Below are 113,281 nucleotides of genomic sequence, written 5' to 3'. Positions count from 1 at the left end.
ACTCCCGCACATCCACCTCGGGATCGGACATGTCGATGAGCAGCACGTCCTTGGCCTGGAACTCGGTGACGCCGGAGACGGTCACCATCACCCGCCGAAACTTGCGCCAGCGCTCCAGCCCGATGACGTTGGCCCCGAAGCGGGCACGCAGCTGCAGCTCGTCCAGGGTCTGGCCTATCAGGGGAGAATCGGGGCGGATCGCCAGGCGGCGTGCCCGGCCGGCCAGGCGATAGTCGCGGATGAGGTCGCGCATTGTGCTGCGCCCCGCCTGCTTGCCCTTGCCCTCTTCCCCCTCGTGTACCAGACGGTTACGCATCAGCAGCATGTAGATCACCCCCAGCCCGAGGATCAGCACCCCCATGGGGGTGAAACCGAAGAAGCCGAAGCCCTGGATGCCATGGCGCATCAGCTCGCTGTTCACCACCATGTTGGGCGGCGTGGCCACCAGCGTCATCATGCCGCTGATGAGACCGGCAAAGCCGAGGGGCATCATCAGCCGTCCCGCCGGGATCCCCATCCGGTTCGCCACGCTCAGCACCACGGGGATGAAGATGGCCACCACCCCTGTGCTGCTCATCACGGCCCCCAGGGTCGCCACCGCCACCATCAGCAGCACCAGCAGCCGGGTCTCGCTGCTGCCCGCCACCTTCACCAGGGCATCCCCCACCTGGTAGGCGATGCCGGTGCGCACCAGCCCCTCCCCCACCACGAACAGGGCGGCGATCAGGATGACGTTGGGATCGCTGAACCCCGCCAGCGCCTGTGGCAGCGTCAGGGTGCCGCTCAACACGAACAGGATGATGATCAACAAGGCCACCACATCCATGCGCACCCTGTTGGTAATAAACAGGAAGATGGCGCCCACCAGCATACTGAGCACCCAGATCAACTCGGAATTCACACTCGCTCCTTTCGTTCATGTCCGCCGGGCGGAGAACCGCGCCAGACGCCATCAGACCACAGCCAGTCCCCCTCCATTTTGTTACATATCAAGAAAGAGGAGCCCACATCATCGCACATTCGGGTTCAGTTGCGGCCACTTTGCACGGCAGAGCAAGGGCACCGGCGCCCGCCCCTCGCGCGCCCGGGCAAAAAGTGCTGCGCGCCCTCAATGGTGCACCTAGAATGGGCCAGCCGCTGGCTGATCCGGCCCCTGCCCACCCCTTGTCCTTCGGAGAGAAGATGTCTGTTCACACCCCAACCTACCCGGAATTCACCTTCTTCGGCCGCTTCGTCGCCGATATCCAGTCCGGCCGCAAGACCATCACCATCCGCGACGAGAGCGAGGCCAACTGGCAGCCCGGCCAGCGGCTCGCGCTCTTCACCAATCCGGAGCACCAGCCCTTTGGTGCCATAGAGGTGCTCTCGGTCACCCCCGTGGCCTTCGATGAGCTGACCGACGAGCACGCTCGCCAGGAGAACATGACCCTAGCCGAGCTCAAAACCGTCATCCGGGGCATCTACCCCGCACTGCCGCCGCTCTATGTAATTGAATTCACACTGATTGAAGCCTGATTTTGTGAGCTGCCTCAGCTAACGCCGGTTGCGCTCCCAGGCCAAAAGCGCACAATACCTGTTTTTATATACAGTTAATGGGTGCGTTATGGATACACAACTTGAACCGGCCATTGCGGCCATGGTGGCGGATTTCATTGCAGCAGGCCGCCCCAAGGCGAGCGGCCTGAGCTGGCAAGAGCGGCGTGAGGGCTATCTTGCCTCTGCCGTCTTGGGGGGCGAGCGGGCAGAGGTGGGCGCCATCGAAGAGTGGCAGGCCGATCACTACGCCATCCGGCTCTACCAGCCCAAGTGCCCCCCTTGCCCCGCCTATCCGGTGCTGATCTATTTCCACGGCGGCTGTTTCGTCAGCGGGGATTTCGAGACCCACGATCGCCAGATGCGGATGCTGTGCAACAGCGCCCATGCCCTGGTGTTTGCGGTGCACACCCGCCTCGCCCCCGAGCATACCTATCCTGCCGCCCATGACGACGCGCTGGCAGCGACCCTCGCCATCCTGACCGCGCTGCCGCAGTGGCACGGCGATCCCGGGCGGGTCGCACTCGCAGGCGACAGTGCCGGTGGCCACCTCGCCCTGGTCACCACCTTGCGGCTCAAGGCGGCGGGAGCGCCACTGCCCGCCGCCCAGTTCCTCATCTATCCCATGCTCGATGCTGCGGGCGACAGTGACAGCTATCAACAGCTCGGTGAGGACTACCTTATCACCCGTGACATGCTGCTCAGCGGATTTCAGGCCTATCTGGGCGAGCTGCCCGCCAGCCATCCCGAGGCGAGCCCGCTGCACCATCCTGATCTTGCGGGGCTGCCGCCCACCCATATCCTCACGGCCGAGTACGATCCCCTGCGTGACGAGGGGGAGGCCCTCTATGGCAAACTGCTGCAAGCCGGTGTTACGGCTACCTGTCAGCGGCAGCTCGGGGTGATCCACGGTTTCTTCCAGCTGGCGGGCATCAGCCCTGCGGCCCGTCATGCCATCGCGCAGGTCGCCATGCTGCTCAAGGGGCTCTGAGTTGGATCCGGCCCCATGCCGTGCTAAAAGTGTCTCTTTTGAATCAGCGAGGTAATCCCAGTGTTTGAGATAGCGAGCCTGAAAGAGGGCATGATGCACGGGGTCGAGCTGTTCCAGCTGCTGCTGGAGATCATCTCCATCGCCTGCGTGGTGATTGGGCTTGGCAAGACCCTCTGGCTGGCGGCGCGGGTGCGGGATCACGAGCCCGGTTTTCCCCGCATTCGCCTCTGCTTCGGCAGCTGGCTCATCCTGGCCCTGGAGTTCCAGCTCGCCGCCGACATCCTGGCCACCACGGTCGCGCCGAGCAAGGAGGAGCTCGTCCGCCTCGCCATCATCGCGGTGATCCGCACCTTCCTGAACTACTTCCTCGGCAAGGAGCTGGACGCCCAGGCCGAGCGCCAGCGGGCCCCCGGCGCCGGACAGACCGAAGCAACCCGATAAGGGCCCATGGCGGCGACCATATGAGTTCGCCGCCATCCAGCCCCCCCTCTGGTCGGGATGGCGCTGTTGTGACCCTGCCCGCAGTTTTGGCAATCAGCCAATAATGGAACCCTTTTCAGGGCCCTCCCCACCCTGTCACCCCCGGCGCCCTCTGCGTAACATGGCAGGACCACTTCGCCACCGGCCGCGCTGATGCACCCTCACCCCGTTCTCGCTCTCGAGCAGTGCGTTATCTACCAGATCTACCCCATGAGTTTTCAGGACAGCGACGGCGATGGCATGGGGGACATCAACGGCATCCGCCTGCGCCTGGACTACCTGGCGACGCTCGGGGTGGACCTGCTCTGGCTCACCCCCGTCTATCGCTCCCCCAGGCGGGACAACGGCTACGACGTGGCGGATTACCGCGCCATCGACCCCGCCTTCGGTACCCTGGCGGAGATGGACTCGCTCATTGCCGAGGCGGCCGACCACGGCATGGGCATCATGATGGACATAGTCGCCAACCACACCTCCACCGAACATCAGTGGTTCAGGCAGGCGCTGGCGGGGGATCCCCGCTATCAGGCCTACTACGTCTTTCGGGACCAGGCCTTCGTCGATGCCCACCCGGTGGACTCCATCTTCGGCGGCAGCGCCTGGGAATTCGTGCCTGCGCTCGGCAGCTACTACCTGCACAACTTCGATGCAAGCCAGGCCGATCTGGACTGGGACAACCCGGCGGTGCGGGCCGAGATGGCGGAGGTGATCAACTTCTGGCTGGCCAGGGGCATCAAGGGGTTTCGCTTCGATGTGATCGACATGGTGAGCAAGGCGTGGTCGCCCCTTGCCATGAGCAACGGCCCCCGCCTGCACGACTATATTCGCGAGCTGAGCGACGCCAGCTTCGGCGGCAAGGGGATCATCACGGTCGGTGAAACCTGGGGGGCAGATCTGGCCCAGATGCGGCGCTATTCGAACCCGGATGACAGCGAGTTCAGCATGGTGTTCAACTTCGAGCACCTGGGGCTGGGGCAGGACAAATGGATCTCCCGCTTTGACCCCCTCACCTTCAAAGGCGCCATGGCCCGCCACCAGAGCGGGCTGCACGGCCAGGGCTGGAACAGCCTGTTTCTGAACAACCACGACCTGCCCCGCGCCGTCTCCCGCTTCGGCAACGACAGCACCGAATGGCGCGAGCTGAGTGCCAAGCAGTGGGCCCTGGTGCTGCACCTGATGCAGGGCACCCCCTTCATCTATCAGGGGGAGGAGCTTGGCATGACCAACCGCCGCTGGCAGCCAGAGGAGCTGCGCGATCTGGAAGCCATCAACTACAGCGCCAGCCAGCCGGATCTGGCGCCCGCCGAGCTCGCCCGCCGCCTCGATGCCATCGGCCGCGACAACGCCCGCACTCCCATGCAGTGGGACTCGGGCCCCCGGGCGGGTTTCAGCACGGCAGAGCCCTGGATCGCGCTCAACGGGAACTACCTGGAGATCAACGCCGCCGAGCAGCTGGCGCGCCCCGACTCCCTGTTTCACTGCTATCGCCGGCTGATTGCATTGCGCAAGGCCCACCCCGTCATTCGTCATGGCGACTTCGAGCTGCTGGATGGGGACGATCCCCTGCGCATCGGCTATCGCCGCCGGTGGCGGGATCCCGCCACCGGCCAGACGCAAGTGCTGCTGCTGCTCGCCAATCTCACCGCAGACCCCTTGCCCATGCCCCATTTTGACAAGCTAGCCAGCGGCGCCAGCTTGCTGATGGGCAACTACCCCGGCCAGCCAGAGTGCTGTTTCGCCCCCTACCAGACGGCGGTCTGGCTTCTCGCGGAGCCCGCCATGGCGCTCCCGCCAGACACCCATAGACCCGAGCAGAGCAGGCCAGGTCAGGGGCGTTCGGGTTGACTCTCCCCCGGGATCTGCGTATTTTGCGTCCAGATTTCATGTTGGACTGCTCTGCAATGTTGTACATCCTGTTCAAATGCTCTGTCAGGAGGCTGTGCTCCGTGCACTAACACGATGAAGTGTTGCCCGGAGCCCATCTCTTCTGAATCTTCATCAGATAGCGCTTGCGCCCTCCAGAGAGGGAGGCGACCCCGCATCTGATGAGAACAGGAAAAAGGCCGGCGAGATGCTTCATCGCCGGCCTTTTTGTTTCTGATCTTCAGGACAAAGTTTCAACATTGCTTGAAACGGGGGCCGGTACGCCAAGTACCGCCCCCGTTTTTTATGGATATAGCACCATGAGTCTGCTCAGCATTCACCATCTGACCTGTCACCTCGGTGACAAGACACTGTACCAGGACGCCAGCTTCACCCTGCTTCCCCGCGAACATATCTGCATCACCGGCAGGAACGGCGTCGGCAAAAGCACCCTGCTCAAGCTGCTCCAGGGGGAGCGCCAGCCTGACGCCGGGGATATTCTCTGGCAGCCCGGTCTTGACCGGGGCTATCTCGACCAGCATGCCCAGCTGGACGGGCAACTGACGATACGGGCATATCTGCAAACGGCCTTTGCCCCCCTCTATCGGGCCGAGGCGGAGATGATGGCCATCTATGCCAGCCCGGCGCGCTGTGCCCAGCCCCATCAGCTGGCCCTGGCCGCCAGCCTCCAGACCACCCTGGAGAGCCAGTCGTTTTACCAGATAGAGAGCCGGATCGACGAGGTGGCCGCCGGCCTTGGCCTCACCCAGCTCGGCATGCAGACCCGCCTGGCCAATCTGAGCGGCGGCCAGCGACACAAGGTGATGCTGGCCGGCTTGCTGCTGCGCTCGCCGGATCTGCTGCTGCTCGATGAGCCGACCAACTACCTGGACAGCGCCCACGTCGCCTGGCTGGCAAGCTACCTGGAGGGCTTCGCGGGCGCCTTCCTGGTGGTCTCCCACGACAGGGATTTCGTGAACCGCATCGCCACCGGCATCTGCGATATCGATCGCCTGCAGCTTCGCAAATACCAGGGCAACCTCGACAAGGCCATGGCCCAGAAGGGGGCGGATGATGTCGCTCACGCCCGGCAATACCAGGCGCAGCAGAGGCAGATCGACAAGCTGGAGCGATTCATCGCCAAGAACGGCGCCGGGGTCAACGCCAGCATCGCCAACGGCCGCAAGAAGCAGCTGGCGCGCATCGAGCGCCTGACCAGCCCGGAGCGGGACAAGGGGGTCTCCCTCGCGTTTCGCAGCGCCGGGGGCGGCGGCCAGCAGGTGCTCGCCGCCTCTGAACTGGTCATCGGCCATGATCGCGCGCTGCTGGCGCCCCTGACCCTGACCCTATGCCGGGGGGAGAAGGTGGTGATCGCCGGGTTCAACGGCGTCGGCAAGTCCACCCTGCTCAAGACGCTGGCGGGGGAGCTGGCCCCCCTGGGCGGTGGGCTCAGTCTCGCACCCGGGGTCAAGGCGGGCTACTTCGAACAGGCGCTGCACTGGCCCCATCCGGATGCCAGCCCGCTCGCCCTGGTGAAGGCCGCCTGCCCCGCCCTCGATGACAAGGGCGCCAGGCTGCATCTGGCCCGGGTCGGCATCAGGGGCAAGCTGGCACTGCAACCGATCGCCGCCCTGAGTGGCGGGGAGCAGAACAGGGTGAAACTGTGCCGACTGGCCCTGCAACCCAGCAACCTGCTGATCCTGGACGAACCGACCACCCACCTGGATGCCGCCCTCAAGGCAGCCCTACAACAGGCGTTGCAGGACTATGCCGGGACTGTGGTGGTGGTCTGCCACGAGCAGGCCTTCGTGGCCGGCTGGCCGGACCGGGTGCTGGACATTCACGCCCTCGCGTCCACCAACTCGGTATCACATGCGTAAGGTGAAGATCATGTTATTGAATGTATTGCTCTTTTTTATTGCGTTCCTGGTGGGTGCCGATGAGCTGATGCTGGGCCCCCTGCTGACCCCCATAGGCCGGGAGCTGGGGGTCCAGCCCGAGCGGGTCACGCTGTTCATCACCGCCTACAGCCTGGCGCTGGCGCTGATCGCCCCCCTGCTCGGCAGCCTCTCGGATCGCCTCGGCAGGGTGAGGATCATGCTGCCCGCCGCCCTGCTGTTCGGGGCCGCCTCCCTCGCCACCGGCCTGGTCGATAGCTTCGAGTGGGGGCTGGCAAGCCGGGTGTTCACCGGCCTCGCCAGTGCCGGCATGCTGCCCATCGCCTTTGCCCTGGCGGCAGACGGCACGGGCAAAGATGCCATGAAGCGCATTGCCTGGGTGCAGTCCGGCCTGACGCTGGGCATGATAGCGAGCCCGGCGCTGGGGGCGCTGCTCGCGCAGTGGCACTCCTGGCGCGCCGCCTTTATCCTGCTCGGCCTCTGTGCCTGGGGAGTGGCGGCGGCCCTGGCCCTGCTGCCCGCCGGCAGGTCTTTGGCAGACACATCAGCGACGCAGCAGGAGGATAAGGGCGTCCGCCTGCTGGCCATCCCGGGGGCGGCCGGCGCCCTGCTGGCCATGTGCCTGGGCCTGGGCGGCGGCATTGGCCTGTTCAATCTGGTCGGCCAGCACCTGCGCGACACCCTGGGCCTGTCGATGGGGTCTGTGGGGCTCCTCTATGGGGCCCTCGGCATCATCAGCGTCATCGGCAACCTGCTGATGCCCCGCTTGTCTGGCCGGGTCGAGAGCGGGCGCGTCTTGATGCGCCTGGCCCTGGTGGTCTGCGTGCCGGTCAGCGTCGGCTTCTATCTCTCTCCCGCCTCACTGCCTGCCCTGCTGCTGCCGCTCGGGCTGTGGGCGCTGGCGGGCGGCATAGGATCCCCCGCCCTGCAGGGCCACATTGCCGGGCTCTCGTCGGCCCACAGGGGCATGCTGATGTCGCTGGCGATGACCATGATGCACCTCGGGGTGGCGCTCTGGTCCGCCGTCGCCGGGTTTGCCTACAGTGCGGGGCCTGTGGCCCTGGCACTGCTGGCCATGGCGCTCTTTGGCGGGGCCATCGCCGCCCTGCGCCCCGTCCGACCCGGGGCCTGATGGGCAGATCCGCACTATCACACGCAACAAGGGCTCCCTCGGGAGCCCTTTTTCGTCTCAAGGGAGCGCATCAGGCCGGGATGCTGGCCAGCTCGTGGCGCTTCAACGCCAGCAACGTGATGAGGAAAGCGGCGCTGGCGATCAGCGCCATGCCCACATAGGTGGCGCTGAACCCCGGGGCCAGCTCGGCCGGGCTCAGGCTCGCCAGGTTGTGGCTGGTCCCGGCCGGCAGGGCCCCGTGGAACAGCACGGCGCAGATGGCCACCCCGACCGCGCCCCCCAGCTCGCGACCGAAGTTGAACAGGGACATGCCGATGCCGCGATCTTCCCGCGGCAGGGCGTTTTGCACCACCACAGAGAGCGCCGGCAGCACCAGCCCCAACCCCAGGCCGGCGAAGCCCAGCCCCAGATTGGCCAAGAGATCGAAATGGATCTGCCACAGGGCCAGCGCCGCTAGGGCGAAGCCCACCACCACGAAGCGCTTGTAATGACCGGAGTGGCCGATCAGCTTGCCGCCGACGAAGGCCCCCGCCGTGATGCAGACCATGAAGATCACCATGTAGAGGCCGCTCTCGCTGGCCCCCATCCCCTTCTGCCACTGCATCTGCAGCGGCAGGTAGACCAGCACGGCAAACATCAGCAGTTGCGAGGCCAGCGCCAGCAGCACGCTCACCAGATAACCGGGCAAGCGGGCCAGATGGGCGGGCAGTATGGGATCCTGGGCCCGTCGCTCCACCAGGATGAGCAGCAGCAGGGCCAGCGCCAGCCCCGCCGCCAGCCAGATGGCGGACAGCGCCGTCTCCGGCGAGAGCAGCAGCAGGGAGAGGGTGGTGACGGTGATGAGCAGCCCCGCCCCCTTCCAGTCGAAGCGACTGTGCCGGCGCACGTTGAGGTGGCCCAGATTGCGGTTCACCAGCCAGAGCGCCAGGGCCCCGAGGGGCAGGTTGATCCAGAAGATCCAGCGCCAGCTCAGCTGCTCGGTGAAATAACCCCCGAGCAGGGGACCGGCGATGCTGGAGACCGCATAGACCGCCGAGATGTAGCCCTGATACTTGCCCACCTCCCGCGGGGGAATGCAGTCGGCGATGACGGTGAAGGCGAGCGCGATCAGGCCGCCGCCCCCCAATCCTTGCAGCACCCGGGCCGCCAGCAGGGTCGGCAGATCCTGGGCCAGGGCGCAGGCCACGGACCCTGCCAGAAACAGGCCTATGCCGATGTTGAGCATCCGCACCCGGCCGAACAGATCGCTCAGCTTGCCGTAGATGGGCAGGGCGGCGGTGGCCGCCAGCAGGTAGGCGGTCACCACCCAGGTGAGGGCGGCGCCGGCGTTCAGCTCGGCTCCTATGATGGGCAAGGGGGTGGTGACTATGCTCTTTTCCAGTGAGCCCAGGGCGATCACCAGGGCCACGCTTGAGAAGACGGTTTTTGGGGACATAAAAGAGGCTCGCTACTGTGAGTTGCCGGCACCCGAGGCGCAGAGCGCATTATTGTCTCATAAATCAGCAGCCCATGGTCAAACCCGCCGCCTGCCCAGGCCATGACGGCGGTCGCGGCATCCGGGGAGCGGATCTGGTACTGTGCTCTTTTGGCCGAGGAGGAAGTACCCCATGTCCGAGCAGTTCCAGTTTGAACAATACGACGCCCTGATCTTCGATATGGACGGCACCCTGGTGGACTCCATGCCCCTGCACCTGGATGCCTGGGAAACCACCAGCGCCGAGTTCGGCCTGCCGTTCGATCGGGCACAGCTCAACGAGTACGGCGGCATTCCCACCCGCAAGATAGTGGCCATGCTGGCCGAACAGCACGGGCTGGCCATCGACGTGGAGGCCTTCGCCCGCCGCAAGATAGCCCTCTACCTGGAGCGGATCGACAAGGTCCGCGTCTTCCCCGCCATGTGGGAGCTGGTCAAGCGCTGCCACGGCAAGGTGCCCATGGGCATAGGCACAGGCTCAACCCGGGATCATGCGACGCACATACTGAGAAATACCGGCCTCGATGCCTTCATCCCCGTGCTGGTGAGCGCCGACGACGTGACCAACCACAAGCCCCATCCCGACACCTTCCTGAGAGTGGCCGAGCTGCTCGGCGCCAACCCGGCCAACTGCCTGGTGTTTGAAGACACCCCCATCGGCATCCAGGCGGGCAAGGCTGGCGGCATGACCACCTTGCTGGCCACCGAAGGGGCGCTGCAACGGGTGTGAGACCGGGTTAGCGACGCCCCCGCCACTGCTGCCAGAGTCCGCCAAGGAAGGCGAGCAGGAAGAGGCCCAGGGCCATCTCCCAATGGAAAGTGAAATAGAGATCCGCCGGCAGGGACGCCAGATAGATAAACAGGACGCTGAACAGGCCGCGACAGAGCGGCCCTTTCAAGACAGACCAGCGCAGCAGCGTGGCAACGCCTGCCCCCTTGCCAGACAGGGCCATCAGCTCATCCCCAGCAGGCCGAGAATGCCGGCGACTGTGTACCACGGATTGTGCACCCTGCGCTCCTCTTCCAGCGCCCCATGATCCTGCAACAGCATCAGCGCCTCGGCCGGGGTATCGGCAAAAGAGGGGGCAACGACAGTCACAAACCCCTGCTCGACCAGTTGGCGACGCTCATCGTCATAACCGACCGCCCAGGTATCGAGATAGGTAAATGACTGGCCTTGTTTGAAGAAGTGATAGCGAGACATGGTGGGCTCCGAGGCATTGGACCCCCACTCTACACCGGCGATTGCAAACTGGCTCACCCCGAATGGGTAGCCAGCGCAGTCTCAAACAGGCCGAACGCTCTTCATGACATGACTCCGCACAAGGTGTGATATCCACCGCTAGAGGGCCGATGGTCCGCTCAAGCGGGCAGTTTCATGCCAGCGAAAAACCCGGGAGCACAGGGCCAAGGGGGCGTAGGCCAGGCGCAAAGTGCCATAAAAAAACGCCCCGTCCGGGGCGTTTTTACCAACAACCGCCGTTACATGGCGTTGGTGGATTCGAAGATCTTGTCGGCGGACGCCTCGACGAAGCCCGGGTAGAGCACGCCGTCCGGCTGCGGGTAGCGCAGGGCGAACTCGTAGAAGCAGCTCGGTATGGTGCGCACGCCGTCGCTGAAGGGCACCTCGGCCTTGTCCGCCATGGTGGAGGATTGCTCCAGCATCACCTGGGGATCCCCCTTCACCTCGCCGCCGACGGTATTGAGCACGAAGCCCGCCGCCTTGAGCGCCTCGTTGACCTGCTCTATGGTCTCAAAATCGGCAAGCCGGTTGATATTGACGGTGAAGTGGTTGGCACGATAACCCCAGGCGGCCATCCAGGCCGCATACTCGCTCTCTGCCAGCAGGGTCTGGTAGTCGGCGTGGGAGACCTGCCAGGGGGCGCCGGCGTAGAGGAAGGCCGGGGTGTCGGTCAGGTGATCGGGCACCTGATCCACCAGCTTGTGGATGATGGCCTGGGCGCCTTCCGAGAGCTCTTCCACCTTCAGCTCGCTGATGAACACCTTGGGCGCGTCAGGATCGGCATGTTCGAAGTGCTTGGCATAGAGCTTCTTGGCCTTGAACACATACTCGCCCTTCTCCTCGTACCCCAGGGCACGGAAGTGGGCCGCCAGTTTCTCGAGACCGAGCTTGGGCAGGTTGTAGGTCCGAAACGCCACGTGATCGTTGATGATGGGGGCACCGCCCCCCAGCAGTTGGTGAACCTTGTGGGCACTGGGGGTGACTTGAATGTAGTTGTCCCACAGATGGCCAAACAGGGTCTCGATATCCTTTTGCATCTCTCTTTCCTTTGATTGCGGGTACAGACAAGGGCACCTGTTCAGTGCCCCTCTTTTATTTTCTTGTTATCAGAAGGTCAGACCGGGAGACAGCTGATCCGGCATGGCGGCCTTGCTGTCTTCGACGGAGGCGACCGGAGATATGACACAGCAGTCGTCGGCATTGAGCCATCTCGTCTGCATCGCTATCTCCATGAACGATTAAAACGTCAAACCCGGGGACAGCTGATCCGGCATGCTCGCCTTGCTGTCTTCTACCGAGGCAACCGGATAGGCACAGTAGTCAGCGGCGTAGTAGGCGCTCGCTCTGTGGTTGCCGGAGGCACCTATGCCACCAAACGGCGCGGCACTGGAGGCGCCCGTGATGGGCTTGTTCCAGTTGACTATGCCGGCACGGATCCGCTTGAAGAAGTGGTTCCAGTCCGCCTCGTTGTCGCCAAGCAGGCCGGCGGAGAGGCCGAAGCTGGTGGCGTTGCCCTGGTCGATGGCGGCATCGAAGTCGTCGTAGCGAATGAGCTGCAGCAGCGGGCCGAAGTACTCTTCGTCCGGCAGCGCGCTGACCGCGGTCACGTCTATGATGCCCGGGGAGACGAAGCCGGTGCCCGCTTCCAGGTGCTTGAGGCTGAGCAGGCTCTCGCCGCCGAGCGCTTGCAGCTTGGCCTGCGCCTCGACCATGCCGAGCGCCGCGCGCTCGCTTATCATGGCCCCCATAAAGGGCTGCTCGGCGGCGTCATAGAGACCGACCCTGATCTGGCCGACCACCTCCACCAACCGTTTGACCAGCGCATCGCCGCGCTCGCCACGCTCGACGAACAGACGGCGGGAGCAGGTGCAGCGCTGGCCGGAAGTGATGAAGGCGGACTGGACTATGGCATGGACGGCGCCGTCGATGTCGCTCACATCCTTGACGATGAGAGGGTTGTTGCCCCCCATCTCGAGGGCCAGGATCTTGCCCGGCTGACCGGCAAACTGCTGGTGCAGGAAGTGGCCGGTGCGGGACGAGCCGGTAAAGAAGAGGCCGTCGATATCCGGATTGCCGGCCAGCGCCTTGCCGGTCTCCACCTCGCCCTGCACCAGATTGAGCACCCCCTTGGGCAGCCCCGCCTCCTGCCAGATCTTCAGCATGGCCTCGGCCACCATGGGGGTCAGCTCGGAAGGTTTGAACACCACGGCGTTACCGGCGATAAGCGCAGGCACTATGTGACCGTTGGGCAGGTGGCCCGGGAAGTTGTAGGGGCCGAACACGGCGACCACGCCGTGGGGCTTGTGGCGTACGAACGCCTTGGCGCCCGGCATGGGATTCTCGACCGTGCCGGTACGCTCGTCATGGGCGCGGATGGAGATGGCGATCTTGCCCTGCATGGCCGCCACTTCGGTGCGGGTCTCCCACAGCGGCTTGCCGGTTTCCCGGGCTATGGTCAGGGCCAGCGCTTCCTTGTGCTCGCCGAGCAGATCGGCATAACGGCGCACTATGGTCAGACGATCCTCGAGGGCCAGATCGGACCAATGGTAGAAGGCCGCGCGGGCAGCCTTGACGGCGGCGTCCACCTGGGCTGCGCTGGCCGCCCCCCCCTGCCAGATCACTTCGTTCTTGGCCGGATCTTTTGATTCGAACGGCTTGCCTTCACCGGCCAGCCACTGGCCATCGATAAACTGGACTAAAGACATCATCAATTCACTCCCTGTGGTGCACAGGCCGCCTCGGCAGCCTGCTTCAATGTGGTGATATGGATCCGTTATTCCAGATCGACGACCCGAACCATGTCGCCACTCTCCACCTTGAGGGCGGCCGCCATCTTGGGCGGTATGATGGCTTCGTGCTTGTCCAGATCGACCCGGATGTTGCCGTAGCAGGCGCGGTATTGCTCGAACCTGGCATTGCAGACGAGATAGGTATGACCGCCGATGGGTTCACCCACCAGCACCGCCAGCTTCTGGCTGCGGCGCACGCTGCGGATGTGCTTCACGTCGCACTCGACGGTGGGGCCGGCATCGAAGATGTCGACATAACCACGGTTCACGAAGCCCTCGTCCTGCAGCATCTTGATGGCCGGACGGGTCTTCTCGTGGGTCTGGCCTATGACGGCGCGCGCCTCGTTGCTCAGCAGGTTCACGTAGATGGGGTACTTGGGCATCAGCTCGGCGATAAAGCGCTTCTTGCCGATGCCGGTGAGGTAATCGACGGTGGGAAAGTCCATCGAGAAGAAATGCTTTTGCAGCCACTCGTAGAAGGGGCTGTGACCGTTCTCATCGGAGACGCCGCGCATCTCGGCGAAGACGGTCTTGTCAAACAGCTCGGGGTGCTCGGCCATGAACAGGAAGCGGTGCTTGGAGAGCAGACGGCCATTGAGCCCCTCGCGGGCACATTCGCGCAGAAACAGGGTGCACAACTCGGAGTTGCCGGTGTAGTCGTTGGAGAGCGTGAGCGTCTCCACCACGTTGTAGATGCCGAGCTTGGGGGAAGAGTGCACCACCTTGCCGATATGGTAGTTGTAAAACGGCTGGGACAGGCCGACCGCCGCGTCTATGGCGCAGGTACCGACCATCTCGCCGGTCTCCAGGTCTTCGGCCACGAAGAAGTAGAGGCAATCGCCCTTGCCGGCGGGCTTGTCCAGGAAGGTCTGGGTCGAGGCATCGATCTTGCGTTGCAGCAGTTCATCGTTGACCGGCAACGAGGTCATGCCGGTGCCGGATTCGATGGCACAGGTCTTGAGGCCGGCGAAGTCGCGCTGCTCGATAGGACGGATAACCAACATAAATGACAACTCCCTTTCATTGACGACAGGTGGGGTCCCGGCTCCTGCCGGGAGGGCTCCCCACCTCAACTTGGATCAGGCGTTGACCACCTGAGCAACCGCTTTCTCGAACCGTGCCAGCCCTTCATTGATGTCCGCTTCCGGGATCACCAGGGAGGGGGCGAAACGCACCACGTTGGTGCCTGCCACCAGCGCCATCAACCCCTGGTCGATAGAGGCCAGCAGGAAGTCACGGGAGCGTCCCTTGTAGTCATCGTTCAGCACGGCGCCCAGCAGCAGGCCCTGGCCACGCACTTCGCTGAAGCAGTGGTACTTGGCGTTGATGGCGGCGAGACCGTCACGGAACAGCTGCTCGCGCTGCTTGATGCCGTTCAACACCTCCGGGGTGTTGACCACGTCCAGCACGGCTTCGGCCACGGCGCACGCCAGCGGGTTGCCGCCGTAGGTGGAGCCGTGAGTGCCCACTTTCAGGTGAGACGCGATCTCGGTAGTGGTCAGCATGGCGCCGATGGGGAAGCCGCCGCCGAGCGCCTTGGCGCTGGTGAGGATGTCCGGTGTGACGCCAAGGCCCATGTAGGCAAACAGCTCGCCGGTACGACCGACCCCGGATTGCACCTCGTCATAGATCAGCAGGGCATTGTGCTTGTCGCACAGCTCGCGTACCCCTTTGGCAAACTCGTCGGTGGGGCTGATGATGCCACCCTCACCTTGCAGCGGCTCCATCACCACGGCGCAGGTATTGTCGGAGATGACGGAGGCCAGCTCGGCCAGATCGTTGTAGGTCACGTGGGTGATGTCGGCGGGCTTTGGACCGAAGCCATCGGAGTAGGCCGCCTGGCCGCCGACGCTGACGGTGAAGAAGGTGCGACCGTGGAAGCCCTGGTGGAAGGCGATGATCTGGGTCTTGTGGGCACCGAACTTGTCGATGGCGTAACGACGGGCCAGCTTGAGGGCGGCTTCGTTCGCTTCGGCGCCGGAGTTGCAGAAATAGACCTTCTCGGCAAAGGTGGCGGCGACCAGCTTCTTGGCAAGGCGCAGGGCCGGCTCGTTGGTCATCACGTTGGAGAGGTGCCACAGCTTCTCGCCCTGGGTTTTCAGGGCCTCGACCAGCTTGGGATGGCAATGGCCCAGACCATTGACCGCGATCCCGCCCGCGAAGTCGACATACTCGCGGCCTTCCTGATCCCAGACACGTGATCCCTCACCGCGCACCGGAATGATCTTGGCGGGCGCATAGTTGGGAACCATCACTTCATCAAACACTTCACGTGTCACTGCCAACAACTCTGACATATTGCTCTCCTGCTAGCTCGCGGCAGAATAATCCACCGCCCAAAAGTTAAATCCGTGTAAACGTGGCGGAATTATCACAGAAAAAAAGTAAAAAGTCTGTAACTTAACCGCCAATGAGGAACAATGTTCGATTGCCCGTGAGATTTTAGGCAACCGCATTGCATAACGGCTCAGGGGGTGTTGGCAAGAGATAATTTGGGCAGGAAGCAGGGTGAATAAAGTGTCAGGGAAAATTTTTTTGGCCTCATTTCGATTATGAGACGAGGATCACGATTTTTTCAGGAAACGGCCAAAAAGTTGGCCAGCAACTGGTGGCCCTGCTCGCTCAAAATACTCTCCGGATGGAACTGAACCCCTTCCAGCGCCACTGTTTTATGGCGCAGCCCCATGATCTCGTCCATGGAGCCATCGGCGTGTTCGCTCCAGGCGGTCACCTCGAAACAGTCGGGCAGGGTTTCGCGCTCCACGATGAGGGAATGGTAGCGGGTGACCCGCAGCGGATCCTTGAGCCCCTTGAACACCCCCTCCCCTGTATGGCGGATGAGGGAGGTCTTGCCGTGCATCACCTGACGGGCACGGACCACATGGGCGCCGAACGCCTGGGCCAGGGACTGGTGGCCGAGGCATACGCCAAGAATGGGTATCTCACCGGCAAAACGGGAGATGGCCGCCAGCGAGATACCCGCCTCGTTCGGCGTGCAGGGACCGGGAGAGATCACCAGATGGCTTGGGGCAAGCCGGGCTATCTCTTCCAGACTGAGCTCATCGTTGCGCCTGACCATCACCTCCTGCCCCAGGGCGCCGAAATATTGCACCAGGTTCCAGGTAAAGGAGTCGTAGTTGTCGATGAGTAACAGCATGCAAAAGCCCTGAGAATGAGGTCGAGGCGGTGATCGGACAGCCCATTGTGGCTATCTACGGACAAACGCCGCGCATTCTGGCATGTCTGCCTGGGTTAATAAACCGCTGAGGGGCTGTCGCACGGGTATGGAGACGGCCTCTTTTCTACAAGATTAACTCTCTGTCAGCTCGACGGCATTGCCCCATGCAACCCATGCCCTTTAGCAGGGAGGCAAACGAGAGCAGGCAGAAGACGCCGGATAGCCCATGACTGGACTGGGGAAAAGGCGAAGCAAGGCGCGAGGGCCAAAAGCGGGGGTGTGAAATGGCGGCCCATCGGCAGATGGGCAGAGCCCGGGAGCGCCTCAGCGATCCAGATAACGCCCCTGCTCCAGCTCGCGCTCGCGCTGGCATTCGGCCAGATAGATGGCGGCGGCGATGGCCGGGGTCTTGTGGTGCTTGTCGATGGCATTGGAGACCATCAGCTGCAGGGTGTTGAGGTTCTTGGCCTTGCGGAACTTGCGCAGCCAGTGGCCCTTGTCACTCAGTTCTTCAATCACTGTATTTGATTCGACAGACATGCTTTCTCTTGGGGCAAGCGCCCGCGTTTGACATTGGAAGAGGAGATGACGAACCAGGGGTCGGGTAAAACAAAGAAAGCCAGGCAAATACCCAGCTCTCTACAACTACACCTTCCCAGTATGTCAGGCTCGAGGAACGAAGCCGACAACATCATATACGCTGATCAGGGTTTTTTCAGCCCTTTCCCGCGCCTTTTGTGCGCCAGCCGCCAAAATTGCCTGCAGATGAGTCTCATCCTGACGCAGCTCGCGGAAGCGGGCCTGGATGGGCTCCAGCAGGGCGACCACGGCATCGGCCGTCTCGCTCTTGAGGTGGCCGTACATCTTGCCCTCGAAGTGCTGCTCGAGCTCGGGGATGGAGCGACCAGTCACCCCGGACATCAGGGTCAGCAGGTTGGAGACTCCTGGCTTGTTCTCGGGATCGAAGCGCACCACGGCCGGCTCGTCGGAGTCGGTCATCGCCCGCTTGATCTTCTTGACGATCTGCTTGGGATCTTCCAGCAGGCCGATGAAGTTCGCCTCGTTGTCGTCGGACTTGGACATCTTCTTGGTGGGATCCTGCAGGCTCATCACCCGGGCACCGTCGGTCGGGATGAAGGGCTCAGGCAGGGTGAACACCTCGCCGTAGAGGTTGTTGAACCGGGTGCAGATGTCGCGGGTCAGCTCCAGATGCTGCTTCTGGTCGTTGCCGACCGGCACCTGGTTGGCCTGATAGAGCAGGATGTCCGCCGCCATCAGCACCGGATAGCCGAACAGGCCGACGTTGACGTTGTTCTCGAAACGGGCGGACTTGTCCTTGAACTGGGTCATGCGCGACAGCTCGCCCATCTGGGTGTAGCAGTTCAGGATCCAGCCGAGCTCGGCGTGCTGGGGCACGTGGGACTGGATGAAGACGGTGCTCTTGGCCGGATCTATGCCGACCGCCAGATAGAGGGCGGCGGCATCCAGGCACGCCTTGCGCAGGGCGGCAGGCTCCTGGCGGGTGGTGATGGCGTGCAGATCGACGATGCAGTAGAGGCAGTCGAAGTCATCCTGCATGTTGACCCACTGACGCAAGGCTCCCATGTAGTTGCCTATGGTCAGCTGGCCCGAGGGTTGGGCCCCGCTCAATACGATTGGTTTAGCCATGAATGTGTTGATCCTTGTTATTCTGCCAACAGGGCATCGAGCTCTGCAAACTGCTCGCATACCCAGTCAGGGCGGGAATCTGCGATGGGACGGCCATAGTTGTAGCCGTAGGTGAGCCCCACCACCTTCATGCCGGCAGCCTGGGCGGCCAGCACATCATTTTCGGAGTCCCCCACCATCAGGGTGCGGGACGGGCTGACCCCAAGCTCGTGGCAGGCGTGCAGCAGCGGATCCGGGCTCGGCTTCTTGACTGGCACGCAGTTGCCCCCCAGCCAGAGAGCGAAACAGTCGCCGATGCCGAGGGCATCCAGAATGGGCTGCACGAAGTGACTCGGCTTGTTGGTCACCACGGCCTGCCGGTAACCGAGCGCCTGCAGGCGACGCAGGCTCTGCTCCACCCCGTCATACATGGCCAGCCCTTGCAGCAGGCAGGCCTGATAGTGCTGGTCGAACAGGGGGCGGGCCTTGGCAAACAGCTCGGGCGCCTCGCGATAGTCCAGCGCACGCTGGATCAGCTTGTCGGCGCCGTTGCCGACCCAGGTGCGCACCACGGCCTCGTCGGCCTCGGGCAGCCCCAGATCGGTCAGGGTGCGGTTGACCGCCAGCGCCAGCTGGGAGGCGCTGTCAATCAGGGTGCCATCCAGATCGAACAGTACCAGATCGAAGGGACGTTCAACGGACATGAGCCAGCTCCGCCCGCATCTGGTCGATCACCGCCTTGTAATCCGGCTTGCCGAAGATGGCGGAGCCCGCCACGAACATGTCAGCCCCGGCGGCGGCGATCTCGCGAATGTTCTCCACCTTGACGCCACCGTCGATCTCGAGGCGAATGTCACGGCCGCTCTCGTTAATCAGGCGACGCACCTGGCGCAGCTTGTCGAGGGTGCCGGGGATGAAGCTCTGACCACCAAAGCCCGGGTTGACCGACATCAGCAGGATCACGTCCAGCTTGTCCATCACGTACTCCAGGCAGGTGAGCGGCGTGGCCGGGTTCAGCACCAGACCGGCCTGGCAACCCTGCTCCTTGATGAGACCCAGGGTACGGTCCACGTGATCGGAGGCTTCCGGGTGGAAGGTGATCAGGTTGGCACCCGCCTTGGCGAAATCGGGCACGATGCGATCCACCGGCTTGACCATCAGATGCACATCGATGGGGGCCTCGATGCCGTAGTCACGCAGGGCCTGACAGACCATGGGGCCTATGGTCAGGTTGGGGACATAGTGGTTGTCCATCACGTCGAAGTGAACCACGTCGGCCCCGGCGGCCAGCACCTTGGCCACATCCTCGCCCAGGCGGGCAAAGTCGGCGGAGAGGATAGAGGGGGCAATCAGAAAGTCTTTCATCAGCGTCATCCATTGGCAGCGTGGCAGAAAAAGCGGCGCAATTTTACCGCAAACGTGGAATGAAAACGACCCGCAAGTGCAGAAGACGCAAGCCGCGAGGCTCACCGCAAACACGGAATGAAAACGACCCGCGCTTGCCCGACCAGACAGGCGCAATGCCTGGGCAGAAACGACAACGGTCCCCGCAGGGACCGTTCATGACTCAACCGACAGAGACCAGCTCGGCCTCACCGGGGTAATAGCCCTGCTCGGGGGCTATGCCGGGCGGATAGAGCGCCAGCAGCTCGGCCACCTTGTTGCGGCTGCCACCGTTGCGGCTGATGGTGCGCTTGACCAGGATCTCGTCCAGCCGGGCCCCGCGGTAGAGTTCCCGGGTCAGCTCGATGTCGTGGTTGCTGATGAGCACGGGCACCCCCTTGTGGGCGGCGGTATGACGGGCCAGCCTGGCCAGCAGGGCCTGATCGTCCAGGGTGAAGCCGCCGGCCGAGTAGGTGGTGAAACTCGCCGTGGTGGAAAGCGGCGCATAGGGGGGATCGCAGTAGATCACCCAGTCCTCCTCCGCCCTGGCCATGGCATCGGCATAACTCTCGCAGATGAAGGTGGCCTTCTGGGCCTTCTCGGCGAAGGCCCACAGCTCTTTCTCCGGGAAATAGGGCTTCTTGTACGAGCCAAACGGCACGTTGAAGCCGCCCTTCTTGTTGTAGCGGCACAGGCCGTTGAACCCGTGGCGATTCAGAAACAGGAACAGCTGAGCCCGTTCGAACCCGGCTTCGGTCTGGTTGAACTGGGTGCGCAGCCGATAATAGGCGGTCTTGTGGTTGTGCTCGGCCACAAACAGCTTGCGCGCCTCGCGGATGAAGTTGTCCGGCTGCCGCTTGAGGTGATTGTAGAGACCGATCAGATCCGGATTGATGTCGTTGAGCACATAGGCATCGTAATCCGTGTTGAGAAACACTGAGCCCGCTCCGACGAAGGGCTCCAGCAACACACGCCCGGCCGGCAAGCGCTCGGCAATCTCTTCGACCAGGGAGTATTTTCCCCCGGCCCATTTTAAAAACGCGCGTGTTTTTTTCATGGAAGTCCGGTGTTAAGAAGGCAATGCCCAAAAAAGGGGGACGATTCTACCCCCTTCCCCGGGCGACTGGCTATTGCTTCAATTCTTTTTGTATCTGGGCAAACGACTTGGGCCAGGGTTGTCCCTTGAGCAAGGCAGGAGAGAGCTTGCGGATCGCCGCCTTGGCCTGGGTGCTGTTGGCATAGTCGCCCTGCACCACCACGTACCAGGGGCTGCCACGGAAGCGGGTCTTGTAGACCCAGACCTTGCCCGCCAGCCCATGCTCGGCCACGAAGCTGTCGACCGCCTGGGTGTTGCTGGCCCCCATCAGCTGGATGCTGTAGTGGTTCTTCGCCTTCTTGTTGAGGGTCGCTACCGGCGTCAGGGCCACCCTGGGAGCCGGCGCTGCGGCGGGCGCAGTCGCGGCAGGAGTGGGCGTCGCCTTGACAACGGGCGCCGTGCTCTGTGCCTGTGCCGCCGCCCCGGTCGGAGCAGCACGGGAACTCCCTCCGACCAGCTCGTCCACCACGGCCGTCGGCAGGGCACCGCTGACGTTAGGCTGTGTCATCAATTTCTCAACCACTTCGTCGGAGATGACGACCCGGCGCCCCTCGTAATTGCTCGATTCCGTGGTGACCGTCTCGCTCTCGACCTTCTTGGGCAAGGTCTTGGCATCGGATTGCCAATCCCGGGCGACCTGGTTGCCTGAGACGCTGACATCGGCGCCACTGTTCACCTGGCTCCCCTGGGCACCGCTCGCCGCGCCGACGCTCAGCGGAGCGGTCGCGACGGGGTCGGGCAACGCCATCCCCTGGGTCGAGGTCTGGTGCTGTTCCTTGCCCGCCTCCTCGAACAGGGGGAGATAGCTCAGGGCCAGCAAACCGGCGGCCGCCAGGGCCAGCACGGTCGCAATCTTCTTGACGGGCAACTCGGCCTGACGTTTCTTGGGCCTTCTGTCGGTCATGACATCCTCCAATGACTGCATGATGGCGGACGGGTGTCCCCCCGCCCCCTTCAGGATCTCTTCCACTTTCGGCTTGGGCAAGAGGGCCGCCGGGATCTTCAGCTCCTTGGCCTTCTCATACAGGAAGATCCGTTGCTCAGGCGCGCTCAGTGGCGCGACTTCCAGCTCGAGCGCGGGCATGGCACGCCCCTTGAGGGCACTCTTCTGATCGCGACACCAGACGTCACTGCCCGAGAGCAGGATGGCCAGTTTATGGGGAGAGGCCAGGGTATCGTTGTGGCGACAGAGCGCCCACAGCTCCCCCACCAGTTCGGCGGGCAGGGTGTCGGCACGCTCGATCATGAGCAGCAGGGTGGAAGGTTTGCCCTCCAGCATGCGGAAGAAGCTGTCGGCCAGCGCATCCTGCGCATTGAACAGGGGGCGCGCCACCACCTGCTGAAGCAGCAACTGGCGCACGTCAGCCATCTTCATGGCCGGGCTGCCGATGAGGCTCACCACCCGAACAGTCTCAGGCAGTTGGGCAAGCAGGGATTCACACAGGGTGCCACGGCCGCTGCCGGGCTTGCCTGAGAGAAAAATAAAGGGGTGATTGAACTCAATCAGATGCAGCAGCCGGTCAACCAGCTGCCGCTGGGAAGGCAATTTCAGCAATTTGTTATTGGTCACGACCAGACTCGATCACCGCCATCAACTGCGCATCCGTCACATCGGCCACCACCTGGGCCTGCCCGATCCCGATCGGCAACACCAGCCGCAGCTTGCCTTCCAACACCTTCTTGTCACGGCGCATATGGCGAATGAAGGCGGCAAAATCCATCTCGGGCGGCGCCAGCACCGGCAGGTCCGCCGCCAGCAGCAGATCGCGGACTCGTGCAACCTCTTGCGTCGTCATGTCGCCACGGGCCAGGGCAGTCTCGGCCGCCAGCATCATGCCCGCCGCCACCGCCTCCCCATGGAGCCAGTTGCCATAGCCCTTCTCGGCCTCGATGGCATGGCCGAAGGTGTGACCCAGGTTCAGCAGGGCGCGCACGCCATGCTCGGTCTCGTCCTGACCGACCACGTCGGCCTTGATTTCACAGCAACGGCGAATGGCGTAAGAAAGGGCATCGGCGTCAAGGCGTTGCAGCCGCGCCATGTTGACTTCGAGCCAGGAGAAGAAGGCCGCATCCCAGATGATGCCGTACTTGATCACCTCGGCCATGCCAGCGGCGAATTCCCGCGCAGGCAGGGTCTTGAGGCAATCGGTGTCGATGATCACATGCTTGGGCTGATAAAAGGCGCCCACCATGTTTTTGCCAAGAGGGTGGTTGACGGCGGTCTTGCCGCCGACGGAGGAGTCAACCTGGGAGAGCAGTGTGGTAGGCACCTGAATGAACGGAATGCCTCGTTGATAGCTTGCCGCAGCAAAGCCGACAACGTCGCCTATCACGCCGCCCCCCAGGGCGATGAGGGTGGTGTCACGACCATGACTGGTTTCCAGCAGAGCAGACATGATCCGCTCGAAGGTAGCCAGGGTCTTGTAGGCCTCGCCATCCGGCAGGATCAGGTGTTCAACCTGAAAACCGGGCAGCAACTGAATGATCTGCTCAAGATACAAGGGGGCGACGACGGTGTTGGTCACTATCATGACCCGCTTGCCCTTGATCGTCTGCGCCAGCACCTCGGGGCGTTGCAACAGACCAGCAGCTATCTCAATCGGGTAGCTGCGCTCACCCAGTTCGACCTTCAACCTTTCCATGGACGTCCTCTATTGATTACATGCCAATCAACTTAACGATTTGATTAGCTACAACTTTTGCACTTTGATCATCCGTCTGGATGACAAAGTCAGCGACTTCTTCATACAGGGCGTTGCGCTCGAGGGCCAGACGCTCCAGCACTTCGCGGGGCGGCTCTTCGGTTTGCAACAAGGGGCGACGCTTGTCTCTCTGGGTACGCGCCAGTTGCTTTTCAATGGTGGTTTCGAGGTAGACCACGATGCCGCGCGCAGAGAGTTTGTTGCGGGTTTCACGGCTCTTGATGGCGCCGCCGCCCGTTGCCAGCACGATACCCTGCTGCTCGGCGAGTTCACCGATCACCTTCTCTTCGCGGATCCGGAAACCCTCTTCGCCTTCAACATCGAACACCCAGCCGATATCGGCACCACTGCGGCGCTCAATCTCATGATCTGAGTCGAAAAACTCCATGTGCAGTTGTTCTGCCAGATGTCTACCTATGGTGCTCTTGCCCGCACCCATGGGACCTATCAGGAAAATATTGCGTTTCTCAGCCATGTCTTTTCGTTAGTAATTACAAACTGTATGGCCCCGGTAACTACTCGACCGGGGTACCTATGAACCTTATCTTGCGATGGATCAGGAGGGGGATTATCTCAATAGAAACCAGGACTGGCAACCGCAGCCCTTACGCCCCAGCCTCATCGGGGCGTAAGGTTATATGTGTTTTACCCTCACATGTAAAGTTTTCAGAGGGCGTCGGTGACTATCCTCGGGGTCACGAAGATCAACAGTTCACGCTTCTTGTTCTCGCTGGTGGTTTTCTTGAACAGGTAACCGAGACCGGGAATGTCCCCCAGCAGCGGCACCTTGCTGACGTCGCTCTTGATGGTCTGCTGATAGATGCCGCCCAGCACCAGGGTCTCGCCGTTGTTGACCAGCACCTGGGTGGTGATGGACTGGGCGTTGATGGAGACCGCATCCCCGGTACCGGTCGGGACTGTTTCCCCCTTGGTATCCTGGGTCACGGTCAGATCCAGGATGACCCTGTTGTCCGGGGTGATCTGTGGCGTGACCTTGAGACTCAGCACCGCCTTCTTGAAGGTGACCGAGGTCGCCCCGCTGGACGAGGACTCCACATAGGGGATCTCTGTCCCCTGCTCGATCAGGGCCGGCTTCTGGTTCGCCGTGGTGACGCGAGGACTCGCGATGATCTCGGCCTTGCTCTCCTTCTCCAGCGCCGACAGTTCAAGGTCGAGCAGAGTGCCATTGGCCAGACGGGCAACCTGGAAGGCCAGGGTGCCAGCGGCGTTGGTCACCGGCAGGTTGACGTTCAGCCTGTCTTCTATGCCGGGGCGCGTGATGGTGGAGCTGCCGTCATTATTACCGGCGCCATCATTGCCCTCTATGGTGCCCGAGGTGCCGTTGCCATGACCATCCGTCTTGGTCACCCCCCAACGCACCCCCAGAGCCTCGTCGAAGCCGTCGTCTATGGTCACCATGCGTGCCTCGATCACCACCTGCTTGACCGGGATATCGAGGATATCCAGCATCCGTTTGACGTTGCCGATGACATCCGCCGTATCCTTGACCACCAGCACGTTGGTGCGCTCATCCACGCTCACCGCCCCTCTGGGAGAGAGCAGCTTGGTACTCTCGGAGGAGAGCAGGGCCGCCACTTCGGATGCCTTGGCATAGTTGATCTGCAGATACTCGGTATAGAGCGGTGCGAGATCGGCCACCTGGTTGCGGCTCTCCAGCTGCTGTTTCTCTCGTGCGGCAATCTCGTCCGCCGGAGCCACCAGCAGGATATTGTTGTCCAGTCGCTTGTCGAGCCCTCTGACCTTGAGGATGATGTCGAGCGCCTGCTCCCAGGGCACGCCATCGAGGCGCAGGGTAATGTTGCCGGAGACGGAATCCGTGGTCACCAGGTTGAGGTTATTGAAGTCGGCGATGATCTGCAGCACGGTTCGAACAGGAATATCCTGGAAGTTCAGCGAGATTGGCTTGCCCTGATACTGTTTCGCTGTCGTGGTGGCGACCCGCTTTTTCACCTCTATGATGAACATCTTGTCGGCCTGGTCGTAGCGATAATCAAACTGACCGTTGACCGAGAGCTCAAACAGGGTGTCATTGCCCTGGCGGAACACCTCCACCTGGGAGACCGGGGTCGCAAAATCCTGCACATTGATAAGATTCAGCTGATCGTCCGGGATCCGGGTACCGTGGAACTTGGCGAGCACCTTCTGGCCACGACTGCTCACATCCACCGCCGCCGAGCTGTTGTCCAGGGTCACGAGAAACTCCCCCTGCCCCTCCTTGCCACGGCGAAAATCCACCCCCTTGACCGAGTTGAAATAGGCACCGCCTGTATTCGCCTGAGAGACGGACAGCACGGGCTTGCTGGCCGCAACGGGGGCGGGAGCCGCCACGGGAGAGGAGACAGCCGCGGGCTGGTACTGAGACTGGTTCTGGGCAACCCGCTGGGTATCAATCAGTGCAGACTGGGTCACAGGCTGACTCCTGACAAGGGCCGACGGACTGGCAGCAGGGGAGCTCGTCGTCGCAGCCACCGGCTGGCCGACCTTCTCTCCCAATGACACCAGCAATTTGTTGCCCTGCTGATGGACCTGATAGGGGGTCAGTTGATCGAGCGCTATCTTGATATCCAGCCCCTCTCCCTTGCCCTCCACCTTGAGGTTGTCCACCCCCTGCTGCTTGATGGGCAGCGGATTGACCGTCAGCGCCCCTATGGCGCCTGGCACGTGCAGCAAGAGCTGATTGGGTTCATACGACAGTCTGTCGGTAAATCCGCTCACTGGCTCGCTGAAGCTCAGCTCCAGCAGGAGTTGATCGGCCAGCAGCGGATTCACCTTGACCTCCTGCAACGCCGGCACCGCCCACACCTGAGTGCATGCGCCCAGCCACAGCAGCGCCACACCCCTCATCCTTCTTATTGTTCTCATCTCTGCTCATCCCTGATCATAGTTTTGCGTCGAGATTGGCCATGGCCAGCTGAGTTTCTCGGGTGACCCAGCATCCTTTGCCATCCGGTACCGTTTCCATCAAGTCAACATGAGTATTCGTTATCTTGATGACTCTCCCCTGATCCAGTCCCATGTACTGATTGAGCCCCACACGCACGGCTTGCCCGTCCGGGGTCCTGATCAGTGCCCACAACTGTCCCTGCTTGCCGATGGATCCCTTCATGCTCAGGCTGGCCAGCGAGTAACGCTCCAGTACCTCCTTCTCCCGACTGGCCACTATCTGGGCGCAGTCCGGCTTGGTCTTGGCATCCACCCTGGAGCTGGTCTCCGGTTGTGGTTCAATGAAGGGACTGCGCTGATCACTGTGCTGATAAGCCATGGGGGAGAATGGTTTTATCTCCGGCAAGGGCTCGATCGGGGTGGGTTTCCTCGCCTTGGTTTGTTGTACGTACTCGTCCATGTCCTCCTGCCCGCCACAGGCCGTCAACAACAGCACCGGCAAGAGGAGTCCGATCACTCTCATGCTCATGGCTTCTGCTCCAGGGTTTTACCGTTGTACTTGTAGGTCTTGGCCTGCATGGACATGCCTATCAACTCGTCCTGACCCGGTCCTTGATTGAGCTGAAACGACTCCAGGATCACGATCCGCGGCAACGCGGCCATGTCTGCCGTGAACTTGCCGAGCTCGTGATAGGTGCCCACCACCTCGATGCGCATGGGCAGTTCGGTCGAGAACTCGTGTTTGACCTCTGCCTCCCAGTTGATCCTGTTCAATTTGAGCCCGTTATCGGTGGCAATGAAGCTGATGTCATCCAGCAGCCCCGCCACTTCATGGGTGTTGGGCAACTGCTTGAGCTGGGTATCCACCAGATGCTCCAGTTGTACCATCTGCTTCCTGTACGCCTCCAGGTTGGCGGCCAGCATGGCCTTGCTCTCGAATTGGGCCTTCAGCTCCTGCTCTTTAGCGGCTTCCTGACGCAAGGCCGTCAGGGAGTTGGCAATCACATAGTAGTAAATGGCGCCGCCCAGCAGGGCGCAGCAGAACAGGATGAAGATCCCCTTGGCGACTTTCGGCCAGCGCGCGATGTCATTGAGATCCAGGTCATTGAGCTGTTGCAGGTTCATTTTTGCCCCTTAGTCGCGACCGGAGCGACGCCAGCAATCTGGAACATCATGGAGAACTGGCTGAGGGCCACGGGCGCCACGTCTGCCGAGAAGATGGTGCTGAGCTGAGACTGCCCCAACCAGCCAGACCCATCGATGCGCCTCATCATGCTGGCAACCCGGCCATAGGCTTCTGCCTTGCCGTTGACATCGATTCTGTTGGCCTGCAAGGCCAGGGTATTGAGATAGACCCCATTGGGCACCAGCACGGGTAGCTGGTTGAACAGGCGTACCGGTATGTTGCGCCTTGTCTGCAACTGCTCGATAAGCTGCATCCGATCAATCAGCTCCTTGCGGCGCTCCTTGAGCAGCCGGATCTCGCCGAGCTGGGTATCGAGCGTGGCCATCTCCTGCTGCAGACGCTGGTTGCGCTGCTGCTGAGACCCGATCTGCTGCTGCACCAACCAGTCGACGGCAAAGGCAAGAGAGGCGGTGGCCGCCAGAAAAAGGCCGATCATGATGCCAAACTGCTTCTTCTGGCGCTGGGCCCTGGCCAGCCGCCAGGGCAGGAGGTTTATATTTGACATGGTGTGAAGCTCCGCAGTGCCAGACCGAATGCCGCCATGTATTTGGCTCCATGGATGAGGCCGCCTTCCCCCTTCGGCTTGCCAAACAAGGCGAAGGGGTCGGGATGCAGCACTTCACAGTTGAGCTCGCTGCCTATCTGCCCGACGAGACCAGGCAGCAGGCTGCCCCCTCCCGTCAGCACCAGTTTTGACAGCTCCTTGTTGCCGGACGAGCTGCAAAATAGCTGCACATTGCGCTTTACCTGCAACACCAGGGTGCTGAGATGAGGCAACAACACATCCACCTCATGGTCGGCAGGCAAGCGACCCTGTACCTTGGCAAGCTCCGCCTCGTCCAGGCTCATGCTGTAAAAAGAGGCCAGGGCCTGGCTGTATTGATCGCCACCGAAATTCTGCAGGCGGGAGTAGACGACCTCCCCCCTGAGCAGGGCGGCAAAGGTCATGGCACTGGCGCCTATGTCGACGATACCGACCGGCTTGTCCCAGGTCTTCAGCTCGGGAAGACAGGCCAGCACGGCACGCCCCAGCGCATGGGCCCCCACGTCCACCACCATGGTCTTCATGCCGGCCTCCGTCAGCGCACTGACCCGGCCGTTGACGCTCTCGGTACGCGCCGCGCTCAGCAGCACCTCCTGGCGGCTCTCGTCGGCCGTCAGACCGAGGATCTCGAAATCCAGGCTGACCTCATCGAGGGGGAAGGGAATGAGCTGTTCTGCCTCCAGGTGAACCTGGTTCTCCAGCTCGTTCTCGTTGATGTTGGCATCAACCTGAATGACCTTGGTGATGACATTGGAGCCCGTCACGGCCGTGGCCACGAGCTGACAGTCCCCTTGAATGAGCCGCTTGAGCGACTTGAGGGACTGGCTGACCCGTTCAATGTCCTGCAGTTGATAATCGACCAGGGTGCCCTTGGGCATGGTTATCTCGGCAACCGATTCGAGATGCACCTTGCCAGGACGTCCGCTGAGGGTGACGGCCTTGATGGTTTGACTGCCAAAATCAATGCCCGCCAAGGAGAGGAGGGATCCCTTACTTAGTAGCCCAAACATATACACATCCATGCGTTATTGGGTTTTAGGACTTATTGTAGGACAGCGCATCACGACGTGATGACTTAACTCAATATAATGCTCTATCTATCAATGTCATAAAGTTTATGTCAAAAGTTGACGCTCCTCTCCTTTCGGCCTTGAATGCGGCCCCCTTGGTAATTGCGTCCTGGAATGCTACCCTCCCGCCTCTTCTCGAGGTCGATGTCCCCGGACAGGAAAACCTCGAATCCGCGAGGGTAAAAAGGCTATACTCTGCGCCCGTTGGCTAATTTTAAGACGATTGGTAGTTCTTCCATGCTGAAATGGCTCGTTCGCCTGTTTATTGTCATGATGCTGGGTGCAGTGCTGGGTGTTGCCAGCCTCATCGGCATCTACTTCTACATCAAGCCCCAGTTGCCGGATGTGAGCGCCCTGCGCGATGTCAAACTGGCCACCCCGATGAAGGTGTACAGCCGGGATGGGGAGTTGATTTCCCAATTTGGCGAAATTCGTCGTATCCCGTTGCGGCTGGATGAAATTCCCCAGTCCATGATAGATGCCGTGCTTGCCACCGAAGATGCTCGCTTCTATGAGCACCCGGGCATAGATCCCATCGGCATCATCCGGGCCGCCACCGTCTGGGCCGTCTCCGGCCAGGCCCGCCAGGGCGCCAGTACCATCACCCAGCAGGTTGCGCGCAACTTCTTCCTGAGCAACGAGAAGACCCTGGTGCGCAAGATAAAGGAAGTCTTCCTGGCCTGGCGCATCGAGCAGAATCTCTCCAAGGATGAGATCCTCACCCTTTATCTCAACAAGATCCCCCTGGGTTACCGGGCATTCGGGGTCGGCGCCGCCGCCCAGGTCTACTTCGGCAAAGACGTCAAGGATCTGACCCTGGACGAAATCGCCATCATAGCCGGGTTGCCGAAAGCCCCCTCCATGCTGAACCCCATACGCTCGCCTGAGCGTGCCTTTGCGCGCCGCAACGTGGTGCTGGGCCGCATGCTGGAGACTGGCAAGATCACCCAGGCCCAGTTTGACGAGGCCTCCAAGATGCCGGTCAAGGCCCGTTACCACGGTGCCGAAACGACTCTCAACGCCCCTTACCTCAGCGAGATGGTGCGCCAGAAGATGGTGGAGCAGTTTGGCGAAGATGCCTACACCATGGGGCTGCACGTCTACACAACTGTCACCGCCAAGCGCCAGCGTGCCGCCCACCAGGCGCTGCTGGACGGCGTCTTCGACTATGACACCCGCCACGGCTATCGCGGCCCGACCGCCCTGCTGTGGAAGGCCGGGGAAACGGCCTGGGACTACGACCAGATCATGGCCCACCTGGCCAAGCAACCGACCTACCAGCCGCTGATGGCCGCCGTGGTCACCAAGGTCGGTGACAAGAGCGCCACCCTGGTGCTGAAGAATGGCAAGCAGGCCGAACTCGGCTGGAACGGCATCAAGTGGGCCCGAACCTTCATCACCGACGATCGCCAGACCTATCCCCCTAAATCGGCACGGGACGTGCTGAAGGTCGGCGCCCAGATCTGGGTGCGGGAGAAAGGGGAAGAGCTGCTGCTCTCCCAGATCCCTGACGTCAACGCCGCCCTGGTCGCCATGAACCCGCAGGACGGTGCCATCGAGGCCCTGGTCGGCGGCTTCAGCTTCGAGATCTCCAAGTTCAACCGGGTCGATCAGGCTCGCCGCCAGGTCGGCTCCAACATCAAGCCCTTCCTCTATGCCACCGCGCTGGAGCAGGGCTATACCCTGGCGTCCCTCATCAACGACGCCCCGATCAACCAGTGGGATCCCGCCAAGGGCCCCATGTGGCAGCCCAAGAACTCGCCGGCCATCTATGAGGGCCCGACCACCTTGCGCCTTGGCCTCGCCAAGTCCAAGAACGTGATGTCGGTCCGGCTGATGCGCGCCATCGGGCTGGATACCTATATCGATGGCCTGACCCGCTTCGGCTTCGCCCGCGAGCACATCTCGGCCAACGAATCCCTGGCCCTGGGGGCCGCCGAGTTCACCCCGCTGGAAGTGGTGCGCGGCTACTCTGTGCTGGCCAATGGCGGCTTCCAGGTGACGCCTTACTTCATCACCGAAGTGACCGACAGCTTTGGCACTCCCCTGTATCAGGCCAATCCGCCCGCCGCCTGCCGTGACTGCGGTGTGCTGGCCGCCGCCGGTCTCGACAGCGCCGATGCCTACGCCAATACCGTCCCAGACTGGAAGGCCCAGTGTCCGATTGACCCTGTCGTGCCCAACAACATGGCGCCCCAGACCATCAGTGCCCAGAGCGCCTTCCTGATCACCGACACCCTGACCACCGCCATCTGGGGTGGCAATGGCTGGCGTGGTACCGGCTGGCGCGCGGCCCGTGACCTCAAGCGTCACGACATCTCGGGCAAGACGGGGACCACCAACGAATCGAGGGATGCCTGGTTCTCCGGTTACACCCCGAATCTGGTGGCCACCTCCTGGATAGGTTTTGACAACCACCAGCGCGGTCTCGGCCGGGCCGAATTCGGGGGCGGCGCCGCCCAGCCCATCTGGATCGACTTCATGAAGACGGCCCTGCAGCAAGTGCCCGAGCGCAAGATGCCGGTTCCCGAAGGGATCATGCAAGTACGCATCGATCGGGAGACGGGTCTGCTGACCAACCGCACCGATGGCGCCAGCATGGAGGAGTTCTTCAAGGAGGGGACTGAACCGACCCGCTATGCGAGCCAGCTCTCCGATGGCAATCAGGTCTACGGCGGCGATGGCTCCAGCAGCGATGGCCCCGTCTCCACCGACGACATCTTCTAAGCTGCCCGTTGAGGCAAAAAAACCGGCGCCCTGGCGCCGGTTTTTTATCTGCCCTCAGCCGAGCAGCCCCTTCATCAAGGCCGAGATGCGGGAGGCCAGTTCATTGAAACAGGGGCGACGCACCGAGTAGTGTCGATAGAGCAGGGAGATGGTACGCCCCGGCACCGGGTCTATCACCGGACGATAGCTGACGCCGCCCTCCTCGGCGTTGGCGGGCACCGCCAGCCTGGGCACCAGCGTCATGCCGCTGCCGGCCGCCACCATGTTGCGCAGGGTCTCGAGACTGGTGCCCTTGAAGCGCTGATCCTCGCCGATGCCGGCGGCAAAACAGAAGCCCATCGCCTGATCCCGCAGGCAGTGACCGTCGGCCAGCATCAGCAACTTCTTGCCCTTGAGATTGCCAAGCGGCACCGCCCTGGCACTGGCTTCAGGATGATGCTGGGGCACCGCCAGCCACATGGGCTCCTGATAGAGAGGGATGGAACCAAAACCGTCCATGCCCTCCAGCTCGGCGAGCACCAGGCAATCCAGCTCCCCCTCCTCCAGCCGCTTGAGCAGCACCTGGGTCTGCTCTTCGTAGAGATAGAACTCCAGCTTGGGGAAGTGTTCCCGCAGATCCTGAATGATGTGGGGCAAGAGATAGGGGCCCACGGTGGGAATGAAGCCGATGTGGATTTCGCCGGACATGGGCTCGGCGAAGTGCTGGCCTATGCTCTTGAGCTCGCGCACCTCTTTGAGCACCTTGCGGGCCTGCCGGGCCATGGCATCGCCGGCCGGGGTAAACAACACCTTGCGGGAGGTGCGCTCGATCAGGATCACCCCCAGCTCATCTTCCAGCTTGCGCAGCTGGCCGCTCAGGGTCGGCTGGCTGACGAAGCAGCGCTCCGCCGCCTTGCGAAAATGTTTCTCCTCTTCCAGCGCTACCAGGTACTCGAGATCGCGAAGGTTCATAGGTACTGCATCCTGCCAATCAAAGAGGCCGTTAGCATGCCCAAGAACGGTGCGGGGGACAAGGGAAGCCCGATACGGGGAGTGCTCTCCCCTGCCCCGCTCGCCCGACATGCCCATTGCCGTGACCCTGAGGGCCCGTGCGGCAAACCCGGGCATGGCCCGGATCAGGCAGCCATCAGGGTGGCGAGATGGCTCGCGAAGGCTTGCGGCTCACCCAAGAACGAGGAGACGGGCAGCGGGATGAGGCTTCCCCCCCGCATCAGCCCGAGGGTCGGGAACCCCTGCCCGCCGAGCCGACGCAGCCAGCTCTGGCTTTGGGCCAGATGCCCGGCGAGATCCACCTGACCAAAGGCCAGGGCGAACGCCTCCGGCGCTATGCCCTGCTCCTGCGCCAGCCGCGCGAGATGGGCCTGGTCGCCGACCCACTGACCTTCAAGGTAATGGGACTGCTGAATGCGATGCAGCAGGCTCAAACCATCACCACCCAGCTCGGTGACCGCCAGTATGGCCCGGATGGGGGGCTCTGAGTCGAGCAAGAGGCCGTCGCTGAGCAAAAGCACGTTGAAGTAGCGCTCACCGAAAGGCTGGCCGGTCAGGGCCTGGATCCGTTCGTCATGGGGGCGGACATGGTCCCGCAGGGCCTGGCCCATGGGCTGGCGGCGCGGGCCCAGCCAGAGGCCGCCCGCATGCAGCGCGATCTGCAAATCCGGGATCCCGGCCGCGGCCTCGAGCAGGGGGGCGGCGCCATAGCACCAGCCACAGAGGGGGTCATAGACATAATGGAGGGTTGTTTGCTGTTCGCTCATCTTCATTCTCGCTTCAATCTTGGATAAAAAACCGGGCAATCAATGCCCGGCAAAAAACACAGGGAAAGGGACTCAGGCCATTACCACTTCATCTCGCCCATGTTGACCTTGGCACCTATGGCCAGGCCATCGTCCACCGGCAGGGACGGGAACGCCTTCTTCAGGCCGTCGATCAGCTGATCGCTGTTCTTGGCGGAGGCCAACTCCTGCTCGAAGCGCTGGACGTAGTCACGGGTAAAGGTCACGGCGGCAGTGCCTTTGGGCGCGGTGCCCAGGAAGTGGCCCGGTACCACGCGCTCGGGTTTCAAGGCCAGCAGGTTGTCCAGCGCCTTGACCCAGTTGCTGCGGGCCGCCTTGGTCTGGCTGTCCGCCATCCAGACGTGCACCCCGCTGTATACCGGCACGCCGCCAAACGCCGTCTTGATGGAGGGAGCCCAGAGGTAGGCATTCGGGGTGTTCATCTCCTTGATTTCAATCTTTTCGCCATCCAGGGTCAGATGGGAGGCCGTCATCACCTGCGGCACGGTCAGACTCTTCGGTGCGCCCTCGCCCAGGATCGGGCTCCAGTAGCTCAGCTTGGCATCCTTGGTCTGGTTGATATAGTCAACCACATGCTGGTCGGCCAGCACTTTGACATCCGGGAACGCCGCCATGACGGGCTCCAGACCGAAGTAGAAGTCGGGGTCACCGGCACTGATATAAACAGTGGTCAGCTTCTTGCCGCTCTGCTTGATCATCTCGACCAGCGCCTGACCATTTTGCACGTCAAACTGGGCATCGATCAGGATCGCCTCCTTGTCACCGGTCACCAGTGAGGAGGAGACCGGGAAGATCGCCTTCTCGCCAGGGTTGTAGACGGTCACATTTAGGGGAGCGGCCAGCGCGGCGCCACCGAGCAGGGTGGTAGCCAGAGTCAGGTTGCGGACCAGGGTGTTGTTCATCATCTATTCCTCATTAAGTATTCGGGGTTCATGTGATGGACACAGTGTATTGGATCGCCTAAGGTGCAAATACAGCATAAAAAGCGCATCACTGTTGCGCATATCGATCATATAGAGGCACTGAGCATGGACCGACTGACCGCATTGCGGGTCTTCGTCTGCGTGGTCGAACAGGGCAGCCTGAGCGGCGCCGGAGAGAAACTGGAGATGTCCCGCGCCATGGTCTCGCGCTATCTGGCCGAGCTGGAGCGCTGGATGGGGGCCAGATTGCTGCACCGCACCACCCGTCGGCTGAGCCTGACCGGACCGGGGGAGGAGGCACTGAACCGGGCCAGGGCCATGCTGGCGCTGGGGGAAGAGATGGAGCATCTGGCCATCCGCAGTGACGAGGCCCCCAAGGGGCAACTGCGCATCACCAGCAGCTACTCTCTCTCGGAAGCCCTGCTGGTCAAGGCGGCGGACGACTACCTGGCTCGCTACCCCGGTACGGCCATCGACATCCTGCTGCTGGACAGAACCGTCAACCTGGTGGAGGAGCGGATCGATCTCGCGGTGCGCATCACCAACGATCTGGATCCCAACCTGGTGGCGCGCCGCCTCGGCACCTGCCACTCCGTGGTCTGCGCCAGCCCCGCCTATCTGGCCCGCCATTCGCCTTTGCAGCAGGTGCAGGATCTGGCCCTGCACAACTGCCTCACCTACACCTATTTCGGTAAGAGCTTGTGGGAATTTCAGGGACCCGGGGGCCCGGAGTCCGTGCCGGTGAGCGGCAACCTCAGCGCCAACATCTCCAACCTGCTGCTGGCGGCAACCCTGGATGGGGCGGGGATCAGCCTGCAGCCACGCTACTCGGTGCAGGCCCACCTGGAGAGCGGCGCCCTGGTGCCTCTGCTGACCCAATGGCAGCCCAAGCAGCTGGGCGTCTATGCCGTCTATGGCACCCGCAAGCAGATGTCCCCCCTGCTGCGCAGCTTCCTCGACTTCCTGATCGCGCACATGGCGGACGATCCCCTGTGGCAGGCCAGCTGAGGGCCCATGAAAAAGGGGCCTGTCGGCCCCCTGTCATCCTGTGTCGGCTTATGCCTCGAAGCCAAACGCCTTGACCGGCGACTCGCCGTCGTCGGCAGCTTCCTCGTCCACATAGATGTCACGATAGGCGGCGTAGATGGAGTAGTTGATGGCAGGCAACACCACCAGCAGACCCACCAGCATCAAAAGCGCGCCAAAGAAAATCAGCACGGCCCCCAGCAGCCCCCACCAGAGGAAGGGCCACATGTTGCACAGACAGCCCTTGAAGCTGAGCCTGGCCGCCTGCCAGGCCCCCACGCCGTGGAAGAAGATGAGGGCGGGAGCGAAGGTGATGGCCATCAGCACGGGCACCAGCAAGGCCAGCCCCAGCAACAGGCAGAGCAGGAACCCCTGCGCCTGTTCGGGCGTCAGGGTCAGGGTCTCCGGATCCTGGGAGAGCAGGCCGGTCAGGCCCCACTGATGCAGCATGAAGGCGCAGATGAGCAGTATCCCCATGAACAGGGCGAGCACCATCAGCCCCCCCAGCATCAGCGGGGTCAGCCGGTGACGAAAACCGGCGAAGAAATCGGTAAACTGCAGGGGGTGACCCTCATGACCCCGGCGGGCCACCGCCACCCAGCCGGCGCCCCACACCATGTAGAGCAGCTGGGAGATGAAGCCCCCTGCCGGCAGCTGTTCCAGCAACATGCCCACCAGGAACCAGATCACTATCATGGCCACGCTGGCGCCCATGCCCCTGTTGAAGATGTCGAACCCGGTGCGGATCCAGATCCAGCCCTGCCCTATGGTGTGGCGTCTGGGTTCGCGGCGCAGGGCGCTGTCACTGTTCATCATTGACCTCGTCGAAAATAGGGGCAGATAACCCTGTCATCAGGGCACGCTCACCGTGACCATGATGGTGCCCGTGTAAGCACCGGTGCGCACCACCTGACCCGGCAACCGGGTCGGATACAGCCTCACCTGATATTGGGTGTTGTGGCTGGCCGCCGAGTAGGGTACCGCGATGGCAGTATCAAATGGAATAGGGGTCAGCGTATCCTGCTCGACCATGCCCACCCCGACCCCGGCCAGGCTAGTGGTGATGAAGCGATTCTGGCTGCTGAGCGCCCCCCCGAAGCTGTACTGCAGCGGCACCAGGTAGTCACTCGGGACCTGGCTGCAGGTCACGCTCACATTGACGCTGCGCGGGGCATAGCCCCTGGGGATCTCCCCCTCGACGAAGGCACTCTGCGCCACGGCGCCAAGATCGATGGGAATACTGGTGCCGGCGGGGAACTGGCAGGTCGGCGTCGAGGTGACGCTGATGTTCATCGCCAGGGTGCTGAAGGCATTGACCGGGCTGGTGTCCGGCGCACTGGCGCGGCGCACGAAGAGATGGGCGACGGTGCCGCTGAAGGTCTGGGTACCCGTGACCCCCTTGAGCAGTTTCAGGGTATAGCGGCCGCCGTTAACATCAATCCCGCCCAAGGCCAGATTCAACACGTTGCCGATGCAGACGGCCAGCAACCCGCTGCTGGTCGCGTTGAAAGGTATAGTCCGATAATTCCCTGCCGCATTGAACTCGACCTTGAGGCCGAAATAGGGGTTGAGCTTGATGAGGGTCCCCAGAGGATCGGAGACGGTGGGCAGACTGGTGGTGCCCTGGTAATAGACGGTCACCAGCAGCCCCACCGAGATGCCGGTGCAATCACAGGTGGCCGTGCCCGTGGTCGAGAAGGAGGCGGGAGCGTTGGTCCCCCCGGGCTGATAGAGACCGCTATCGGCGGTGATGGCGCCGGTCGCCACGAAGGGACTGGTGCACTGGCCATTGACGGCCCGTGCTTCGCCCGCCCACAAGCTCCCCAGCAACAGCAGCGCTGCCACCAGCAAGGAAGGCAAGCCCAGGTTTCCGACGCCGTCACTCATCCCGCTCTCCTCCATGCCTGCCCAGGACAAATTCCTGCTCATGATAATTGCCATCGTCGTCTATCCAACGCAGCCGCCCGCGGGCCCCCGCCGGCACGGCGCCAACCATGGGAAGCGACAGGGAACCATAAGGCGGCAGCACCCCACCCTCGCGCCAGGCGAGGTGCGGTGCGCGCAGCAGCACCTCGCTCAGGCTGATGTGAAAGGGGCCAGGATTGCTGACTCTAAGTCCGCCCCCCGCCAGCCCCTGCCAGCCAAGCCGGCTCACCGCCTCGGCCGGGGAGCCCGCCAGGCCGGACGGCCGGTAGAACAGCTTGATGCGGGTGCGATACGCCAGCTGCACGCTCCCCTGCGAGGCCTGTGCCTTGGGGGGCAGTCCGAGGACATTGAGCCAGAACAGGGACTCCCGGTCTTGGGGAAGCACGCTCAGATCCGCCCCCAGGATGCGCAGCACCTGCCCCTTCTGCGACCCCAGCCGCATCATGGGCGGCACCACCAGAAAGGGGGTGGAGACATCGGCCGGTCCCTGCTGCTCATTGCCACCATCGACCCAGGCCTGCAGCAGGCTGGGCTCGCTGCCGTCGTTGCGCACCATCAGGCTGGCCTCTGAGCCCCCTTCATAGATCACCCGGGTACGCATCAGGTTCAGGGCGGCCTCGCTGCTTGAGCACCACAGCAGGGAGCCCAACGCCAGCCATGACAGCATGGCGTACCCTTCCAGGGCCCGGCGCCAGCCATGGCAATCAAGGGGGTCTCTCATGAACTTGCTCCCAAAGCGAGGCAGCGGGCGGCGACCTGTTGATAGGGCACAGCAGGATCCGGCCGAGGAACCCGATAATCGAGCCGGCACCGCTCATCCCCCTCCTTGCCCCACTGGACATGGAGGGTCCCCTGCTCGCCACGCACGAAGATGAGCCCCCCCTGACCGACCACGGCCACGGCATCGCCGCGGCCATCGACCACCTCGGCACCAAAGGGCGGCGCACTGCCATCCTGACGCACGGCCTTGAGCAGCAAGGGCTGGCCGACATGGGTCTCGTATGCCAGCTTGACGATGGCCCCCCGGCGCGGGGCGACCATCTGGGCGCTGCCATCTATCTCCACATCCAGCGGCAGGCCGCTGGGATCCAGGCCTATGATGTTGGTGCGATAGGGGTTGAGCCCGGCCAGCACGGCATAGCCATCCCCGTCCACCTCGCTGCCGATCCCGTGGCTGACCCTGGCCCCCTGGGCTCCCTTGGCTTCCACCAGCGCCATCGTCTCCCCTTGCGTCTGCCCCAGCACCCAGCCCTCCTCATGGACCAGCAGGGTTCCCTTGGCCGAGGCCACGTACTGGGCGTAACCCTCCCCCTGACTGGTACTCAGCCCCAGCTGGGTGGCCGCCGTCTGATATTGCAGGTTGGCGCCATAGCTCAGGGCCGAGCTGCCACTCACCCGACTCTGATTGCCATAGACACCGTAATAGAAACGCCCGTCCCGGGTCCCTCCGTTGAGATCCAGTCTGGCGCTGGCGCCCTGTCCCTCCTGATAGGAGAGGGTGCTGCCAAGACGCGGCGACCCCAGCTTGTCCCCGATGGGGATGCTGAGGCTCAGCACGTATTGATCCCCCACCCCCTCGTCCAGGGAGTGGCTGGCCGACAGGGTCAGGCTGCCCCAGTCAAACCCCCGGTTGTAGCCGAGCTGGAAGCTGCTGCTCTCCCCCTGGCCCCCCCAGTAGTCGCGGCGAATGCCGTTGAAGTAGAGATCCCCCCACTCCCCCACCGGCTGGTTGATGTTGAGCTGGAAGCGATTGCGCTCCCGCTGCAACCGGTCCAGCGCCTGGACCTGTATCGCCGCCACGTCGTTGAGGTCGAGATAGCCTTCGCTGGAGAAGCGATAGGCGGCCAGGGTGAAGTAGGTCTGGGTCCTCTCCATCTGCTTGCTGTAGGTGAGGCGATAGCTCTGACCGGCGAGGGAATCGGGCACGTTCGCGCTGGCGGGCAACGCCCGCGCCCAGGAGCCGGTCACATCCAGGGCCAGGGCGCCGTAGTCCGAGCCCATGGCCGCGCCCCCCAGCAGGGCACCGTAATCCTCGGCGGCTATGGTTCCACCATACAGGGTCAGGGCATCCGAGAAGCCGCGCCTGTAGGTGCCTTGCAGGAAATCCGGACCATCGGGGCCCGCATCATTGCGATAGCGTCCCAGGGTCAGGCTGAAGCGGGAGGTGTCGTCTCGCAGCATCTGCACCACGGAGGAGAACGGCAGGGTGAAGCTGCGCTCGCTGCCATCCGCCTCCGTGATGGTCACATCCAGATCACCGGCAAAGCTGGTGGCGTAGAGATCGTCGATGGCAAAGGCGCCGGGGGCGACCTGGGTCTCATAGATGAGGGCGCTGCCCTGCCGTATGGTGACCCTGGCATTGCTCTGGGCCACCCCGCGCACCACGGGGGCAAAGCCCCTCTCGAAATCCGGCAGCATGGCGTCGTCGCTGGCAAGCTGCACGCCGGTGAAGGGCACGCTGTCGAAGCTGTCGCCCGGGGTGAAGTACTCCCCCAGGGTCAGCTGGGCTTTGCGGGAGGTGACATCCCGCTGCGCATAGCTGTTGAGGGGCTGATAGCCGCCCCCCTGGTTGCCCTGCCAGGAGCCGTTGTGGCGCAGGCGCCAGGCCCCGAGGTTGATGCCGGTGTTGAGGTTGACGCTGCTGCTCAATGGCTCCCCTGTGCTCCCCTGCTCGCTGTAATAGAGGTTGGCGTTATAGCCGACGAAGGCTGCATTGATCCCCTGCACCCACTGCTCAGGCCCCACATAGTCCCGCCTGGCCTGACCGAGATAAGCCTGGGGCAGGCTGAGTGCCCCGCTCAGACTGGCCAGATCGAAGGTGAAGCTGGCGCCGGGCACCAGGGCCCCCACCTCGATGCAGTCGCTCCGAAGTTGCTGCTGCACCGCCCCCTGGTCGGGCAGCTTGTCGACCAAGAGCCCCCACTGGGTCAGCTGATCCGGCTGAAAGCAGAACAGGGGCGTCCCGGGATCCTCTCCCGCTCTCACCTCCACCTGCTGGCTTATCCTCTCCTTGCCATTGATGGTGATGTCGAGCTGGTAGCGCCCGGGGGGGATGAAGTCGGCACGGGAGAAGCGGGCCAGGTCGATGTTGACCCCCAGGCTGTCGAGCAGGCGGCTGTCAAACTCGATGTCAGCAGGTGGGCTGACCGCTTGTCCGGCCAGCTCCTCCCCCATGGCAAGGGCGCCCCAGAGCAACAGGGAGATACCGCAGGCGGCGTGCCAGAGGACGGTGGCATGAAGGCAGCAAGAGAGGGGCATTCTGGCTGTCACGGCAAACCTCCCCCTCAGCGCCGGCCTGTGCACCGGGAGCGCCGACCCCTGGGTCCCGCTCCGGCATCTTCCGGGATCAATTGAAGACGAATTGGCCCACCTCGCGGGCACCATAGTCGTTGAGCCAATAGAAGGTCACGGCCTTAGCATGGACGACCCCGGACAGCGGCTCAAGGGGGAAATCGAAGCTGCCCCCCGGCGCCACCATGCCGCCACTTGAGTTGCTGTAGCGCTGCGACGACGCCGTCGCCTGCAGCTCCAGATTGCTGATGCTGACGTGATAGAGGCTGGGGTTGCTGGCACGCAGTGCGTAACCGTCCCCCTGCCGGATCAGGCGCCAGCTCAACTGCTTGGCGGAGCGCTCGACATTGCCAGGCAGCCCGGATGGCCGGTAGAACATCTTGATCCGTGAGCGGAAGGCTAGCTGCACCAGATTCTGACCCGCCAGGGTCGACTTCACGCTCGGCGGCACCTCCAGCACGTTCAGCCAGAACACCGACTCGCGATCCTGGGGCAGCCCCTGCCCCACATAGGCCAGGCGCAGGGACTGGCCACGCTGGGCCTCGATGCGGGTGATGGGAGGGGTTACCAGGAAGGGGAGCGCCTCGGCGCCGGGCCGGATGCGGCGATCGCCCGCATCTATCCACACCTGTACCAGCGAGGGGGTGCTCCCCTTGTTGGTCAGCTCCAGGGTGACCTCATGGGCGTTGGCCGGGTAGATGACCCGGGTGCCCGAGATCTGGACATGGCCCCAGGCCAGCAAGGGCAGGAGCAGCACGCACCAGAGCATGAGCATCAGCCCCGCCCTGCGGGGCCGATGGATGCGAAGCGCCTTCATGACAGAGCGCTCAGTGGTAGTCCAGGGAGTAGATGAGATCCGCCGAGACCAGGCCGGCGCCGACGGCACCTGTGGCTATGTACTGGGCGCTGTAATAGAGGGTTGCCCCCCCGGTGGCACTGAAGTTGACCAGCACGTTGTTGCCTGTGTTGGTTCTCAGATCGATGGGGGTGCTGTTGGCCGAGAGGATCTGCACCTCGACGTTCTGGGCCGGGTTCTTGCCGCCCGAGGCGACGGCCTTGTTGCTGAGGTTGCCCGTGGTCTGCTCCACCCCGATGTTTTCGAAGTAGGCCCGCACCGACCCCGTGGTCGGGCAGCTGGTGAGGGCGAGGTTGAAGCCTGTCGCCCCCGCGGTCTGGCCTATGCTGCCGAGCGCATTGGTGCTGACGGTCGGCAGGGTCACGGTCGCCGACGCCGTACCGCCATTGACCGCGATGGCACAGGTCCCGGCGGTCACCTCGCCATTGATGGTAATGACCCCGTTGAAGGCGGCAACGGGTGCCGACATCCCCATGGTGAGTCCGAGTATCAAGAGAGCCTTCGTCTTCATCACAACCTCCACCTGTCCCTGGATGTCGCTGGCGACTGCTTTTCTCCTGCCAGTGCCTTGCTGCCTGCCGCCATAGGTGCCATTCAAAGACACCTTTAGTAACACATTAGTAAATAGCACAGAGTTCTCACTCCTGCCCTGTTCCAGGCAAACCCTGACGCACCCCATGGCCCGAGGTGACGGACAGCCGGGCAAGAATGTGCCATCATTTTCCCCCTTTTATCTCACCGCCTTGTTCGATGGAGCCACCATGCGCCGCCTGTTCTTCCTCGCTCTGCTGCTCGGCAGCGCCTCCCTTCATGCCGAACCCGGCTTCATCAGCCGATTGCTCAACCACCCGGTGCCGGGGGGCGTGGCCGTGGTGCCGCTGGGGGATGGGCCCAAGGTGCCCACCGTGCGCTATCAGGACAAACCTGTCCTGGTGGTGCGGGAAGAGGGGCGGCACTGGATTGCCATCGTCGGCATTCCGCTCAAGAGTCAGGCGGGCCCCCATCAGCTGCAGGTGAGCGATGGCCGCACCCTGGGCTTCACGGTCGGCAACAAGCACTACCGTGAGCAGCACATCAAGCTGAAGAACACCCGCCAGGTCAATCCGCTGGCCGAGGACATGGCCCGCATCAACCGTGAGCTGGCCGAGCAGAACAAGGCCTACCAGACCTTCAGCCCGGCCCAGCCGAGCAACCTGCTGTTCGACAAGCCGGTCCAGGGCCCCCTCTCCAGCCCGTTCGGGCTGCGCCGCTTCTTCAACGGCGAGGAGCGCAACCCCCACTCCGGCCTCGACTTCGCGGTCGGTGCCGGTACCCCCATCAAGGCACCGGCCGCCGGCAAGGTGATCCTCATCGGCAACTACTTCTTCAACGGCAATACGGTGTTCGTCGATCACGGTCAGGGGCTCATCAGCATGTTCTGCCACATGTCCAAGGTGGACGTGAAGCTGGGCCAGAGCCTGCCCCGCGGCGGCATCGTCGGCCGGGTCGGCGCCACCGGTCGCGCCACCGGTCCCCACATGCACTGGAACGTCAGCCTCAACGATGCCCGCGTCGACCCCGCCATCTTCATCGGCGCCTTCAAGCCCTGATCCGGGCAGCACGAAACGACAAAGGCAGCCCGGGCCGCCTTTGTCGTTCATGGAGAGAGGGGGCTAGTCACGGAGCTGCGGCATGCTGCCCGGCCTCCTTGCCCATGGCCCGCCACATCACCAGTACCAGCAGGGTGCTGCAGGTGGGCAGCGCCAGCCAGACCCCGGCCACGCCCCACAGGGAGGAGAAGCCCCATAGGAAGCCGCCAATCAGCACCAGCTTGCCCCCGGTGAGCAGGGAGGCGATGCGGGCCCGGTTGATGGCCTGGAAATAGGTGGCCCCCACCAGCAGCAAGCCTTCCATCGGCAGCCCCCAGAAGTAGAGCCAGATGCCGAGCGTCGCCACCGGCAACAGGGCCGCGTTGTCGCCGGCAAAGAGATAGACCACCCCCTCAGGCCAGACATAGAGCGGTATCATGCCGCACAGCGCCACCGCCAGGGTCACCCCCAGCGCCAGGTTGCGCACCCGCAGCACCCGCTGCCAGTTGCCCGCCCCGGCGTTGAAGCTGGCGATGGGCTGGATGCCCATGGCGATCCCCTCGAAGATGAGATAGAAGAAGGCCTCGCTGTAGCTGATGACCCCGTAGGCGGCCACGTGCAGGGAGCTGCCGACCGACAGCAGCGCCTTGTTGTGCAGCGCCAGCACCACAGACAGATAGAGGTACATCAGGAAGCTCGACACCCCGAGTCGCAATGTCTCCCCCATCAGGCGCCAGTCCGGCACCAGGGTATCCCAGCGGATGCGCAGCTGGCTGCGGGGGGTGAAGAAGTGCCACAGGCAGAGGCCGCCGGTCACCGCCTGGGAGAGCATGGTGGCAATCGCCGCCCCCGCCAGTCCCCAGGGGATCACCGCCATCAGCAGATAGTCGAGCAGCACGTTGAGCACGCCACCCCCCACCAGGATCCAGGTGGTGAGGCCGGGTCGCCCGTCGTTGCGCAGCAGGGCGGTGAACGCCATGGAGAGCACGGCAAAGACCCCGAGCCAGGCGTACCACTGCAGGTAGGCGAACCCGGCGTCGAAGATGACCCCCTCGGCCCCCATCCAGGTCAGCATCTCCTTGCCGTACCGGATGCCGATGAAGGCGAGTACGGCGGAGGCGATGAGCACCATCACCAGGGCATTGCCGACGATGTGGCGCGCCTTGGCCTGCTCCCCCTTGCCCAGATAGAACGAGGCGAGCGACGAGGAGCCCATGCCGATCAGCGCCCCCACCGCATAGAGCACGGCGCAGATGGGGTAGGCCAGCATCATGCCAGCCAGGCCGTCCTGACCCAGGATATGGCCGACGAAGATGCCGTCTATGGTGACGTAGATGCCGGTGACCAGCATGGCGGCCACCGTCGGGGTGACGTAACGCAAAAAGAGACGAGAGAGGGGGGCCGTGCCCAGATCGACAGTGGACATAAATTGCTCGAGGGAGGGGAACGGCCAGAATAATAGCCAAACAAGACCCGGATCACCCGTTATTTATGTTGCAGATCATTAATGTGGAAGGCTTTACCCACCCCTGCCCCTGCTTTAGGCTAAGGCGACTTCTCATGAACGGAAACGTGCGCCATGTTGCAACGCCTGCTCTGCCTGATGCTCTGTCTCAGCCTGCTCCCCTTCTCCGCTGCCCAGGCCGATGATGCCGTCACCCAGGTGGAAGAGTTGCTGCAAAGCGTCCCCAAGACCGACAGCCCCGAGAACCAGCAACTGCGGGAGAGCTATCAGCAGGCGCTGCAGTATGCCCGGGATGCCCAGCGCTACCGGGAGCAGGGCAAGGCCTATCAGCAGATCCTCATCGACTATCCCAAGGAGTCGGCCCGCCTCAAGGAGAGCCTGCACAACTATCAGCCCCAGTCCCGCCCGCCCCTCTCCTCCCTCAAGGAGGAGGCGCTGCGCCAGGCCATCAGCCTGAGCAGCAACCGCCAGATCAACCTGCGCAAGGAGCGCCAGGCGGTGACCGACAGCCTCAACCAGCTGGAGAGCACGGGCCAGGAGTACCATGTCCGGGTCGATGAGCTGCGCAAGCAGCTGCTGCAGACCCGCTCCCAGCTTGATCGCTTGAGCTTCAGCAACGAGTCGGATCGGCTGCAGGAGGCCCAGCAACTGGCCACCCGCCTCAAGGAGCAGAGCCTCTCCGACCGGATCCAGATGCTGGAGCTGGAGCAGCTCTCCGCCCAGCAGCGCAACGATCTCGGCAAGCTGAAGCTGCAGGAGCTCAACCTCGCCATCACGGACGAGGACGAGTGGCAGAACAGCCTGCTCAACCAGCAAAACCAGCTGCGGCGAGAAAAAACGGAGCAGGCGCTGGCGGAAAGCGAGCGGCTGCGCCGGCAGCTCACCTCGGATCTGCCCCTGCTGCAGGAGCAGCAACAACAGAACCAGGCGCTCTCCCTGCAACTCGGCGCCCTGGAAGATCAGATAGAGCGGGTACAGGACGAGCAGCGCGGCATCGACACCTCCCTGTCAGGGCTGAGCGATCTGGTCAACTCGGTGCGGGAGCAATTGGAGTGGCTGCAGATAAGCAACGCCTACGGCGAAAACCTGCGCAGCAAGCTGGCGGATCTGCCTGCCTACTTCCCCCTGGAGAAGCTGGAGTCCGACATCGTCAAGGCGCGCATGGCGAAGTACCAGTACGAGACAGAGCAGGATGCCCTGAAGGATCCCGTGCAGATCCGCAACAACCTGCTGAGCGGGGATGAGATCACCCTGGACAGGGCCCAGCGCGCCGTGCTCGACAACCTGCTCAAGGCCAGACGCCAGCTGCTGACCCGGCTCAACGACGCCTCGGATACCCTCATTCAGGAGCAGACCCGGCTCAAGCTGCTCTACAGCCGCCAGAACAGCAAGATCGACGAGATCCGCGAGATCAGCGCCAGCCACCTGTTCTGGATGCCGGATGTGCGCCCGCTCACCCCGGCCGTCCTGCTCGGCGTGCCCACCGCCCTGAGCCTGCTGCTCGATCCCGTCAACTGGCTGCAACTGCCCAGGGCCATAGTGGAGAACAACCCCATGACCCTGACCCTGGCGGGGCTCGGCCTGCTGGTGCTGGCCTGGTGCTGGGCCAAGCTGGGGCGCCACCTGGTGCAGTACAGCCACTACATAGCCCCGCGCATCGGCAAGGTGACCCAGGACAAGTTCAGCCTCACCAGCCGGCTGCTGGTGCGCTCCCTGCTCGCGGCCCTGCCGCTGCCCGCCATGGTGCTGATGATGCGCGGCCTGCTGGACGGCGCCTGGCAATACCCCTTCGCGGTGGCGGTGGCCCGGGGCCTTGGCGAGATCTGGTTCCTGCTGCTGGCGCTGCTGGTCGCCCGCCATCTGACCCTGGAGAAGGGGATCCTCATCCTCCATTTCCGCTGGCCAAAAGAGTCGGTACAGCGGGTCTGGGGCCAGTTCCGTACCCTGCTGCTGGTGCTGATCCCCAGCTTCTTCGTGCAGGGCATGGCCAACAGCTATCAGGAGCACGCCGTCTACGACTCCCTGGGTCGCCTCGCCTTCATCATCGGTGCCCTCTGGCTGCTGCTCTTCTTCGCCCGCCTCAACCGGGAGAGGCTGCCGCTCACCTGGGGCCAGGCGGACATGACCAAGCCCCACCTGCTGCACCACTTCATCTGGAACAGCCTGATGCTGGCCCCCCTGCTGGCGGTGCTGGGCTCCCTGTTCGGCTACTTCTATACCTCCCGCATCCTGCTGCGCCAGCTGGAGCTGAGCCTGCTGGCGGGGCTCGGCTGCCTGCTGATCTACTACCTGGCCCATCGCTGGATGCTGATCCAGCGCCGCCGCCTCGCCTTCGATCGCGCCAAGAGCAAGCGGGCCGAGATCCTGGCCCAGCGGGAGCGAGAGGATGACGACTTGAGCTCCGAGATCCCGGACGCGGTGGAGGAGCCCGAGCTGGATCTGGACACCATCAGCGCCCAGTCCCTCGGCCTGGTGCGTACCCTGCTGATGCTGGGCTTCACCATGCTGGTGGTGGTGCAATGGTCGGATCTCAACTCCGCCTTCAGCTTCCTCAGCAGCATCGAGGTGTGGCAGGTGAGCAGCAAGGTGGCCGGCATAGAGCAGCTCTCCGCCATCACCCTGCAGGATCTGATGCTGACCGCCTTCGCCTTCATCCTGACGGTGGTCACCGCCCGCAACCTGCCGGGGCTGATGGAGCTCACCCTGCTCCAGCACCTGAGCCTCTCCCCCGGCACCGGCTTCGCCCTGACCACGGTCAGCAAGTATCTGGTGATCCTCATCGGCGCCCTCACCGGCTTCTCCATGCTCGGCATCGACTGGTCCAAGACCCAGTGGCTGGTGGCGGCGCTCTCGGTGGGCCTGGGCTTCGGTCTGCAGGAGATCTTCGCGAACTTCGTCTCCGGCCTCATCATACTGTTCGAGAAGCCGATCCGGCTCGGTGACACCGTCACCATTCGCGATCTGACCGGCACTGTCACCAAGATCAAGACCCGCGCCACCACTATCGTGGACTGGGACAGGAAGGAGATCATCGTCCCCAACAAGGCCTTCATCACCGAGCAGTTCATCAACTGGTCCCTGTCCGATGCCATCACCCGGGTCAAGCTGCGCATCCGCATCGGCCTGACCCAGGAGCCCAAGCGGGTGCAGCAGCTGCTGGAGCAGTGCGTGCAGGAGTCCACCCTGGTGCTGGATACCCCCACCCCAGAGGTGTTCCTGATCGAGTTCACCGACTCGGCCCTCATCTACGAGATCCGCCTCTACGTCAACAACATGGATCACCGGATGCCGATCACCCATGAAGTCCATTCGCTGATCCTGGACAAACTCAACCAGCTCGGCATGCCTCTGCCCCACCAGCAGATCGACATTCGGATGAGCCGGGGCTAAGCCCAGACAACGCAGGAGCCAATCATGCAGATCATTGCCCATCGCGGTGCCAGCAAACTGGCGCCGGAGAACACCCTCAAGGCGATGGAGATAGCCATCGCACTCGGAGTCGGCGCCATCGAGCTCGACGTGCAGTGGGCAGACGGCGAGCTCTGGGTCTTCCACGACCGGCGGCTGGAGCGTTGCACCGACGGCCGCGGGGTGCTGACCGAGCAGTCCCGGGACTATCTGGCGAGCCTGGATGCGGGGGACGGGGAGCGGATCCCGACCCTGTGGCAGGTGATGGGCCTGGTGGCGGGACGCTGCGAGCTGCACATCGAGCTCAAGGGGGCGCACACCGCCGAGCCGGTGGCGGCCCTGACCCTCCGCGCCGAGGCGGAGCTTGGCTTCACCCCGGCCCAGTGGGTCGTCTCCTCCTTTCACCATCCCGAACTGGCGCGCTTCAAGGCACTGCGGCCAGAGATCCGGCTTGGCGCCCTGACCGCCAGCCTGCCGCTGCACGGTGCCCGTTTCGCCGAAGAGCTGGGAGCCTGGTCCCTGAATTGCGACGTGGATTTTGCCGACGCCGGGCTGGTGGCGGATGCCCATCGCCGTGGGCTCAAGATCCTGGTCTACACGGTCGACGAACTGAGTGATGGGGCTGCCTTGGCGGCCATGGGTGTCGATGGCATCTTTACCAACCGACCAGATCGATTCAGCTGAGTATCGGCGCGCCCTGGCGGCCCATCAGGAGGTGAAAAAAGATCGAAAATTTCCTGTGCACCGGGATACATAAAGTCCACTTTCAGCCGATACAAAGTTGGCTCATAACAATAACAAACACCACACAGATCTCAGACCGACGCTCACAAGGATGTAAACATGAATCTATCCATCAAGAACAAGCTGGTCCTCGCCATCGGGGCCATTATCCTGGTCATCTCCAGCCTGCAGGTCTGGTACAACACCACCCAGCTGCGCAGCGAAACCCAGCGGCTGATCTGGAGCTTCATCGACGACAGCTCCATCTCCAACGTCAAGGGGATCTCCCGCTGGCTCGATGCGCGCATCAATCTCGTCACCGCCACCAAGGAAGCCTTCACCAAGGAGGATGAGCCCCTCAGCCACCTGGCCCAGTCCATGAACGCAGGCAACTTCGACCTGGTCTATGTGGGCACCAAGGATGGCCGGATGATCCAGAGCAAGCAGACCAACCTGCCTGCCGGCTATGATCCGCGCCAGCGTCCCTGGTACAAGGACGCCATGGCCGCCGGCAAGCTCGCCATCACGGCCCCCTATGCCGATGCCTCGTCTGGCAACCTCATCATCACCATCGCCGAGCCCTTCAGCCGTGGCAACACCGACGGCGTCATCGCCGGTGACGTCTCCATCGACGGCCTGGTGCGCGACGTGCTGGCCATCAACTCGGAAGGCACCTACGCCATCCTGGTGGACAGCAACGGCACCATCATAGCCCACCCGGACAAGGCGCTGACCCTCAAGCCCGCCACCGCCCTCTCCCCCGAGCTGACGGCGGCCAAGGTCAACGAGCTGGCCCATGACAACACCATCTCCGAGATGGATATCAGCGGCAAGGCCAGCGTGTTCGACCTCACCGAGATCCCCAATACCAACTGGTATTTCGGCATAGTGGTGGACGAGGCGGTCGCCTACCAGTCCGTCTCCCGCATGGTCACCTCTGCCCTGCTGCAGGGTCTGCTGACCATCCTCATCGTCGCGGGCTTCTCCTACGTGGCCATCAACAGCTCCCTGGCCCCGCTGAAGACCCTCGGCGAGGCGATCGCGGATCTCTCCCGCGGCAACGGCGATCTGACCCGCCGCATCAAGATCGAGCGGGAAGACGAGGTCGGCACCGTCGCCAAGCACGTCAACACCTTCATTGAGCGCATCCACGTCATGGTGCAGGACATCTCCAACTCCTCCGGGCAGCTCAACCAGCAGGCCAGGTCCTCCCACGACATGGCGGAGAAATCCAACCAGGGTCTGGCTCGCCAGCAGAACGAGATCTCCCAGATAGCCACAGCGGTGCACGAGATGTCCGCCACCGCCGTCGAGGTCGCCAGCAATGCCGAGCAGACCGCGGAGGCAGCCCGCAGCTCCTCCAGCAGTTGCGAGCACGGCAAGCAGGTGATCGCCCGCAACCAGCGCTCCATCACGGATCTCGCCACCCAGGTCAAGCAGGCCTCCGGCATCATCCAGGAGCTGGAGAAGAACGCCCAGGAGATCAACACCATCCTCTCCACCATCCAGGGCATCGCCGAGCAGACCAACCTGCTGGCACTGAACGCCGCCATCGAGGCCGCCCGGGCCGGTGAGCAGGGTCGCGGCTTTGCGGTGGTCGCCGACGAGGTGCGGGTGCTGTCACAACGCACCCACAGCTCCACCGTCGAGATCCGCAGCATGATAGAGACGCTGCAGCGCAACACCCAGGGGGCCGTCAGCACCATGCACGAGGGCCAGCTGCTGGCACAGAACAGCGTGGAAGATGCGAACGATGCCACCCAGGCCCTGGAGCAGATCACCACCTCCATCAACCAGATCTCCGACATGGCGACCCAGATCTCCAGTGCCGCCGAGGAGCAACGGGCCGTGACCGACGAGGTCAGCCGCAATATCCAGGCGGTCAAGGACGTCTCGGACGAGCTGGCGGTGGATGCGGACAGCTCCCGCAATCTCTCGGCTCAACTTAAAAATATTTCAGGTGAGCTCAACAATCAGGTCGGTATGTTCCGCATCTGATCGAACCAATCAAAAGGGGCCGTCCAGGCCCCTTTTTTATATAAACCCTTTTCGTTTCAATGGTTATAATTCCCCTTCGACACCGGACACTCTGTGATCTGCCTCTCCATTCGAGTATCATTCTGACGCGACTGGTGCCTGCCCTGACTATATTCGCATTACTTTTTTCGATGTTTTTCGGCATCCCCAAAGATGATAATAGTTATCACTAAACATTTCTGATAAAAAACTTAAAAACTTTAGGGGTAATACCTAAAAAGAGAGGCATTTCTCATTTTTTTGAAAGAAAACTACGTACAATCTTGGGGTTAAAATCACCAGAGTAGCGAGTACGGCTGATCCAGATCACTGATGGATGGCGATAATGACGGCATTTTCATCCAAGGAATGGGGTGGTTGTAATAAAAACCACCGTTGCCAAGCACTAAAACAAAGCAGTTTGACTTGCATCAAGCCTGAATTTTTTTCATAGAGCAAAATCGTGCCCAGCAAATCTATCCCTAAGGAGGCAGATGTGGATATTATCAAGACCGATGTTGCCATCATCGGTGCCGGTGGCGGTGGCCTGCGTGCCGCAATCGCCATTGCAGAAGCCCACCCGGAGCTGGAAATCGCCCTGATTTCCAAGGTCTATCCGATGCGCAGCCACACCGTGGCCGCCGAAGGTGGCGCCGCAGGCGTCGTCCGTGATGACGACTCCCTCGAAAACCACTTCAACGACACCGTCTCCGGTGGCGACTGGTTGTGTGAGCAGGACGTGGTCGAGTACTTCGTCAACAACGCCACCAACGAAATGATCCAGCTGGAGCACTGGGGCTGCCCCTGGAGCCGCAAGCCGGATGGCAAGGCCAACGTCCGCCGTTTCGGCGGGATGAAGATCCCGCGCACCTGGTTCGCCGCAGACAAGTCCGGTTTCCACATTCTGCACACCCTGTTCCAGACCTCCATCAAGTACCCGACCATCAAGCGCTATGACGAGCACTTCTGTCTGGATCTCATCGTGGACGATGGCCGCGTCCAGGGGGTACTGACCTTCGACATCCAGAACGGCATCACCCGCTTCATCCAGGCCAAGTCCGTGGTGCTGGCCACCGGCGGTGCCGGCCGCGTCTACCGCTACAACACCAACGGCGGCATAGTCACCGGCGACGGCATGGCGCTGGCCTACCGTCACGGTGTACCGCTGCGTGACATGGAGTTCGTCCAGTATCACCCGACCGGTCTGCCGGGCACCGGCATACTGATGACCGAAGGCTGTCGTGGCGAGGGTGGCATCCTGCTCAACAAGGATGGCTACCGCTACCTGCAAGACTATGGTCTGGGCCCGGAAACCCCGGTCGGCCAGCCGAAGAACAAGCACATGGAGCTGGGTCCGCGCGATCGTCTCTCCCAGGCATTCTGGCAGGAGCAGCAGAAAGGCCGCGTGATCCAGGGCCCCATGGGCGACGTGGTTCACCTCGACCTGCGCCACCTCGGCGAGAAGTACCTGAAAGAGCGCCTGCCCTTCATCTGCGAACTGGCCAAGGCCTACGTGGGTGTGGATCCGGTCAAGGAGCCGATCCCGGTCCGTCCGACTGCCCACTACACCATGGGCGGCATCGAAACCGACGGCAAATGCGCCACCCGCATGCCAGGCCTCTACGCCGCTGGCGAGTGCGCCTCCGTCGGTCTGCACGGCGCCAACCGTCTGGGTTCCAACTCCCTGTCCGAGATTGTGGTATTCGGCAAGGTGGCCGGTGAGCAGGCAGCCGAATTCGCGGCGACCCAGCAGCACGGCAACACCCAGGCGCTGGCCGCCAAGGCCGAGGCACTGATCAAACAGCACCTCTCCCTGCTCGACATCGACGGGACCGAAAACCCGGCCGATATCCGCAACGAGCTGGGCATGTCCATGGAAGCTGGCGTCGGTATCTACCGTACCGAAGAGCTGATGCAGGGCACCATCGATAAGATCAACGAGCTCAAAGCCCGTTACAAGAAGGTCAAGATCAACGACAAGTCCTCTGTCTTCAACACCGACCTGCTGTACGCCATCGAACTGGGCTACATGCTGGACGTGGCCGAAGCCATGGCCCACTCCGCCCTCAACCGCAAAGAGTCTCGTGGCTCCCACCAGCGTCTGGACGGTTACGAGGAGCGGGATGACGTGAACTACCTCAAGCACACCCTCTCCTTCTACAACCAGGAAGGCGCCCCGACCATCGATTACTCCGATGTGAAGATCACTAAATCCCAACCGGCCAAGCGTGTGTACGGTTCCGAGGGTGAGAAACAAGACGAGGCTAAGAAGAATGGCTGAGATGATCGAAATTGAAATCCTGCGCTACCGTCCCGAGCAGGATAACGAGCCCTGGATGCAGACCTTCCAGGTGCCTTACCTGAAAGAGATGTCCCTGCTGGATGCCCTGCAATACATCAAGGATCAGCTGGACTCCACCCTGAGCTTCCGCTGGTCCTGCCGGATGGCGATCTGCGGCTCCTGCGGCATGATGGTCAACGGCATTCCGAAGCTGGGTTGCAAGACCTTCCTGCGGGACTACCTGCCGGGCAAGATGACCATAGAGCCCCTCAACAACTTCCCGATCGAGCGCGACCTGGTGGTCGACATGTCCGATTTCATCGAGAAGCTGGAGAGCATCAAGCCCTACATCATCCCGAGCGAGCCGCGCAGCCTGTGCGACGGCGAGTACACCCAGACCCCGGCCGACATGGCGAAGTATCACCAGTTCTCCATGTGCATCAACTGCGGTCTGTGCTACGCCGCCTGCCCGCAGTATGGCATCAACAAGAAGTTCACCGGCCCGGCGGCCTTGGCGCTGGCCTATCGCTACAACGCCGACAACCGCGACAGCGCGTCCAAGGAGCGGATGAAGATCATCAGCCAGGACGAGGGCGTCTGGGGCTGTACCTTCGTGGGTTACTGCTCTGACGTGTGCCCGAAAGGCGTGGACCCGGCCGCCGCCATCCAGCTTGGCAAGGTCGAGAGCGCCAAGGACTACATGATCGCCATGTTCAAGCCGGATTGAGGAGTGAGACCATGAACAACACCCAAAGCAAACGTAAGCCCTACGTGCGCGAGATGAAGAAAGACTGGTGGCTGAAGAATGCCTTCTACACCGGCTACATGATCCGCGAAGGCACCAGCATCTTCGTCTCCATCTACGCCGTGGTGCTGATGTGGGGTCTGATGCGTCTGGTGCAGGGTCAGGAGGCGTTCAACGGCTGGCTGGAGTCCCTGCAGAGCCCCATCGCCATCCTGTTCCACGTCATCGCCCTGGCCGCCTGCCTGTTCCACGCCAAGACCTGGTTCGCACTGGCCCCCAAGGCCATGCGCATCTTCCGTGGCGAAGACCTGGTGCCGGAGAAGCCAATCGTCATCGCCCAGTATGTGGCACTGGCGGCGGTATCCCTGCTGATCCTGATCATCGTGGCTTGAGGAGATTAATGATGAGACGTTCTGACGAACCCATTTACTGGGGACTCTTTGGTGCCGGTGGCATGGTGGTTGCCATGCTGCTGCCGGTGATTGTCCTCATTACCGGTCTGCTGGTGCCCATGGGCATCATGGACGTGGAGACCATGAGCTACGAGCGCGTGCTCGCCTTCGCCAGCTCCTGGTGGGGTGCCTGCATCCTGCTGGTCATCATAGCCCTGCCCATCTGGCACGGCATGCACCGCATCTACCACGGCCTGCATGATCTCGGGATCCACACCACCAAGCTGCACCACTATGTGTTCTATGGCTTCGCCTTCCTGGTGTCCGCCATCACGGTCGGCCTGCTGATGGTGCTGGTACTCCAGTAATCCTTAAGTTGCCAGCAACAGATGATAAAACCGGGCCCAGTGCCCGGTTTTTGTTTGGCCGATATGCAGCGGCGGGCTAAGGGCCCGGCGTTGGCCACAGGGCCAGCAGGGGCGCGGGGATGGCGCCAAGTTTCAGGGTCGGGGTCTGGTGCCAGTCGGCCAGCTTTTGCAGCGCCTTCCCCAGCTCCTGCGCCAGGGGGCGCGTCACCCTGACCCCGTCCTCCAGATAGAGGCTCTTGACCTCGAACACCCCCTCCTTGCGATGGGCCTTGGCGTCCATCCGGCCCACCAGCTTGCCGCGATGCAGCAACGGCAGCACGAAGTAGCCGTACTGGCGCTTGGGGGCCGGGGTGTAGCACTCGATGCGGTAGTCAAAGCCAAAGAGCTCGCTGGCCCGCTTGCGATCCCACACCAGGGGATCGAAGGGCGAGAGCACGGCGGTGTGGGTCGCCTTGAGGCTGCCAGCCTGGGCCCTGGCCAGCTCATCGGCCAGGGAAACGTGCACGAAGGCGCCGTGCTGCCAGCCCTCCACCCGCACCGGCAACAGCTCCCCCTCGTCCGCCAGCTGATGGAGCAGGGTGTCGTATTTGCCGCGCCGCAGGCGGTAGTAATCCGCCACCCAGCCGGTCTTGACCAGCCCCAGCGCCCGGCAGCTGGCGCGCACCATGTCACGCTGGGCGAGCTCAGGGCTCGGCAGATCCCGCCCGTCGTCCCACTCGGGCATGACCCGCTCGGCGAGATCGTAGACCCGCTGGAAGTTGCGCCGCTCGCGCACCATCAGGCGCCCTGCGGTGAACAGCACCTCCAGGTGGCGCTTCTCGGGCTTCCAGTCCCACCAGCCGTTGCCCTTGCCCTCCTTGCGCTCAAAATCGGCGGCCCGCACCGGGCCATCCCGGCGAATCCGCTCGACTATCTGCTCTATCTCGCCGCCGTGGGTCTTGAGCCACTGGGCGGAGAACTTCCAGCCCATGGCGGCGGGATCCAGCATGCGATGGCGCAGCAACCGGTAATCTTCCCGGGGGACGAAGCAGGCCTCGTGGGCCCAGTATTCGAAGAGATCCCCCTCGGCCAGCAACTGCTCCAGCCAGCGCGGATCGTAGTGGCCGAGCCGGCTGAACAGCACCAGGTAGGGGCTGCGGGCCACCACAGAGATGGTGTCTATCTGCAGCAGCGCCATGCGCCTTATGCAGGCCAGCAGATCGGAGGGAGAAGCCTTGGCGCGGCGCGGGGTCAGCAGCCCCTGGGCTGCGAGCTGCAGGTGGCGGGCGTCTTGCAATGACAAATGGGGGATCGACATGGAGATAGGGGCATCCGTTCCTGGGTATCAGGCCACCAGCATGCCCAACTCATGGCCAAATGAAAACGCCCGTCTCAGGGTTTGGTGAACACCACCACATCGGCGTGGGGGAAGCAGAGGTCCGCCTGCCAGCGGGCCGCCAGGGCGCGAAACGAGGCCTCGGCGAAGAAGACGATGTGGGTCGGATCGTGGCGGTAGCGCCACTGCCTGAAGCGCTCGTCCCCCAGCACCCGCTGGGTCTGCAACACCAGCACCCCGCCGGGGTTGAGGCAGGCCCAGAGCCCGTCCAGCACGGCGCGGGGAGCGGCCAGGTGCTCTATCACCTCGGTGCTGGTGATGAAATCGTAGCGACGGGTGAGCAGCTCGGGCTGGTCGGCATAGAACTTGTCGTAACCCGCCATATCAAAGCCCGCCTCCCGCCCCATGGCGATGAGGGCAGGCCCGGGACCGCAGCCGAAATCGAGGCCGCTGGCAGGAGGGCTCACCCGGGAGAGCACCTCGCCGAAGGCCCGCATCAGAAAACCGCGATAACGGGGATCGTCCACCCGGTTGTCGTGCCCGTCATAGACCGCCTTCTCGGCGCCCTCGTCAAGGTGATCCGCCTCATCCAGCCAGACCAGCTCGCAGTCCAGACAACGGTGATAGCGCTTGCCCGCCACCGGCAGGGGGTAGCTGTGGCAAGCCGAGCAGAGGGGGCAGCTGGCGCTTGATGACATGACGGATCCTCCAGGGTGACAGCCGCGCAGATTGCCTGCCCGCCGCCTCCCTGACAACTTTTTTTACTCCTTAAGGGTTTCTTAAGTTTGCCCTTTTACTCTCAAGCCATCCCAAGAGAAGGAGCCAACCATGACCATAGAGATCCAAGCCCCCTACAGGTTGATCCTGGCCGACTCCCCGCAGCAGGTCATGGCGCTGCAAGCTTATATCCAGGCCGCCTACACCCTCGAATTCAACGCCCGCATCCCCCATTTTCTGCCCTGCCTGCTCGGGCTCTACCGGGCCGATGGGGTGCTGGTCGGCGCCTGTGGCCTCAACCAGGCCTGCAACGGCGAGGGTGGGCAGCCCCTCTATCTGGAGCAGTATCTGGAGCAACCCATCGAGGCCGCCATCGAAACCCGCCTCGGGGTACGTCCGGCCCGCAGCCGCATCATCGAAGTGGGCAACCTGGCCTGCAGCGAGCCGGGCAATGCCCGCCTGATGTTTGCCGCCCTGTGCCGGCTCTTGTGTGACAACGCCCTCGACTACGTGGTGTTCACCGGCACCGCCAAACTGCGCAACAGCTTTGCCCGGCTGCGCCTCAACCCGGTGGAGCTGGCCCCCGCCCAGGCCCATCAGGTGGGGGAAGACGCCAGCGCCTGGGGGGAGTACTACCGCTGCCAGCCCAAGGTGATGGCCGGGGACATCAACCAGGGGCGCGAGGTGCTCGCCCAGAGCAGCCTGCTGCTCAACCTGCTGGGGCCCATGCCCATGCTTTTTAACCAGGCTGGCCATGACAAGAGGTGCGCCCAATGAGCCTGTTCGACGCCATCGCCCGCCACGCCGGCCTGACGCCGCGACAACCGGCGCTGCAAGGCAGCCAGGGCGAGCTGGATTACCAGACCCTGTGGCAGCAGATCCAGCACCTGGCCGACCGCCTGCAGCAAGCCGGCATTCGCCGCCTGGCCCTGCAGCTCGACAACGGCCTGCCCTGGGCGCTGATCGATCTGGCCTGCACCCGGGCCGGCATCGTGGTCATCCCGGTGCCCCACTTCTTCAGTCCGGCCCAGCAGGCGTGGCTGCTGGAGAGCAGCGGGGCCGATGCCCTGGTGGGCCCCGAGCATGAGGGCTGGCAGGCCACCGCCCCCCTCATCCTGATGACGGGCAGGCCGGATGAACAGGCGCTGCCCCTGTGGCGCCGCACCCCCGCCAGCCTGCCCGAGCTGCCGGCGGACACCGCCAAGATCACCTATACCTCGGGCACCACGGGCCAGCCCAAGGGGGTCTGCCTCTCCCTTGCCCAGATGACTGCGGTCTGCGAGTCCCTGGCCCTGCGGGTCGCCCCTGCCCGGGTCGAACAGCACCTGACCCTGCTGCCCCTGGCCACCCTGCTGGAGAATCTGACCGGTCTGTACGTACCGCTGCTCACCGGCGCCTGCAGCCGCATCCCATCCCTCGGCGAGCTGGGCTTCATCGGTTCCAGCACTCTCAACCCGGCCATGCTGGGCCAGGCCCTGGCGCGCTGGCCCAGCCACAGCCTGGTGCTGGTGCCCGAGCTGCTGCGCCTGCTGCTGGCGCTGTGCGCCAATACCCCGGCCCTGGCCGAGCGGCTCAAGGGGCTGCGTTTCGTCGCCGTCGGTGGCGGCAAGGTGGCCCCCGAGCTCATCGCCCATGCCCGTGCCCTGGGGCTCCCTGTCTATGAGGGCTATGGCCTGTCGGAATGCGGCTCTGTCGTGGCGCTCAACGGCCCGGACGCCGACCGTCCGGGCAGCGTCGGCCGCCCCCTGCCCCACTGCCAGGTGACGATCGCCGCCGACGGCGAAGTCATGGTGAGCGGCAGCGCCATGCTCGGCTATCTGGGGGAAGAGGCGCCCGCCATCCCGCTCATCGCCACCGGTGATCTGGGACGGATCGACGAGGATGGTTTTCTCCACATCACGGGGCGCAAGAAGAACGTGCAGATCACCGCCTTTGGCCGCAACTTCTCTCCCGAATGGGTGGAGGCCCAGGCCCAGCTCTGCCCGGCCATCGCCCGCATCGTGATCTTCGGTGACGGCCAGCCCGCCAACGTGGCCCTGATCCAGCCGCTGCCGGGCACCCAGTTCCAGCTGGCCGAGCAGATTGCCCGGCTCAACCAGCAACTGCCCGATTACGCCCGCATCCATCACTGGCTGCCGGTGGCGCTGGATCAGCACCCCGGCCTGCTGACCGCCAACGGCCGCCCCCGTCGCAACGAGATTTATCACCACTTTTCCCGGCAGATCGACCAATGCCTGACCCAAGGCCTCACAGGAGAGACCTCATGAGCTTCTACCAGACCCTGCAACAAGCCACCGCCTCCGAGCGCGAGCACCTGTTCAATGCCCCCATCATCGAGGCCTGCCGCCGCGGCGACATCAGCCGGGAGACCTACCTCGCCTTCCTGGCAGAGGCTTACTACCACGTGCGCCACACTGTGCCGCTCCTGATGGCCACCGGCGGCAAGCTGGGACAGGAGTACGAATGGGTGCGCGGCGCCATCCGGGAGTACATCGACGAGGAGTACGGCCACCAGGAGTGGATCCTGAACGACATCCGCGCCTGCGGCGGTGACGCCGAGGCGGTGCGCCACGGCCGGCCCGGCCTGCCCATCGAGCTGATGGTGGCCTTCCTCTACGACCAGATCCAGCGCGGCAACCCCATGGGCTTCTTCGGCATGGTACAGGTGCTGGAAGGCACCAGCGTCGCCATCGCCCTGACGGTGGCGGACCAGCTCAAGCGCGGTCTGGGCCTGCCGCCCCAGGCGATGAGCTACCTGAGCTCCCACGGCGCCCTGGATCAGGAGCACCTCAAGTTCTTCGAATCCCTGATGAACCAGGTGGAAGACGCCGCCGATCAGGCCGCCATCATTCACTCGGCCAGGGTGGTCTACCGCCTCTATGGCGACATGCTCCATCAGCTCACGGGATCCTGCCAATGAAGCTTGAAGGGAAACGCATACTGCTCACCGGCGCCAGCGGCGGCATAGGGGAAGCCCTGGCCATGGAGCTGGCGGCCCAGGGGGCGCACCTGCTGCTGCACGGACGCCGGGCCAGCGCCCTGGAGCGCCTGCGCAAGGAGCTGCCCCATTCGGATCGCCATCAGACGGTGACCGCCGATCTGGGCTCGCCCCAGGAGCGGGCCAGGCTGTTGCAGCACCCGGCGCTGGAAGAAGGCCTGGATGTGCTGATCAACAGCGCGGGCTGCAACCAGTTCGCCTGGCTGGAGGATCAGAGCGGCGAGCAGGTGACGCGCCAGCTGCTGCTCAACATAGAGGCGCCTATCCAGCTCACCCGCGCCCTGCTGCCCCGGCTACGCAAGCCCGCCGTCATCATGAACATAGGCTCCAGCCTCGGGGCCATCGGCTATCCCGGCTACAGCGTCTATTGCGCCAGCAAGTTCGCCCTGCGCGGCTTTAGCGAGGCCCTGGGACGGGAGCTGGAGGGCACCGGCATCAAGGTGCTGCACTTTGCCCCCCGCGCCACCCGCACTCACCTCAACTCCGAGGCGGCCTACGCCATGAATGCGGAGCTCGGCACCCGGACCGACAGCCCCCAGGACGTGGCCGAGGAGGCCGTCATCGCCCTGTGCAACGAGACGCGCCGCCGCTGGCTCGGCTGGCCGGAGAAGCTGTTCGTGCGGCTCAATGCCCTGCTGCCCGCCCTGGTCGACAAGGCGCTGGCCAGACAGCTGCCCGTCATCGAACGCCATGCCCGCCACCCCGCCCCCCTGGCCACAGATCACGGGGACAACTCCGCCTGTGCCACGAACGAGAAGGAACATTGAGATGAAACACGCCACTTTGCGCCCTCGATTTGGTCACAGCGTCCTGCTGCTCGCCCTGGCAAGCAGCCTGGTTCAGGCCGCCGATGCCCTGCCCACCATTCAGCAGCAGTGGGCCCACTGCCAGTATCAGGAGACCGGCAAGGCCAAGGAGAGCTGCCTGGAGGCCCTGAGCGCCCAGGCGGATCAGGCCAGTGCCAAGGAGGCCTTTCGCACCGATCTGCTGATCTGGTCCGCCATCGTCAAGAGCACCTGGGCCGGCGCCAAGGGCGGCCTCGGGGCCCTCAGCCTGGTGAAGGAGGCCAAGGCCAGGCTGGAGATCGCCATCAAGCAGGATCCCAAGGCGCTGGAGGGCTCCGCCTACACCAGCCTGGGCTCGCTCTACTACCAGGTGCCGGGCTGGCCGGTCGGCTTCGGGGATGACGACAAGGCCGAGCAGTTGCTCAAGCAGGCGCTCGCCATCAACCCCAACGGCATCGACCCCAACTTCTTCTACGGCGACTTCCTGCTGGATCAGGGGGACAAGGCCCAGGCGAAGATCTACCTGGACAAGGCCCTGACCGCCCCGGCCAGACCGGGCCGCGAGCTGGCGGACGAAGGGCGCAGGACGGAAATCCGCGAGCGTCTCGCCAAGCTATAAACACAAGCAGATCAGTGCGCTATTTAAACTCTGCCCACCAACTTGCATACTGGTGGGCAGCGTCATTTGAGGGAGAGAACAATGCGGATCCTGTTGGTGGAAGATGATGTGATGCTGGGGGATGGCATGGTGGATGCCCTGCGCAGCAGCGGCTACACGGTGGACTGGCTGCAGCAGGGGCTGCCCGCCCTGTCGGCGCTCAAGAGCGAGGAGTTTGCCGCCCTCATCCTGGATCTCAACCTGCCGGACATCGACGGCATCAGCCTGCTGCGCAAGCTGCGACGGGAGGGGCAGGTGCTGCCGGTGCTCATCCTCACCGCCCGGGATGCCCTGGACGATAGGGTGCTGGGGCTGGATGCGGGCTCCGATGACTACATGGTCAAGCCCTTCGCCCTGCAGGAGCTCAACGCCCGCCTGCGCGCCCTGGTGCGCCGCAGCAAGGGGCAGGCCCAGGCGGTGCTGGAGTATGGCGACATCCTCATCTACCCCGAATCCCAACAGGTCACCTATCAGGGGGAGGCGGTCAGACTGACCCCCCACGAATACAAGCTGCTGCAGGAGCTCATCACCCAGAGCGGCCGGGTGCTGAGCCGGGATCAGCTGCAGCAGAGCCTCTATGGCTGGGACGAGGGGGCCGAGAGCAATGCGGTGGAGGTGCACATTCACCACCTGCGCAAGAAGTTCTTCCCCGAGCTCATCCGCAACATCCGCGGCGTCGGCTACATAGTGCCGCAGCCAGATACTCCGGGCAGCAGAGGGATGCCCGCCCGATGAGTCGCGTCCGCTCCATCCGCCGCTTCCTGCTCTCCGGCATCCTGGCCCTGGTCAGCCTCAGCCTGGCCGTCAGCGGCCTCATCGGCTACCTGGAAGCCAACCACGAGATGGAGGAGCTGTTCGATGCCCGTCTCGCCCAGTCCGCCCGCATCACCAACCAGCTGCTCAGCCGTTATCTGAAGCAGCGCGGCGAGCTGCCCAGCAACGGGGCCGTCTACCAGGAGTGGGAGCAGGCCGTGCCCGACGACCCCCATCAGGAGAAGCGCAGCTTCAGCCAGTTGGGGCGGGACAACGAGTTCACCCCCTACGGCCACGAGTTCGAGCGCAACCTCACCTTCCAGCTGCTCGACGAGCAGGGCACCATACTGCTGCGTTCACCCAATGCGCCGAGTCAGCCCCTGGCCACCCTGGAGCGCGGCTTCGACAGCGAGACCAAGGATCACCACGAGTGGCGCACCTTCACCCTCTACAACGAGGATGAACACACCTGGCTCATCGTCGCGGAGCGGGATGACGAGCGGGGAGAGCTGGCCAGCAAGATGGCCACCCTGACCATGCTGCCGCTCTTCATCACCCTGCCCTTCCTGCTCGCCCTGCTGTGGTGGCTGGTGACCCGGGGGCTGGCCCCGCTGCACCAGCTGACCCAGGCCATTGGGGAGCGTCATCCCGCCAACCTGAGCCCGCTCAACCTGGCCATCAAGGCCGAGGAGCTGACGCCCCTGGTGGCGGAGATCAACCGGCTGATGCACACCCTGGCAGACACCATAGAGCGGGAGAAACAGTTCACCAACGAGGCGGCCCACGAGCTGCGCACCCCGCTCGCGGTGCTGCGCATCCACAGCGAGAACGCCCTGGCCGCAGAGGATGAGCAGAGCCGGGAGCAGGCGCTGCGCAAGATGCTGCTGGCGCTCGATCGCAGCGACCGCCTGATCCGCCAGCTGCTGACCCAGGCCCGCATCGACAACCAGCAGGCCCCGGCGCTCGGCAAGCTGGATCTGAGTCTGCTGTTGCAGGGCACCCTGGCCACCCTGGCCCCCATCGCCCTGAAGAAGGATCTGCAGCTCTCCCTGGAGGGGGACGAGCATCTGCAGGTGATGGGGCAGGCCATGTTGCTGGAGCTGATGTTTGGCAACCTCATCGACAACGCGCTGCGCTACACCCAGGTGGGCGGCGAGGTCGCCGTGGTGATCAGCCAGGAGGGCAACAGGGTCAGGGTGGATGTGCGGGACAACGGCCCCGGCATCCCCACCGCCGCCCTGTCGCGCCTGTGTGAGCGCTTCTTCCGGGTCAACCCCCAGCAGGGGGACGGGGTGGGTCTTGGCATGGCCATAGTGCAGCGCATAGTGCAGCTGCACGGCGCGGATCTCGACATCCACAACCGGCCAGAGGGGGGGCTTGAGGTGAGCGTGCTGCTGCCCGCCCCGCCGCGCCCGGCATAGGCGGCGCAGGCCTCAGGAAAGAAAAAGCGCGGGGGCCCAAGCCCCCGCGCACCATAGATGATCCCAGCGCGGCCTTCCTAGCCGCAGCTCGGCTGCACCGTGAAGGTGCGGGAAGCGTCCACCGGCCCCAGCTCCGCCAGCAGGCGGCGACCCAGCAGCACGGGATAGATCATGTCGCTGCGATCCCGCAGGGTGAACCACTCCTTGTAAACCTTGTCACCGACACAGATGGACATGGTGACCGTGGGGCGCTCCTCCATGCCACCGGCGCCGCGCACCGTCACGCTGCGCTCCACCGGCCGCTCCAGGGTCTGGCGCACCTCCTTGTCGGTGTTGGCATCGGTCAGCTCCAGGGTGAAGCGCACCCAGGGCTTGCCGTCACGCTTGAAGTGGTGCAGCTCTCGCGCATCCAGCGAGGACGTGAGGGCGCCGGTATCCAGCTTCATCTTGACCGCCACCCCACCGGGCATGAGCACGCCCTTCTCTATCCAGCCATAGACGGTGGGGGCGGCCCAGGCGCCCGATGAGAGGCAGAGGCTGGCCAGCAGCAACCAGCCGGCTTTGTGTGATACGGACAATGTGTTCTCCTCGTCGAAGCGGGCCCACGCTGGCCCTCTGCGCCAGAGTGGGCAGCACGCAGGCCCCTGTCAACTGGCAAACGAGGCGCAGGCGCCCAGAACCCGGGCTTCTGGCGTTCACGGCATGGGGGATCCGACAGCCGTTGACTCTGAGGCAGGAGGCAAAAAGAGGGGATAGAGGGGCCATTACGAGGTGCTGGATGAAGCTGGTGGCCAACCTCGGGTTGTGACGCCAAAGGCTACCACAATGATGAGCGAATTATCAGTCTTGTTCTGGCGGGATTTTTGCCTAGACTGTTGTAAACCGGAGGCCTTGAAAACCTGCGGTTTTTTTGTGCCTGCCGAAAATAAACCACTGCAAAGTGACGTTCACAAGGCTCAATAAGGAATTTGCAATGCGTATCGAAGAAGACTTGAAGCTCGGTTTCAAGGATGTCCTGTTTCGTCCCAAGCGCTCTACCCTCAAGAGCCGTTCCCAGGTCAGCCTGACCCGCCAGTTCACCTTCAAGCACACCCGGACCCAGTGGCAGGGGGTGCCCGTCATCGCCGCCAACATGGACACCGTCGGCACCTTCGCCATGGCGCGCACCCTGGCGGGCTTCGAGATGATGACGGCGGTACACAAGCACTACAGCCTCGCGCAGTGGCAAGCCTTCGTGAACGACACAGATCCGGCCCTGCTCGGCCATGTGATGGTCTCCACCGGCACCTCGGAAGAGGACTTCATCAAGACTCGCCAGATCCTCGCCATGTCAGCGGCCCTGCGCTTCATCTGCGTGGACGTGGCCAACGGCTACTCCCAGCACTTCGTCGAGTTCCTGCGCAAGATCCGTGAAGCCTGCCCGAACCACGTCATCCTGGCGGGCAACGTGGTCACCGGCGAGATGGTGGAGGAGCTGATCCTCTCCGGCGCCGACATCGTCAAGGTGGGCATAGGCCCGGGCTCGGTCTGCACCACCCGGGTCAAGACCGGGGTCGGCTATCCGCAGCTCTCCGCCATCATAGAGTGTGCCGATGCGGCCCACGGTCTCGGCGGCCAGATCGTCGGTGACGGCGGCTGCACCTGCCCGGGTGACGTGGCCAAGGCGTTTGGCGGCGGCGCCGACTTCGTGATGCTGGGTGGCATGCTGGCGGCCCACGAGGAGTGCGGCGGCGAGGTGGTGGACGTCGATGGCGCCCCCTTCATGAAGTTCTACGGCATGAGCTCCTCCAGCGCCATGGACAAGCACGCCGGCGGCGTCGCCGAGTACCGTGCCTCCGAGGGCAAGACGGTGCTGCTGCCCTACCGCGGCCCGGTCGAGAACGCCGTGCGCGACATCCTCGGCGGCGTGCGATCCACCTGCACCTACGTGGGCGCCAGCCAGCTGAAAGAGCTCACCAAGCGCACCACCTTTATCCGGGTACGCGAGCAGGAGAACAACGTCTACGGCAAGGAGTAACCTGCCGCAGCCACCGTCACGCGCTGACGGTTAGAAGCCAAGTCACCGGTGTGCTACCCTGCGCACCGGTTTTTTGCATCTGGAACCCCGAGCCATGACAAGCCCCCTGCCCCCCTTTGACTGGGACATCTTCTGCACCGTGGTGGACAACTTCGGCGACATCGGCGTCACCTGGCGGCTGGCCCGCCAGCTGGAGCGGGAGGGGCATGGAGAGGTGCGACTCTGGGTGGACGATCTGGCGAGCTTCGCCCGCATCTGTCCTGGGCTGGATCCCGCGCGGGATCGCCAGTGGGTTGAGGGGATCCACATCCAGCGCTGGCAGGGCCCCCTGCCAGCGGATGCCATCCCGGCCCGGGTCGTCATAGAAGCCTTTGCCTGCGAGCTGCCCGCCCCCTTCATCGAGCGCATGTCCGAGCAGAGCCCGCCCCCCTGCTGGATCAATCTGGAGTATCTCTCGGCGGAGAGCTGGGTCGAGGATTGCCACGGCCTCGCCTCGCCCCAGCGGATGGGTAACCAGAGTCTCAACAAATACTTCTTCTTCCCGGGCTTCACCCCCAGAACCGGCGGCTTGCTGTGCGAGCAGGGGCTCATCGCCGAACGGGAACTGTGGCAGCAGGATGAGGCTGGCCTTGCCGCCTACTGGGCGAGCCTGGGTCTGCCGCCCAGGGTGCAAGACGAGCTGCGGATCAGCCTCTTCACCTACGAGAGCGAGGCGCTGAAAAGCCTGGTCCAGTGCTGGAGCCAGGGCGCCACCCCGGTCACCCTGCTGCTGCCCATGGGGCGCGCCCTCCCCGACGTGCTCAGCGGCGCCGGGCTTGAGAGTGCCATCGGCACGGCCCGGGCGGGGGATCTGCTGCAATCGGGCCAACTCGCCATCAAGCTGCTGCCGATGACGAGCCAGGCGGGCTACGATCGGCTGCTGTGGAGCTGCGATCTCAACCTGGTGCGCGGCGAGGACTCCTTCGTGCGGGCCCAGTGGGCGGCAAGGCCCTTCCTGTGGCACATCTATCCCCAGGACGATCAGGCTCACATTGCCAAGCTGGATGATTTCCTCGACCACTATCTGGGGGCGCTGCCCGCCGATGGCGGCCAGTGGCTGCGCGCCTTCAACCATGCCCTCAACCATGGGCAGGATGTGCGCGAACTCTGGGCCCAATGGCCGCAATTCGGTACTGTTTGGCAACAACATGCGCGAAGCTGGTCACAGAAGTTGCTTGCCGATGGGGATCTCGTCACTCGGCTGGTGAAATTTTTAGAAAGCCGTATATAATCTGGCAGTTTTTATCTGCCCGTATACGAACAGGAATTTTTACATGAAAACCGCACAGGAAATCCGCGCTGGTAACGTCGTCATGATCGGTACCGAGCCGATGGTGGTCCAGAAAGCCGAATTCAACAAATCCGGCCGTAACTCCGCCGTGGTCAAGATGAAGCTGAAAGGCCTGCTGAACGGCAGCGCCACCGAGACCGTATTCAAGGCCGACGACAAGCTGGAAGTCGTTCAGCTGGAGCGTAAAGAGTGCACCTACTCTTACTTCTCCGACCCCCTGTATGTCTTCATGGACACCGAGTACAACCAGTACGACGTCGAGAAAGACAACCTGGGTGACGCCCTGAACTACATGGTTGACGGCATGGAAGACATCTGCGAAGTGACTTTCTACAACGAGAAAGCCATCTCCGTCGAACTGCCGACCACTATCGTTCGCGAAGTCGAGTACACCGAGCCGGCCGCCCGTGGCGACACCTCCGGTAAAGTGACCAAGCCGGCCCGCCTGAAGGGCACCACCTACGAGCTGGCCGTTGCCGCCTTCGTAGAGATCGGCGACAAGATCGAAATCGATACCCGCACCGGCGAGTTCAAGCGTCGCGTCAACTGAGTTGACGGCTTCACGCCCGTGTTGAAAAAAGCGAGCCCCAGGCTCGCTTTTTCTTTATGGGCACCGGCCCTGCGATCATTCAGCCCCGGTCAGTGACAGCGGCCCGCCCATTGAGAGAGAATTCCCCTGCCCCCTTTCGTCTCGCACCGTTTGGGGCTACACCATGAAGTCAGGTTCTTCCTTCGCCACAGGCTCCCTATGACATCTCATCAAAAACTCCTGCTGTTGCTGCTCACCCTGGTCCTGCTGGTGCTCTCCGGCTGGCAACCCTATGACAGGGTCACCTGGCTGCTGGAAGTCGCCCCCGTGCTCATCGTCGTGCCGCTGTTGCTGCTGAGCCAGCGCAGCTACCCCCTCACCAGCCTGCTCTACTTGTGCATCTTCCTGCACGGGGCCGTGCTGATGCTGGGGGGCGCTTACACCTATGCCCGGGTGCCACTCGGTTTCGATCTGCAGCAGTGGTTCGATCTCACTCGCAACCCCTATGACAAGATTGGCCACTTCTTCCAGGGGTTCGTGCCCGCCCTGGCCTGCCGCGAGATACTGCTGCGTGGCCACCATGTGCAGGGCAAGAAGATGCTGGTGTTTCTGGTGATCTGCGTGGTGCTCGCCGTCAGCGCCAGCTATGAGCTCATCGAGTGGGGCGCCGCACTGGCACTGGGTCAGGGCGCCGACGAGTTCCTCGGCACCCAGGGGGATCCCTGGGATACCCAGTCCGACATGTTTTGTGCCCTGGTGGGGGCCGTCAGTGCCCTGTTGCTGCTCTCCCCCCTGCACGACCGCCAGCTCGGCAGGCTTGCCCGGCCCTGAGCCCGTCGAGGGAAGGGCTTGCCCCTTCCCTCTTTCTCGTGGATTCCCCCGACCCCCTTCAGAAATCCGGCACGCCGCCGCTAACCCAGTCAACCGGGGAGCGCATCATGGCCAGATTATCCTTACCACTGCTGTTTTTGACCCTGCTGGCGAGCACCACCTTGCCGGCCAACGAGATCTCGCCCCCAGCCCCTCTCGATCACTGGCAGGAGAGCGACTGGAAGGGGGCGCCTGACAGCACCCGGATCGACAAGCAGCGGGTGCTCTTTGCCAAGCACGACGGCGACAGCTACCTGGGGCTCGCCATCCTGCTGCCGGACTGGCAGCGCAGCGGCCAGCTGTGGCAGCTGACCCGGGAGCTGGGGCGGATCGGCTTCGACACCCTGCTGCTGCTCCCCTCCCCTCAGCAGACAGAGCTGGATCCGGCCTCAGAGAAGAAGCAGGAGAACATTGACGCATTTCGCCAGCAATTTGCCGAGCGCATCGTCAAGCTAGGTGACGCCAAGCTGCAGGAGGGCGGCTTCAAGCTGCTGCTGGCGCAAGGCACCAGCGCGGCCTGGGCCGCCAACCTCATCACCAGCGAACAGTTGCCCGCCCCCGATGCCCTGGTGCTGCTCGACGGTTTCTTTCCCAACCAGCTGAGCAACCAGACCCTGGCCAAGCAGGTGGCCCAGGCCAGCATCCCTACCCTGGATCTCTATCAGGAAGACGGGGGGCGCTGGCCCCTGCTGGCGGCCGAGGCGCGCCAGAGCGAGAGCCGCCGCAGCCACAAGCTCAACTACCGCCCCTATGCCCTGATGGCGCTGGACGAAACGCCGGGGCGCATCCAGGGCTGGCTGACCCATCTGGGCTGGATCTGATCCGAACTGCTAGAGAGCATGGAGTTGGGCCATCCGGCCCGTCTGCATCCGTGCTGGTCAGCCGCCCCCCATCTTTGGCATCATGGCGACTCCCACGCGGCAGCGAACGGCAGGAGGCTTCATGCAGCAAATCGTGTTTCTCGACAGTGACACCCTGGACGCCGGCATCAATCTGCGTCGCCCCGATTTCCCCCATCACTGGCAAAGCTACCCCGAGACGAGACCGGAACAGGTGGTGGAGCGGCTCAGGTGCGCCAGCATCGCCATCATCAACAAGATCCGCATCGGCAAGGACGAGCTGGCCCAGTTGCCGGAGCTGCGCCTGATAGCCCTGGCGGCCACTGGCAGCGACAACCTGGATCTGGAGGCGTGCCGCGCCGCCAATGTCGCCGTGTGCAACATCCGTAACTATTCGGGCCCCTCGGTCCCCGAACACGCCATGGCACTGATGTTGGCCCTGTCACGCAACCTGTTCGCCTGGCGCCAGTCCCTGCAAGAGGGGCGCTGGCAGCAGAGCGGCCAGTTCTGTTTCTTCGATCACCCCATCATGGATCTGCACGGCAAGCGCCTCGGCATCATAGGCAAGGGCACCCTGGGTCAGGCCCTGGGGCAGCGGGCCAGCGCCATCGGCATGGAGGTCTTCTATGCCCAGAGCCAGGTCGGCGCCCCCGGGGATGAAGACAGATTGCCCCTGGAGACCCTGCTGCAGAGTTCGGATGTGATCAGCCTGCACTGCCCGCTCACCCCCTACACCCGCCACCTCATCGGGGAGCGGGAGCTGGCCATGATGAAACCGGGGGCCCTGCTGATCAACGTGGGCCGTGGCGGCCTGGTGGACGAGCAGGCCCTGCTGGAGGCGCTCGGCAACGGTCGCCTCGGCGGTGCCGGGTTCGACGTGGCAAGCGTGGAGCCACCGCCCCCCGACCACCCCCTGATGCAGGCGCTGCGTTACCCCAACTTCATCCTGACGCCCCATGTGGCCTGGGCCAGCGAGGAGTCGATGCAGCGCCTCGCGGATCAGCTGATCGACAACATCAACGCCTTCTACCTTGGCAGGCGCCAGCACCGACTGGTCTAGAGGACGGACACGAAAAAGGGGCCCCTGGCCCCTTTCTCTCTCCTGGCAGATCTCAGTCGTCGTCATGCCATCTGTGCTTGCGGTGCTTCTTGTATTTCTTGTGGTGCTTGTGATAGCGCCTGTCGTCATAGTAACGATTGTTGTTGCTCTCGTGGCCATCGCCGGTTCTGGCACCGATGGCGGAGCCACCTGCCCCGCCTATGCCGGCGCCGATCAGCTGGCCCGTGCTGCCACCCACGCTCTTGCCGATGGCGGCGCCACCCAGGGCTCCGACGGCGCCCCCCAGGGCAGCCTCATTCTTGTTGCCCCTGTCGGCCGTGGCCGCACCGCCCGCCGCGCCGCCGACGGCGGCCCCCACCAGGGCGCCGGTGTCGCCCCCCAGCTGCTTGCCTATCATGGTGCCCGCCACCCCACCGACGCCGCCGCCGAGTATGGTGTTGACGGTCTCGGACGCCTGCGCCTGACCATTGCCCAACAGCAGCGCGCCCAGCAGCGCCATCGCGCTCATGCCGTATTTGTTCATCTCCATGGGGTACTCCTGTCAAACCTGATGTCTGATTGATTATTTTTCCCTGCACTATACAAAGCGCCCCGGACTCCGCTACCGGGATTACGGCGTCTTCGCCGACAGACTGACTGTCTCTCCTTCGCGACATTGCTCAATCACACGAGCTAACCGACTGAAAATGAATTAAAAAAAAAGGTCACATGGGAAATTATCCCCACCGTGACCCTTTTCTAGGCCATTCAGGCCCTTTTTCTCCTGATGGCGGTCAGACAGATACTGTCACTACAGCCCCTTTGGAGGGAGGCGAAGTGGCGGACAGATGCCAGCAGTCCCGTCCCTGCCGCTTGCTCTGGTACAGGTACTCATCCGCCCGATCGAGCAGGGCAGCGGCGTCATCCGGGTAGCGTGCTCCGCCCGCACTCAGGGTGATGGACTCCTCAAACTCGCGCCACTGCAGCGCCCGCACCCGGGCCAGCAGACGGGTCAGGCGATCCTCGACCTCCTCCCGCTCCCAGGGCAGCAGGGCCGCGAACTCATCCCCCCCGATGCGGTAGACCTGGGCCTCTCCCAGGGTTCTTGCCATGATGGTGGCCACCCGGAACAGCACCGCATCCCCCACCCCGTGCCCCCAGCTGTCATTGACGCGCTTGAAGCAATCCACATCAAACAGCACCAGCCAGTGAGGCCTCTCCTCCTGCGCCAGCCTGGCCCTGTCCTGCTCGAAGGCACGCCGGTTCATGATGCCGGTGAGAGGATCGTGCAGCAGGGCATCCTGCCCCTGCAGCAGGCTGTTTCTCACCTGATGGATCTCCCCCAGACTGCCGTGCACGAACCAGGTGCGCTGGCGCAGCTGGATCTCCATCAGCGCCTCATCCTGAACGAGGCCGCTGAGAGAGCGCTGCACCAGGGTCTGCTCCTGACGAAAGATCCGCACCAGAAACAGCAGGCTGCACAGCCAGATACCGAGCAGCGCCAGTGCGGGCAGCACCACCATCAGCAGGGTATCTTGCAGGTTGCCATGAAAGTGGGCGGGAGGCAGATAGATGTTGAGATCCCAGTCGATATCCGACAGCGGCTGCTTCAGGTAGCAGCCTTCCCGGATCACGTTCAACACGGCCCCCTGGCTCGGCGTGCCGGACAGCGCAGGCAGCAGTGACAGATTGTGCCCGACCACCAGCCGGCCGCCCTTGCGCTCGGTGATGTAGATGGCGGCCTGATCGCTGCCCATCGCCCGTCGCAGCGCCGCCTGCAGCGAGTTGAACGACATGTCGACCATCAGCAGGCCCAGCAGCTGCCCCTCGTCATCCTTGACCCGCTTGATCAGGGTCAGGACCTCTGCGTTGCCGCCGAACTCCTGGTAGGGACCAAACCAGACCAGCTCCTCGCTGTCGCTGGCCAGGGTCTGATACCAGGGGCGCTTCTGCACCTGGTAGCCGGTCGGCATCTGCCAGTCGGGGTAGCTGTCGAAACGGTCGAAGCGGGTGTTGTAGAAGTAGAGGAAGTGGGCGTCGTGCTTGAACTGGTGGGCTATGGCCCAGATCCCGTTGATGGCCGAGCCGCCCCGCGCGATGGCCTGTTTGTCCAGGGACGCTTCCAGCACGCCGAGCTGCCGCCGATTGGCCAGCACCATCTCGTGGATCAGGGTGGCATCGATGGAGGTGAGCATGTGGTTATAGCCGGCCAGGGTCTTGTCGATGCTGCGCAGGTAACTGGCCGCCGCCAGCAACAGGGTGGCGACCAGCACCAGGGCACCGAGCAGAAACGACAGCGGCGTCAGTATGTAGTAGCGTTCCTTGATGATGGTTGCAGCCATGCCACTCTCTATAAAATGTCGCGTTATATGCATTTTATAGTCGAAAACACCACCAGCATATTGATTGAAGTCATTAACCCCACCGTTAATGACAACAAAGACATCAATGGGTCATGCCCGCTTTGGTCATGTGAATATCCATAAAAAGTAGAAACTGTCATCACCCAGCGTTGACGGTTTCTTGCACAGAAGGTGTTATAGTCCATCACTCGAGAAATCGGAGCCAGATGACCTTTGTCGGCAATGCTGGCAGCCACGATTCATCAACCAAGGAGATGTTATGAGCAGTCCGTTTATCGAACAGATCAAAGTACGTCGTACCATCTATGCCCTGGGTGACCAGGTGACCCATTCCGAGGCCCAGCTGACGGCCCTCATCAAGGATGCCGTCAAGCACAGCCCCTCCTCCTTCAACTCCCAGAGCTCCCGTGCCGTCATCCTGTTTGGCGAGCAGCACCACAAGCTGTGGGACATCGTCAAAGCCGAACTGAAAAAGATTGTGCCGCCAGAGGCCTATCCCCAGAGCGAAGCCAAGGTCAACGGCAGCTTCCGCGCCGGTTTTGGCACCGTGCTGTTCTTCGAGGACACCGCCGTCATCCAGGATCTGCAGCAGAAATTCGCCCTCTATGCCGACAACTTCCCCATCTGGTCCGAACATGGCACCGGGATCGCCCAGTTTGCGGTCTGGACCACCCTGGCCCAGGAAGGCATTGGCGCCTCCTTGCAGCACTACAACCCGCTGATCGACGAGGCGGTTCGCAAGGAGTGGGACCTGCCCGCCAGCTGGCTGCTCCGTGCCCAGATGCCCTTTGGCAGCATAGAGCAACCGGCCGGTGACAAGACCTTCATGGATGACGAGGTCCGTTTCCGGGTCTTCGGCTAACCCCTCTGGCCCCCTCGCCGAGGGGGCCTTTGCCCCTGCTTCCCCCGCATTTTCCATGGTGTGCAACCATACTCAGGGCTATCACGCCAACCGCCCTCAGGAGAGACGCATGGGAGAAGCCAGACGCCAGCGTATCTTGTCCACTCTCTATCCCGTGTTTGCCCTGCTCTGTGTCGCCACCATCATCCTGCTGTTTTCACTTGTCGGCATCTTCACCCGGCCTCCCAGCCTGCTGGCGGCCTTCTGGCCCGCCAATGCCGTCCTGCTCGGCATGCTGCTGCGTTACCCGCGCCTGGCCTCGCCCCCAGGCTGGCTGGGGGGCCTGCTGGGCTATCTGCTCGCCTCCCTGTTCACCGAGGATCCCCCCCTCAAGACGGCGCTGCTCACCCTCGGCAACCTGGCTGGCGTCAGCGTCGGCTACCTGCTGTTCCGCCGGCTGGATCTCGAAGACAAGCGGCTCCGGCGGCCCGCCTCCATCGTCTATCTGCTGCTGATCGCCATGGCGGCCTCCCTCGCCGCCGGCCTGGTGGGGGCGGCGATCAACCCCATGCTGTTTCAGGGCTCACACCTCTACGGGCTCGGCTTCTGGTTCGCCAGCGAGCTGGTCAACTACATGGCCATACTGCCGGTGATCCTGACCCTGCCCCCGCCGGGCACACTGCCGGACTGGCGCCGCCTCCTGTATCAGACGAATATCTCTTGGCGCAGGCTGCTGCCCCTGCTGAGCCTGGTTGGCACCCTGTTGCTGACACTGCTGATCGAGGGGCCAGGCTCCATTGCCTTCCCGGTCCCGGCCCTGCTCTGGTGCGCCATCAACTACTCCATCTTTGCCACCAGCCTGCTCTCGCTCTCCTTCAGCATCCTGATCCTGCTCGCCCTCTCCAACGGCTACCTGACCATCAGTCAGGATGTCCAGACCCAGTATTGGATGTTCTCGGTGCGGATCGGCGTCATGCTGATTGCCCTCACCCCGCTCACCGCCGCCAGCATAATGGCGACACGCAATAACCTGCTGCGCAGGATGGAATACCTGGCACACCACGATCACCTCACCGGCGTCCTCAATCGGGCCGGCTTCTGGCCCGGTGCCGAACAGATGGCGGAGAAACTGGAACGGGGGAAACGCCCCCTCGCGGTCTGCATGCTGGATCTGGACAACTTCAAGGGCATCAACGACCGCCATGGTCACGAGACGGGCGACAGGCTGTTGAAGTCCTTCACCACCACGGTGAGCCAGCATCTGCGCCAGGAAGACCTGTTCGGCCGGCTGGGGGGCGAGGAGTTTGCGGTGCTGCTGCCCGATGCCACCGGGGCCCGGGCGCTGGACGTGGTCGAGCGGCTACGGGAGGCAGTTGCCCGGCTGAAGGTTCTGGATGGGGAAGGCAAGCCGGTCTCGGTCACTGTGAGCATAGGAATAGCCTGCCAGCACCAGGGTCACTTCAACCTGGACAGGCTGCTCTCCCGCGCCGATCAGGCCCTCTATCGGGCCAAGCATCATGGCCGCAACCGGGTGGAGCTGCACGGGGGCGAAGAGACAGACAGGCGCTCGGGGGAGGCGGCGCCCACCGCCATGGACTCGGATCCCCATTGACTCAAAGAGGGCAGCCTCAGTCCGGCAGCAGGTTTGCCATGCAAAGCTGCAGGCCAGCCTCGTCCTCGGTCAGCCGGATCTGCCGCCAGTCCTCCAGCCGCGCCCTGACCCCGCCATCGAACCGCTTGTCGCCCCCGATCTGCACCACCTGACAACCGGCCAGCAGGGCGCTGCGTATCCCCGCCGGGGCATCCTCGAACACCAGGCAGTCGGCGGGGGCAAGGCCAAGGCGGCGCGCCGCGAGCAGGTAAGGCTCGGGATCCGGCTTGCCCCGCACCACATCTTCTGCCCCGATCAACCATCTCGGCAACGGCAGCCCGGCACTGGCCAGGCGGTGCCGCGCCACACGCTGGCTCGCGGAGGTCACCAGCGCCCAGCGCGCCGGCGGCAGGGCTGCCAGCAGGGTGCGTGCCCCGGCGATCGGCTCGGCCACTCCCGCATGCTGGATCTCCAGCTCGTCGAGCAGGGCCACCTCACGAGCCAGATCCAGCTGTGGCGCCAGTGCGCGTATCACCTCCCGCGAGCGCACCCCGTGGCACATGGCCAGCACAGGCGCGGGATCCAGCCGATGGCCCTGGCACCAGAGCCGCCAGACGGTCTCCACCTCGGTGGTGGAGTGCACCAGGGTGCCGTCCATGTCCAGCAGCAGGGCCTCGGCCCTCAGGGTGAGCACTGTCATGGGGTTCTCCCCGCCAGCACGTCGACGAAGGCCTGTCGCTGGGCCGACTGCTCATAGCAGGCGAGCGCCTGCTCGGTATTGCTCGCCCACACCGGCAGGGGCCCGACGGCAAATCCCTGCTGCAACAGGCTGGTCAGAAGCTCCCCCGTCTCCGGCGCCGCCAGTGGCTGGGCCATTACCAGGCTTCCCTTGATCAAGAACAGATAGCGTTCGCTCGACATGACATGACTCCTTGTGGCTGGTCAGAGGGCCAAAGGCCCGTTTCGAGACCATTAGAACAAGGGTGTTAGATAATTTATAATCAATAAATCGCCACATTGAATAACCAAATGGAATGAAATTCGACTTAAGACAGCTGCAGGCCTTCGTCATGCTGGCCGAGACCGCCAACTACCGGGAGGCCGCCAGTCGGCTCTTCATCACGCAACCGGCGCTGACCAAGCAGATCCAGGGGCTGGAGCTGGCGCTCGGCAGCACCCTGTTCAACCGGGGCCGCCACGGCGCCGAGCTGACCGCCATCGGCACCCAGTTGCTGCCCCAGGCCCGCGCCCTGGTGGAACACGGCAAGGGATTCGAGCACCACGCCCTGGCGCTGGCGAGTGGCGCAGCCGGGCGCCTCAAGATAGGGTTCGGGCTGTCGAGCTTCGCACTGGCACCCTCCCTGGTGGCCCGCTTCAAGCAGCAGGCCCCGGATGTGATGGTGCACCTGCAGGACATGACCTCCGCCGTCCAGCACGATCTGCTGCTGGCGGGGCGGCTGCAGATCGGCTTTATGCGAAGGCCGCAGGCGCCACAGCTGAGGGAGCACAGGTTGCTGACCGACCGGCTGGTGCTGGCCGTGCCGAGCCAGATGACGGGGCCGGATCCGGCTGCGTTCGACGTGGAGCGGGCGCTGACCACGCAGCCGCTGTTGCAGATGGTGGGCCACCGCTGCCCCGGCCTCAGCCAGCAGATCGCCCGTTTCCTCGGCGCCAACCGGCTGACCGGCATGATCCAGGAGGCGGAAGACATCCAGACCCTGGTGGCCCTGGTGGCCGCCGGCATAGGCAACGCCATACTGCCCCGCAGCGTCGGCTTCATCGCGGGCAAGGACGTGACCCTCTATCCCCTGTCCGGCCCCTGGTCCGAGTGGGAGATAAGCCTGGTGTGGAACCCCGACTTTGCGGATCCCATTCGGGATCGCTTCCTGACCCTGGTCAGGGCCATGCACCCGGAGGCGGAACAAAACGGCGGCAAGGCAAACGGATGAGCACGCACTCTCGTGCTGGCAGGAAGGACGGGAGAAGGGACACGCACTCATCTGATGTGCGCGTCCTCAAGGCCTCAGCCGGGATCTGACAACAGCCGGGCCACCTTGATCACCTCGGCGATGCGGCCGAGCTGGCGCAGGGAGGCATGGTGCTCATTGGCATCGGCGGCGGCGCAGGCATCTTCCAGTATGGTGATGGCGTAGTCCCGATCGTGGCCATCCCGGGCGGCGGCCTGAATGGCCCAGCCGGTGCTGACGCCGCACAGATAGAGGTGATCGATGTGATTGGCCCGCAGTGCGGGCTCCAGCGCCGTGCCGTAGAAGGGGCTGACCCTGGGCTTGGTCAGCACCAGATCCCCGGGTTGCACGTCGAGCTCGGGGTGAAAGTCGGTGCCTGCCTCAGCCAGGGAGAGGGCGCCGAGCTGGTGGGCCCGGCCAAACATGGGGGAGCCCTTGGGCTGCAGCAGATAGCCGCCATCGAAGCCGACCTTGATGAGCACCACCAGCCAGCCCCTGGCTCGGGCATGGGCCAGCGCCTGGTTGGCATGGAGAATGGCATCCTGCTCCTGCACATGGGCCGCCGAGGCGGCGATGCGTCCGTCCGGGTGCGCGATGTCGTTGATAAAGTCGATCACCAGCAATGCCTTGTTCATGGGTCTGCCTCCTCGGCGTCAATATCCGGCCCCTTACACCAGCCCCAGAGCATAGCGCAGCGCCATCTCCTTGAGCGGGCCCGCCTTGTCCGCCAGGGTCAGGGTCAGATTGCGGGCCAGCTTGAGCGGGCCTATCTCGTTGCTGAACACTCCGTAGAAGAGATCCATCCCAGACTGCATCAGCAGGTTGTCGGGGCGCCGACGCCGCTCGTAGCGGCTGGCCAGGGTAATGTCGTGCCAGTCAGCCCCCGCCTTGCCGAGCAACTCGGCCCAGCAGGCCACGTCCTTGAAGCCGAGGTTGACCCCCTGCCCCGCCAGCGGGTTGATGGTGTGGGCGGCATCGCCGAGCAGCAGCACCCGTCCGGCGTGGTAGTGGTTGGCGTGGCGGCGCACCAGGGGGAAACTCCCCTTGCCAGTCACCTGGAAGCCGCCGAGCCGGGCCGGGAAGTGGCGACGCACCTCGGCGGCCAGGGCCTCGTTGCTCATGGCGGCCAGGGCCCGGATGCGGGCCGGGCTGTCGTACCACACCAGGGAGCCGTGCCGGCCGGGCAGCGGCAGGAAGGCGCGCGGGCCCTGCGGGGTGAACTGCTGCCAGGTGATGTCATCCTGCTCGAACTCGGTGTCGATATTGATCAGCATGCAGTGCTGGCGGTACTCGAAGCGCGACACCCCGATCCCGGCGAGGCGACGGGTGAGCGACTCGGCGCCGTCACAGGCCAGCACCCAGCGCGCCTGCAGCTCGGTGCCGTCATCGAGCAGCAGGCTGGCGTGCTCGGCACCTTGCTGCAGCCGGACCACAGCCGCCGGGGTGTGGGTCTGGATGTTGGGGAAATCCTCCATTCGCCTCAGCAGGGCGAGCTGCACCAGCCGGTTCTCTATGATGTAGCCGAGCTGGGGCAGCCCCAGATCCGCCGCGTCGAAGCGGGTGGCAAAGCCGTCCAGCTCCCAGGTCTCCAGCCGGCGGTAGGGGCACAACCGCATCTGCTGCAGATGCGACCAGGCACCGGCCTTGTCCAGCAGCGCCACCGAGGCCTGGCTGATGGCGGAGACCCGCAGATCCAGCGGTTGATCCGGGGCGTAATGCTCCGGCAACCGGGTCTCGATGACCCGCACGTTGAGACCCTCTGCCGCCAGCAGGCAGGCGGTGGCGGCGCCCACCATGCCGGCGCCGACGATGGCGATATCACACTGTTCCATGACTTGATTCCTGCAAGGGGTCGCCCCGAACAAGGAAGAGAGGGGCAAACCGAATGGGGCATGATAACGCAAGGAGACCGGATAAACAGTGCGTCAGGCGGGCAATTGCCGCGACGGGCCAGGCCATCTGGCGGCGGCGCGGCCTCAGACTGGTCAGCACCGGGATTGCGGAGTAAAATGGCCGGTCCTTTGACCCTGCCGACCTTAAACACAGTCAAGAGTAGCAATGAGCAAGAAACTTCATATCAAGACCTGGGGCTGCCAGATGAACGAGTACGACTCGTCCAAGATGGCCGACCTGTTGGACGCCAGCAATGGCTACACGCTGACCGAAGAGCCCGAGGAGGCAGACGTCCTGCTGCTCAACACCTGCTCCATCCGTGAAAAGGCCCAGGAGAAAGTGTTCCACCAGCTCGGTCGCTGGAAGAAGCTCAAGCTGAAAAAACCGGGACTGGTGATAGGCGTAGGTGGCTGTGTCGCCTCCCAGGAAGGGGAAGCCCTGCGCAGCCGGGCGCCCTATGTGGACATCGTCTTCGGCCCCCAGACCCTGCACCGCCTGCCCGCCATGATCAAGCAGGTCCAGGAGGGACGCGGCGCCCAGGTGGACATCGCCTTCCCCGAGATAGAGAAGTTCGACAACCTGCCGGAGCCCCGCGCCGAGGGGGTCACCGCCTTCGTCTCCATCATGGAAGGCTGCTCCAAATACTGCTCCTTCTGCGTGGTGCCCTACACCCGCGGCGAGGAGGTGAGCCGGCCGCTCGACGACGTGCTCTACGAAATCGCCCAGCTCGCCCAGCAGGGGGTGCGCGAGGTGAACCTGCTCGGCCAGAACGTCAACGCCTACCGCGGCCCGACCTTCGATGGCAATGACTGCACCTTCGCCGAGCTGCTGCGCCTGGTGGCCGCCATCGACGGCATCGACCGCATTCGCTACACCACCAGCCATCCCATCGAATTTACCGACGACATCATCGAGGTCTACAAGGACACGCCGGAAGTGGTCAGCTTCCTGCACCTGCCGGTGCAGAGCGGATCGGATCGCATCCTGACCATGATGAAGCGCCCGCACACTGTGCTGGAGTACAAGTCCAAGATCCGCCGCCTGCGCGCCGCCCGTCCCGACATCACCATGAGCTCCGACTTCATCGTCGGCTTCCCGAACGAGACGGACGAGGACTTCGAGGCCACCATGAAGCTCATCGAGGAGATCAACTACGACATGAGTTTCAGCTTCATCTACAGCCCGCGCCCCGGCACCCCGGCCGCCGATCTGCCGGACGACGTCGACATGGAGGTGAAGAAGGCCCGTCTCACCCGCCTGCAGAACCAGATCAATCACCAGTCCATGCTCATCGGCCGCGCCATGCTGGGCTCGGTGCAGCGCATCCTGGTGGAGGGTCCCTCCAAGATGGATCCCATGCAGCTCAGTGGCCGTACCGAGAACAACCGGGTGGTCAACTTCGAGGGACCGCACCGCCTCATCGGCGGCTTCGCCGATGTGGAGATCACCGACGTGCGCCCCTACTCCCTGCGTGGCCGCTTCATCCGCGGCGAGGACGAGATGAATCTGCGCATCGCCACCGCGCCGAGCGAAATCCTGGCTCGCCGCCCGGACAACGTCCCCGATGATCTCGGGGTGGCGGCCTTCAGACCCCATTAATTTTCTCCCCCCTCCCGAGGGCGGGGGGAACAGCCGATACGAGGACATTTTGAGCCGACACATCTCGACCCTGAACCTGCACCTGGAGCCCGCCGACAACCTGCGTCTCGCCAGCCTGTGCGGCCCCTTTGACGACAACCTCAAGCAGCTGGAGCGCCGTCTCGGCATCGAGATAAGCTACCGTGACAACCACTTTCAGGTGCTCGGCAAGCAGGCCCAGATTGATGCGGCGGCCGCCATCCTCAAGCACCTCTATGTGGAGACCCAGCCCCTCAAGGGGGGCAAGGTGAATGACATCACCCCGGAGATGGTGCACCTGACGGTGCAGGAGTCCCGTGTGTTGGAGCAGGACGATGAAGCGGTCTCATCCCAGCCTTATGGCAAGGAGGTGACGGTCAAGACCAAGCGCGGTCTCATCAAGCCCCGCAGCCCGAACCAGGCCCAGTACATCGCCAACATAGTGCGCCACGACATCAGCTTCGGTATCGGTCCGGCCGGTACCGGCAAGACCTATCTCGCCGTGGCCGCCGCCGTGGATGCCCTGGAGCGCCAGGAGATCCGCCGCATCCTGCTGACCCGCCCGGCGGTGGAAGCCGGTGAGAAGCTCGGCTTCCTGCCCGGGGATCTCTCCCAGAAGGTGGACCCCTACCTGCGCCCCCTCTACGACGCCCTGTTCGAGATGCTGGGCTTCGAGCGCGTCGAGAAGCTGATGGAGCGCAACATCATAGAGGTGGCGCCGCTCGCCTACATGCGCGGAAGAACCTTGAATGACGCCTTCATCATCCTGGACGAGGCCCAGAACACCACCACCGAGCAGATGAAGATGTTCCTGACCCGCATCGGCTTCAACTCCAAGGCGGTGGTCACCGGCGACATCACCCAGGTGGATCTGCCGCGCAGTACCAAATCCGGCCTGCGCCACGCCCTGGAAGTGCTGCAGGGGGTCGATGGCCTGTCGTTCAACTTCTTCGAATCCAAAGACGTGGTCCGCCACCCCGTGGTGGCCCGCATAGTGCAGGCCTACGAGGCGTTCGACGCCCAGCAGGCGGCCGAGAAGAGCGCCCCCAATACCCGCAACGAGAACACCAGCAAAGAGAGTGCCCAATGAGCGTGACCCTGGATCTGCAGCTGGCCTGCGCCAGCACCGACGGCCTGCCGACCGAAGCCCAGCTGCAAGGCTGGCTCGATGGTACCATTTCGGGTTTCCAGGACGAGGCCGAGGTGACGGTGCGCCTGGTGGACGAGGCGGAGAGCCGCGAGCTCAACCACACCTATCGCGGCAAGGACAAGCCCACCAACGTGCTCTCCTTCCCGTTCGAAGCCCCCCCCGGCATGGAACTCCCCCTGCTCGGTGATCTGGTGATCTGTCGCCAGGTGGTCGAGGCAGAGGCGGTCGAACAGGGCAAGCCCCTCATGGCCCACTGGGCTCACATGGTTGTGCACGGCAGTCTGCATCTGCTAGGTTATGACCATATCGAGGACGAGGAGGCCGAGGAGATGGAGGCGCTCGAGCGCGACATCATGCAGGAACTCGGTTTCCCCGACCCCTATCTAAATGATGAAGAGTAAGGGCTGACGAGGCGATCACGGCATTGAAACACGCCGCTGTCATCCTTATATAACCAAGACAATATCCCCTGTGTTCACACGAGTAATCAAGAGAGAAAATGACCGACGATCACCCTAGTACCGGCTCGCCGAAGAAAACCTGGCTCGACAAGCTCAGCCAACTCTTCCAGGGCGAGCCAAAAGACCGCAACGATCTGGTGGAAGTCATCGCCGATGCGGAAGAACGTGACCTCATCGATCAGGACACCAAGGACATGATCGAAGGCGTGCTCGAAATTGCCGAGCTGCGCGTGCGTGACATCATGATCCCCCGCTCCCAGATGGTGACCATAGAGAAGTCACAGCCGGTGGACGACTTCCTGCCGGTCATCATCGAATCCGGCCACTCCCGCTTCCCGGTGATCAACGAAGACAAGGATCACGTGGAGGGCATCTTGCTCGCCAAGGATCTGCTGCCGTTCGGCTTTGGCGGCCATCACGCCAGCGAGCCGCTGCAGCTCGAGAAGATCCTGCGCCCCACTGTGATAGTGCCGGAGAGCAAGCGGGTCGATCGCCTGCTCAAGGAGTTCCGCGAAGAGCGCTACCACATGGCCATCGTGGTGGACGAGTTCGGCGGCGTCTCCGGTCTGGTGACCATAGAAGACATACTGGAACTTATCGTCGGCGAGATCGACGACGAGTTTGACGACATCGAGGATGAGCCGGAAGAGATCCGCCGCATCAGCAAGCGGGTCTTCTCCGTCAGCGCGCTGACCGAGATCGAGGATTTCAACGACTTCTTCGGCACCCAGTTCAGCGATGAAGAGGTGGATACCGTGGGCGGCCTGGTGATGCACGCCTTCAGCCACCTGCCCAAGAAGGGCGAGGAGATAGAGCTGGACGGCTACCTGTTCAAGGTGATGCACGCGGACCGGCGCCGCCTGCAGCAACTGCAGGTGAAGATCCCGGAGAATCACGCGGCGGCCCAGCCGGAGTCCTGATCCCGCGCTCCCCGCGCCGTCAATCAACGCCCCTGCTCTCAGGGGCGTTTGTCATTCTGCCGCCCCGCGCTCTCCCATTCCCCTGCTGCGCGCCCCTTCGGCATCCGGCTGGCCGGGAGGCTCGCCGTTGGCGCGGTTTGCGGTTAAGATGTCGGCCATTCCACATTATTCAGCCCAATTCGAGCCCCGATCCCCCGTGAAATCGAAACTTCTGACAAGCCTGTTCGCCCTGGCCTCTGGCGCCATCGCCGTGCTGGCCTTCTCCCCTTTCGGCTACTGGCCTCTGGTGATCCTCTCCCTGCTCGGCCTCTATGCCCTGCTGGACAAGGCCAACCCCAAACAGGCGGCCTGGCGCGGCTTCGGTTATGCCATGGGGCTGTTTCTGCCCGGACAGTGGTGGATCCATGTCAGCATGACGGAGTTTGGCGGCATCCCGCTGCCCGCCGCCTTCGTGCTGCTGGCCGGCCTCTGCGCCTATCTCTCCCTCTACCCGACCCTGGCCTGCTGGGTCTTCGCCCGCTTCTTTGGCGGCCGCCACTGGAGCCGCTGGCTGCTCGCCTTCCCGGCGCTCTGGCTGATGGCCGACTGGCTGCGGGGCTGGGTGATGACCGGCTATCCCTGGCTCTGGTTTGGCTACACCCAGATAGACGGACCGCTCAAGGGGTTCGCTCCCATCCTCGGGGTGCAAGGCATCACGCTCGCCCTGCTGCTCACCACCTCCGCCCTCTGGCTCACCTGGCAGAGCCGCAAGCCCGCCTGGCTGCTGCTGCCGGTCGTGCTGGTCGGCGCCGCCCAGGGGCTGATGCAGCTCAACTGGGTGACCCGGGGCGAGCCGGTCAAGGTGGCCCTGGTGCAGGGCAACATAGCCCAGTCCCTCAAGTGGGATCCCGAGGCCCTGATCCCCACGGTGCGCACCTATCAGGATCTCAGCCGCGAGAATCAGGACGCCGACATCATCATCTGGCCGGAGTCCGCCATCCCGGCCATCGAGAAGGAGATGGGCACCTATCTGGAGAGCCTGGACAAGGCGATGAAGGTGAACGACACCGGCCTGCTGGCGGGGATCATCCATTACGATCTGAAGCAGCAGCGCTTCTTCAATACCGTGCTCGGCATGGGGGTGCAGGATCTGGACGGCAAGGAGTCCTATCACTACGAGCACAAGAACCGTTACTACAAGTACCACCTGCTGCCCATCGGCGAATATGTGCCGTTTGAAGATCTGCTGCGCCCCATAGCCCCCTTCTTCAACCTGCCCATGTCCTCCTTCAGCCCGGGAGATGCGGTGCAGCCGAACCTGATCGCCAAGGGGCTCAAGTTCGCCGCCGCCATCTGCTACGAGATCATCTTCCCGGACGAGGTGCGCCGCAACGTGCAGCCGGACACCGACTTCCTGCTGACCGTCTCCAACGACGCCTGGTTCGGCACCAGCATAGGCCCCTGGCAGCACATGGAGATCGCCCGGATGCGCGCCCTGGAGCTGGCCCGTCCGCTGCTGCGCGACACCAACACCGGCATCACCATAGTCACCGAGATAGACGGCAGCATCATCGCCCAGATCCCCCAGTTCGAGGCGGGGGTATTGAGAACCGAGGTGCGTCCCGCCCACGGCGCGACCCCCTACCTGCGCTTTGGCAGCTGGCCCATGTACGCGCTGGCCGCCCTGCTGCTCGGCCTGGCACTGGTGCTGCGCCCCCGCGCCCACCCCTGGGCCCGCAAGCTCTGAGCATGTTAAGAACATAAAAAGAGGCGCCCTTGGGCGCCTCTTTTTATAACCTCATCACCCTATGTCAAGGTGAGAGCGGTTCGCGATGATACTCGTTGGCCCCGCACTCCGGGCAGGTACCGAGCTGCTGCGGGTGCAGCACAGTCTGGCGCCACTCGCAGTGATCGCACACCAGCACCCCCAGCCCCACCCAGTCACCAGCCCGATAGACTCCCTTGTGTTCCAGCTCGTCCGCCAGCTCGCTCCACTCCACCTGGGCGCGGTCGGTCACGTCCGCCAGCCAGGACCAGACGGTGTCCTTGAGCGCCAGCATAAAGGCGGACTCGGGCACCTCGGCGCGGCTCTCGTCATAGTTGCCGAGATCCCGCTTCACGTATTCTGCGATCAGCGCCAGCTCGTCCTGGGTCAGATCGCCGGCCGCCTCCAGATAGGCCTGTACCTTGGCGATCATCCGGTTGAGGCGCTCTCCCTGAAACTCTTCGGTCTCCTCCCACTGCTTCTTGAGCTGGGCGATGAAGGCTTCATACCCTTGTCGACGTTTGTCCATGGCCATTACTCCTCTGCTGAACCCTGATCGTGCCCGGCCTGAGCCAGAGACTGAGCCGTGCTGGCGGTGGTTGCCGCCCTCTGTCACCCCTGCTGCTCCGTGAAACCTCGATGCTGCCCGGGTCGGCCTGAGGCCGGGCGGATGCTGGCGGTTGTTGCCGCCGCAGGATATGGGTATTCTATCGGGATTTCCCAGCTGATTTATCTATTCATTTCACAGATCCGGATGTCACCAATGCAAGAGCAATACGTTCCCCAATCCATAGAACCAGCAGTGCAACAGCACTGGGATGCCAAGAAAACCTTCAAGGCCGTGGAGAAAGTAGACAAGGAAAAGTTCTACTGCCTCTCCATGTTCCCTTATCCGTCTGGTCGTCTACACATGGGGCACGTGCGTAACTACACCATAGGTGATGTGATCTCCCGTTATCAACGGCTCAATGGCAAGAATGTGCTGCAACCCATCGGCTGGGATGCCTTCGGTCTGCCGGCGGAAAACGCCGCCATCAAGAACAGCACGGCACCGGCCCCCTGGACCTACGAAAACATCGAATACATGAAGAACCAGCTGAAGATGCTGGGTCTGGGTTATGACTGGGACAGAGAGCTTGCCACCTGCAAGCCGGACTACTACCGCTGGGAGCAGTGGTTCTTCACCAAGCTCTACGAGAAGGGTCTGGTCTACAAGAAGACCTCCTCCGTCAACTGGTGCCCGAACGACATGACGGTGCTGGCCAACGAGCAGGTGATCGACAACTGCTGCTGGCGCTGCGACACCCCGGTGGAGCAGAAAGAGATCCCCCAGTGGTTCATCAAGATCACCGACTACGCCGAAGAGCTGTTGAATGACATCGACAATCTGGAAGGCTGGCCGGAGATGGTCAAGACCATGCAGCGCAACTGGATTGGTCGCTCCGAAGGGGTCAACATCAGCTTCGCCATCGACGGTCAGGACGAGCAGCTGGAGGTCTACACCACCCGCCCGGACACCTTCATGGGCGTGACCTATGTGGGCATAGCCGCCGGTCACCCGCTGGCCGCCCAGGCTGCCGCAACCAATCCCGAGCTGGCTGCCTTTATCGAGGAGTGCAAGCACACCAAGGTCGCCGAGGCTGACATGGCGACCATGGAGAAGAAGGGCATGGCCACCGGCCTGTACGCCATTCACCCGCTGGATGGCCGCAAGGTGCCGGTCTGGGTCGCCAACTTCGTGCTGATGAACTACGGCACCGGCGCCGTGATGGCCGTTCCGGGCCACGACCAGCGTGACTTCGAGTTCGCCACCAAATACGGCCTCGACATCAAGGCGGTGATCAAGCCGATTGATGGCGACGTGGACGTGAGCGAAGCCGCCTACACCGAGAAGGGCGTGCTGTTCGACTCCGGCGAATTCGACGGTCTGGACTTCCAGGGCGCCTTCGATGCCATCGCCAGCAAGCTGGAAGGCCTCGGTCACGGCAAGCGTACCGTCAACTACCGCCTGCGCGACTGGGGCGTCTCCCGTCAGCGTTACTGGGGTGCCCCCATCCCCATGCTGACCCTGGCCGACGGCACCGTGGTGCCGACCCCGGAAGATCAACTGCCGGTGCTGCTGCCCGAAGACGTGGTGATGGACGGCATCCAGAGCCCCATCAAGGCCGACGCCGAGTGGGCCAAGACCACCTATAACGGTCAGGAAGCGTTCCGGGAAACTGACACTTTTGACACCTTTATGGAGTCCTCCTGGTACTACGCCCGCTACTGCTCCCCGGACTACGACAAGGGCATGCTGGATCCGGCGGCCGCCAACCACTGGCTGCCGGTGGATCAGTACATCGGCGGTATCGAGCACGCCTGTATGCACCTGCTCTACGCCCGCTTCTTCCACAAGCTGCTGCGTGATGCCGGCCTGGTGAACAGCGACGAGCCGTTCAAGCGCCTGCTCTGCCAGGGCATGGTGCTGGCCGACGCCTTCTACTACAAGGACGAGAAGGGCGGCAACGTCTGGGTCAGCCCGACCGATGTCAAGGTGGAGCGTGACGACAAGGGTCGCATCACCAAGGCCATCGACAACGAAGGTCGTGAAGTGATCCACTCCGGCATGACCAAGATGTCCAAGTCCAAGAACAACGGCATAGACCCACAGCTGATGGTGGAGCGTTACGGCGCCGATACCGTCCGCCTGTTCATGATGTTCGCCTCCCCGGCCGACATGACCCTGGAGTGGTCCGACTCCGGCGTAGAGGGCGCCCAGCGCTTCCTGCGTCGCCTGTGGCGCACCACCTTCGAGCACGTCTCGGCAGGTGCCGCACCTGCATTGGATGCTGCCGCCCTCTCCAACGAGCAGAAGGCTGTGCGCCGCGAGCTGCACAAGACCATCGCCAAGGTGAGCGATGACGTGGGTCGTCGTCAGACCTTCAACACCGCCATCGCCGCCATCATGGAGCTGATGAACAACCTGGCCAAGCTGGGCTCTGACGAGCAGGACCGCGCCCTGATGCAGGAAGCACTGGAAGCCGTGGTCGTCATGCTCTACCCCATCACCCCGCACATCGGCTTCGAGCTGTGGAAGATGCTGGGCAAGGAAGGGGACATCGACGTCGCGGCCTGGCCGGTGGCGGATGAAGCGGCCATGGTCGAGACCGAGAAGCTGGTGGTGGTGCAGATCAACGGCAAGATGCGCGGCAAGCTGACCGTCCCGGCCGAGATAAGCCAGGCCGACGTCGAGAAGCTGGCCATGGCCGATGCCTCGGTGCAGAAGTTCACCGAAGGCCTGACCGTGCGCAAGGTGGTCTACGTACCGGGCAAGCTGCTCAACATAGTCGCAAACTGAGGATGACCAGCACTCCCGGCCTCCTCCCCCTGTCGGGGGAGGAGAGCTGCCGGGGTCTGAATCCATATGTGACGGCGGGCAAGCGCCCGCCGTTCTTCACTTGATGCAAAGAGGAATTCACATGGGCATGTCCCTCACTCGCTGGATTGCCATCATGCTGACGGGCCTGCTGCTGCAGGCCTGCGGTTTTCAGATGCGGGGAACCGCCATCCCCCCGGAGCTGATGACCATGAAGGTGGTCGGTGACAACAAGAGCGACTTCTATCGGCTGGTGACCACCCGTCTCAAGGCCTCCGGGGTGACCCTGGCAGACAAGGAAGGCATTCCGGTGCTGACCCTGTCCGGGGTGAGCAACAGCAGCCAGGTTGCCTCCGTCGACTCCATCGGCCAGGACCGCGAGTACCTGCTGGGTTACAGCACCCAGTTCACCGTCTCCATGCCGGGCAAACCGACCCAGGTCTTCCCCATCACCTTCAACCGCAGCTTCCTGAACAAGCCGGATGCGGCGCTGGCCTCCTCCCGCGAACAGGAGCAGCTTGGCAAGGAGATGCAGGAGCAGGCCGCGAACCTGGTGATCCGTCAGCTGAGCCAGGTCAAGTTCTGATGCGAGCTTCTTGATGAGAGTGTGTTGATGAGAGTCTATCCCGAGCAGTTCAGCGATCATCTCAAGGCAGGGCTCAAGCCCTGCTATCTCGTTTTTGGTGACGAGCCGCTGCTCAAGCTCGAGGCCATCGACGCCGTGCGTCAGGTGGCCCGCAAACAGGGGTTCGATGAACGCCACAGCTTCGTGGTGGAAGCCGGGCTGGACTGGAATCAGGTCTATGACGCCTGTCAGGCCATGAGCCTCTTCTCGGCCCGCCAGATCATCGAGCTGGAGCTGCCCGCCAAGGTCGACAAGGATCTCGCCGCCCGCATCACGGAGATCGGCAAGCAGCTCCACCCCGACCTGCTGCTGGTGCTCTCGGGGGGGCGTCTCAACCAGACCCAGATGAAGGCAGCCTGGTTCGACAAGCTGAGCCAGAGCGGCACCTATGTGCCGGTCAATCACCCCGAGCCCCGTTTCTTCCCGCGCTGGATGAGCGCACGATTTCAGCGCTTCGGCCTCAAGGCGCTGCCGGATGCGGTCAACTTCATGTGTCACGCCTTTGAGGGCAACCTGCTGGCCGCCAGCCAGGAGATAGAGAAACTGACCCTGCTCGGCCCGCCCCAGCCCATCAGCGTCGCCTATCTGCAGGAGACCATCATACGGCACGCCCACTTCACGCCGTTCCAGCTCGTCGATACCCTGCTGGAGGGCAAGGTGAACCGGGCCCAGCGCATCCTGCTGGCGCTGCGGGCCGAGGGTACCGAGCCCGGGATGCTGGCCTGGACCCTGTGCCGGGAGCTGGAGCAGCTCACCGAGCTGGCCCTGGCCGCCCGCGCCGGTCAGCCGCTGGTGGAACACTTCAGCCGGTTGCGCATCTGGCAGAGCCGCCAGCAGCTCATTCAGCAGGCCCTGACCCGGCTGCCCGTTGGCAAGATACAGCAGCTGTGGCAACTGATGGCCCGGCTCGACGACGCCCAACGCCGGTTCGACACCGAGCAGGCCTGGCTGATGTTGCAGACCATAGCCCTGGGTTTTCGCGATGGCACGCCGCTGCCCCTGCTAGAGGCGGAACCATGCTGAGCACCCCGGTTGAACGCAGGGCCGGCCCCTTGGGGCCCCTCCATGATCTGACTGGGAGAGTCTCATGCTGAAGGCTCCCATCGGCATCCTGGGCGGCACCTTCGACCCCATCCACATCGGTCATCTGAGGCCCGCCATCGAGGCCCGCGACGCCCTGGGCCTGGCCGAGGTGCGCCTGCTCCCGAACCATATCCCGCCCCACCGTGCCAACCCCTTCTGCTCCAGCGAGCAGCGGCTCGCCATGGTCGCACTGGCGGCGGCGGAGAACCCGGGCTTCGTGGTGGATGAGCGGGAGCTGCAACGGGACAAGCCCTCCTGGACCATAGACACCCTCATCGAGCTCAAGCAGGAGCTGCCGGATACCCCGGTCTGCTTCCTGATGGGCATGGACTCCCTGCTCGGCTTGCCGAGCTGGCATCGCTGGCAGGAGCTGCTCGCTCATGCCCACCTGGTGGTGAGCAAGCGCCCGGGCTGGCAACCGGATTACCCGGGCGAAGTGGCCAGCCTGCTAGCCCGCCACCAGACCCGGGATGTGCAGGATCTGCATCGACACCGTCAGGGCCATGTCTGGATCGCCGACAACCTGCCCATTGAGCTGTCGGCCACCCGGCTGCGGGCCCTGCTGGCGGCGGGGCAGGACCCCAGGTACCTGCTGCCGGCCCCGGTCGCCGACTACATCCGGCAGCACCGGCTCTATCAGCCATCGCCAGGCCGGTGAGCGGCGCCACGCGGGTTTGTCAGCCGACACCCTGAGGCGCACCCGGCACAGGCTTGACTATTGTCCCGCCCGGTTGCGCACTATAGTGATCAACAGGGGCCTGCCTTGCCCACGGGCGGCGGCCCCGGATCCATTCCCCTTTGCCAGACTGGGAAACGGGAGTGACCATGATATAATCCGCCGCCCTCTGGCGCCGGAAGATAGGAGAAGACATTGCAAGGCCAAGAACTGCTCGCCTTTATCGTCGACAAGATCGATGACATGAAAGGCCGCGACATCATCACCCTGGATGTACGCGGCAAATCCAGCATCACGGACACCATGATCATCTGCTCCGGCAACTCCAATCGCCACGTCAGCGCCATCGCCCACCACCTGGCCAGCGAGGCCCGCCATGCGGGGCTCGATCTGCTCAGCGTGGAAGGTCAGCTCACCGGTGAATGGGTGCTGGTGGACATGGGTTCCGTCATCGTCCATGTGATGCAGGATGAGTACCGCGACTTCTACCAACTGGAGAAACTCTGGGGTGGCACCCAGGTGCAAGCGTAACGAACGATGAAGATCCAGTTGATTGCAGTGGGCACCAAGATGCCTGCCTGGGTAGAGCATGGCTTCGAAGAGTACCGTCGCCGTTTCCCGAAAGACATGCCGTTCGAACTCGTCGAGATAGGCGCGGGCAAACGCGGCAAGAATGCCGACATTCCCCGCATCCTGCAAAAGGAGGGGGAAGCCATGCTGGCCGCCGCCGGCCGCTCGCGCATCGTCACCCTAGACATTCCCGGCAAGCCCTGGACCACGGAGCAGCTCGCCGTGCAACTGGAAGCCTGGAAGCTCGATGGCCGGGATGTGGCGCTGCTGGTGGGCGGGCCTGAAGGCCTGTCCCCCGAGTGCAAGGCCGCCGCCGAACAGAGCTGGTCCCTGTCACCCCTGACCCTGCCCCATCCATTGGTGCGGGTGCTGGTGGCCGAGAGCCTCTATCGCGCCTGGAGCATTACCACCAATCATCCGTATCACAGGGAATGAGCCATGATCCCTTGGCACATCACTCCCCCATACACCCAGTACCACAGGGAATAGTCCATGTGGTACCCGCCCTTGCTCCCCGTCAGCCATAAGGTAACGGCATGCTGAAGAATCGCATCGAAATGCGCGATCACAGTGCCGAGGGACGTCTGTTCTTCCGGCGCACCCTGGTAGCCTACATCGGCATGGTCGTCCTCATGCTGGTGCTGCTGGGTAATCTCTACTACCTGCAGGTAGAGTCTTACGAAACCTATCAGACCCGCTCCAACGACAACCGGATCCGGGTCGTGCCGGTGGCACCGCCACGGGGCCTCATCTATGACGCCAACGGGGTGCTGCTGGCGGAGAACCGCCCCGTCTACAGCCTGGAGATAGTGCCGGAAGAGACCGAGGATCTGGAGAAGACGGCCGACGAGCTGATCACCCTGCTGGCCCTGCCGGAGGGGACCAAGGAGCGGTTCCTGGCCGAGGTGAAGCGCCAGCGCCGCTTCAAGCCGGTGCCCCTGTTCGAGAAGCTGACCGAGTATCAGGTCGCGCTCTTCTCGGTCAACCAGCACAACTACCCGGGCGCCAGCATAGAGGCCTATCTCAAGCGCTACTACCCGTTTGGCGATACCCTGACCCATGCGCTGGGCTATGTGGCCAAGATCAACACCCGTGATGTGGAGCGCCTCGACAAGGAGGACAAGCTCGCCAACTATGCCGCCACCAAGGACATCGGCAAGCAGGGGGTGGAGAAGTTCTACGAGGATCAGCTGCACGGCGTGGCGGGCTACCAGGAGGTCGAGGTCAACAACCGCGGCCGGGTGGTGCGCACCCTCAAGTTCCAGCCGCCGGAGCCGGGCAAGGATATCTACCTCAACATCGACATCCGCCTGCAGCTTAAAGCGCAGGAGCTGCTGGCCGGCCGTCGGGGCGCCATCGTCATGATGGATCCCAATACCGGCGCCATCCTGGCCATGGAGTCGAGCCCGAGCTACGACCCCAACCTGTTCGTGACCGGCATATCCAACACCAACTACTCGGCGCTGCTCAACGATCCGGCGCGCCCGCTGGTGAACCGCACCACCCAGGGCATCTATGCTCCCGCCTCCACCGTCAAGCCCATGATGGCGGTGATGGGGCTGAACGAGGGGGCCATCACCCCCAACTATCGCTACTTCGGCGGTCCCAGCTTCTCCATCCCGGGGACCACCAAGAAGTTTCGTGACTGGCGCCGCTGGGGCCATGGCTGGCTCGACGTCTATCGCGCCATCGAGGTATCGGCAGACACCTACTTCTACGATCTTGCCTACCGGGTCGGCATCGACAAGATCCACAGCTACATGACCAAGTTCGGCTTCGGTCAGTACAGTGGCGTCGACCTCTATGAAGAGACCAAGGGGGTCATGCCGTCCCGCGACTGGAAGATGGCGCGCTGGCGTCAGCCCTGGTATCAGGGGGACACCATCTCCATCGGCATCGGCCAGGGCTACTGGAGCTCCACCCCCATCCAGCTCGCCAAGGCGATCAGCATACTGACCCAGAACGGTCACGACGTGACGCCGCACCTGCTCAAGAGCACCGCCTCGGCGGATGGCGTGGTCAACGCCCCCATCAACCCGAACGTGGCCATCGCCGCCAAGAGCGACACCTACTGGCAGGTGGCCAAGGATGGCATGTGGCGCGTCATCAACGGCCATGAGGGCACCGGCCGCCGCGCTTTTGCCAATACCCCCTACAAGGCGGCAGGCAAGTCCGGCACCGCCCAGGTGGTGGGCCTCAAGGAGAACCAGGTCTACAACGCGGCCACCACCAAGGTGGAGCACCGTGACAACGCCCTCTTCGTCGCCTTCGCACCGTTCGAGGCCCCCAAGGCCGTGGTGGCCCTGGTGCTGGAAAACGCCGGTGGCGGCAGTGCCATGGGGGCGCCGGTCGCCCGCCACATGCTGGATGCCTACCTGCTGCCGCCAGAACCCCAGCTGCCGCCAGCGCCCGACAAGCCGTCCATCCAAAGCCCGGATCAGAGCGAGGCCGTGCCCAATGAATAACGTCGCACGCCCGCCTCTTGCCTCCCCGCCCGAGGCCATCCATGCAGAACGAGGTCTTCTCTCATGAGTAACTCCGCCCGCCAGCAGAGTATCTGGTACAAGCTGCACATCGACCTGCCGCTGCTGCTCGGCCTGCTGGCGCTGATGACCCTCTCCATGGTGGTGCTCTACTCCGCCTCGGGCCAGGACTTTGACTCCATAGTGCGCCAGCTGGTGCGTGGCGGCCTCGCCTTCGGCCTGATGATTGGCCTGGCCCAGCTGCCTCCCTCCCTCTATGCGCGCTGGTCCGTGCCCCTGTTCACCCTGGTGGTGCTGCTGCTCATCGCGGTGGACGTGTTCGGCCATATCGGCAAGGGGGCCCAGCGCTGGCTGGATCTCGGTTTCATGAAGTTCCAGCCTTCCGAGGTGATGAAGCTCTCCATGCCCATCATGGTGGCCGCCTGGCTCAGCCGGCATTCGCTGCCCCCGAAGTTCAGCCATGTGATGATAGCCCTGGTGATGGTGCTGCTGCCCACCCTGCTCATCGCCGCCCAGCCCGATCTCGGCACCTCCATCCTGGTGGCGGCTTCCGGCTTCTTCGTCATCTTCCTGGCGGGGATCAGCTGGTGGCTGATCGGGCTGGCTGCTCTGCTCATCGCCGCCTTTATGCCGGTGCTCTGGTTCTTCCTGATGCACGACTACCAGCGCCAGCGGGTGCTGATGCTGCTGGACCCGGAGAAGGACCCCCTCGGCCGCGGCTACCACATCATCCAGTCCAAGATAGCCATCGGCTCCGGCGGCGTGTTCGGCAAGGGCTGGCTGCAGGGCACCCAGTCCCAGCTGGAGTTTCTGCCCGAGCGCCACACCGACTTTATCTTCGCTGTGTTCAGCGAGGAGTTCGGCCTGGTGGGGGTGGCCCTCTTGCTGGTGATCTACCTCTATATCATCAGCCGCTGCCTCTTCATCTCCATGCAGGCCCAGAACAGCTTCGAGCGCCTGCTCGGCGGCGCCCTGACCCTCACCTTCTTCGTCTATGTGTTCGTCAACATGGGCATGGTGAGCGGCATCCTTCCTGTGGTGGGGGTGCCCCTGCCCCTGGTGAGCTATGGCGGCACCTCCATGGTGACCCTGATGGCGGGCTTCGGCATCCTGATGTCCATCCAGACCCACAGACGACTGCTCGCCTGATGAGAGCTTGCTGGCTGGTGCTCTGCGCCTGTTCGCTCACGGCGGGCGCGAGCGCCTCCCCCGAGCGGCTGAGCCTGCTGGCCGAGCAGCAATCCGTGCCGCTGGCCGAGTTGCAGGCCGCGGCCGCCCAGGCGCGGCTGCGCCAGGAGGTGCTCGACACCATCAGCCGTCCCTGGGAGGCCAAGCCCTGGCATCGCTACCGGCCGCTGTTCGTCACCCCGGAGCGGATCCGGGACGGGGTTGGCTTCTGGCAACGCCACGCCGCCACCCTGGCCAGGGCCGAGCAGCACTACCGGGTACCCGCCTCCCTCATCGTCGCCATCATCGGCATAGAGACCTTCTATGGCCGCCAGATGGGCCGCCATCCGGTGCTCGACAGCCTCTATACCCTGGGGTTCCACTACCCCGCCCGCGAGGAGTTCTTCGCTAAGGAGTTCGCCCAGCTGGTGCTGCTTGCCCGGGAAGAGAAGTGGCCGCTCACCGCTCTCAAGGGCTCCTATGCCGGCGCCATGGGCATGGGCCAGTTCATGCCCTCCAGCTATCGCCACTACGCGGTGGACTTCGATGGCGACGGCAAGCGGGATCTGTTTGCCAACCCGGCGGACGCCATCGGCAGCGTGGCCAACTACTTTGCCGAACACCGCTGGCGCTGGGGGGAGTCAGTGGTGGAACCCGCCTTGATCGGATTGGCGCCTGTAGGTACCCTGCTTGCGCCCGAGCCCGAGCTCAAGCAGCGCTGGGCCGAGCTGGCTGCCGCCGGGATTGAACTCGCCACCCCGCTGGCACCGGACACGCCGGTGAAACTGCTGGCATTGGAGCAGGCCGATGGACCGGAATACTGGGTCGCGCGCCACAATTTTTATGTGATCACCCGCTACAACCGCAGCCCTCTCTATGCGATGGCGGTGCATCAACTCAGTCAAGCCATCCAGGACGCATATGCATTACAGCCACAAACTTCTCCCCCTCACGCTGACCTTGTTGCTGGCCGCCTGTAGCAGCCAACCGGAGCAGGCTCCCCCGCCGCCGGTCCCGGTGCAGCCGGAAAAACCCCAGGTGATCGAGATACCGCAGGCGACCGGCGCCATCCCGCGCCCCGAGCCCATGAGCGAGAGCGGCAACCGGGACTACTGGATCGGCAAGCAGAAGTACGAGGTGTGGCGCGACATCAAGCACTACAGCGAGGAGGGCACCGCCAGCTGGCTGGCCCAGGATCTCGATGGCAACAAGACCGCCAACGGCGACGTGCAGGACAGCACCCTGTTCAGCGCCGCCCACCGCAACCTGCCGCTGCCGAGCTATGTGCGGGTCACCAACCTGGACAACGGACTGGAGACCATAGTGCGGGTCAACGATCGCGGCCCCTTCGGCAGCGAGCGCCTGATCGATCTCTCCCATGCCGCGGCCAAACAGCTGGAGATGGTCGATGGGGGCGAGGCCAGGGTGCGTCTCGAGCTCATCACCGATCAGCCGGATCAGATGGTCGAGATGGTGCCCATGACGCCGATGGTGCCCATGCAACCGGCTGCCCAGGAGGCCGCCTTCCTGGGTGAGGCCCAGCCTGCGGCTGCGGACACAGTCACCCCGGCCAAGGCGGCTCCCGCGGCGGCCGCCACGGCGACCGGCACCCTCTCCACGCCCAAGGCCACCACCGGCCAGGGCAAGATGATCCAGGTGCTGGCCAGCGGCTCCCAACCCAGGGCCGAGGCCATGGGCAAGGTGATGACCCAGCGCTACGGCGTGCCCTACCAGGTGGTGGCCCACGACGCCATCTTCCGGGTGCTGCTGGGACCGGTCGCCGCCGATCAGCAGGCAAGCCTGCTGGAACAGATCCGGCAGGGGGGGCTGGAGCAGGCCTTTATCGTTCCTTGATCGCAACGGAACACAACCTTATCCAGGCGTCACGTCGTTTCCCGGCGTGACGCCGACAACCGATGGATAAAAAACCAGACCAGATGGCACACCGGACTATGACCGACCGGCACATCTGGTATAGTGGAGCCCGCTTTTTTTCAACTTGGGTAATCCCCATCCAGGCACCAGGAATTTCAAGATGTCCAAATTTGCCCGTTCCGTTATTCTGGCCTCCCTGCTAAGCGCGACCGCCCAGGCCAACCAGCCGGTACCGACGCCGGATTCGGCGCTGCCGACTGCCCAGCCGGTCCCCACCCTGAACAGCGCCCCCATGGTGGTGCCTGCCGCGCCGGAGATCTCCGCCAAGGCCCATATTCTGATCGACTACTACTCCGGTCAGGTGCTGGCCGAGCAGAACGCCGAAGAGCGTCTGCCCCCCGCCAGCCTGACCAAGATGATGACCTCCTACATCATCGGCCAGGAGCTGCTGAAGGGGAACATCAAGCGCACCGACATGGTGACCATCAGCCAGAACGCCTGGTCCAAGAACTACTCCGACTCCTCCAAGATGTTCATCGAGGTGGGCAAGCAGGTCTCGGTCGATGATCTCAACAAGGGCATCATCATCCAGTCCGGCAACGACGCCTGCGTCGCCATGGCCGAACACCTGGCGGGCAGCACCGACTCCTTCGCCAGCCTGATGAACTCCTGGGCCGCCAAGCTCGGCATGAACGACAGCCACTTCATGAACCCCCACGGTCTGGATGCGGAAGGTCACTACAGTACCGCCCATGACATGGCCCGTCTGGGTCAGGCGCTGATCCGCGACCTGCCGGAGGAGTACAAGATCTACTCCCAGAAGTCGTTCGTGTTCAACGGCATCACCCAGCACAACCGCAACCGCCTGCTGTGGGATCAGTCCCTGCAAGTGGATGGCATCAAGACCGGCCACGTCAGCCAGGTCGGCTACAACCTGGTCTCCTCCGCCACCAACAACGAGGGCATGCGCCTGATCGCCGTGGTGCTGGGCGCCAGCAGCGAAGGCTCCCGCGCCGCCGAGAGCAAGAAGCTGCTCACCTACGGTTTCCGCTTCTTCCAGAGCCTGACCCCCTACAAGGCGGGTACCGAGCTGGTGACCCAGAAGATCTGGATGGGCGACAAGTCCGAAGTGAAACTGGGCGTCGATCAGGATGTCTCCGTGCTGGTCACCCGTGGCCAGGGCAACAACCTGAAGGCGGACTTCCAGCTCGAGAGCGAGCTGAAGGCCCCGCTGGCCAAGGGTCAGCGCGTCGGTACCGTGTTCCTCAAGCAGGGTGACAAGGAGATCAAGCAGGTTCCGCTGGTCGCCCTGGAAGAGGTGCAGGAAGGTGGCCTGATGAGCCGTCTGTGGGATTACCTGGTGATGCTGGTCGCCAGCTGGTTCAAGTAACCTGCGCACGATCCTGACCAAACAGCGGCGCCAACAGGCGCCGCTGCTGTCTTTACCGCATCATGGCAGTGAATAACCCTGCAATCTGCAGGTTCCGCCGACGCTCCATTTGTGGTAAAAAGCAGCATTCCCACGTCCTGTCGATCTGGCGGGCTTGATCCCGCGCCGGGCAGTGCCCATATAAGATGGAGCCGTGCCCATGGTTGACGCGACTGGCGGCCCGAGTCCCTCGGCCAGACAAGATGCAAGATGAAGTCGTTTCGTGACGACGCTAAAGGTGAGTGAGATGAATACCAAGTTTGATGAGCTGCTGGAGTTCCCCTGCAAGTTCCCGTTCAAGGTGCTTGGCGTGGCCGATCCCGCCCTGCCGGATCAGGTGGTTGAAGTGCTGCAGCAACATGCCCCGGGCACTTACAGCCCGACCGTTCAGCCCAGCACCAAGGGCAACTATCACTCGGTACGAGTGACGGTCACTGCCCAGAGCAAGGAGCACATCGAAGCCATGTACACCGCACTCGGCAAGATCGAGCTGGTTCGCTACGTTCTGTGAGTCGCCTCTCTCGCCCCGCCATCGGGGCGAGCGATTATTTGCCATTCTGTTTTGCCGACGCAAGCGCCAGTCAGTGAGGAAAGATGTCATCACAGATCCCCGCCCAGCCACGGCTGTTAGTCAGACAGCTCGGCCGTCGCCCCTACCAGCCGGTGTGGGACGCCATGAAGGCCTTCACCGACAACCGCACCAGCGAGACCCCCGACGAGTTCTGGGTGGTGGAGCACGATCCCGTCTACACCCAGGGCCAGGCCGGCAAGGCCGAGCATCTGCTCGCCCCCGGTGACATCCCCGTGGTGCAGAGCGATCGCGGCGGCCAGGTGACCTATCACGGTCCCGGCCAGCTGGTGCTCTATGTGCTGGTGGACGTGCGCCGCAGCAAGCTCTCGGTGCGCGAGCTGGTAACCTGCCTGGAAACCGCCATCATCAACACCCTGGCCAGAAGCGACATCCTGGCCTATGCCAAGGCCGATGCTCCCGGCGTCTACGTGAAGAATGACCTTGGCATGGAGGCCAAGCTCGCCTCCCTGGGCCTGAGGATCCGCAAGGGCTGCTCCTTCCACGGACTGGCCCTCAATATCAACATGGACATGACCCCCTTCCTGCGCATCAATCCGTGCGGCTATGCGGGCATGGCCATGACCCAGACCAGCGCCCTGGGCGGCCCGCAGAGCGTGGCCGAGGCGCAATCCATTCTGGTGGCCGAACTGGCCCGCCTGATTGGCTACCAAACGATCATCAATAGCGAAGAAGCCGCATGAGCAACCCCATGCCGTGCAACCATGAGGGCTCAGAGCAGACCCTGATGGCTACCAATCAGACAATAACAAACACCGAGAGTGAATCATGAGCAAACCCGTTCGTATGGAGCCGGGCGTCAAGCTGCGCGATGGCGACAAGATGGCCCTGATCCCGGTGAAATTCATGCCGGATCCCAACGAGGAAGTGCTGCGCAAGCCGGACTGGATGCGGATCAAGCTGCCGCCGTCGAGCCAGAAGATCGAGCACATCAAGAGCACCCTGCGCAAGAACAAGCTGCACTCGGTCTGTGAAGAGGCCTCCTGCCCCAACCTGGCGGAGTGCTTCAACCACGGCACGGCCACCTTCATGATCATGGGCGCCATCTGCACCCGCCGCTGCCCCTTCTGCGACGTTGCCCACGGCCGCCCGCTGGCGCTGGATCCCGAAGAGCCGAAGAAGCTGGCGCTCACCATCAAGGAGATGGGGCTGAAATACGTGGTCATCACCTCGGTGGACCGCGACGATCTGCGGGACGGCGGTGCCCAGCACTTCGCCGACTGCATCAAGCAGATCCGCGAGCACAGCCCCCAGACCCGCATCGAGATCCTGACCCCGGACTTCCGCGGCCGGATGGAGCAGGCGCTGGAAGTGTTCCGCGAGACCCCGCCGGACGTGTTCAACCACAACCTGGAAACCGCCCCGCGCATGTACCGGGTCGCCCGCCCGGGTGCCGACTACAAGTGGTCTTTGGAGCTGCTGCGCCGCATCAAGGAGATGCACCCCCATGTGCCGACCAAGTCCGGCGTCATGATGGGTCTGGGCGAGACCAACGAAGAGATTGTCCAGGTGCTCAAGGACTTGCGCGAGCACGGCGTCAACATGCTGACCCTGGGTCAGTATCTGCAGCCGAGCCGCCACCATCTGCCGGTGAAGCGCTACGTGCCGCCCGCAGAGTTCGATGAGCTCAAGGACGTCGCCATGGATCTCGGCTTCTCCCACGCCGCCTGCGGCCCCTTCGTGCGCTCCTCCTACCACGCGGATCTGCAAGCCAAGGGTGAAGAGGTCAAATGACCTCGCCCGGAAAGAGAGGTCAAATGACCTCCCCCGAAAGAGGGGTCAAATAACCTCTCCTGCTAAAAGAAGAGCGCCCAAGGGCGCTCTTCTTGTTGAACCTGTCTGACTCGACACGCCCGGCCAATCCCTTGGCTAATTCCCGGCGCCGGGGTTAAGGTGACGACTCCCTTTCCTTGAGTGACACTCAGATGCCAACCCCTATCGTTCGGCTGATCCCCATGGATGAGGCGGCGTTCCCCGCCTATCGCGACTACTTCATCGACGACTACGCTCAGGATCTTGCCAGCAATCACGGGCTGATCCTGGCCGATGCCCGCCAACAGGCCGAGGCCTCCTTGCTGCAACACCTGCCCCAAGGGACCGCCACGCCGGGCCAGAGCCTGCTCTGCATCCTCCCTGTGAGTGACAATGTCGGGGGCGCAGTCGCACCGACGACGGCCATCGCCGGCTATCTCTGGCACAGCATCGACAACGCCGCCCACACCACCTTCATCTATGACTTCTACATATTCCCGACCCATCGCGGACTGGGCTATGGCAAGGCCGCCATGGCGGTGCTGGAGGCCGAATTGAAGTGCCTTGGCGTCAGCCAGATCAAGCTGAGGGTCGCCCATGACAACCCCAGGGCCAGGGCGCTCTACGAAGAGATAGGCTTTCACATCACGGGCTACAACATGGCCAAGACGCTGGGTTGATGGCCCCGGTCATCAACCCTCCTCCGTCATGCCATGGCGAGCCGACGCTCACAGCGAGATCCCGGAAAACGACATGAAGCCGAGCGACATCAGCCCCGCCACTATGAAGGTGATGCCGATGCCCCTCAATCCCTCTGGCACGTCCGAATACTTCATCTTCTGGCGCAGGCCGGCGATGGCGACGATGGCCAGCAGCCAGCCGAGCCCGGAGCCAGCCCCATAGACCACGGATTCGATGAAGTCGTAATCCCGCTGCGCCATGAACATCACCCCGCCGAAGATGGCGCAGTGCACCGTCAGCAGCGGCAGGTAGATCCCCAGAGCCTGATGGAGCGCCGGGAAATGCTTGTCCAGCACCATCTCCATCACCTGCACCAGGGCCGCCAGCACGCCTATGTAGATGATGAAATCGAGAAAGCTCAGGTCAAATTCCCCGAGGAAGGTGCTGTCCGGGCGCAGTATATGGCGGTAGATCAGGTTGTTGAGGGGAATGGCGATCACCATGACCACCAGCACCGTCATGCCAAGGCCGAAGGCGGTGTTGATGTTCTTCGACACCGCGAGGAAGGTACACATGCCGAGAAAGAAGGCCAGGGCCAGGTTTTCCACAAAGATCGACTGAATAAACAAATTGACGTAATAGTCCATGAAGGCAGCTCACCACGAGATTGTGCAAAGAGAGAGTCCGCCCCGGCCAGGGGCCAGCGACAGAAACCGGATGACAGTCAGCACGGGCGCGATCGCAGACGACGGGGGTCGGCGGATCAACAAAAAGGGATCAGCGGCAGAGACGCCGTCGGCGTGCGCCCGGCGAGGCGAGCAGCGCTAGTCGCCCTGGCAGAAGCGAAATTGCAGGTGGTGGCAGAGCAGTTGCCGCTGGTGCAGATGACCAAGGCAGGTCGGCCATTGCCTGAGATAGATGAGGGGCAGGAAAAACAGCAGGCCGCAGAGCAGACCGAGGATCTCGTGCTGGAACCAGGCCAGCAGCATCTGGTAGAGATCCGGGTCCCTGGTCCCTTCCAGCCGCCGCCCCGGCTCGACGCTGAGCCGCCACTGGGAGGCGGGAGGCAGGCTGACGCTGTCGGCCAACTCCGATGCGGGAGGCTCGTGCAGCTGCATCGAGGATGTCGATGTCCCCTGGGTCGACAGTGCGGGCGCACCTGGCCCTGCCGCGGCAGAGGCGGCAAGCCACAGCAGGCAGGCGACGGCGATCGCCATCGGCCAGCGCAATGATTGGCCAAGGGGTGGCAAGGGACAGGCTCCTTGAAAAGGCAAGGGGTTGAACGGGGCCAAATATATCACAATTCCCCTTCATATTGAATTTTGGCATCCACTAACCGGAAAAACTCGATACAAACAGCCTGATTTCCCCACAAAGAGGGCATTTAACGCCTCAATGAAAGCCGCGGGGAACGACTCCCATCCTAGACCCTTGGGCCCCATTCTGTGGGGGCATAGCCGCTCCGGCAACAAAAACGGCCACCCCAGGGTGGCCGTTGTCATCGACAGGGTGGAGTCGCCGCCGGCTCAGAGACCGGCGGCCTCCAGATGCTCCACCAGCAGCTGGACGCTGCGGTTGCCGCGCCACTCGTTGACATCGAGCCGGTAGACCAGCCGCACCCGTTTCACCGAGGCATCGGGCCAGCGCTTGAGATCCACCCCGAAGGCGATGGCATCCACCGCATGGCCGGAATCCGTGGTCAGCATCATCTTGAGGTGCTTCTCCCCCACCAGGCGCTGCTGCACCAGCACGAACTCGCCGTCGAACAGCGGCTCGGGGAAGGCCTGACCCCAGGGGCCGGAGGCGCGGATGAGCTCCGCCAGCTCCAGGCTGAGCTCGTCCGGCAGCAGCTCACCGTCGGTGAGCAGCACCCCGGTCAGCAGCTCAGGGGTCACCAGTTCGCCGATCACCGCCTCAAACGCGCGACCGAACGCCTCTATATTGGCCTTGGGCAGGGTCAGCCCGGCCGCCATGGCGTGGCCGCCAAACTTGCCCATCAGGCCAGGATGGCGGGTATCGAGCAGCTCGAGGGCATCGCGCAGGTGTACCCCGGGGATGGAGCGGCCCGAGCCCTTGAGCTCGGTGTCGCTACTCTCGGCAAAGGCGATCACGGGTCTGTAGTACTTCTCCTTGATCTTGGAGGCCACCAGCCCCACCACCCCCTGATGCCACTCGTCCCTGTGCAGCACTATGCCGGAGGGGACTTCACCATCACGAAAACGGATCTGCTCCAGGGTGGCGAGAGCCTCCTGCTGCATCCCCTGCTCTATCTCCTTGCGCTCCTGGTTGAGGCTGTCCATCTCGGCCGCAAGCTGGCGCGCCAGGTTGATGTCATCGCTGAGCAGACAGGCGACCCCGAGGGACATGTCATCCAGACGACCCACCGCATTGAGGCGGGGCCCCAGGGCAAAGCCGAGATCGGCGGCGCACAGGCGGCGGCCGTCGCGGCCGGAGACATCCACCAGCGCCTGGATGCCGGGGCGGCAGCGACCGGCCCGGATCCGCTGCAAGCCCTGATGCACCAGGATGCGGTTGTTGCCATCCAGCGCCACCACGTCGGCGACGGTGCCAAGCGCCACCAGATCCAGATAGTCCGCCACGTTGGGGGCGCGAATGCCCTGGCGCTCGTACCAGCCGCGCTGGCGCAGGTGGGTGTTGAGGGCCGCCATCAGATAGAAGGCCACCCCGACCCCGGCCAGGGACTTGGAGGGGAAGTCGCAACCACGCTGGTTGGGGTTCACTATCGCATCGGCATCAGGCAGATCCTGGCCCGGCAGGTGGTGATCGGTAACCAGTACCCGCATCCCGGCCGCCTTGGCCGCCGCCACCCCGGCAATGCTGGAGATGCCGTTGTCCACCGTGATGAGAAACTCGGCGCCCCTGGCCACCGCCAGCTCGACGATTTCGGGGGTGAGGCCGTAGCCGAACTCGAAGCGGTTGGGCACCAGAAAATCGATGTGGCGTCCCCCCATGGCCCGCAGGGCCAGCACGCACAGGGCCGAGCTGGTAGCGCCATCGCAGTCGAAGTCGCCGACGATGAGGATGCGCTGCTGCGCCGTCAGGGCATCCGCCAGCAGGGGCACCGCCTGCTCCATGCCGAACAGGCGCTGGGGCGGCAGCAGCTGGCTGGCGCTGCGCTCCAGCAGGGCGGGATCTTCCACCCCACGGCTGGCGAAGATTTGGCGAAGCAGGGGGTGCAGGGTATCTGGCAGGTGAGCGTCATCCACTCGGGGACGACGACGGATTTGCAGGGGCATGGTGTCAATCCTGTCTTCTAATACGGTGAGCCGATGGCAAGGCGGTATGATACACGCCTCAGGCGAGCAGAGAACAGCGGCAGGTCGGCTTGGGAGAGACGCTAGGAAATCAGGGCCTCGGGAGGAGGAGGAGGTGCAGAGCGCTCCAGCACCCGGTAGAGGGTGAGCCTGGAGATCCCGAGGTGCCGGGCGGCCTCGGTCACATTGTTGCCACAGAGCACCAAAGCCCGGCGCACGGCCTCGCACTCCGCCTCGGCCCTGACCAGGTTAAGGGGACGAATGGCGCCTTCTACCAGCGGCAGGGCCAGCCCCAGATCCTGGTGATCGATACGGCACCCTTCACACAGGACCAGCGCTCGCTCCAACCGGTTCTTGAGCTCCCGCACATTGCCAGGCCAGTGATACTTCATCATCTGGTGCATGGCGCTGGCAGTGAAGCCATTCACCTTGGGATTCAAGGTGCTACCCAGCTTGTTCAGGAAATACTGGGCAAGCAAGATGATATCCTCCCCCCGTTCACGCAGGGGAGGCAGCGCCAAGTCCAGCACACAGAGACGGTAGAAGAGATCGGAACGAAAATTGCCCTGCGCCATCTCCTGATCCAGCACCCTGTTTGTCGCGGCTATCACCCGGATATCCACCTCGATAGGCTCAACGCCACCGACTCTCACTATGGTGCGTTCCTGCAAGAATCTCAGCAGGTTGACCTGCATCGGCAATGGGAGGTCCCCTATCTCATCGAGAAACAGGACACCGTGATGGGCCCGCTCCACGCAGCCGATGTGACGACGCCAGGCATCGGTGAAGGCGCCCTTTTCATGACCAAACAGTTCTGACTGGATCAGGGTGGGTGGAATGGCGCCGCAGTTGACGGCGACGAAGGGGCCATCCGCCCGCTGAGAGTGCCGATGGATCAGCCGGGCAACCAGCTCTTTGCCCGTGCCGCTCTCCCCTTGCAATATCACCGACGAATCAGCCTTCGCCAGTCGCTCGACCCGATTCATCATTTGCCGCATGACGGGGCTGGTACCGATAATCCCCCCCTCCTCCTTGCCACGATCGCAGGGGCGATGAGCCCCCCTCCTCAAGCAGGCGATGCCAAACGCATGCCCCAGCACAGCCAGCAGACGATCATCCTCTACCGGCAGGCTGTGATAGTCGAAACAGTAGTTCAGGAGCAGCTCTTGTATCCTGGGCAAGGCCAGCAGATGAGGGGGAGCGAGTGCGACCCAGATCATGGTGCTGCATGTCTGACGAAACAGGGTCTCCACCGCCTCGGCGGCATCTTCGCTCAACAGCACCAGACCGACTCTGGGCGCCTGTTGTGCGTAGTGGCTGAACGCTTCCTGAGGCGATGAGGCCGAACAAAAACGCCACCCCAGTGACGATGCATGTGACGGAGGGCGCCATACCTCGCTCGTGTTGACACACAGTAGCGTACGAATCTCCATCAACAACACTCCACAACTCTGCGGCCAAACAATGTGCAAAGTATTGGATAGATGGCCTACATGTGCCACTTATGAAACAAGGATAAAAACGAACTCAAATGGACCGTAAAAAGACAATAAAACAAATTAAAACAAAAACTTGATTAGATATTGATATTGCTTTGTCAGCCCAGCAAGGCAACCGCTATACCCTCTTTGTTTCGCCTCGGGAACAGTGCCAAAAAGCCCCCTTTCAATGTGAAGCCTGCTCAGACACCGATAATTCATCAATTTCTGTCTCCTTCGGTTAACAACGCCCTCACCCCATTTCATCGAAATAATTATTTTTTTATTTACTTTCAAATGCTTATCCATATGGAACGAAGTCTGCATTCATGCAGCGCCTCCGGCTGTGCAAGTAGAACCGGACGACAAGGACAACAACAAGCAGAAGGAATGCAACATGGATACCCGAGCAATGTCTCTCTGGCCGCGCTGTTTGCAGAATGGCCTAACACTCACGGCCCTGACCCTGCTGCTGGCGCTCAGTGCGCCGGCACTGGCCGCCACGGCGGAATCACCCTTCGAGCTGGATGCCAATCCACAGGACAACATCGACACAGGCGCCGTCATGAGCGATGACTGGGACACCCCACCAGACACCGGAGGGGCCACCAAATTCACCGGCATCATCCAGGACACAGCCCCAAGGAGCATCTTTGGCGGGGGGGATAAAGACATACTGGATATCGATAAATGGAGCTGGAGCGATGGCTCTGTGCCCGACAAGGATGACCTGACCCACGCCTATGCCGCCGCATACAACGAGAATAACGACCTGTTGCTCTACTTCGGCGCCGACAGGATCTCCAATGTAGGTGATGCCTTCATGGGGTTCTGGTTCTTCAAACAGAAGGTCACCGCCCTGCCCAACGGCAAATTCAGCGGCAAGCACACAGTGGGGGATACCCTGGTGCTCATCAACTTCCCGCAGGCAAACAACGCGGTTCCCTATCTGGCCGTGGTGACCTGGGATCCGACCTGCAGCAAGGCGACCAACAACAACCCGCAGCCGGGACAATGTGCCGCCGCCAATCTGCGACTCAAGCTGCAGGGCTCGGGTGCCAACGACGTCGTCTGTGCCAGCCAGGGCGGTGCCAACCTGGCCTGTGCCCTGACCAACACGGGCAATGTCCCCGTCCCCGCCAGCACGCTGGCAAACGGTGTCGGCGGCCTGTGGAGCGATTACACCCCCAAGAGCGGTACCCAGGGCACCTTCCCCTTCGAGAGCTTCTTCGAGGGTGGGATCAACCTTAGCCAGATCGTCGGCGGCAGTGACGGCTGTTTCAGCAGCTTCATGGCCGAGACCCGCTCCTCCAGCTCCTTCACGGCCGCATTGAAGGACTTCGTGCTGGATAACTTCGAGCTGTGCAAGGTCGAGATCACCAAGGTCTGTACCGGCGGTGACCTCAACGAGACCGAGACCGGCTTTACCTTCAGCTTCGAAGGCGTCGTCACCAACGGAGGCTTTGGCACCATCTATGACGTCGTCGTCACCGACGATAACGGTACCCCGGCAGATACCAGCGATGACTTCATCGTCGCGAACTTCGATTCCATACCCAAGGGGGGAATGGAAGACTACAGCGGCAGCTTTGGCGCCGCCGGTAACGGGCCGACCAACGGTGTCAGTGTCAAGGCCGCCTCCAGCGATGGCGGGCTGCAGACGATCACCGCATCCGCCACGGCAGCCTGCCCCACAGTCCAACGAGAACCCGGGATCAGTGTCACCAAGGCCTGTAGCACCAAGGTCATCGATGAGGGTAGCCAGCTGGTGATCAGGGTCGACTACAGCGGCCAGGTCTGCAACACCACAGGGGTGGGCCTCATACCGCCGCTGAACCTGAGTGGCGTGACCGTCACCGACGACCCCAGCGGCAATGTGCACAACATAGGCACGCTGAACGCGGCGGACTGCAAGGACTATTCGGGCTCCTACACGCCGAGTAGTGCAGGGTCGGAAAACCCGGGCTCCATCTCCTTCAGCGACACTGTCACGGCCACAGGGACTGCGCCCCTGGGCTTTGGCACCGCGACCGACATGGCAACGGCTACCTGCCCGCTCTGTCCGGCTTGTCCAGATTGCCCCACTCCAGGGGAGTAACAGGGTTTAATCAGGGTTAAACCACAAGGGCCATGGTGAAGACCATGGCCCTTTTCATGGCGCCGACCAGGCATCACAAGCATCCTGAGCCCAGGATGCTGCCCAGACAGCCCGACCATCTCCCCACAACATGCACAGGCGCTCCCCGATCACATTGCCCACCGTCTGCCTAGTTATCGATGAGTTAATAGTACCGGATGTAAAAATTTCTCATTCATACAGGTTGCCAATCGGGCTTGAGCCCCGCAAGCTAATCAGGACGACGGGAGACATCATGGTCATCCCTCTGTTTTATTGATGTTTTATTATCCAGATTCGACGTGCGGCCTGACCTCACGCCGTCCATTTTTAGGGGGAAAAATGAGTCTGATTCAAGAGTTCAAGGCCTTTGCGGCCAGAGGCAACGTCATCGACATGGCGGTCGGTATCATCATAGGTGCCGCCTTCGGCAAGATAGTCTCCTCCTTCGTGGGTGACGTCATCATGCCGCCCATCGGCCTCATCCTGGGGGGGGTGGACTTCAGCGATCTGGCTGTCACCCTGAAGGCCGCCGAAGGTGACATCCCTGCCGTGGTCATCGCCTACGGCAAGTTCATCCAGACCATCATCGACTTCCTGATCATCTCCTTCGCCATCTTCATGGGGCTCAAGGCCATCAACACCCTGAAGAAGAAGCAGGAAGAGGCCGCCGCCCCGGCCGGCCCCACCAAGGATCAGGAGTTGCTGACCGAAATCCGCGATTTGCTGAAATCCCAGCAGGGCAAATAAGCCGCTAGCCCGGAGGCGTCGCCTGCGTGCATGCCTGACACCATCCGATGGCAAGAGGGGGGCCCTGTGCCTCCCTCGTGTTTAAGCCCAGAGGAGGCCCCCCTGGCTCAAGCCTTGCCTCAACCCCGGCTTTCTCTCGCACTCCCCCCACCTCGGCACCCTGCGTTCAAAGTGCAAGACCCTGCCATGAATTCAATGCAGTGACTGGTGGCAAACCGTCAAGGCGATGGGATTGTCTCAGCCTTGATACAGTGGCCGAATCCGACACTCGTGCTCCCGGCGACAATGTCCAAGGGGTCGTCACTCTGCATGCAGCGACCCTAGCCGCCTTGGCGGCCCACCCACTCTCCTCGCCCCGAGGGACAGTCCCACAATCCGAGGGGTTGACGAGCCCTCACTCGGAGCGCCCCTGTTCCATCGCTGTTACAGGGGGAAATAAATAAAAAAGCATTACTTATCAATCAACTACCCTCTCAGTACCGCCTGACACCCCCATCCATCGTTACAACTTGGTCGACACCTTCCCGCGATTGCTGCTGAAAAAAACCATTAATTCCTTTTTGCTCAATCACTTATCTATTTGGTGCATTCCTTGCTGCAGGGGTGCTGTCTATCGATGCCCACTCCACAGGACTATGCCCGATCCCCCGTCTCGTTCACAGGAGATCGGGCCTCTGCGTGGTCACGTCCGGGCCTGGGACATCACTCGGTTCAGGCAGTCGCAGCCGAGTGACATGGAACCAAGAACCACAAGATAGGAAGAGGGAAATGCTATGAAACCAAGTCAGCGCAATCGCCTGCTCAGATCCCTGACGGTCCCCTTCGGGATCCTCATGCTGGGGGGGCTCAGCCTCACCCCAGCCTGGGCCGGCATCTTTCCGGGCCTGCAACAAGAGGCCTGTATGGCAGACGCCTATATTGCCAAGGGTGGCTCACTCGCGGGCGGCAGCCTCAACTGTACGGCCAAGGACATCGAGGTCTCCAAAGTGGTGCCGGTGAATCCGAACCAGGAGTGCACCAACGGCCAGGTGTTCACCTTCAATGCAGACGTGACCATCAAGACCAACGCCAGCGAGCGTTATGACACCACCTTCTACCTGCCGAGAACGTCCCAGAGCCCGCAGGTGGTGCAGGGAGGCGCAAGAAACTGCAGCCTGGTACTGCCCAAGGCGAGCGACGCCGGGGAGAATGGCCAGGTCGCCTATGTGAATCTGGAGCCGAAACTGAAGGCGACCGATTTTCTGGATACCTGCGGTGATATCACCAAGGCCAACGGCACCGATCAATACACGCTCTTCAACCAGCCCATCACCATGCTCTGTCAGCCCAGCCCCACGGATCCCAACAAGGCCCTGTTCACCTATTGCGCGGCCTGGGACATCCAAAAGAGCCTGAGTTGCAGCGAGAGCACAGTGCCTCCCGGCGCCGTGCCCGCCACCAAGTCCAAGTGCAACTGCGACAGCTTCGCCATCAATGTCTTCATCAGGCCTGAGCCGCCCACCATCACCAAGACGGTCGAGCCGACCAGCCTGCCCGAACCGGGTGGCGTGTTCACCTACAGCCTGAGCTTTACCAACTCGAGTGCCGCCTCTCTCTATATCGCCAGCCTGAAGGATGAAATAGACGTAGGCGGAGATGGCTCCTACGACAAGAGCGTGGACCTGTGGGGATCCACCGAGAGCGTGGGGACCGCGGACGGCATCTACCTGCTCAGCAGCACCTGCGCGAAACCCGCTGCGGGCTCGACGACGAAGGAGGTACTGCCCAGCGCCACCTACAGTTGCGAGTTCACCCTGCATATCAAGGATCGCGATCTGCCCAACGATCAGAGTCCCGAGAAATACGTCGACAACATAGTGGCCCTGTTCAAGGACAAGAACGGTGGCACTGTCGGCGACGGCAGCACCTGCCCGGCCGGCTTCCAGTCTGCGGGCAACAACTGCAGCGGGGCCAAGATGGTCGAGATCACCAATCTCCCGCCGACCATCGCGGTTGAGAAGACCCCCTCCGTTGACGAGGTGCTGGAGCCGGGGGCCAATGTGACCTACACCGTCAGGGTCACCAATACCGCGGGCGATCACGACAATCCGCTCACCCTGACCAGTCTGGTGGACGACATGTTCGGCGATCTGGATGGGCAGGGCACCTGCGATCTGGGCAGCGGGGTGACCCTGTCCAAGGGCACGCCTTTCGAATGCAGCTTCACCGAGTTTGTGGGGGGGAATGCCGGCGATGTGCACACCAACAAGGTGACTGCCAAGGCCCTGGACAACGAAGGGGATGAGGCAACGGGGGATGACAGCGCCACCATCAACATCAATGACGTGGCGTCGACCATCACGCTGCAAAAGGATGCCGTTCCCGTCAGTGTGCCCGAGACCGGCGACTCCGATGAGAAGCGTTCGGTGGCCTATACCTTTACCTTCTCCGTCGATGCTGGCGGCGTAGACAAGGTCACCTTCAGTACCCTGGAGGACGACAAGTTCGGCAGTTTGACCAGTCTGTGCATGGTGGACAAGAAGAACGGCGCACCGCTCGTGCCCGCCGTGGCCTTGACCGGCTTCGTGCTGAACCCGGGCCAGAACGCCAGTTGCACCATATCCAAGGATCTGCAGGGAAATGGAGGTGACAGCCACACCAACATTGCCACCATCAGTGGCACGGACGAGGACAATCAATCCGTGACCGACAGCGATGATGCCACGGTGGAGTTCACCGATGTCCTCCCCGACATCAGCAAGCTCTTTGCCCTCAAGGCCGCCGGCTTTGTCCGCATCAGCAACAACGGGGTAGACACCCTGACCGTCACCGCCTTGACCTTCAAGGGGGTCGATGTGGCGGATGGGAGCGGGATCCCGGGCAGCTTCACCCTCTACGATGAGCCTGGGGTGAGTACTCATGAGGCCGGCTTCGGACCCTTCTCACTCTGCACCACGGGCGGGACCATACTGCCCGGCGGGCACTATGATTGCGCCTTCGTGCTGGAGCTTGAACCCGGCCTCGCCGATCTCGGCAACATCAACCTGCAGGCGATCAATCCGGACCCCCTGGTGGTCACGCTGAAGGATGATGAAGACAACCAGGTCAAGGCCGAGGTGGAGGTCAGCATCCAAACAGTGGAATGATGAGTCTGTGAAAGAGGCCAAGCAGGTTGGCCACTCCGGGGGCGAGGCGCAAGCCATCGCCCCCTTTCTTTGCCCAGGCGCTGGGTTCCGCCACCTCACGGGGTCAGGCCCGGGGATGATGCTCCCCATGGAGCGCCTTGAGGCGCTCGTTGGCCACGTGGGTGTAGATCTGGGTGGTGGAGAGATCCGCGTGCCCCAGCAGCATCTGCACCACCCGCAGATCGGCGCCGTGGTTGAGCAGATGGGTGGCGAAGGCGTGGCGCAGGGTGTGGGGGGAGAGTTCCCCCCTGATCCCCGCCCGCTGGGCATAGAGCTTGATGCGATGCCAGAAGGTCTGGCGGGTCATCATCCTGGCCTGCTTGGAGGGGAAGACCACGTCCGAGCTGGTGCCCCCCAGCAGCAGGGTCCGTCCCTCCCGGTAGTAGCGCTCCAGCCAGTGCACTGCCTCCTCCCCCATGGGCACCAGCCGCTCCTTGTTGCCCTTGCCCACCACCCGCACCAGCCCCTGGCGCAGGCTGACATGCTCGGCGGTGAGCCCCACCAGCTCGGAGACCCGCAGCCCGGTGGCATAGAGCAACTCGAGCATCGCCTTGTCCCGCAGCTCCAGCGGATCGTCCACCAGGGGCGCCGTGAGCAGCGCATCCACCTCGGCCTCGCTGAGATCCGAGGGCAGCTTCTTGGGCAGCTTGGGACCCTCCAGCAGCACTGTCGGGTCGTCGCTGCGCAGCTTCTCGCGATTGAGATACTGATAGAAGCGGCGCAGGGCCGAGAGGAAGCGGGCCGTGCTGCTCGCCGCAAACTGCTTGTCCACCCGCCAGGCGAGGTAGTGCTGGATGTCATCCATCCCCGCCAGCAGCAGGGAGCCGCCCTGGCCGTCGAGCCAGAGGGCAAACTTTTCCAGATCCGTGCGATAGGAGCTGACCGTATTGTCGGACAGCCCCCGCTCCAGCCAGAGGGCATCGAGGAAGGGCTCGATCAGGGGATGGTTGTGCACGGCAGGGGCAGGCTTGGTCATGGGGTGTCGGTCTTGGGCAAACGGTGGCCCATTGTAGCCTGCCAGGCCGGCGCATACACCAGGAGCAGGCACACCAGGCGGTGAAGCGCGAGGGGCAATCTGCTAGACTGGCGCCCTCACTCGGGCGGTCCGACCCCATGGTTGCCCGACACCCCCTTGCCTACTGCGATCAAGAGAAGAGCGATGAAGATAGGTTTGTTTTACGGCTCCACCACCTGCTACACCGAGATGGCCGCCGAGAAGATCCGCGCCCTCATTGGCCCCGAGCTGGTTGATCTCCACAACATCAAGGACGTGCCCCTGGCACGCATGCAGGAGTACGACATCCTGATCCTCGGCATCTCCACCTGGGACTTCGGCGAGCTGCAGGAAGACTGGGAATCCCGCTGGGAAGACATTCAGGATGTCGAGCTGGAAGGGCGCATCATAGCCCTGTTCGGCATGGGCGATCAGCTGGGGTACGGCGAGTGGTATCAGGATGCCCTCGGCCTGCTGCACGATCAGCTGGTACCCAAGGGGGTCAGGCTGGTGGGTTACTGGCCCAACGAGGGGTACGAGTTCGATGCCTCCAAGGCGCTGATCGACGATGGCCGTCACTTCGTCGGCCTGGCCCTCGACGACGCCAACCAGTACGACCAGACCGAATCCCGCATCGAGCAGTGGGTCGACCAGATATTAAGCGAGATCCACGAGCTGCTCTGATCCAGGTAGCTTGCATATTCGATGATCCCTTGGATACGGAGCGACGATGGCCATCATCTTGTCGTCGGCCTGACTCTCGATGACGCCAAC

The 113,281-nt window shown here is 63.2% G+C and carries 105 protein-coding genes (2 of these 105 cut by a window edge); 58 read left to right on the top strand and 47 right to left on the bottom strand.

Going from position 1 to position 113,281, the window contains the following annotated elements; all coding sequences use genetic code 11:
- Positions 1-901 carry the 5' portion of an SLC13 family permease gene (locus AC3WR3_RS08480; protein ID WP_492291639.1) on the bottom strand. The gene continues 932 nt to the left of window position 1, outside the view, so 901 of the gene's 1,833 nt are visible here — the first part of the coding sequence; it begins with the start codon at positions 899-901; the stop codon falls past the left edge of the window.
- A 281-nt stretch (positions 902-1,182) separates the two neighbouring features.
- Here AC3WR3_RS08480 and yqfB point away from each other — a divergent pair, with 281 nt between their 5' ends.
- From yqfB to AC3WR3_RS08450, 6 genes are all read left to right on the top strand, one after another.
- Positions 1,183-1,515, top strand: coding sequence for a N(4)-acetylcytidine aminohydrolase (gene yqfB, locus AC3WR3_RS08475; protein ID WP_492291638.1), 333 nt, complete (start codon positions 1,183-1,185; stop codon positions 1,513-1,515).
- Between the two features lie 88 nt (positions 1,516-1,603).
- The gene (locus AC3WR3_RS08470; protein ID WP_492291637.1) at positions 1,604-2,524 is read left to right on the top strand and encodes an alpha/beta hydrolase; all 921 of its coding nucleotides are present in this window, start codon (positions 1,604-1,606) and stop codon (positions 2,522-2,524) included.
- 60 nt (positions 2,525-2,584) lie between these two features.
- Positions 2,585-2,965 carry a DUF1622 domain-containing protein gene (locus tag AC3WR3_RS08465; protein ID WP_247625780.1) on the top strand — a complete coding sequence of 127 codons (381 nt, stop codon included), beginning with the start codon at positions 2,585-2,587 and terminating at the stop codon, positions 2,963-2,965.
- A 249-nt stretch (positions 2,966-3,214) separates the two neighbouring features.
- Positions 3,215-4,849, top strand: coding sequence for an alpha-glucosidase (locus AC3WR3_RS08460; RefSeq protein ID WP_492291636.1), 1,635 nt, complete (start codon positions 3,215-3,217; stop codon positions 4,847-4,849).
- Positions 4,850-5,187: 338 nt separating this feature from the next.
- Complete coding sequence (locus AC3WR3_RS08455; protein WP_492291635.1) at positions 5,188-6,747, top strand: ABC-F family ATP-binding cassette domain-containing protein; 1,560 nt, start codon at positions 5,188-5,190, stop codon at positions 6,745-6,747.
- 10 nt (positions 6,748-6,757) lie between these two features.
- The gene (locus AC3WR3_RS08450) at positions 6,758-7,897 is read left to right on the top strand and encodes an MFS transporter (protein WP_492291634.1); all 1,140 of its coding nucleotides are present in this window, start codon (positions 6,758-6,760) and stop codon (positions 7,895-7,897) included.
- A 70-nt stretch (positions 7,898-7,967) separates the two neighbouring features.
- On the opposite strand, the gene AC3WR3_RS08445 is transcribed toward AC3WR3_RS08450, so the two are convergent.
- Complete coding sequence (locus tag AC3WR3_RS08445) at positions 7,968-9,332, bottom strand: MDR family MFS transporter (RefSeq protein ID WP_492291633.1); 1,365 nt, start codon at positions 9,330-9,332, stop codon at positions 7,968-7,970.
- A 172-nt stretch (positions 9,333-9,504) separates the two neighbouring features.
- Between AC3WR3_RS08445 and AC3WR3_RS08440 the strand changes: the two genes are divergently transcribed.
- Positions 9,505-10,101, top strand: coding sequence for an HAD family hydrolase (locus AC3WR3_RS08440; RefSeq protein WP_202046456.1), 597 nt, complete (start codon positions 9,505-9,507; stop codon positions 10,099-10,101).
- A gap of 7 nt (positions 10,102-10,108) precedes the next feature.
- On the opposite strand, the gene AC3WR3_RS08435 is transcribed toward AC3WR3_RS08440, so the two are convergent.
- The 20 genes from AC3WR3_RS08435 to tapM all read right to left on the bottom strand — a co-directional run bounded on the left by AC3WR3_RS08435 (position 10,109) and on the right by tapM (position 29,053).
- Positions 10,109-10,324, bottom strand: a complete 216-nt coding sequence (locus AC3WR3_RS08435) for a hypothetical protein (protein ID WP_319912760.1) — start codon at positions 10,322-10,324, stop codon at positions 10,109-10,111.
- Positions 10,324-10,575 (bottom strand): hypothetical protein, encoded by a 252-nt coding sequence (locus AC3WR3_RS08430; protein ID WP_492291632.1) that lies wholly within the window; start codon positions 10,573-10,575, stop codon positions 10,324-10,326. Before AC3WR3_RS08430 ends, AC3WR3_RS08435 begins: the two co-directional genes overlap by 1 nt.
- 278 nt (positions 10,576-10,853) lie before the next feature.
- Positions 10,854-11,651, bottom strand: a complete 798-nt coding sequence (locus AC3WR3_RS08425; RefSeq protein ID WP_492291631.1) for a DUF1338 domain-containing protein — start codon at positions 11,649-11,651, stop codon at positions 10,854-10,856.
- Positions 11,652-11,852: 201 nt separating this feature from the next.
- Complete coding sequence (astD, locus tag AC3WR3_RS08420; protein WP_492291630.1) at positions 11,853-13,322, bottom strand: succinylglutamate-semialdehyde dehydrogenase; 1,470 nt, start codon at positions 13,320-13,322, stop codon at positions 11,853-11,855.
- A 65-nt stretch (positions 13,323-13,387) separates the two neighbouring features.
- Positions 13,388-14,407 (bottom strand): arginine N-succinyltransferase, encoded by a 1,020-nt coding sequence (gene astA, locus AC3WR3_RS08415; protein WP_025326162.1) that lies wholly within the window; start codon positions 14,405-14,407, stop codon positions 13,388-13,390.
- A 75-nt stretch (positions 14,408-14,482) separates the two neighbouring features.
- The gene (locus tag AC3WR3_RS08410) at positions 14,483-15,700 is read right to left on the bottom strand and encodes an aspartate aminotransferase family protein (RefSeq protein WP_492291629.1); all 1,218 of its coding nucleotides are present in this window, start codon (positions 15,698-15,700) and stop codon (positions 14,483-14,485) included.
- A 278-nt stretch (positions 15,701-15,978) separates the two neighbouring features.
- Positions 15,979-16,560, bottom strand: a complete 582-nt coding sequence (locus AC3WR3_RS08405; protein ID WP_492291628.1) for an aminodeoxychorismate synthase component II — start codon at positions 16,558-16,560, stop codon at positions 15,979-15,981.
- Between the two features lie 345 nt (positions 16,561-16,905).
- A complete protein-coding gene (locus tag AC3WR3_RS08400) occupies positions 16,906-17,121 on the bottom strand; it encodes a hypothetical protein (RefSeq protein ID WP_106887541.1) in 216 nt (71 codons plus the stop codon).
- Between the two features lie 123 nt (positions 17,122-17,244).
- The gene (gene trpS / locus AC3WR3_RS08395; protein ID WP_025326158.1) at positions 17,245-18,249 is read right to left on the bottom strand and encodes a tryptophan--tRNA ligase; all 1,005 of its coding nucleotides are present in this window, start codon (positions 18,247-18,249) and stop codon (positions 17,245-17,247) included.
- Between the two features lie 17 nt (positions 18,250-18,266).
- On the bottom strand, positions 18,267-18,932 hold the full coding sequence (locus AC3WR3_RS08390) for a phosphoglycolate phosphatase (protein ID WP_290030104.1): 666 nt from the start codon (positions 18,930-18,932) through the stop codon (positions 18,267-18,269).
- Entirely contained in the window at positions 18,922-19,593 is a 672-nt protein-coding gene (gene rpe / locus AC3WR3_RS08385) for a ribulose-phosphate 3-epimerase (RefSeq protein ID WP_265435809.1), read from the bottom strand. Before rpe ends, AC3WR3_RS08390 begins: the two co-directional genes overlap by 11 nt.
- 202 nt (positions 19,594-19,795) lie before the next feature.
- Positions 19,796-20,668, bottom strand: coding sequence for a Dam family site-specific DNA-(adenine-N6)-methyltransferase (locus tag AC3WR3_RS08380; protein ID WP_025326155.1), 873 nt, complete (start codon positions 20,666-20,668; stop codon positions 19,796-19,798).
- A 70-nt stretch (positions 20,669-20,738) separates the two neighbouring features.
- Positions 20,739-22,277: an SPOR domain-containing protein gene (locus tag AC3WR3_RS08375; protein ID WP_492291627.1), complete on the bottom strand. Its 1,539-nt coding sequence runs from the start codon at positions 22,275-22,277 to the stop codon at positions 20,739-20,741.
- Positions 22,267-23,349, bottom strand: a complete 1,083-nt coding sequence (gene aroB, locus AC3WR3_RS08370; RefSeq protein ID WP_492291626.1) for a 3-dehydroquinate synthase — start codon at positions 23,347-23,349, stop codon at positions 22,267-22,269. Before aroB ends, AC3WR3_RS08375 begins: the two co-directional genes overlap by 11 nt.
- A gap of 16 nt (positions 23,350-23,365) precedes the next feature.
- Positions 23,366-23,884, bottom strand: coding sequence for a shikimate kinase AroK (gene aroK, locus AC3WR3_RS08365; protein WP_005329951.1), 519 nt, complete (start codon positions 23,882-23,884; stop codon positions 23,366-23,368).
- Between the two features lie 191 nt (positions 23,885-24,075).
- Entirely contained in the window at positions 24,076-26,274 is a 2,199-nt protein-coding gene (locus tag AC3WR3_RS08360) for a type IV pilus secretin PilQ (RefSeq protein ID WP_492291662.1), read from the bottom strand.
- 34 nt (positions 26,275-26,308) lie between these two features.
- Positions 26,309-26,836, bottom strand: a complete 528-nt coding sequence (locus AC3WR3_RS08355) for a pilus assembly protein PilP (protein ID WP_202046674.1) — start codon at positions 26,834-26,836, stop codon at positions 26,309-26,311.
- A 2-nt stretch (positions 26,837-26,838) separates the two neighbouring features.
- On the bottom strand, positions 26,839-27,438 hold the full coding sequence (gene tapO / locus AC3WR3_RS08350) for a PilO family type IV pilus biogenesis protein TapO (protein WP_139435696.1): 600 nt from the start codon (positions 27,436-27,438) through the stop codon (positions 26,839-26,841).
- Positions 27,435-28,004 carry a PilN family type IV pilus biogenesis protein TapN gene (gene tapN, locus AC3WR3_RS08345; protein WP_202046468.1) on the bottom strand — a complete coding sequence of 190 codons (570 nt, stop codon included), beginning with the start codon at positions 28,002-28,004 and terminating at the stop codon, positions 27,435-27,437. Before tapN ends, tapO begins: the two co-directional genes overlap by 4 nt.
- Positions 27,992-29,053, bottom strand: a complete 1,062-nt coding sequence (tapM, locus tag AC3WR3_RS08340; RefSeq protein WP_492291625.1) for a PilM family type IVa pilus assembly protein TapM — start codon at positions 29,051-29,053, stop codon at positions 27,992-27,994. Before tapM ends, tapN begins: the two co-directional genes overlap by 13 nt.
- A gap of 297 nt (positions 29,054-29,350) precedes the next feature.
- Between tapM and AC3WR3_RS08335 the strand changes: the two genes are divergently transcribed.
- Positions 29,351-31,840 carry a penicillin-binding protein 1A gene (locus AC3WR3_RS08335; RefSeq protein WP_492291624.1) on the top strand — a complete coding sequence of 830 codons (2,490 nt, stop codon included), beginning with the start codon at positions 29,351-29,353 and terminating at the stop codon, positions 31,838-31,840.
- Between the two features lie 54 nt (positions 31,841-31,894).
- On the opposite strand, the gene oxyR is transcribed toward AC3WR3_RS08335, so the two are convergent.
- The 3 genes from oxyR to AC3WR3_RS08320 all read right to left on the bottom strand — a co-directional run bounded on the left by oxyR (position 31,895) and on the right by AC3WR3_RS08320 (position 34,538).
- Positions 31,895-32,791, bottom strand: a complete 897-nt coding sequence (gene oxyR, locus AC3WR3_RS08330) for a DNA-binding transcriptional regulator OxyR (RefSeq protein ID WP_139435706.1) — start codon at positions 32,789-32,791, stop codon at positions 31,895-31,897.
- A 164-nt stretch (positions 32,792-32,955) separates the two neighbouring features.
- Positions 32,956-33,603: a DsbA family protein gene (locus AC3WR3_RS08325; RefSeq protein ID WP_492291623.1), complete on the bottom strand. Its 648-nt coding sequence runs from the start codon at positions 33,601-33,603 to the stop codon at positions 32,956-32,958.
- 74 nt (positions 33,604-33,677) lie between these two features.
- Entirely contained in the window at positions 33,678-34,538 is an 861-nt protein-coding gene (locus AC3WR3_RS08320) for a Vmh family MBL fold metallo-hydrolase (RefSeq protein WP_492291622.1), read from the bottom strand.
- A 126-nt stretch (positions 34,539-34,664) separates the two neighbouring features.
- Between AC3WR3_RS08320 and AC3WR3_RS08315 the strand changes: the two genes are divergently transcribed.
- A complete protein-coding gene (locus AC3WR3_RS08315) occupies positions 34,665-35,567 on the top strand; it encodes a LysR family transcriptional regulator (protein ID WP_492291621.1) in 903 nt (300 codons plus the stop codon).
- 48 nt (positions 35,568-35,615) lie between these two features.
- On the opposite strand, the gene AC3WR3_RS08310 is transcribed toward AC3WR3_RS08315, so the two are convergent.
- From AC3WR3_RS08310 to AC3WR3_RS08285, 6 genes are all read right to left on the bottom strand, one after another.
- A complete protein-coding gene (locus AC3WR3_RS08310) occupies positions 35,616-36,398 on the bottom strand; it encodes a BPSS1780 family membrane protein (protein ID WP_492291620.1) in 783 nt (260 codons plus the stop codon).
- A 39-nt stretch (positions 36,399-36,437) separates the two neighbouring features.
- Positions 36,438-37,472, bottom strand: coding sequence for a fimbrial protein (locus AC3WR3_RS08305; protein ID WP_492291619.1), 1,035 nt, complete (start codon positions 37,470-37,472; stop codon positions 36,438-36,440).
- Positions 37,465-38,232, bottom strand: a complete 768-nt coding sequence (locus AC3WR3_RS08300) for a fimbrial biogenesis chaperone (protein WP_492291618.1) — start codon at positions 38,230-38,232, stop codon at positions 37,465-37,467. The genes AC3WR3_RS08305 and AC3WR3_RS08300 overlap by 8 nt, the downstream gene beginning before the upstream one ends.
- Positions 38,229-40,781, bottom strand: coding sequence for a fimbria/pilus outer membrane usher protein (locus AC3WR3_RS08295; RefSeq protein WP_492291617.1), 2,553 nt, complete (start codon positions 40,779-40,781; stop codon positions 38,229-38,231). The genes AC3WR3_RS08300 and AC3WR3_RS08295 overlap by 4 nt, the downstream gene beginning before the upstream one ends.
- A 76-nt stretch (positions 40,782-40,857) precedes the next feature.
- On the bottom strand, positions 40,858-41,577 hold the full coding sequence (locus AC3WR3_RS08290) for a fimbria/pilus periplasmic chaperone (RefSeq protein WP_492291616.1): 720 nt from the start codon (positions 41,575-41,577) through the stop codon (positions 40,858-40,860).
- 52 nt (positions 41,578-41,629) lie between these two features.
- Complete coding sequence (locus tag AC3WR3_RS08285; protein ID WP_025326137.1) at positions 41,630-42,169, bottom strand: fimbrial protein; 540 nt, start codon at positions 42,167-42,169, stop codon at positions 41,630-41,632.
- A gap of 250 nt (positions 42,170-42,419) precedes the next feature.
- On the opposite strand from AC3WR3_RS08285, the gene AC3WR3_RS08280 reads away from it, so the two are divergent.
- The gene (locus AC3WR3_RS08280) at positions 42,420-43,247 is read left to right on the top strand and encodes a peptidoglycan DD-metalloendopeptidase family protein (RefSeq protein WP_492291615.1); all 828 of its coding nucleotides are present in this window, start codon (positions 42,420-42,422) and stop codon (positions 43,245-43,247) included.
- A 67-nt stretch (positions 43,248-43,314) separates the two neighbouring features.
- On the opposite strand, the gene AC3WR3_RS08275 is transcribed toward AC3WR3_RS08280, so the two are convergent.
- Positions 43,315-44,652 (bottom strand): MATE family efflux transporter, encoded by a 1,338-nt coding sequence (locus AC3WR3_RS08275; RefSeq protein ID WP_492291614.1) that lies wholly within the window; start codon positions 44,650-44,652, stop codon positions 43,315-43,317.
- 153 nt (positions 44,653-44,805) lie between these two features.
- Here AC3WR3_RS08275 and mscM point away from each other — a divergent pair, with 153 nt between their 5' ends.
- From mscM to frdD, 7 genes are all read left to right on the top strand, one after another.
- Entirely contained in the window at positions 44,806-48,081 is a 3,276-nt protein-coding gene (gene mscM / locus AC3WR3_RS08270; protein ID WP_492291613.1) for a miniconductance mechanosensitive channel MscM, read from the top strand.
- 24 nt (positions 48,082-48,105) lie between these two features.
- Positions 48,106-48,783, top strand: coding sequence for a glycerophosphodiester phosphodiesterase (locus AC3WR3_RS08265; RefSeq protein WP_492291612.1), 678 nt, complete (start codon positions 48,106-48,108; stop codon positions 48,781-48,783).
- Between the two features lie 159 nt (positions 48,784-48,942).
- Complete coding sequence (locus tag AC3WR3_RS08260; RefSeq protein ID WP_139435729.1) at positions 48,943-50,820, top strand: methyl-accepting chemotaxis protein; 1,878 nt, start codon at positions 48,943-48,945, stop codon at positions 50,818-50,820.
- A gap of 514 nt (positions 50,821-51,334) precedes the next feature.
- A complete protein-coding gene (frdA, locus tag AC3WR3_RS08255; RefSeq protein ID WP_202046479.1) occupies positions 51,335-53,119 on the top strand; it encodes a fumarate reductase (quinol) flavoprotein subunit in 1,785 nt (594 codons plus the stop codon).
- Positions 53,112-53,846, top strand: a complete 735-nt coding sequence (locus AC3WR3_RS08250) for a succinate dehydrogenase/fumarate reductase iron-sulfur subunit (protein ID WP_059168380.1) — start codon at positions 53,112-53,114, stop codon at positions 53,844-53,846. The genes frdA and AC3WR3_RS08250 overlap by 8 nt, the downstream gene beginning before the upstream one ends.
- A gap of 11 nt (positions 53,847-53,857) precedes the next feature.
- Positions 53,858-54,256: a fumarate reductase subunit C gene (locus tag AC3WR3_RS08245; protein ID WP_342059708.1), complete on the top strand. Its 399-nt coding sequence runs from the start codon at positions 53,858-53,860 to the stop codon at positions 54,254-54,256.
- Positions 54,257-54,267: 11 nt separating this feature from the next.
- On the top strand, positions 54,268-54,624 hold the full coding sequence (gene frdD / locus AC3WR3_RS08240; protein WP_025326128.1) for a fumarate reductase subunit FrdD: 357 nt from the start codon (positions 54,268-54,270) through the stop codon (positions 54,622-54,624).
- Positions 54,625-54,700: 76 nt separating this feature from the next.
- On the opposite strand, the gene AC3WR3_RS08235 is transcribed toward frdD, so the two are convergent.
- Together AC3WR3_RS08235 and AC3WR3_RS08230 are read right to left on the bottom strand one after the other, a co-directional pair.
- Complete coding sequence (locus AC3WR3_RS08235) at positions 54,701-55,921, bottom strand: winged helix-turn-helix domain-containing protein (protein WP_492291611.1); 1,221 nt, start codon at positions 55,919-55,921, stop codon at positions 54,701-54,703.
- A gap of 74 nt (positions 55,922-55,995) precedes the next feature.
- A complete protein-coding gene (locus AC3WR3_RS08230; protein WP_492291610.1) occupies positions 55,996-56,637 on the bottom strand; it encodes a class I SAM-dependent methyltransferase in 642 nt (213 codons plus the stop codon).
- 130 nt (positions 56,638-56,767) lie between these two features.
- On the opposite strand from AC3WR3_RS08230, the gene AC3WR3_RS08225 reads away from it, so the two are divergent.
- The 7 genes from AC3WR3_RS08225 (at position 56,768) to AC3WR3_RS08195 (ending at position 63,271) form a co-directional block, all read left to right on the top strand.
- A complete protein-coding gene (locus tag AC3WR3_RS08225) occupies positions 56,768-57,433 on the top strand; it encodes a thermostable hemolysin (RefSeq protein ID WP_342059711.1) in 666 nt (221 codons plus the stop codon).
- Positions 57,430-58,923 (top strand): AMP-dependent synthetase/ligase, encoded by a 1,494-nt coding sequence (locus tag AC3WR3_RS08220; protein WP_492291609.1) that lies wholly within the window; start codon positions 57,430-57,432, stop codon positions 58,921-58,923. Before AC3WR3_RS08225 ends, AC3WR3_RS08220 begins: the two co-directional genes overlap by 4 nt.
- Positions 58,920-59,576 (top strand): iron-containing redox enzyme family protein, encoded by a 657-nt coding sequence (locus AC3WR3_RS08215; protein ID WP_342059713.1) that lies wholly within the window; start codon positions 58,920-58,922, stop codon positions 59,574-59,576. The genes AC3WR3_RS08220 and AC3WR3_RS08215 overlap by 4 nt, the downstream gene beginning before the upstream one ends.
- Entirely contained in the window at positions 59,573-60,421 is an 849-nt protein-coding gene (locus AC3WR3_RS08210) for an SDR family oxidoreductase (RefSeq protein WP_342059714.1), read from the top strand. Before AC3WR3_RS08215 ends, AC3WR3_RS08210 begins: the two co-directional genes overlap by 4 nt.
- 1 nt (position 60,422) lies before the next feature.
- On the top strand, positions 60,423-61,058 hold the full coding sequence (locus tag AC3WR3_RS08205; RefSeq protein ID WP_492291608.1) for a tetratricopeptide repeat protein: 636 nt from the start codon (positions 60,423-60,425) through the stop codon (positions 61,056-61,058).
- A gap of 81 nt (positions 61,059-61,139) precedes the next feature.
- Positions 61,140-61,832 carry a response regulator gene (locus AC3WR3_RS08200; RefSeq protein ID WP_319916195.1) on the top strand — a complete coding sequence of 231 codons (693 nt, stop codon included), beginning with the start codon at positions 61,140-61,142 and terminating at the stop codon, positions 61,830-61,832.
- Positions 61,829-63,271 (top strand): ATP-binding protein, encoded by a 1,443-nt coding sequence (locus AC3WR3_RS08195; protein ID WP_429108981.1) that lies wholly within the window; start codon positions 61,829-61,831, stop codon positions 63,269-63,271. Before AC3WR3_RS08200 ends, AC3WR3_RS08195 begins: the two co-directional genes overlap by 4 nt.
- Positions 63,272-63,348: 77 nt before the next feature.
- Here AC3WR3_RS08195 and rloA3 read toward each other — a convergent pair whose 3' ends face one another.
- A complete protein-coding gene (gene rloA3 / locus AC3WR3_RS08190) occupies positions 63,349-63,849 on the bottom strand; it encodes a retropepsin-like aspartic peptidase RloA3 (RefSeq protein ID WP_492291607.1) in 501 nt (166 codons plus the stop codon).
- Positions 63,850-64,244: 395 nt separating this feature from the next.
- On the opposite strand from rloA3, the gene AC3WR3_RS08185 reads away from it, so the two are divergent.
- The 6 genes from AC3WR3_RS08185 (at position 64,245) to AC3WR3_RS08160 (ending at position 69,916) form a co-directional block, all read left to right on the top strand.
- Positions 64,245-65,288 carry a GMP reductase gene (locus AC3WR3_RS08185; protein WP_454010654.1) on the top strand — a complete coding sequence of 348 codons (1,044 nt, stop codon included), beginning with the start codon at positions 64,245-64,247 and terminating at the stop codon, positions 65,286-65,288.
- 94 nt (positions 65,289-65,382) lie between these two features.
- Positions 65,383-66,558, top strand: a complete 1,176-nt coding sequence (gene earP, locus AC3WR3_RS08180; RefSeq protein ID WP_492291606.1) for an elongation factor P maturation arginine rhamnosyltransferase EarP — start codon at positions 65,383-65,385, stop codon at positions 66,556-66,558.
- A 43-nt stretch (positions 66,559-66,601) separates the two neighbouring features.
- Positions 66,602-67,168, top strand: coding sequence for an elongation factor P (gene efp / locus AC3WR3_RS08175; RefSeq protein ID WP_011707002.1), 567 nt, complete (start codon positions 66,602-66,604; stop codon positions 67,166-67,168).
- A gap of 198 nt (positions 67,169-67,366) precedes the next feature.
- On the top strand, positions 67,367-67,978 hold the full coding sequence (locus AC3WR3_RS08170; RefSeq protein WP_139435775.1) for a DUF2238 domain-containing protein: 612 nt from the start codon (positions 67,367-67,369) through the stop codon (positions 67,976-67,978).
- A 107-nt stretch (positions 67,979-68,085) separates the two neighbouring features.
- Positions 68,086-68,838, top strand: coding sequence for a DUF3530 family protein (locus AC3WR3_RS08165; protein ID WP_492291605.1), 753 nt, complete (start codon positions 68,086-68,088; stop codon positions 68,836-68,838).
- 121 nt (positions 68,839-68,959) lie between these two features.
- Positions 68,960-69,916, top strand: a complete 957-nt coding sequence (locus AC3WR3_RS08160; protein WP_492291604.1) for a D-2-hydroxyacid dehydrogenase — start codon at positions 68,960-68,962, stop codon at positions 69,914-69,916.
- A 52-nt stretch (positions 69,917-69,968) separates the two neighbouring features.
- Here AC3WR3_RS08160 and AC3WR3_RS08155 read toward each other — a convergent pair whose 3' ends face one another.
- Both AC3WR3_RS08155 and AC3WR3_RS08150 read right to left on the bottom strand, forming a co-directional pair.
- Positions 69,969-70,445, bottom strand: a complete 477-nt coding sequence (locus AC3WR3_RS08155) for a YMGG-like glycine zipper-containing protein (protein WP_342059466.1) — start codon at positions 70,443-70,445, stop codon at positions 69,969-69,971.
- Positions 70,446-70,689: 244 nt separating this feature from the next.
- Positions 70,690-72,237, bottom strand: a complete 1,548-nt coding sequence (locus AC3WR3_RS08150) for a GGDEF domain-containing protein (protein WP_492291603.1) — start codon at positions 72,235-72,237, stop codon at positions 70,690-70,692.
- A 280-nt stretch (positions 72,238-72,517) separates the two neighbouring features.
- Here AC3WR3_RS08150 and AC3WR3_RS08145 point away from each other — a divergent pair, with 280 nt between their 5' ends.
- The gene (locus AC3WR3_RS08145) at positions 72,518-73,120 is read left to right on the top strand and encodes a nitroreductase family protein (protein ID WP_342059468.1); all 603 of its coding nucleotides are present in this window, start codon (positions 72,518-72,520) and stop codon (positions 73,118-73,120) included.
- A gap of 109 nt (positions 73,121-73,229) precedes the next feature.
- A complete protein-coding gene (locus tag AC3WR3_RS08140; protein WP_492291602.1) occupies positions 73,230-74,711 on the top strand; it encodes a sensor domain-containing diguanylate cyclase in 1,482 nt (493 codons plus the stop codon).
- Between the two features lie 16 nt (positions 74,712-74,727).
- Here the strand turns inward: AC3WR3_RS08140 and AC3WR3_RS08135 are convergent, their stop codons facing one another.
- Together AC3WR3_RS08135 and AC3WR3_RS08130 are read right to left on the bottom strand one after the other, a co-directional pair.
- The gene (locus AC3WR3_RS08135) at positions 74,728-75,390 is read right to left on the bottom strand and encodes an HAD-IA family hydrolase (protein WP_492291601.1); all 663 of its coding nucleotides are present in this window, start codon (positions 75,388-75,390) and stop codon (positions 74,728-74,730) included.
- Positions 75,387-75,611, bottom strand: a complete 225-nt coding sequence (locus AC3WR3_RS08130) for a hypothetical protein (protein ID WP_247625735.1) — start codon at positions 75,609-75,611, stop codon at positions 75,387-75,389. Before AC3WR3_RS08130 ends, AC3WR3_RS08135 begins: the two co-directional genes overlap by 4 nt.
- Positions 75,612-75,724: 113 nt before the next feature.
- On the opposite strand from AC3WR3_RS08130, the gene AC3WR3_RS08125 reads away from it, so the two are divergent.
- Positions 75,725-76,639 (top strand): LysR family transcriptional regulator, encoded by a 915-nt coding sequence (locus AC3WR3_RS08125; protein WP_427232632.1) that lies wholly within the window; start codon positions 75,725-75,727, stop codon positions 76,637-76,639.
- Between the two features lie 74 nt (positions 76,640-76,713).
- Here AC3WR3_RS08125 and AC3WR3_RS08120 read toward each other — a convergent pair whose 3' ends face one another.
- Together AC3WR3_RS08120 and AC3WR3_RS08115 are read right to left on the bottom strand one after the other, a co-directional pair.
- Positions 76,714-77,292 carry a cysteine hydrolase family protein gene (locus AC3WR3_RS08120; RefSeq protein ID WP_139435802.1) on the bottom strand — a complete coding sequence of 193 codons (579 nt, stop codon included), beginning with the start codon at positions 77,290-77,292 and terminating at the stop codon, positions 76,714-76,716.
- Between the two features lie 33 nt (positions 77,293-77,325).
- On the bottom strand, positions 77,326-78,489 hold the full coding sequence (locus tag AC3WR3_RS08115; RefSeq protein ID WP_492291600.1) for an FAD-dependent monooxygenase: 1,164 nt from the start codon (positions 78,487-78,489) through the stop codon (positions 77,326-77,328).
- Between the two features lie 226 nt (positions 78,490-78,715).
- Between AC3WR3_RS08115 and miaB the strand changes: the two genes are divergently transcribed.
- The 5 genes from miaB (at position 78,716) to lnt (ending at position 84,424) form a co-directional block, all read left to right on the top strand.
- On the top strand, positions 78,716-80,149 hold the full coding sequence (miaB, locus tag AC3WR3_RS08110) for a tRNA (N6-isopentenyl adenosine(37)-C2)-methylthiotransferase MiaB (RefSeq protein ID WP_139435807.1): 1,434 nt from the start codon (positions 78,716-78,718) through the stop codon (positions 80,147-80,149).
- A gap of 49 nt (positions 80,150-80,198) precedes the next feature.
- Entirely contained in the window at positions 80,199-81,257 is a 1,059-nt protein-coding gene (locus tag AC3WR3_RS08105; RefSeq protein WP_139435810.1) for a PhoH family protein, read from the top strand.
- On the top strand, positions 81,254-81,718 hold the full coding sequence (ybeY, locus tag AC3WR3_RS08100) for an rRNA maturation RNase YbeY (RefSeq protein ID WP_247625732.1): 465 nt from the start codon (positions 81,254-81,256) through the stop codon (positions 81,716-81,718). Before AC3WR3_RS08105 ends, ybeY begins: the two co-directional genes overlap by 4 nt.
- A gap of 98 nt (positions 81,719-81,816) precedes the next feature.
- Positions 81,817-82,698 (top strand): CNNM family magnesium/cobalt transport protein CorC, encoded by an 882-nt coding sequence (gene corC / locus AC3WR3_RS08095; protein ID WP_005329827.1) that lies wholly within the window; start codon positions 81,817-81,819, stop codon positions 82,696-82,698.
- 148 nt (positions 82,699-82,846) lie between these two features.
- Positions 82,847-84,424 carry an apolipoprotein N-acyltransferase gene (gene lnt, locus AC3WR3_RS08090; protein WP_247625731.1) on the top strand — a complete coding sequence of 526 codons (1,578 nt, stop codon included), beginning with the start codon at positions 82,847-82,849 and terminating at the stop codon, positions 84,422-84,424.
- Positions 84,425-84,488: 64 nt separating this feature from the next.
- Here lnt and AC3WR3_RS08085 read toward each other — a convergent pair whose 3' ends face one another.
- Positions 84,489-84,971 carry a zinc ribbon-containing protein gene (locus AC3WR3_RS08085; protein WP_139434096.1) on the bottom strand — a complete coding sequence of 161 codons (483 nt, stop codon included), beginning with the start codon at positions 84,969-84,971 and terminating at the stop codon, positions 84,489-84,491.
- Between the two features lie 234 nt (positions 84,972-85,205).
- Here AC3WR3_RS08085 and leuS point away from each other — a divergent pair, with 234 nt between their 5' ends.
- From leuS to AC3WR3_RS08010, 15 genes are all read left to right on the top strand, one after another.
- A complete protein-coding gene (leuS, locus tag AC3WR3_RS08080; RefSeq protein ID WP_492291599.1) occupies positions 85,206-87,782 on the top strand; it encodes a leucine--tRNA ligase in 2,577 nt (858 codons plus the stop codon).
- A 121-nt stretch (positions 87,783-87,903) separates the two neighbouring features.
- Entirely contained in the window at positions 87,904-88,386 is a 483-nt protein-coding gene (locus AC3WR3_RS08075; protein ID WP_492291598.1) for an LPS-assembly lipoprotein LptE, read from the top strand.
- A 27-nt stretch (positions 88,387-88,413) separates the two neighbouring features.
- Entirely contained in the window at positions 88,414-89,448 is a 1,035-nt protein-coding gene (gene holA / locus AC3WR3_RS08070) for a DNA polymerase III subunit delta (protein WP_319912724.1), read from the top strand.
- A 64-nt stretch (positions 89,449-89,512) separates the two neighbouring features.
- Entirely contained in the window at positions 89,513-90,166 is a 654-nt protein-coding gene (gene nadD / locus AC3WR3_RS08065) for a nicotinate-nucleotide adenylyltransferase (protein ID WP_492291597.1), read from the top strand.
- A 213-nt stretch (positions 90,167-90,379) separates the two neighbouring features.
- Positions 90,380-90,715, top strand: coding sequence for a ribosome silencing factor (rsfS, locus tag AC3WR3_RS08060; RefSeq protein ID WP_139434100.1), 336 nt, complete (start codon positions 90,380-90,382; stop codon positions 90,713-90,715).
- Between the two features lie 6 nt (positions 90,716-90,721).
- Positions 90,722-91,189: a 23S rRNA (pseudouridine(1915)-N(3))-methyltransferase RlmH gene (gene rlmH / locus AC3WR3_RS08055; protein WP_005298242.1), complete on the top strand. Its 468-nt coding sequence runs from the start codon at positions 90,722-90,724 to the stop codon at positions 91,187-91,189.
- Between the two features lie 101 nt (positions 91,190-91,290).
- The gene (gene mrdA, locus AC3WR3_RS08050; protein ID WP_429108945.1) at positions 91,291-93,219 is read left to right on the top strand and encodes a penicillin-binding protein 2; all 1,929 of its coding nucleotides are present in this window, start codon (positions 91,291-91,293) and stop codon (positions 93,217-93,219) included.
- Positions 93,220-93,282: 63 nt separating this feature from the next.
- Complete coding sequence (gene rodA / locus AC3WR3_RS08045; RefSeq protein WP_202046508.1) at positions 93,283-94,386, top strand: rod shape-determining protein RodA; 1,104 nt, start codon at positions 93,283-93,285, stop codon at positions 94,384-94,386.
- Positions 94,386-95,384 (top strand): lytic murein transglycosylase B, encoded by a 999-nt coding sequence (gene mltB / locus AC3WR3_RS08040; RefSeq protein WP_492291596.1) that lies wholly within the window; start codon positions 94,386-94,388, stop codon positions 95,382-95,384. Before rodA ends, mltB begins: the two co-directional genes overlap by 1 nt.
- Complete coding sequence (locus AC3WR3_RS08035; RefSeq protein ID WP_492291595.1) at positions 95,326-96,258, top strand: septal ring lytic transglycosylase RlpA family protein; 933 nt, start codon at positions 95,326-95,328, stop codon at positions 96,256-96,258. The genes mltB and AC3WR3_RS08035 overlap by 59 nt, the downstream gene beginning before the upstream one ends.
- A 181-nt stretch (positions 96,259-96,439) precedes the next feature.
- A complete protein-coding gene (locus AC3WR3_RS08030; protein WP_005329807.1) occupies positions 96,440-97,669 on the top strand; it encodes a D-alanyl-D-alanine carboxypeptidase family protein in 1,230 nt (409 codons plus the stop codon).
- Between the two features lie 286 nt (positions 97,670-97,955).
- On the top strand, positions 97,956-98,219 hold the full coding sequence (gene ybeD / locus AC3WR3_RS08025; protein ID WP_005329804.1) for a DUF493 family protein YbeD: 264 nt from the start codon (positions 97,956-97,958) through the stop codon (positions 98,217-98,219).
- 83 nt (positions 98,220-98,302) lie between these two features.
- Complete coding sequence (lipB, locus tag AC3WR3_RS08020; protein WP_492291594.1) at positions 98,303-98,980, top strand: lipoyl(octanoyl) transferase LipB; 678 nt, start codon at positions 98,303-98,305, stop codon at positions 98,978-98,980.
- 85 nt (positions 98,981-99,065) lie between these two features.
- On the top strand, positions 99,066-100,031 hold the full coding sequence (gene lipA, locus AC3WR3_RS08015) for a lipoyl synthase (RefSeq protein ID WP_042649627.1): 966 nt from the start codon (positions 99,066-99,068) through the stop codon (positions 100,029-100,031).
- Positions 100,032-100,222: 191 nt separating this feature from the next.
- Positions 100,223-100,729 carry a GNAT family N-acetyltransferase gene (locus AC3WR3_RS08010; protein WP_492291593.1) on the top strand — a complete coding sequence of 169 codons (507 nt, stop codon included), beginning with the start codon at positions 100,223-100,225 and terminating at the stop codon, positions 100,727-100,729.
- A gap of 48 nt (positions 100,730-100,777) precedes the next feature.
- Here AC3WR3_RS08010 and nqrE read toward each other — a convergent pair whose 3' ends face one another.
- The 4 genes from nqrE to AC3WR3_RS07990 all read right to left on the bottom strand — a co-directional run bounded on the left by nqrE (position 100,778) and on the right by AC3WR3_RS07990 (position 105,438).
- A complete protein-coding gene (gene nqrE, locus AC3WR3_RS08005) occupies positions 100,778-101,377 on the bottom strand; it encodes an NADH:ubiquinone reductase (Na(+)-transporting) subunit E (protein WP_042649628.1) in 600 nt (199 codons plus the stop codon).
- Positions 101,378-101,554: 177 nt separating this feature from the next.
- The gene (locus AC3WR3_RS08000; RefSeq protein ID WP_492291592.1) at positions 101,555-101,980 is read right to left on the bottom strand and encodes a hypothetical protein; all 426 of its coding nucleotides are present in this window, start codon (positions 101,978-101,980) and stop codon (positions 101,555-101,557) included.
- Positions 101,981-102,256: 276 nt separating this feature from the next.
- Positions 102,257-103,987, bottom strand: a complete 1,731-nt coding sequence (gene recJ / locus AC3WR3_RS07995) for a single-stranded-DNA-specific exonuclease RecJ (protein ID WP_492291591.1) — start codon at positions 103,985-103,987, stop codon at positions 102,257-102,259.
- A gap of 101 nt (positions 103,988-104,088) precedes the next feature.
- Positions 104,089-105,438 carry a sigma-54 dependent transcriptional regulator gene (locus AC3WR3_RS07990; RefSeq protein ID WP_236661630.1) on the bottom strand — a complete coding sequence of 450 codons (1,350 nt, stop codon included), beginning with the start codon at positions 105,436-105,438 and terminating at the stop codon, positions 104,089-104,091.
- 442 nt (positions 105,439-105,880) lie between these two features.
- Here AC3WR3_RS07990 and AC3WR3_RS07985 point away from each other — a divergent pair, with 442 nt between their 5' ends.
- The 3 genes from AC3WR3_RS07985 to AC3WR3_RS07975 all read left to right on the top strand — a co-directional run bounded on the left by AC3WR3_RS07985 (position 105,881) and on the right by AC3WR3_RS07975 (position 111,474).
- On the top strand, positions 105,881-107,581 hold the full coding sequence (locus AC3WR3_RS07985; RefSeq protein WP_342059483.1) for a hypothetical protein: 1,701 nt from the start codon (positions 105,881-105,883) through the stop codon (positions 107,579-107,581).
- A gap of 360 nt (positions 107,582-107,941) precedes the next feature.
- Positions 107,942-108,349: a large-conductance mechanosensitive channel protein MscL gene (mscL, locus tag AC3WR3_RS07980; RefSeq protein ID WP_139437368.1), complete on the top strand. Its 408-nt coding sequence runs from the start codon at positions 107,942-107,944 to the stop codon at positions 108,347-108,349.
- Positions 108,350-109,122: 773 nt separating this feature from the next.
- Positions 109,123-111,474 carry a hypothetical protein gene (locus AC3WR3_RS07975; protein WP_492291590.1) on the top strand — a complete coding sequence of 784 codons (2,352 nt, stop codon included), beginning with the start codon at positions 109,123-109,125 and terminating at the stop codon, positions 111,472-111,474.
- Between the two features lie 103 nt (positions 111,475-111,577).
- Here the strand turns inward: AC3WR3_RS07975 and xerD are convergent, their stop codons facing one another.
- On the bottom strand, positions 111,578-112,489 hold the full coding sequence (gene xerD / locus AC3WR3_RS07970; protein WP_492291589.1) for a site-specific tyrosine recombinase XerD: 912 nt from the start codon (positions 112,487-112,489) through the stop codon (positions 111,578-111,580).
- 183 nt (positions 112,490-112,672) lie between these two features.
- Here xerD and fldB point away from each other — a divergent pair, with 183 nt between their 5' ends.
- Both fldB and AC3WR3_RS07960 read left to right on the top strand, forming a co-directional pair.
- The gene (gene fldB, locus AC3WR3_RS07965) at positions 112,673-113,191 is read left to right on the top strand and encodes a flavodoxin FldB (protein ID WP_429108930.1); all 519 of its coding nucleotides are present in this window, start codon (positions 112,673-112,675) and stop codon (positions 113,189-113,191) included.
- Positions 113,192-113,212: 21 nt separating this feature from the next.
- On the top strand, positions 113,213-113,281 hold the beginning of the coding sequence (locus AC3WR3_RS07960; RefSeq protein ID WP_429108928.1) for an NADPH-dependent FMN reductase family protein. The gene runs 75 nt beyond the window's last position; 69 of the gene's 144 nt are visible here — the first part of the coding sequence; it begins with the start codon at positions 113,213-113,215; the stop codon falls past the right edge of the window.

The organism is Aeromonas sp. EU05-FHT14A05 (assembly GCF_058791175.1).
Note: the sequence above shows the minus strand (reverse complement) of the source record. Positions and strands in the feature narration are given on the sequence as shown.

What these genes read in the sequence shown, in the direction of transcription:
- yqfB (WP_492291638.1), top strand. Translation starts at nt 1,183, where the DNA reads ATGTCTGTTCACACCCCAACCTACCCGGAATTCACCTTCTTCGGCCGC.
- AC3WR3_RS08470 (WP_492291637.1), top strand. Translation starts at nt 1,604, where the DNA reads ATGGATACACAACTTGAACCGGCCATTGCGGCCATGGTGGCGGATTTC.
- AC3WR3_RS08460 (WP_492291636.1), top strand. Translation starts at nt 3,215, where the DNA reads ATGAGTTTTCAGGACAGCGACGGCGATGGCATGGGGGACATCAACGGC.
- AC3WR3_RS08455 (WP_492291635.1), top strand. Translation starts at nt 5,188, where the DNA reads ATGAGTCTGCTCAGCATTCACCATCTGACCTGTCACCTCGGTGACAAG.
- AC3WR3_RS08450 (WP_492291634.1), top strand. Translation starts at nt 6,758, where the DNA reads ATGTTATTGAATGTATTGCTCTTTTTTATTGCGTTCCTGGTGGGTGCC.
- AC3WR3_RS08445 (WP_492291633.1), bottom strand. Translation starts at nt 9,332, where the DNA reads ATGTCCCCAAAAACCGTCTTCTCAAGCGTGGCCCTGGTGATCGCCCTG.
- AC3WR3_RS08440 (WP_202046456.1), top strand. Translation starts at nt 9,505, where the DNA reads ATGTCCGAGCAGTTCCAGTTTGAACAATACGACGCCCTGATCTTCGAT.
- AC3WR3_RS08435 (WP_319912760.1), bottom strand. Translation starts at nt 10,324, where the DNA reads ATGGCCCTGTCTGGCAAGGGGGCAGGCGTTGCCACGCTGCTGCGCTGG.
- AC3WR3_RS08430 (WP_492291632.1), bottom strand. Translation starts at nt 10,575, where the DNA reads ATGTCTCGCTATCACTTCTTCAAACAAGGCCAGTCATTTACCTATCTC.
- AC3WR3_RS08425 (WP_492291631.1), bottom strand. Translation starts at nt 11,651, where the DNA reads ATGCAAAAGGATATCGAGACCCTGTTTGGCCATCTGTGGGACAACTAC.
- astD (WP_492291630.1), bottom strand. Translation starts at nt 13,322, where the DNA reads ATGATGTCTTTAGTCCAGTTTATCGATGGCCAGTGGCTGGCCGGTGAA.
- astA (WP_025326162.1), bottom strand. Translation starts at nt 14,407, where the DNA reads ATGTTGGTTATCCGTCCTATCGAGCAGCGCGACTTCGCCGGCCTCAAG.
- AC3WR3_RS08410 (WP_492291629.1), bottom strand. Translation starts at nt 15,700, where the DNA reads ATGTCAGAGTTGTTGGCAGTGACACGTGAAGTGTTTGATGAAGTGATG.
- AC3WR3_RS08405 (WP_492291628.1), bottom strand. Translation starts at nt 16,560, where the DNA reads ATGCTGTTACTCATCGACAACTACGACTCCTTTACCTGGAACCTGGTG.
- AC3WR3_RS08400 (WP_106887541.1), bottom strand. Translation starts at nt 17,121, where the DNA reads ATGTCTGTCGAATCAAATACAGTGATTGAAGAACTGAGTGACAAGGGC.
- trpS (WP_025326158.1), bottom strand. Translation starts at nt 18,249, where the DNA reads ATGGCTAAACCAATCGTATTGAGCGGGGCCCAACCCTCGGGCCAGCTG.
- AC3WR3_RS08390 (WP_290030104.1), bottom strand. Translation starts at nt 18,932, where the DNA reads ATGTCCGTTGAACGTCCCTTCGATCTGGTACTGTTCGATCTGGATGGC.
- rpe (WP_265435809.1), bottom strand. Translation starts at nt 19,593, where the DNA reads ATGAAAGACTTTCTGATTGCCCCCTCTATCCTCTCCGCCGACTTTGCC.
- AC3WR3_RS08380 (WP_025326155.1), bottom strand. Translation starts at nt 20,668, where the DNA reads ATGAAAAAAACACGCGCGTTTTTAAAATGGGCCGGGGGAAAATACTCC.
- aroB (WP_492291626.1), bottom strand. Translation starts at nt 23,349, where the DNA reads ATGGAAAGGTTGAAGGTCGAACTGGGTGAGCGCAGCTACCCGATTGAG.
- aroK (WP_005329951.1), bottom strand. Translation starts at nt 23,884, where the DNA reads ATGGCTGAGAAACGCAATATTTTCCTGATAGGTCCCATGGGTGCGGGC.
- AC3WR3_RS08360 (WP_492291662.1), bottom strand. Translation starts at nt 26,274, where the DNA reads ATGAGGGGTGTGGCGCTGCTGTGGCTGGGCGCATGCACTCAGGTGTGG.
- AC3WR3_RS08355 (WP_202046674.1), bottom strand. Translation starts at nt 26,836, where the DNA reads ATGAGAGTGATCGGACTCCTCTTGCCGGTGCTGTTGTTGACGGCCTGT.
- tapO (WP_139435696.1), bottom strand. Translation starts at nt 27,438, where the DNA reads ATGAACCTGCAACAGCTCAATGACCTGGATCTCAATGACATCGCGCGC.
- tapN (WP_202046468.1), bottom strand. Translation starts at nt 28,004, where the DNA reads ATGTCAAATATAAACCTCCTGCCCTGGCGGCTGGCCAGGGCCCAGCGC.
- tapM (WP_492291625.1), bottom strand. Translation starts at nt 29,053, where the DNA reads ATGTTTGGGCTACTAAGTAAGGGATCCCTCCTCTCCTTGGCGGGCATT.
- AC3WR3_RS08335 (WP_492291624.1), top strand. Translation starts at nt 29,351, where the DNA reads ATGCTGAAATGGCTCGTTCGCCTGTTTATTGTCATGATGCTGGGTGCA.
- oxyR (WP_139435706.1), bottom strand. Translation starts at nt 32,791, where the DNA reads ATGAACCTTCGCGATCTCGAGTACCTGGTAGCGCTGGAAGAGGAGAAA.
- AC3WR3_RS08325 (WP_492291623.1), bottom strand. Translation starts at nt 33,603, where the DNA reads ATGAAGATGAGCGAACAGCAAACAACCCTCCATTATGTCTATGACCCC.
- AC3WR3_RS08320 (WP_492291622.1), bottom strand. Translation starts at nt 34,538, where the DNA reads ATGAACAACACCCTGGTCCGCAACCTGACTCTGGCTACCACCCTGCTC.
- AC3WR3_RS08315 (WP_492291621.1), top strand. Translation starts at nt 34,665, where the DNA reads ATGGACCGACTGACCGCATTGCGGGTCTTCGTCTGCGTGGTCGAACAG.
- AC3WR3_RS08310 (WP_492291620.1), bottom strand. Translation starts at nt 36,398, where the DNA reads ATGAACAGTGACAGCGCCCTGCGCCGCGAACCCAGACGCCACACCATA.
- AC3WR3_RS08305 (WP_492291619.1), bottom strand. Translation starts at nt 37,472, where the DNA reads ATGAGTGACGGCGTCGGAAACCTGGGCTTGCCTTCCTTGCTGGTGGCA.
- AC3WR3_RS08300 (WP_492291618.1), bottom strand. Translation starts at nt 38,232, where the DNA reads ATGAGAGACCCCCTTGATTGCCATGGCTGGCGCCGGGCCCTGGAAGGG.
- AC3WR3_RS08290 (WP_492291616.1), bottom strand. Translation starts at nt 41,577, where the DNA reads ATGCTCATGCTCTGGTGCGTGCTGCTCCTGCCCTTGCTGGCCTGGGGC.
- AC3WR3_RS08285 (WP_025326137.1), bottom strand. Translation starts at nt 42,169, where the DNA reads ATGAAGACGAAGGCTCTCTTGATACTCGGACTCACCATGGGGATGTCG.
- AC3WR3_RS08280 (WP_492291615.1), top strand. Translation starts at nt 42,420, where the DNA reads ATGCGCCGCCTGTTCTTCCTCGCTCTGCTGCTCGGCAGCGCCTCCCTT.
- AC3WR3_RS08275 (WP_492291614.1), bottom strand. Translation starts at nt 44,652, where the DNA reads ATGTCCACTGTCGATCTGGGCACGGCCCCCCTCTCTCGTCTCTTTTTG.
- mscM (WP_492291613.1), top strand. Translation starts at nt 44,806, where the DNA reads ATGTTGCAACGCCTGCTCTGCCTGATGCTCTGTCTCAGCCTGCTCCCC.
- AC3WR3_RS08265 (WP_492291612.1), top strand. Translation starts at nt 48,106, where the DNA reads ATGCAGATCATTGCCCATCGCGGTGCCAGCAAACTGGCGCCGGAGAAC.
- AC3WR3_RS08260 (WP_139435729.1), top strand. Translation starts at nt 48,943, where the DNA reads ATGAATCTATCCATCAAGAACAAGCTGGTCCTCGCCATCGGGGCCATT.
- AC3WR3_RS08250 (WP_059168380.1), top strand. Translation starts at nt 53,112, where the DNA reads ATGGCTGAGATGATCGAAATTGAAATCCTGCGCTACCGTCCCGAGCAG.
- AC3WR3_RS08245 (WP_342059708.1), top strand. Translation starts at nt 53,858, where the DNA reads ATGAACAACACCCAAAGCAAACGTAAGCCCTACGTGCGCGAGATGAAG.
- frdD (WP_025326128.1), top strand. Translation starts at nt 54,268, where the DNA reads ATGAGACGTTCTGACGAACCCATTTACTGGGGACTCTTTGGTGCCGGT.
- AC3WR3_RS08235 (WP_492291611.1), bottom strand. Translation starts at nt 55,921, where the DNA reads ATGTCGATCCCCCATTTGTCATTGCAAGACGCCCGCCACCTGCAGCTC.
- AC3WR3_RS08230 (WP_492291610.1), bottom strand. Translation starts at nt 56,637, where the DNA reads ATGTCATCAAGCGCCAGCTGCCCCCTCTGCTCGGCTTGCCACAGCTAC.
- AC3WR3_RS08225 (WP_342059711.1), top strand. Translation starts at nt 56,768, where the DNA reads ATGACCATAGAGATCCAAGCCCCCTACAGGTTGATCCTGGCCGACTCC.
- AC3WR3_RS08220 (WP_492291609.1), top strand. Translation starts at nt 57,430, where the DNA reads ATGAGCCTGTTCGACGCCATCGCCCGCCACGCCGGCCTGACGCCGCGA.
- AC3WR3_RS08215 (WP_342059713.1), top strand. Translation starts at nt 58,920, where the DNA reads ATGAGCTTCTACCAGACCCTGCAACAAGCCACCGCCTCCGAGCGCGAG.
- AC3WR3_RS08210 (WP_342059714.1), top strand. Translation starts at nt 59,573, where the DNA reads ATGAAGCTTGAAGGGAAACGCATACTGCTCACCGGCGCCAGCGGCGGC.
- AC3WR3_RS08205 (WP_492291608.1), top strand. Translation starts at nt 60,423, where the DNA reads ATGAAACACGCCACTTTGCGCCCTCGATTTGGTCACAGCGTCCTGCTG.
- AC3WR3_RS08200 (WP_319916195.1), top strand. Translation starts at nt 61,140, where the DNA reads ATGCGGATCCTGTTGGTGGAAGATGATGTGATGCTGGGGGATGGCATG.
- AC3WR3_RS08195 (WP_429108981.1), top strand. Translation starts at nt 61,829, where the DNA reads ATGAGTCGCGTCCGCTCCATCCGCCGCTTCCTGCTCTCCGGCATCCTG.
- AC3WR3_RS08185 (WP_454010654.1), top strand. Translation starts at nt 64,245, where the DNA reads ATGCGTATCGAAGAAGACTTGAAGCTCGGTTTCAAGGATGTCCTGTTT.
- earP (WP_492291606.1), top strand. Translation starts at nt 65,383, where the DNA reads ATGACAAGCCCCCTGCCCCCCTTTGACTGGGACATCTTCTGCACCGTG.
- efp (WP_011707002.1), top strand. Translation starts at nt 66,602, where the DNA reads ATGAAAACCGCACAGGAAATCCGCGCTGGTAACGTCGTCATGATCGGT.
- AC3WR3_RS08170 (WP_139435775.1), top strand. Translation starts at nt 67,367, where the DNA reads ATGACATCTCATCAAAAACTCCTGCTGTTGCTGCTCACCCTGGTCCTG.
- AC3WR3_RS08165 (WP_492291605.1), top strand. Translation starts at nt 68,086, where the DNA reads ATGGCCAGATTATCCTTACCACTGCTGTTTTTGACCCTGCTGGCGAGC.
- AC3WR3_RS08160 (WP_492291604.1), top strand. Translation starts at nt 68,960, where the DNA reads ATGCAGCAAATCGTGTTTCTCGACAGTGACACCCTGGACGCCGGCATC.
- AC3WR3_RS08155 (WP_342059466.1), bottom strand. Translation starts at nt 70,445, where the DNA reads ATGGAGATGAACAAATACGGCATGAGCGCGATGGCGCTGCTGGGCGCG.
- AC3WR3_RS08150 (WP_492291603.1), bottom strand. Translation starts at nt 72,237, where the DNA reads ATGGCTGCAACCATCATCAAGGAACGCTACTACATACTGACGCCGCTG.
- AC3WR3_RS08145 (WP_342059468.1), top strand. Translation starts at nt 72,518, where the DNA reads ATGAGCAGTCCGTTTATCGAACAGATCAAAGTACGTCGTACCATCTAT.
- AC3WR3_RS08140 (WP_492291602.1), top strand. Translation starts at nt 73,230, where the DNA reads ATGGGAGAAGCCAGACGCCAGCGTATCTTGTCCACTCTCTATCCCGTG.
- AC3WR3_RS08135 (WP_492291601.1), bottom strand. Translation starts at nt 75,390, where the DNA reads ATGACAGTGCTCACCCTGAGGGCCGAGGCCCTGCTGCTGGACATGGAC.
- AC3WR3_RS08130 (WP_247625735.1), bottom strand. Translation starts at nt 75,611, where the DNA reads ATGTCGAGCGAACGCTATCTGTTCTTGATCAAGGGAAGCCTGGTAATG.
- AC3WR3_RS08125 (WP_427232632.1), top strand. Translation starts at nt 75,725, where the DNA reads ATGAAATTCGACTTAAGACAGCTGCAGGCCTTCGTCATGCTGGCCGAG.
- AC3WR3_RS08120 (WP_139435802.1), bottom strand. Translation starts at nt 77,292, where the DNA reads ATGAACAAGGCATTGCTGGTGATCGACTTTATCAACGACATCGCGCAC.
- AC3WR3_RS08115 (WP_492291600.1), bottom strand. Translation starts at nt 78,489, where the DNA reads ATGGAACAGTGTGATATCGCCATCGTCGGCGCCGGCATGGTGGGCGCC.
- miaB (WP_139435807.1), top strand. Translation starts at nt 78,716, where the DNA reads ATGAGCAAGAAACTTCATATCAAGACCTGGGGCTGCCAGATGAACGAG.
- ybeY (WP_247625732.1), top strand. Translation starts at nt 81,254, where the DNA reads ATGAGCGTGACCCTGGATCTGCAGCTGGCCTGCGCCAGCACCGACGGC.
- corC (WP_005329827.1), top strand. Translation starts at nt 81,817, where the DNA reads ATGACCGACGATCACCCTAGTACCGGCTCGCCGAAGAAAACCTGGCTC.
- lnt (WP_247625731.1), top strand. Translation starts at nt 82,847, where the DNA reads ATGTCGGCCATTCCACATTATTCAGCCCAATTCGAGCCCCGATCCCCC.
- AC3WR3_RS08085 (WP_139434096.1), bottom strand. Translation starts at nt 84,971, where the DNA reads ATGGACAAACGTCGACAAGGGTATGAAGCCTTCATCGCCCAGCTCAAG.
- leuS (WP_492291599.1), top strand. Translation starts at nt 85,206, where the DNA reads ATGCAAGAGCAATACGTTCCCCAATCCATAGAACCAGCAGTGCAACAG.
- AC3WR3_RS08075 (WP_492291598.1), top strand. Translation starts at nt 87,904, where the DNA reads ATGGGCATGTCCCTCACTCGCTGGATTGCCATCATGCTGACGGGCCTG.
- holA (WP_319912724.1), top strand. Translation starts at nt 88,414, where the DNA reads ATGAGAGTCTATCCCGAGCAGTTCAGCGATCATCTCAAGGCAGGGCTC.
- nadD (WP_492291597.1), top strand. Translation starts at nt 89,513, where the DNA reads ATGCTGAAGGCTCCCATCGGCATCCTGGGCGGCACCTTCGACCCCATC.
- rlmH (WP_005298242.1), top strand. Translation starts at nt 90,722, where the DNA reads ATGAAGATCCAGTTGATTGCAGTGGGCACCAAGATGCCTGCCTGGGTA.
- mrdA (WP_429108945.1), top strand. Translation starts at nt 91,291, where the DNA reads ATGCTGAAGAATCGCATCGAAATGCGCGATCACAGTGCCGAGGGACGT.
- rodA (WP_202046508.1), top strand. Translation starts at nt 93,283, where the DNA reads ATGAGTAACTCCGCCCGCCAGCAGAGTATCTGGTACAAGCTGCACATC.
- mltB (WP_492291596.1), top strand. Translation starts at nt 94,386, where the DNA reads ATGAGAGCTTGCTGGCTGGTGCTCTGCGCCTGTTCGCTCACGGCGGGC.
- AC3WR3_RS08035 (WP_492291595.1), top strand. Translation starts at nt 95,326, where the DNA reads ATGCATTACAGCCACAAACTTCTCCCCCTCACGCTGACCTTGTTGCTG.
- AC3WR3_RS08030 (WP_005329807.1), top strand. Translation starts at nt 96,440, where the DNA reads ATGTCCAAATTTGCCCGTTCCGTTATTCTGGCCTCCCTGCTAAGCGCG.
- ybeD (WP_005329804.1), top strand. Translation starts at nt 97,956, where the DNA reads ATGAATACCAAGTTTGATGAGCTGCTGGAGTTCCCCTGCAAGTTCCCG.
- lipB (WP_492291594.1), top strand. Translation starts at nt 98,303, where the DNA reads ATGTCATCACAGATCCCCGCCCAGCCACGGCTGTTAGTCAGACAGCTC.
- lipA (WP_042649627.1), top strand. Translation starts at nt 99,066, where the DNA reads ATGAGCAAACCCGTTCGTATGGAGCCGGGCGTCAAGCTGCGCGATGGC.
- AC3WR3_RS08010 (WP_492291593.1), top strand. Translation starts at nt 100,223, where the DNA reads ATGCCAACCCCTATCGTTCGGCTGATCCCCATGGATGAGGCGGCGTTC.
- nqrE (WP_042649628.1), bottom strand. Translation starts at nt 101,377, where the DNA reads ATGGACTATTACGTCAATTTGTTTATTCAGTCGATCTTTGTGGAAAAC.
- recJ (WP_492291591.1), bottom strand. Translation starts at nt 103,987, where the DNA reads ATGCCCCTGCAAATCCGTCGTCGTCCCCGAGTGGATGACGCTCACCTG.
- AC3WR3_RS07990 (WP_236661630.1), bottom strand. Translation starts at nt 105,438, where the DNA reads ATGGAGATTCGTACGCTACTGTGTGTCAACACGAGCGAGGTATGGCGC.
- AC3WR3_RS07985 (WP_342059483.1), top strand. Translation starts at nt 105,881, where the DNA reads ATGGATACCCGAGCAATGTCTCTCTGGCCGCGCTGTTTGCAGAATGGC.
- mscL (WP_139437368.1), top strand. Translation starts at nt 107,942, where the DNA reads ATGAGTCTGATTCAAGAGTTCAAGGCCTTTGCGGCCAGAGGCAACGTC.
- AC3WR3_RS07975 (WP_492291590.1), top strand. Translation starts at nt 109,123, where the DNA reads ATGAAACCAAGTCAGCGCAATCGCCTGCTCAGATCCCTGACGGTCCCC.
- xerD (WP_492291589.1), bottom strand. Translation starts at nt 112,489, where the DNA reads ATGACCAAGCCTGCCCCTGCCGTGCACAACCATCCCCTGATCGAGCCC.
- fldB (WP_429108930.1), top strand. Translation starts at nt 112,673, where the DNA reads ATGAAGATAGGTTTGTTTTACGGCTCCACCACCTGCTACACCGAGATG.